The 115,343-nt window shown below is 27.8% G+C and carries 110 protein-coding genes (1 of these 110 running past the window's edge); 39 read left to right on the top strand and 71 right to left on the bottom strand.

The genetic code is table 11. From position 1 onward, the window contains the following. From ACH5BK_RS07575 to pheS, 8 genes are all read right to left on the bottom strand, one after another. Positions 1–2,035 carry the 5' portion of a methyl-accepting chemotaxis protein gene (locus tag ACH5BK_RS07575; RefSeq protein WP_404306043.1) on the bottom strand. Its footprint begins 161 nt before the window's first position, so the window shows 2,035 of its 2,196 coding nt (coding positions 1–2,035); it begins with the start codon at positions 2,033–2,035; the stop codon falls past the left edge of the window. Between the two features lie 124 nt (positions 2,036–2,159). Beyond that, complete coding sequence (efp, locus tag ACH5BK_RS07570) at positions 2,160–2,720, bottom strand: elongation factor P (RefSeq protein ID WP_404306041.1); 561 nt, start codon at positions 2,718–2,720, stop codon at positions 2,160–2,162. 8 nt (positions 2,721–2,728) lie between these two features. After that, positions 2,729–4,312 carry a phosphoglycerate dehydrogenase gene (gene serA / locus ACH5BK_RS07565; RefSeq protein ID WP_404306039.1) on the bottom strand — a complete coding sequence of 528 codons (1,584 nt, stop codon included), beginning with the start codon at positions 4,310–4,312 and terminating at the stop codon, positions 2,729–2,731. Between the two features lie 12 nt (positions 4,313–4,324). Beyond that, complete coding sequence (locus tag ACH5BK_RS07560) at positions 4,325–5,980, bottom strand: 30S ribosomal protein S1 (RefSeq protein ID WP_404306037.1); 1,656 nt, start codon at positions 5,978–5,980, stop codon at positions 4,325–4,327. A 66-nt stretch (positions 5,981–6,046) separates the two neighbouring features. Further along, positions 6,047–6,883, bottom strand: coding sequence for a 4-hydroxy-3-methylbut-2-enyl diphosphate reductase (locus ACH5BK_RS07555; protein ID WP_404306035.1), 837 nt, complete (start codon positions 6,881–6,883; stop codon positions 6,047–6,049). 77 nt (positions 6,884–6,960) lie between these two features. After that, complete coding sequence (gene aroA / locus ACH5BK_RS07550) at positions 6,961–8,238, bottom strand: 3-phosphoshikimate 1-carboxyvinyltransferase (RefSeq protein WP_404306033.1); 1,278 nt, start codon at positions 8,236–8,238, stop codon at positions 6,961–6,963. Between the two features lie 16 nt (positions 8,239–8,254). Continuing rightward, positions 8,255–10,576 (bottom strand): phenylalanine--tRNA ligase subunit beta, encoded by a 2,322-nt coding sequence (gene pheT, locus ACH5BK_RS07545; protein WP_404306031.1) that lies wholly within the window; start codon positions 10,574–10,576, stop codon positions 8,255–8,257. Further along, entirely contained in the window at positions 10,573–11,565 is a 993-nt protein-coding gene (gene pheS / locus ACH5BK_RS07540; RefSeq protein ID WP_404306029.1) for a phenylalanine--tRNA ligase subunit alpha, read from the bottom strand. The genes pheT and pheS overlap by 4 nt, the downstream gene beginning before the upstream one ends. A gap of 126 nt (positions 11,566–11,691) precedes the next feature. On the opposite strand from pheS, the gene ACH5BK_RS07535 reads away from it, so the two are divergent. Further along, a complete protein-coding gene (locus ACH5BK_RS07535; RefSeq protein ID WP_404306026.1) occupies positions 11,692–12,036 on the top strand; it encodes a histidine triad nucleotide-binding protein in 345 nt (114 codons plus the stop codon). Between the two features lie 32 nt (positions 12,037–12,068). On the opposite strand, the gene accA is transcribed toward ACH5BK_RS07535, so the two are convergent. From accA to ACH5BK_RS07495, 8 genes are all read right to left on the bottom strand, one after another. Further along, positions 12,069–13,007: an acetyl-CoA carboxylase carboxyl transferase subunit alpha gene (gene accA / locus ACH5BK_RS07530; RefSeq protein ID WP_404306025.1), complete on the bottom strand. Its 939-nt coding sequence runs from the start codon at positions 13,005–13,007 to the stop codon at positions 12,069–12,071. Between the two features lie 73 nt (positions 13,008–13,080). Then, a complete protein-coding gene (locus ACH5BK_RS07525) occupies positions 13,081–14,340 on the bottom strand; it encodes a beta-ketoacyl-ACP synthase II (protein ID WP_404306023.1) in 1,260 nt (419 codons plus the stop codon). A gap of 129 nt (positions 14,341–14,469) precedes the next feature. Next, positions 14,470–14,700 (bottom strand): acyl carrier protein, encoded by a 231-nt coding sequence (acpP, locus tag ACH5BK_RS07520; RefSeq protein WP_254577061.1) that lies wholly within the window; start codon positions 14,698–14,700, stop codon positions 14,470–14,472. Between the two features lie 93 nt (positions 14,701–14,793). Then, the gene (gene fabG, locus ACH5BK_RS07515; protein ID WP_404306020.1) at positions 14,794–15,537 is read right to left on the bottom strand and encodes a 3-oxoacyl-ACP reductase FabG; all 744 of its coding nucleotides are present in this window, start codon (positions 15,535–15,537) and stop codon (positions 14,794–14,796) included. Positions 15,538–15,617: 80 nt separating this feature from the next. After that, positions 15,618–16,382: a 7-carboxy-7-deazaguanine synthase QueE gene (locus tag ACH5BK_RS07510; protein WP_404306018.1), complete on the bottom strand. Its 765-nt coding sequence runs from the start codon at positions 16,380–16,382 to the stop codon at positions 15,618–15,620. Beyond that, entirely contained in the window at positions 16,375–16,908 is a 534-nt protein-coding gene (locus tag ACH5BK_RS07505; protein WP_404306017.1) for a 6-carboxytetrahydropterin synthase, read from the bottom strand. The genes ACH5BK_RS07510 and ACH5BK_RS07505 overlap by 8 nt, the downstream gene beginning before the upstream one ends. A 1-nt stretch (position 16,909) precedes the next feature. Continuing rightward, positions 16,910–17,590, bottom strand: coding sequence for a 7-cyano-7-deazaguanine synthase QueC (gene queC, locus ACH5BK_RS07500; protein WP_404306015.1), 681 nt, complete (start codon positions 17,588–17,590; stop codon positions 16,910–16,912). After that, positions 17,583–18,806 carry a molybdopterin molybdotransferase MoeA gene (locus tag ACH5BK_RS07495; protein ID WP_404306013.1) on the bottom strand — a complete coding sequence of 408 codons (1,224 nt, stop codon included), beginning with the start codon at positions 18,804–18,806 and terminating at the stop codon, positions 17,583–17,585. The genes queC and ACH5BK_RS07495 overlap by 8 nt, the downstream gene beginning before the upstream one ends. 94 nt (positions 18,807–18,900) lie before the next feature. On the opposite strand from ACH5BK_RS07495, the gene ACH5BK_RS07490 reads away from it, so the two are divergent. Next, positions 18,901–19,296, top strand: a complete 396-nt coding sequence (locus tag ACH5BK_RS07490; protein ID WP_404306011.1) for a hypothetical protein — start codon at positions 18,901–18,903, stop codon at positions 19,294–19,296. Position 19,297: 1 nt separating this feature from the next. After that, positions 19,298–19,969, top strand: coding sequence for a 16S rRNA (uracil(1498)-N(3))-methyltransferase (locus ACH5BK_RS07485; protein WP_404306009.1), 672 nt, complete (start codon positions 19,298–19,300; stop codon positions 19,967–19,969). On the opposite strand, the gene ACH5BK_RS07480 is transcribed toward ACH5BK_RS07485, so the two are convergent. The 8 genes from ACH5BK_RS07480 to ACH5BK_RS07445 all read right to left on the bottom strand — a co-directional run bounded on the left by ACH5BK_RS07480 (position 19,961) and on the right by ACH5BK_RS07445 (position 28,708). Next, entirely contained in the window at positions 19,961–20,959 is a 999-nt protein-coding gene (locus tag ACH5BK_RS07480) for an alpha/beta hydrolase family protein (protein ID WP_404306007.1), read from the bottom strand. The genes ACH5BK_RS07485 and ACH5BK_RS07480 overlap by 9 nt on opposite strands. 118 nt (positions 20,960–21,077) lie before the next feature. Further along, complete coding sequence (locus tag ACH5BK_RS07475) at positions 21,078–21,473, bottom strand: hypothetical protein (protein WP_404306005.1); 396 nt, start codon at positions 21,471–21,473, stop codon at positions 21,078–21,080. 177 nt (positions 21,474–21,650) lie between these two features. After that, complete coding sequence (locus tag ACH5BK_RS07470; protein ID WP_404306004.1) at positions 21,651–22,535, bottom strand: cytochrome c; 885 nt, start codon at positions 22,533–22,535, stop codon at positions 21,651–21,653. Continuing rightward, positions 22,532–23,782, bottom strand: coding sequence for a cytochrome bc complex cytochrome b subunit (locus tag ACH5BK_RS07465; protein WP_404306002.1), 1,251 nt, complete (start codon positions 23,780–23,782; stop codon positions 22,532–22,534). The genes ACH5BK_RS07470 and ACH5BK_RS07465 overlap by 4 nt, the downstream gene beginning before the upstream one ends. A 10-nt stretch (positions 23,783–23,792) precedes the next feature. Continuing rightward, positions 23,793–24,296: a ubiquinol-cytochrome c reductase iron-sulfur subunit gene (gene petA, locus ACH5BK_RS07460; RefSeq protein ID WP_404306000.1), complete on the bottom strand. Its 504-nt coding sequence runs from the start codon at positions 24,294–24,296 to the stop codon at positions 23,793–23,795. Positions 24,297–24,480: 184 nt separating this feature from the next. After that, positions 24,481–25,962 carry a threonine synthase gene (gene thrC / locus ACH5BK_RS07455; protein ID WP_404305998.1) on the bottom strand — a complete coding sequence of 494 codons (1,482 nt, stop codon included), beginning with the start codon at positions 25,960–25,962 and terminating at the stop codon, positions 24,481–24,483. A gap of 9 nt (positions 25,963–25,971) precedes the next feature. Further along, entirely contained in the window at positions 25,972–26,877 is a 906-nt protein-coding gene (gene argB / locus ACH5BK_RS07450; protein WP_404305996.1) for an acetylglutamate kinase, read from the bottom strand. A 67-nt stretch (positions 26,878–26,944) separates the two neighbouring features. Next, on the bottom strand, positions 26,945–28,708 hold the full coding sequence (locus ACH5BK_RS07445) for a GGDEF domain-containing protein (protein ID WP_404305995.1): 1,764 nt from the start codon (positions 28,706–28,708) through the stop codon (positions 26,945–26,947). A 174-nt stretch (positions 28,709–28,882) separates the two neighbouring features. Here ACH5BK_RS07445 and ACH5BK_RS07440 point away from each other — a divergent pair, with 174 nt between their 5' ends. Next, entirely contained in the window at positions 28,883–31,621 is a 2,739-nt protein-coding gene (locus ACH5BK_RS07440; RefSeq protein WP_404305993.1) for a RecB-like helicase, read from the top strand. On the opposite strand, the gene ACH5BK_RS07435 is transcribed toward ACH5BK_RS07440, so the two are convergent. The 5 genes from ACH5BK_RS07435 to ACH5BK_RS07415 all read right to left on the bottom strand — a co-directional run bounded on the left by ACH5BK_RS07435 (position 31,614) and on the right by ACH5BK_RS07415 (position 37,076). Beyond that, entirely contained in the window at positions 31,614–32,180 is a 567-nt protein-coding gene (locus ACH5BK_RS07435) for a thiamine phosphate synthase (RefSeq protein ID WP_404305991.1), read from the bottom strand. The two genes, ACH5BK_RS07440 and ACH5BK_RS07435, sit on opposite strands and share 8 nt — an antisense overlap. A gap of 134 nt (positions 32,181–32,314) precedes the next feature. Beyond that, positions 32,315–33,001 (bottom strand): F0F1 ATP synthase subunit A, encoded by a 687-nt coding sequence (locus ACH5BK_RS07430; protein ID WP_404305989.1) that lies wholly within the window; start codon positions 32,999–33,001, stop codon positions 32,315–32,317. A 102-nt stretch (positions 33,002–33,103) separates the two neighbouring features. Next, the gene (gene ilvA, locus ACH5BK_RS07425; RefSeq protein WP_404305987.1) at positions 33,104–34,309 is read right to left on the bottom strand and encodes a threonine ammonia-lyase; all 1,206 of its coding nucleotides are present in this window, start codon (positions 34,307–34,309) and stop codon (positions 33,104–33,106) included. Positions 34,310–34,399: 90 nt separating this feature from the next. Then, positions 34,400–36,682 carry a 5-methyltetrahydropteroyltriglutamate--homocysteine S-methyltransferase gene (gene metE, locus ACH5BK_RS07420; protein WP_404305985.1) on the bottom strand — a complete coding sequence of 761 codons (2,283 nt, stop codon included), beginning with the start codon at positions 36,680–36,682 and terminating at the stop codon, positions 34,400–34,402. 40 nt (positions 36,683–36,722) lie between these two features. Further along, a complete protein-coding gene (locus ACH5BK_RS07415) occupies positions 36,723–37,076 on the bottom strand; it encodes a hypothetical protein (protein WP_404305983.1) in 354 nt (117 codons plus the stop codon). A 96-nt stretch (positions 37,077–37,172) separates the two neighbouring features. On the opposite strand from ACH5BK_RS07415, the gene trmD reads away from it, so the two are divergent. The 19 genes from trmD to ACH5BK_RS07320 all read left to right on the top strand — a co-directional run bounded on the left by trmD (position 37,173) and on the right by ACH5BK_RS07320 (position 54,228). Further along, a complete protein-coding gene (trmD, locus tag ACH5BK_RS07410) occupies positions 37,173–37,862 on the top strand; it encodes a tRNA (guanosine(37)-N1)-methyltransferase TrmD (RefSeq protein WP_404305981.1) in 690 nt (229 codons plus the stop codon). 54 nt (positions 37,863–37,916) lie between these two features. Beyond that, positions 37,917–38,273, top strand: coding sequence for a 50S ribosomal protein L19 (gene rplS, locus ACH5BK_RS07405; RefSeq protein ID WP_404305979.1), 357 nt, complete (start codon positions 37,917–37,919; stop codon positions 38,271–38,273). A gap of 30 nt (positions 38,274–38,303) precedes the next feature. Next, a complete protein-coding gene (locus tag ACH5BK_RS07400; protein WP_404305977.1) occupies positions 38,304–38,819 on the top strand; it encodes a hypothetical protein in 516 nt (171 codons plus the stop codon). A gap of 7 nt (positions 38,820–38,826) precedes the next feature. Then, positions 38,827–39,429: a DedA family protein gene (locus ACH5BK_RS07395; RefSeq protein WP_404305975.1), complete on the top strand. Its 603-nt coding sequence runs from the start codon at positions 38,827–38,829 to the stop codon at positions 39,427–39,429. 51 nt (positions 39,430–39,480) lie between these two features. Further along, entirely contained in the window at positions 39,481–40,368 is an 888-nt protein-coding gene (locus ACH5BK_RS07390; RefSeq protein WP_404306248.1) for a DMT family transporter, read from the top strand. A gap of 115 nt (positions 40,369–40,483) precedes the next feature. Then, a complete protein-coding gene (locus ACH5BK_RS07385; RefSeq protein ID WP_404305973.1) occupies positions 40,484–40,786 on the top strand; it encodes a hypothetical protein in 303 nt (100 codons plus the stop codon). Further along, the gene (locus ACH5BK_RS07380; protein ID WP_404305971.1) at positions 40,779–41,438 is read left to right on the top strand and encodes a hypothetical protein; all 660 of its coding nucleotides are present in this window, start codon (positions 40,779–40,781) and stop codon (positions 41,436–41,438) included. Before ACH5BK_RS07385 ends, ACH5BK_RS07380 begins: the two co-directional genes overlap by 8 nt. A 35-nt stretch (positions 41,439–41,473) precedes the next feature. Then, the gene (locus ACH5BK_RS07375) at positions 41,474–42,598 is read left to right on the top strand and encodes a branched-chain amino acid ABC transporter substrate-binding protein (RefSeq protein ID WP_404305969.1); all 1,125 of its coding nucleotides are present in this window, start codon (positions 41,474–41,476) and stop codon (positions 42,596–42,598) included. Between the two features lie 15 nt (positions 42,599–42,613). Beyond that, on the top strand, positions 42,614–43,516 hold the full coding sequence (locus ACH5BK_RS07370; protein WP_404305967.1) for a branched-chain amino acid ABC transporter permease: 903 nt from the start codon (positions 42,614–42,616) through the stop codon (positions 43,514–43,516). Then, complete coding sequence (locus tag ACH5BK_RS07365) at positions 43,516–44,481, top strand: branched-chain amino acid ABC transporter permease (RefSeq protein ID WP_404305965.1); 966 nt, start codon at positions 43,516–43,518, stop codon at positions 44,479–44,481. The genes ACH5BK_RS07370 and ACH5BK_RS07365 overlap by 1 nt, the downstream gene beginning before the upstream one ends. Further along, positions 44,481–45,257: an ABC transporter ATP-binding protein gene (locus ACH5BK_RS07360; RefSeq protein ID WP_404305963.1), complete on the top strand. Its 777-nt coding sequence runs from the start codon at positions 44,481–44,483 to the stop codon at positions 45,255–45,257. Before ACH5BK_RS07365 ends, ACH5BK_RS07360 begins: the two co-directional genes overlap by 1 nt. Continuing rightward, positions 45,257–45,979 carry an ABC transporter ATP-binding protein gene (locus tag ACH5BK_RS07355; protein WP_404305961.1) on the top strand — a complete coding sequence of 241 codons (723 nt, stop codon included), beginning with the start codon at positions 45,257–45,259 and terminating at the stop codon, positions 45,977–45,979. The genes ACH5BK_RS07360 and ACH5BK_RS07355 overlap by 1 nt, the downstream gene beginning before the upstream one ends. 136 nt (positions 45,980–46,115) lie before the next feature. Then, positions 46,116–49,694 carry a proline dehydrogenase family protein gene (locus ACH5BK_RS07350; RefSeq protein ID WP_404305959.1) on the top strand — a complete coding sequence of 1,193 codons (3,579 nt, stop codon included), beginning with the start codon at positions 46,116–46,118 and terminating at the stop codon, positions 49,692–49,694. A gap of 103 nt (positions 49,695–49,797) precedes the next feature. After that, positions 49,798–50,823 (top strand): rod shape-determining protein, encoded by a 1,026-nt coding sequence (locus ACH5BK_RS07345; protein ID WP_404305957.1) that lies wholly within the window; start codon positions 49,798–49,800, stop codon positions 50,821–50,823. Between the two features lies 1 nt (position 50,824). Then, the gene (locus ACH5BK_RS07340; protein WP_404305955.1) at positions 50,825–51,967 is read left to right on the top strand and encodes a DUF3095 domain-containing protein; all 1,143 of its coding nucleotides are present in this window, start codon (positions 50,825–50,827) and stop codon (positions 51,965–51,967) included. A gap of 31 nt (positions 51,968–51,998) precedes the next feature. Continuing rightward, entirely contained in the window at positions 51,999–52,331 is a 333-nt protein-coding gene (locus ACH5BK_RS07335; RefSeq protein ID WP_404305953.1) for a hypothetical protein, read from the top strand. Beyond that, entirely contained in the window at positions 52,318–52,944 is a 627-nt protein-coding gene (locus ACH5BK_RS07330; RefSeq protein WP_404305951.1) for a type III pantothenate kinase, read from the top strand. Before ACH5BK_RS07335 ends, ACH5BK_RS07330 begins: the two co-directional genes overlap by 14 nt. Next, the gene (hisG, locus tag ACH5BK_RS07325) at positions 52,922–53,530 is read left to right on the top strand and encodes an ATP phosphoribosyltransferase (protein WP_404305949.1); all 609 of its coding nucleotides are present in this window, start codon (positions 52,922–52,924) and stop codon (positions 53,528–53,530) included. Before ACH5BK_RS07330 ends, hisG begins: the two co-directional genes overlap by 23 nt. After that, the gene (locus ACH5BK_RS07320; RefSeq protein WP_404305947.1) at positions 53,530–54,228 is read left to right on the top strand and encodes a class I SAM-dependent DNA methyltransferase; all 699 of its coding nucleotides are present in this window, start codon (positions 53,530–53,532) and stop codon (positions 54,226–54,228) included. The genes hisG and ACH5BK_RS07320 overlap by 1 nt, the downstream gene beginning before the upstream one ends. 1 nt (position 54,229) lies before the next feature. On the opposite strand, the gene ACH5BK_RS07315 is transcribed toward ACH5BK_RS07320, so the two are convergent. From ACH5BK_RS07315 to ACH5BK_RS07295, 5 genes are all read right to left on the bottom strand, one after another. Beyond that, complete coding sequence (locus ACH5BK_RS07315) at positions 54,230–55,600, bottom strand: diguanylate cyclase (RefSeq protein WP_404305945.1); 1,371 nt, start codon at positions 55,598–55,600, stop codon at positions 54,230–54,232. A gap of 9 nt (positions 55,601–55,609) precedes the next feature. Next, a complete protein-coding gene (gene trpS, locus ACH5BK_RS07310; protein ID WP_404305943.1) occupies positions 55,610–56,575 on the bottom strand; it encodes a tryptophan--tRNA ligase in 966 nt (321 codons plus the stop codon). 47 nt (positions 56,576–56,622) lie between these two features. After that, complete coding sequence (locus ACH5BK_RS07305) at positions 56,623–57,897, bottom strand: TAXI family TRAP transporter solute-binding subunit (RefSeq protein WP_404305941.1); 1,275 nt, start codon at positions 57,895–57,897, stop codon at positions 56,623–56,625. A gap of 79 nt (positions 57,898–57,976) precedes the next feature. Continuing rightward, entirely contained in the window at positions 57,977–58,645 is a 669-nt protein-coding gene (locus ACH5BK_RS07300; RefSeq protein WP_404305939.1) for an amino acid ABC transporter permease, read from the bottom strand. Then, positions 58,645–59,424 carry a transporter substrate-binding domain-containing protein gene (locus ACH5BK_RS07295; protein ID WP_404305937.1) on the bottom strand — a complete coding sequence of 260 codons (780 nt, stop codon included), beginning with the start codon at positions 59,422–59,424 and terminating at the stop codon, positions 58,645–58,647. The genes ACH5BK_RS07300 and ACH5BK_RS07295 overlap by 1 nt, the downstream gene beginning before the upstream one ends. A 139-nt stretch (positions 59,425–59,563) precedes the next feature. Between ACH5BK_RS07295 and ACH5BK_RS07290 the strand changes: the two genes are divergently transcribed. The 3 genes from ACH5BK_RS07290 (at position 59,564) to ACH5BK_RS07280 (ending at position 63,885) form a co-directional block, all read left to right on the top strand. Next, entirely contained in the window at positions 59,564–59,776 is a 213-nt protein-coding gene (locus ACH5BK_RS07290; RefSeq protein ID WP_404305935.1) for a hypothetical protein, read from the top strand. 227 nt (positions 59,777–60,003) lie between these two features. Continuing rightward, positions 60,004–62,100 carry a TonB-dependent siderophore receptor gene (locus ACH5BK_RS07285; RefSeq protein ID WP_404305933.1) on the top strand — a complete coding sequence of 699 codons (2,097 nt, stop codon included), beginning with the start codon at positions 60,004–60,006 and terminating at the stop codon, positions 62,098–62,100. 72 nt (positions 62,101–62,172) lie between these two features. Next, complete coding sequence (locus ACH5BK_RS07280; protein ID WP_404305931.1) at positions 62,173–63,885, top strand: 7TM diverse intracellular signaling domain-containing protein; 1,713 nt, start codon at positions 62,173–62,175, stop codon at positions 63,883–63,885. Positions 63,886–63,898: 13 nt separating this feature from the next. Here the strand turns inward: ACH5BK_RS07280 and ACH5BK_RS07275 are convergent, their stop codons facing one another. Beyond that, a complete protein-coding gene (locus ACH5BK_RS07275; protein WP_404305929.1) occupies positions 63,899–64,516 on the bottom strand; it encodes a hypothetical protein in 618 nt (205 codons plus the stop codon). 96 nt (positions 64,517–64,612) lie between these two features. Between ACH5BK_RS07275 and ACH5BK_RS07270 the strand changes: the two genes are divergently transcribed. Then, positions 64,613–65,296, top strand: a complete 684-nt coding sequence (locus ACH5BK_RS07270; RefSeq protein ID WP_404305927.1) for a response regulator transcription factor — start codon at positions 64,613–64,615, stop codon at positions 65,294–65,296. A 3-nt stretch (positions 65,297–65,299) separates the two neighbouring features. Here the strand turns inward: ACH5BK_RS07270 and ACH5BK_RS07265 are convergent, their stop codons facing one another. The 9 genes from ACH5BK_RS07265 to ACH5BK_RS07225 all read right to left on the bottom strand — a co-directional run bounded on the left by ACH5BK_RS07265 (position 65,300) and on the right by ACH5BK_RS07225 (position 72,566). Further along, positions 65,300–65,800, bottom strand: coding sequence for a hypothetical protein (locus ACH5BK_RS07265; RefSeq protein WP_404305925.1), 501 nt, complete (start codon positions 65,798–65,800; stop codon positions 65,300–65,302). Between the two features lies 1 nt (position 65,801). Further along, positions 65,802–67,373 carry a PepSY-associated TM helix domain-containing protein gene (locus tag ACH5BK_RS07260; protein ID WP_404305923.1) on the bottom strand — a complete coding sequence of 524 codons (1,572 nt, stop codon included), beginning with the start codon at positions 67,371–67,373 and terminating at the stop codon, positions 65,802–65,804. A 9-nt stretch (positions 67,374–67,382) separates the two neighbouring features. Then, positions 67,383–67,688: a hypothetical protein gene (locus ACH5BK_RS07255; protein ID WP_404305921.1), complete on the bottom strand. Its 306-nt coding sequence runs from the start codon at positions 67,686–67,688 to the stop codon at positions 67,383–67,385. A 100-nt stretch (positions 67,689–67,788) separates the two neighbouring features. After that, positions 67,789–68,967 carry a hypothetical protein gene (locus ACH5BK_RS07250; protein ID WP_404305919.1) on the bottom strand — a complete coding sequence of 393 codons (1,179 nt, stop codon included), beginning with the start codon at positions 68,965–68,967 and terminating at the stop codon, positions 67,789–67,791. Beyond that, positions 68,964–69,578: an energy transducer TonB gene (locus ACH5BK_RS07245; RefSeq protein WP_404305917.1), complete on the bottom strand. Its 615-nt coding sequence runs from the start codon at positions 69,576–69,578 to the stop codon at positions 68,964–68,966. Before ACH5BK_RS07245 ends, ACH5BK_RS07250 begins: the two co-directional genes overlap by 4 nt. Position 69,579: 1 nt before the next feature. Continuing rightward, on the bottom strand, positions 69,580–69,987 hold the full coding sequence (locus ACH5BK_RS07240; RefSeq protein WP_404305915.1) for an ExbD/TolR family protein: 408 nt from the start codon (positions 69,985–69,987) through the stop codon (positions 69,580–69,582). Then, positions 69,984–70,505: a MotA/TolQ/ExbB proton channel family protein gene (locus ACH5BK_RS07235; protein WP_404305913.1), complete on the bottom strand. Its 522-nt coding sequence runs from the start codon at positions 70,503–70,505 to the stop codon at positions 69,984–69,986. Before ACH5BK_RS07235 ends, ACH5BK_RS07240 begins: the two co-directional genes overlap by 4 nt. A gap of 1 nt (position 70,506) precedes the next feature. Continuing rightward, positions 70,507–71,820, bottom strand: coding sequence for a MotA/TolQ/ExbB proton channel family protein (locus ACH5BK_RS07230; protein WP_404305911.1), 1,314 nt, complete (start codon positions 71,818–71,820; stop codon positions 70,507–70,509). After that, a complete protein-coding gene (locus tag ACH5BK_RS07225; RefSeq protein ID WP_404305909.1) occupies positions 71,817–72,566 on the bottom strand; it encodes a DUF3450 domain-containing protein in 750 nt (249 codons plus the stop codon). Before ACH5BK_RS07225 ends, ACH5BK_RS07230 begins: the two co-directional genes overlap by 4 nt. Before the next feature lie 361 nt (positions 72,567–72,927). On the opposite strand from ACH5BK_RS07225, the gene serS reads away from it, so the two are divergent. The 4 genes from serS to ACH5BK_RS07205 all read left to right on the top strand — a co-directional run bounded on the left by serS (position 72,928) and on the right by ACH5BK_RS07205 (position 76,358). After that, a complete protein-coding gene (gene serS / locus ACH5BK_RS07220; protein ID WP_404305907.1) occupies positions 72,928–74,166 on the top strand; it encodes a serine--tRNA ligase in 1,239 nt (412 codons plus the stop codon). Between the two features lie 172 nt (positions 74,167–74,338). After that, positions 74,339–75,526 (top strand): hypothetical protein, encoded by a 1,188-nt coding sequence (locus tag ACH5BK_RS07215; RefSeq protein ID WP_404305905.1) that lies wholly within the window; start codon positions 74,339–74,341, stop codon positions 75,524–75,526. 338 nt (positions 75,527–75,864) lie between these two features. Beyond that, the gene (locus ACH5BK_RS07210) at positions 75,865–76,065 is read left to right on the top strand and encodes an addiction module protein (RefSeq protein ID WP_404305903.1); all 201 of its coding nucleotides are present in this window, start codon (positions 75,865–75,867) and stop codon (positions 76,063–76,065) included. Next, the gene (locus ACH5BK_RS07205) at positions 76,065–76,358 is read left to right on the top strand and encodes a type II toxin-antitoxin system RelE/ParE family toxin (RefSeq protein WP_404305901.1); all 294 of its coding nucleotides are present in this window, start codon (positions 76,065–76,067) and stop codon (positions 76,356–76,358) included. Before ACH5BK_RS07210 ends, ACH5BK_RS07205 begins: the two co-directional genes overlap by 1 nt. 62 nt (positions 76,359–76,420) lie before the next feature. Here the strand turns inward: ACH5BK_RS07205 and ACH5BK_RS07200 are convergent, their stop codons facing one another. The 13 genes from ACH5BK_RS07200 to napA form a co-directional block, all read right to left on the bottom strand. Beyond that, entirely contained in the window at positions 76,421–78,412 is a 1,992-nt protein-coding gene (locus tag ACH5BK_RS07200; RefSeq protein ID WP_404305899.1) for an EAL domain-containing protein, read from the bottom strand. A gap of 409 nt (positions 78,413–78,821) precedes the next feature. Continuing rightward, positions 78,822–81,959, bottom strand: coding sequence for a cytochrome c biogenesis protein CcsA (ccsA, locus tag ACH5BK_RS07195; protein WP_404305897.1), 3,138 nt, complete (start codon positions 81,957–81,959; stop codon positions 78,822–78,824). A 91-nt stretch (positions 81,960–82,050) separates the two neighbouring features. Further along, positions 82,051–83,541: an ammonia-forming cytochrome c nitrite reductase gene (gene nrfA, locus ACH5BK_RS07190; RefSeq protein WP_404305895.1), complete on the bottom strand. Its 1,491-nt coding sequence runs from the start codon at positions 83,539–83,541 to the stop codon at positions 82,051–82,053. 9 nt (positions 83,542–83,550) lie between these two features. Beyond that, a complete protein-coding gene (nrfH, locus tag ACH5BK_RS07185) occupies positions 83,551–84,090 on the bottom strand; it encodes a cytochrome c nitrite reductase small subunit (RefSeq protein WP_404305893.1) in 540 nt (179 codons plus the stop codon). Between the two features lie 329 nt (positions 84,091–84,419). Beyond that, entirely contained in the window at positions 84,420–84,794 is a 375-nt protein-coding gene (locus ACH5BK_RS07180) for a hypothetical protein (protein ID WP_404305891.1), read from the bottom strand. Positions 84,795–84,831: 37 nt separating this feature from the next. Beyond that, entirely contained in the window at positions 84,832–85,284 is a 453-nt protein-coding gene (locus ACH5BK_RS07175) for a PAS domain-containing protein (protein WP_404305889.1), read from the bottom strand. Position 85,285: 1 nt separating this feature from the next. Further along, positions 85,286–85,672, bottom strand: a complete 387-nt coding sequence (locus ACH5BK_RS07170; RefSeq protein WP_404305887.1) for a chaperone NapD — start codon at positions 85,670–85,672, stop codon at positions 85,286–85,288. 3 nt (positions 85,673–85,675) lie between these two features. Next, positions 85,676–86,635, bottom strand: coding sequence for a WD40 repeat domain-containing protein (locus tag ACH5BK_RS07165; RefSeq protein ID WP_404305886.1), 960 nt, complete (start codon positions 86,633–86,635; stop codon positions 85,676–85,678). An 11-nt stretch (positions 86,636–86,646) separates the two neighbouring features. Beyond that, positions 86,647–87,126, bottom strand: coding sequence for a ferredoxin-type protein NapF (locus tag ACH5BK_RS07160; protein ID WP_404305884.1), 480 nt, complete (start codon positions 87,124–87,126; stop codon positions 86,647–86,649). Between the two features lies 1 nt (position 87,127). After that, positions 87,128–87,733, bottom strand: a complete 606-nt coding sequence (locus tag ACH5BK_RS07155) for a nitrate reductase cytochrome c-type subunit (RefSeq protein ID WP_404305882.1) — start codon at positions 87,731–87,733, stop codon at positions 87,128–87,130. Beyond that, the gene (gene napH, locus ACH5BK_RS07150) at positions 87,720–88,550 is read right to left on the bottom strand and encodes a quinol dehydrogenase ferredoxin subunit NapH (protein WP_404305880.1); all 831 of its coding nucleotides are present in this window, start codon (positions 88,548–88,550) and stop codon (positions 87,720–87,722) included. The genes ACH5BK_RS07155 and napH overlap by 14 nt, the downstream gene beginning before the upstream one ends. Further along, on the bottom strand, positions 88,550–89,353 hold the full coding sequence (napG, locus tag ACH5BK_RS07145) for a ferredoxin-type protein NapG (protein WP_404305878.1): 804 nt from the start codon (positions 89,351–89,353) through the stop codon (positions 88,550–88,552). Before napG ends, napH begins: the two co-directional genes overlap by 1 nt. A 57-nt stretch (positions 89,354–89,410) precedes the next feature. Next, entirely contained in the window at positions 89,411–92,212 is a 2,802-nt protein-coding gene (gene napA, locus ACH5BK_RS07140) for a nitrate reductase catalytic subunit NapA (RefSeq protein WP_404305876.1), read from the bottom strand. Between the two features lie 192 nt (positions 92,213–92,404). Here napA and ACH5BK_RS07135 point away from each other — a divergent pair, with 192 nt between their 5' ends. Next, positions 92,405–93,031, top strand: coding sequence for a LysE family translocator (locus ACH5BK_RS07135; protein ID WP_404305874.1), 627 nt, complete (start codon positions 92,405–92,407; stop codon positions 93,029–93,031). A 13-nt stretch (positions 93,032–93,044) separates the two neighbouring features. Here ACH5BK_RS07135 and ACH5BK_RS07130 read toward each other — a convergent pair whose 3' ends face one another. The 9 genes from ACH5BK_RS07130 to ACH5BK_RS07090 all read right to left on the bottom strand — a co-directional run bounded on the left by ACH5BK_RS07130 (position 93,045) and on the right by ACH5BK_RS07090 (position 103,527). Further along, complete coding sequence (locus ACH5BK_RS07130; protein WP_404305872.1) at positions 93,045–95,285, bottom strand: methyl-accepting chemotaxis protein; 2,241 nt, start codon at positions 95,283–95,285, stop codon at positions 93,045–93,047. A 12-nt stretch (positions 95,286–95,297) separates the two neighbouring features. Continuing rightward, the gene (locus ACH5BK_RS07125; RefSeq protein WP_404305870.1) at positions 95,298–96,656 is read right to left on the bottom strand and encodes an L-serine ammonia-lyase; all 1,359 of its coding nucleotides are present in this window, start codon (positions 96,654–96,656) and stop codon (positions 95,298–95,300) included. Between the two features lies 1 nt (position 96,657). Further along, entirely contained in the window at positions 96,658–97,386 is a 729-nt protein-coding gene (locus ACH5BK_RS07120; RefSeq protein WP_404306246.1) for an amino acid ABC transporter ATP-binding protein, read from the bottom strand. A 35-nt stretch (positions 97,387–97,421) separates the two neighbouring features. Further along, on the bottom strand, positions 97,422–98,501 hold the full coding sequence (locus ACH5BK_RS07115) for an amino acid ABC transporter permease (protein ID WP_404305868.1): 1,080 nt from the start codon (positions 98,499–98,501) through the stop codon (positions 97,422–97,424). Beyond that, positions 98,501–99,685 carry an amino acid ABC transporter permease gene (locus ACH5BK_RS07110; protein WP_404305866.1) on the bottom strand — a complete coding sequence of 395 codons (1,185 nt, stop codon included), beginning with the start codon at positions 99,683–99,685 and terminating at the stop codon, positions 98,501–98,503. The genes ACH5BK_RS07115 and ACH5BK_RS07110 overlap by 1 nt, the downstream gene beginning before the upstream one ends. A gap of 76 nt (positions 99,686–99,761) precedes the next feature. After that, the gene (locus tag ACH5BK_RS07105; RefSeq protein ID WP_404305864.1) at positions 99,762–100,778 is read right to left on the bottom strand and encodes an amino acid ABC transporter substrate-binding protein; all 1,017 of its coding nucleotides are present in this window, start codon (positions 100,776–100,778) and stop codon (positions 99,762–99,764) included. 265 nt (positions 100,779–101,043) lie between these two features. Beyond that, the gene (gene cobA / locus ACH5BK_RS07100; RefSeq protein ID WP_404305862.1) at positions 101,044–101,775 is read right to left on the bottom strand and encodes a uroporphyrinogen-III C-methyltransferase; all 732 of its coding nucleotides are present in this window, start codon (positions 101,773–101,775) and stop codon (positions 101,044–101,046) included. A gap of 106 nt (positions 101,776–101,881) precedes the next feature. Then, on the bottom strand, positions 101,882–102,865 hold the full coding sequence (locus ACH5BK_RS07095) for a type IV pili methyl-accepting chemotaxis transducer N-terminal domain-containing protein (protein ID WP_404305860.1): 984 nt from the start codon (positions 102,863–102,865) through the stop codon (positions 101,882–101,884). Next, a complete protein-coding gene (locus ACH5BK_RS07090) occupies positions 102,862–103,527 on the bottom strand; it encodes a Crp/Fnr family transcriptional regulator (protein WP_404305858.1) in 666 nt (221 codons plus the stop codon). The genes ACH5BK_RS07095 and ACH5BK_RS07090 overlap by 4 nt, the downstream gene beginning before the upstream one ends. Positions 103,528–103,614: 87 nt before the next feature. Here ACH5BK_RS07090 and ACH5BK_RS07085 point away from each other — a divergent pair, with 87 nt between their 5' ends. Together ACH5BK_RS07085 and moaA are read left to right on the top strand one after the other, a co-directional pair. Continuing rightward, positions 103,615–104,532, top strand: coding sequence for a glycosyl transferase (locus ACH5BK_RS07085; RefSeq protein WP_404305856.1), 918 nt, complete (start codon positions 103,615–103,617; stop codon positions 104,530–104,532). Between the two features lie 61 nt (positions 104,533–104,593). Next, the gene (gene moaA, locus ACH5BK_RS07080) at positions 104,594–105,565 is read left to right on the top strand and encodes a GTP 3',8-cyclase MoaA (protein ID WP_404305855.1); all 972 of its coding nucleotides are present in this window, start codon (positions 104,594–104,596) and stop codon (positions 105,563–105,565) included. 5 nt (positions 105,566–105,570) lie between these two features. On the opposite strand, the gene ACH5BK_RS07075 is transcribed toward moaA, so the two are convergent. Beyond that, on the bottom strand, positions 105,571–107,886 hold the full coding sequence (locus ACH5BK_RS07075) for an EAL domain-containing protein (protein WP_404305853.1): 2,316 nt from the start codon (positions 107,884–107,886) through the stop codon (positions 105,571–105,573). Positions 107,887–108,094: 208 nt separating this feature from the next. Here ACH5BK_RS07075 and ACH5BK_RS07070 point away from each other — a divergent pair, with 208 nt between their 5' ends. The 5 genes from ACH5BK_RS07070 (at position 108,095) to ACH5BK_RS07050 (ending at position 111,759) form a co-directional block, all read left to right on the top strand. Further along, positions 108,095–109,246, top strand: coding sequence for a 5-(carboxyamino)imidazole ribonucleotide synthase (locus tag ACH5BK_RS07070; RefSeq protein WP_404305851.1), 1,152 nt, complete (start codon positions 108,095–108,097; stop codon positions 109,244–109,246). Continuing rightward, positions 109,243–109,770, top strand: coding sequence for a 5-(carboxyamino)imidazole ribonucleotide mutase (gene purE, locus ACH5BK_RS07065; protein WP_404305849.1), 528 nt, complete (start codon positions 109,243–109,245; stop codon positions 109,768–109,770). The genes ACH5BK_RS07070 and purE overlap by 4 nt, the downstream gene beginning before the upstream one ends. A 103-nt stretch (positions 109,771–109,873) precedes the next feature. Then, positions 109,874–110,146, top strand: coding sequence for a 30S ribosomal protein S15 (rpsO, locus tag ACH5BK_RS07060; RefSeq protein ID WP_404305847.1), 273 nt, complete (start codon positions 109,874–109,876; stop codon positions 110,144–110,146). 168 nt (positions 110,147–110,314) lie between these two features. Next, a complete protein-coding gene (locus tag ACH5BK_RS07055; protein WP_404305845.1) occupies positions 110,315–110,716 on the top strand; it encodes an RrF2 family transcriptional regulator in 402 nt (133 codons plus the stop codon). Next, the gene (locus ACH5BK_RS07050) at positions 110,713–111,759 is read left to right on the top strand and encodes a DHH family phosphoesterase (RefSeq protein ID WP_404305843.1); all 1,047 of its coding nucleotides are present in this window, start codon (positions 110,713–110,715) and stop codon (positions 111,757–111,759) included. The genes ACH5BK_RS07055 and ACH5BK_RS07050 overlap by 4 nt, the downstream gene beginning before the upstream one ends. Positions 111,760–111,762: 3 nt before the next feature. On the opposite strand, the gene ACH5BK_RS07045 is transcribed toward ACH5BK_RS07050, so the two are convergent. The 4 genes from ACH5BK_RS07045 to ACH5BK_RS07030 all read right to left on the bottom strand — a co-directional run bounded on the left by ACH5BK_RS07045 (position 111,763) and on the right by ACH5BK_RS07030 (position 115,215). Beyond that, on the bottom strand, positions 111,763–112,137 hold the full coding sequence (locus tag ACH5BK_RS07045; RefSeq protein WP_404305841.1) for a NifB/NifX family molybdenum-iron cluster-binding protein: 375 nt from the start codon (positions 112,135–112,137) through the stop codon (positions 111,763–111,765). Positions 112,138–112,344: 207 nt separating this feature from the next. Then, a complete protein-coding gene (cydB, locus tag ACH5BK_RS07040) occupies positions 112,345–113,478 on the bottom strand; it encodes a cytochrome d ubiquinol oxidase subunit II (protein ID WP_404305839.1) in 1,134 nt (377 codons plus the stop codon). Position 113,479: 1 nt separating this feature from the next. After that, complete coding sequence (locus ACH5BK_RS07035; protein ID WP_404305837.1) at positions 113,480–115,006, bottom strand: cytochrome ubiquinol oxidase subunit I; 1,527 nt, start codon at positions 115,004–115,006, stop codon at positions 113,480–113,482. Continuing rightward, a complete protein-coding gene (locus ACH5BK_RS07030; RefSeq protein WP_404305835.1) occupies positions 115,006–115,215 on the bottom strand; it encodes a DUF4492 domain-containing protein in 210 nt (69 codons plus the stop codon). Before ACH5BK_RS07030 ends, ACH5BK_RS07035 begins: the two co-directional genes overlap by 1 nt. Positions 115,216–115,343: the final 128 nt, after the last annotated feature.

The following is a 115,343-nucleotide window of genomic DNA, read 5'->3' as shown; positions in this document are numbered from 1 at the left end:
ATTGTTCTTTTGAAGATGTTTCAATATCTTTTATTAAATCTATAGTTTTTCCTATTGATGTATTTAAGTCTCTATATCCTTCAATCATAGTATTTGAAATAGTTTTACCTTCACTAGTTTTTTGTGTTGCATTTTCAACTAAATCTTTAATTTCTTTTGCTGCTTCTGCACTTCTACTTGCTAGGTTTCTTACTTCTTGTGCAACTACTGCAAAACCTTTTCCTGCTTCACCTGCTGTTGCTGCTTCTACTGCTGCATTCAGTGATAAAATATTTGTTTGAAATGCAATTTGATCAATAACTGAAATAGCATCATTTATAGCAATTACTTGATTATTTATCTCTTCCATTGAAGTTGTAGTTTCAAGGGCAAGTTTTTCTCCTGAAGAAGATGAATCTTTTAAATCATTAGTATAAGATGACATTTGAATAATATTATTTGTATTTGATCTAATATTAGATGTAATTTCTTCTACAGCAGCTGATGTTTCTTCTAAAGATGAAGCCGCTTGTGTTGAAGAATGATTTAATTCTTGAACATATTGTGACAGTTGTGTTGATGAATCTTTTAGACTTAAACCATTTTTCTCATTATCTTGTAACATTGAATTAATTAGATTAATAACATTGTTAATAGCAATAGATATCTTACCAGTATTGTCATCAATTAATTGTGTAAAATCGTTCTTTGACAATCTATCTAAAGCTTCTAATATTAAATTTATATCTTTCCCTACATTATTTGATAATGAATTTAGCATTTCATTAAGGTTTAATCTTAATTCTTCTAAGTTTTCATCATCAACTTTTTCAGTAATTTTTTTGTTTAGATAACCTTGTTTAACATCTTTTACTGTATCTTGAACAATTTCAATAAAATGGCTATTTTTTTCTAAATTATTTTTAGCATTAATAATATTTTCATTTACTACTTTTGCCATTTTCCCTAACTCATCTTTACTATCATTTGTAAGTAATGTAACTTCTTTTGTTTCTTTATTTAAAAAACTAAAAAATGAAATAAGTCCATTTTCAAATGAATTAAATTCTCTTTTAATATACCTTGCAACAAAATATGAGATTATTAATAAAATTAAAATAGAAGTTATACTAATTGCAAGAGTTAAATATTCAATCATTCCATCTATACTTTTTACATTTGAATTATAACTTTGGTCAATTTTTTTATTCATATCTGTTAGATATATACCTGATATTATAATCCAATTCCATTGTTTAAATAGTTTTCCAATTGCTAATTTTTCATTAAGTTGTTTAGTTTTAGGATTATAAAAGACATAAGGTACATAAGTAATTCCATTTTTACTTTTTGCTAAAGTATCTATAATTTGCTTTCTATATGCTCTTCCTTTTTTATCTTTATGTGTTAAATCCCATTGTTTACCAAATCTTTTAAATTTTGATCCATCAACAACATACCATGCAGTATTATCATCTTTTAACTCTACACCATAAAAATATCCGTTCCCTAAGAACCTTAAATCTGATAATACTTTTGCAGCTTGTTTTTTATATTTATTTTCTACATCAGAAATATTTGCTTTTATATTTATAGTTATATTTAAAGCTTCTATATAAAATGAGGAAATATAAGATTTATTATTATTGCTTAGGGAGTTGATTATATTTTTTCCATTTTGAAAATAAATATCTTTTTCATTACTAATATATTTTTCTAAAATTGATATAATTTCAGTAGATGTATAATTATTCCTTTCAATATTTAATTCTTTTATAACATTAATTGCTTTATTTTTATCATCTTCAAGTTCATTGATAATTGAATTTTGAGTACTTTTATCTAAATAGTATTTAATAGAACTTTCTGCTAACTGAGAATAAGCATTTAGTTCTTCTTTTGCCGTATCATAGATTATTTTTGTAAAGTCATTTTTTTGGTTCTGTGCTAGATTTTTTGACTCAAGATTAATAATAATTAAAGAAATTAAAAAAGTTGAGATGATAGAAATAGCAACTATTGTAAGTATTTTATTTTTAATAGATAAGTTTTTCATTATAATCCTTTTGCGGATTATACCCAAAAGAAACTAAAACTAAAAAGTAATAAAATAATTTAAGTGTGATTTAATAATTAAGGTAGGTCTTTATTTCAAAACTTGAAATAAAGACCTAAAAGTTTTACTTAACTTTTTCTAAATATTCACCTGTTCTTGTGTCACATTTTATAATGTCACCTTCGATTAAGTGAAATGGAATTTGTACAACAGCACCTGATTCTAATGTTGCAGGTTTTCTACCACCTTGAGAATCACCTTTAAAGTTAGGTGGAGTTTCTACAATTTTTAATTCAACAGTCATTGGAGGTTCAACTGTAATTGCTTTACCATTGAAGAACATCATATCAACATTCATCCCATCAATAATCCATTTTTCAGCATCACCTACTTGCTCGTAAGTTAAACCAATTTGTTCATACGTGTTAGTATCCATGAATTGAAGCATTTCACCATCATCATATAAAAACTGCATTTGATTTTGTTGTAAATCAGGAGTTTCACACTTATCACCTGCATGGAAAGTTTTTTCAATTACTTTACCATTTAAAAATGATTTGATTTTACATCTTACAAAAGCTGCACCTTTACCAGGTTTAACATGTTGATACTCAGTAATTTTATAAGGGATACCATCTAATTCAATTTTCATCCCTTTTTTTAATTCACTCATTCCAATTGCCATAACTACTCCTAAATTTCAGCATAAGAAACAGAAATAGCTGCTTCAAGCTCTTCAAGTTTACTTATTGTATTTGAACAAACTTTTTCATCAACTAAGATAACAGCTAAAGCGCCATCTTTACCTCTTGATAATCTAAAGTCTGCAATATTAATATTATTTTGTGCTAAGATTGAACCTACTTGTCCAATTACACCTGGTACATCATTATTTCTCATAATAATCATTTTACCTTTTGGTTCAATGTCTAATGAGAAGTTATTGATATCAATAATTCTTTGTACATCTTCATTAAATACAGTTCCACATATTGTTTGAACTCCATTTGAAGTTGTGATTTTTACTGATACTTTATTTTGATATCCACTATGTGCAGAGAATTCAGAAGCTGTAAGTTCAATTCCTTTTTCTTCTGCTATAAAATTTGCATTTACATAATTGATTTCATCACCAGATGATACTGATAACGCGCCAACAGTTGCAAAAGTTTGTAATGAATCTAAGTATTCTGAAATTTGTCCTTCAGCTGATACATTGATAGATCTAATTTCACTTTTATCATTTTGTGCAATTAAAAATGCCATTTTTTGAGTTAATTCAATATACGGTTTTACAAAAGTAGGAATTTTACTTTCATCAATAGGTAAATTTAAAGCATTTGGATATGCAATTCCTCTTGCTGATTCAATTGCATTTTCTGCTGCTTGAGTAGCAATTTTCTTTTGTGATTCTTTTGTATTTGCACCTAAATGTGCTGTTACAGTTACATTTGGTAAATCTAATAATGGATGGTCAGTTGCTGGCTCTTTGATGAATACATCAATTCCTGCCATAGCAATTTTCCCAGATTTTAAATTGTTGTAAAGTGCTTCTTCATTGTATAAACCACCTCTTGCACAGTTTATTAAAATAACACCATCTTTCATTTTAGCAATTTGCTCTTCACCAATCATATCAAGTGTTTCTTGATTTTTAGGTGTATGAATTGTAATTATGTCACAATCTAAAATATCATCAAAATTAGTTGTGTATGAAATACCTAAATCAGTTGCTTTTGTTGAAGGAATGTATGGGTCGTATGTTACTACGTCCATTTCAAATGATTTAGCTCTTAATGCAACTCTATGTCCAATGTTACCAAATCCAATAACACCAAGTTTTTTACCATAAAGTTCATTTCCATACCAATCTTCTCTTTTCCAGATTCTATCTTGTTTTAATTGGTTGTGAGCATAAGGGAATTTTCTCATACAAGATAACATGTGTGCCATTGTTAATTCAACAGCTGCTATTGTATTTGCAGTAGGAACATTCATTGCGATAATTCCTCTTTTACTACATCCTTCAATATCAACATTATCATACCCAACACCAGCTCTAATGATAGCTTTTAAGTTTTGTGCTGCATCTAAAAATTTTTCATCTACATCAGTAGATGATCTAGTGATCACTACTTCTGCGTCTTTTATTACATTTAAAAGTTCTGTTTTATCTACATCTGCTGCATATACATAGTTTACATCTTCTGTATTTTGTAAGATATTTAAACCATCTTCATGTATATGATCACAAACAACGATTGTGTGCTTACTCATTTTAAATAAATCCTAGTTTTTGATTTGATCTTTTAGTAAATCACCTAAAGTCATAGTTGAATCATCATTAACTGCTTTTAGAACTTCTCTTTCTTGTTGTTGTTCTAATCTTTTAACAGATAATCTAACTCTATTTCTTTTAGTGTCTATATTTACTACTACTGCTTCGATTTCATCACCATTTTTTACTTCTTCTGCATTTAATGGTCCAAAGTCTTCATTTCTAATAAGTCCATCTAAGTTATCATCTAATTTGATAAAAATACCAAAGTCTTTAGCATCTTTAACTGCACCTTTTACGATATCACCGATTTTATGTGCATTTTGGAATTTTTTAGCTGGAGATTCCGCAATTTCTTTAATTGATAATGAAATATTTTCTTTTTCTCTATCAATTTTAATGATTTTAACTTCTACTTCATCACCTTTTTTGAACATTGTTTTACATTTTGCATTTGACTCCCAAGAAGCCTCTTCATTATGTAATAAACCATCTACTTCACCAATTGTTACAAATGCACCAAAATCAGTTAATGTAGCAATGTTTCCAGTAATTACATCTCCAACTTTGTGTTCTTTAGTAAATTTAGTAAAAGGTTTTTCTTGTAAGTTCTTTAAAGATACTCTTAATCTTTTTTTATCAACGTCTAATTCAATAACTTCAACATTAACTTCTTCACCTAAAGTTAATAATTCTTTTGGATTTTTAACGTTTTTGTTCCATGAGATTTCAGAAATATGTAATAAACCTTCGATGTCGTTACCTAAATCAACGAATGCACCATAAGATTCAAAGTTAGAAACTGTTACAGTAATTGTATCACCAACTTCTAATTCGTCTTTAATTTCTTCCCATGGATTTGCTAATGCAGCTTTGATTGATAATGATAAGTGTTGTTTAGCTTTATCATAAGATAGTACAATAACAGTAACTTCGTCACCTTCATTGTAATAATTTGCAGGATTTACAGGACCTTTGTAAGAGATTTCATTGTAGTTTACTAAACCATCAATTCCACCTAAATCTACAAACATACCATAAGAAGTGATTTTTTTAATGATACCATTAATTGGTTCACCACTTTCTAAGATTTCAGCTACTTTTGTATCTTTTTCAGCTTTTGCTTCTTCAATTAATTTTTTTCTAGAAACAATGATTGAGTTTTGTGCAGTATTAACTTTTAATACTTTTGCTTTAACTTTTTTACCAATTGCTCCATGAGCTTTTAAGTAAGATTGAGCCATTGGCATGAAGTATTCACAACCTTCTTCATCTTCAATGATAAATCCACCTCTGTTTTTAACAGAAATTACTTTACCTTCAATTGTTACATCTTCAACATTTTCACCATGTTTAGCTACAAATGCATCAAATTTTTCTTTTTGTAATACTTTTTTATGAGAGATATTTGGTCTTTCACCTCTATTTCCCATTAACATTACAGGGATTGTATCACCCTCTTTATATTTAACTTCGCCACCAATTGTAATGTCAGAAATATTTAACTGACCTTCAATTTTTTGACCAACATCAACAAGAACTCTCTCTCCAGAGATTTCAACAATTACACCATTTACTACAGAATTATTCTCAGCATTCTCGAAAGACTCGTTAAGCATTTGCTCAAAATCAAAGTCTTCACCTAAATCAATATCTTCGATACCCATTTTATTCCTTCATATTTACCGTTTTAATTAAATGGGACTATTATACAGAAATGATGCTTAAATTTTCTAGTTAAAATCCTCTATTTTATTTACTACTTCTTGTATAATCCAATCAGGAGTGCTAGCTCCTGCTGTTACTCCACATAGTTTTTTATTAATAAACCATTCTGCTTTTATTTCTTGATGGTTTTCAATTAAGTAAGAATCTTCACAATTTTCTTTACAAATAGAGTGTAATTGTTTAGTATTTGAAGAGTTTTTTCCTCCAATTACTACCATTACATCAACTTCTTTTGATAAATCTCTTGCTGCATCTTGATTTTCAAAAGTTGCATCACAAATTGTATTAAAAACTCTAACTTCTTTGTTTCTTAAAATAAGGTAATTTACAATTTCTAAGTATTTTTCTTTTTTCTTTGTTGTTTGAGCTACAGTCGCAATTTTATTATTTTTGAACTTTAAATTTTTAATTTCATCTATTTCTAAAATAACATGAACATCGTCTTGATCTTCTCCATAAGATTTTACACCTTTTACTTCTGGATGTGATGAGTCTCCAAATATAAGAATTGAATAACCTTCTTTTGACATTTTTTTTACAATTTGCTGTGGCGTAGTTACAAATGGACATGTAGCATTTATTACTTTTGCTTTTTGTGCTTTTAAATCTTTTAAGTCATTTTTTGGGATACCATGGGTTCTAATAATTACAGTATCTTCATCTTTTACTTCTTTTAGATTTTGATATAAACCTACATTAAAATCATTTTTTAATCTATTGATTTCATCTTGGTTATGAATAAGTGGACCCATTGTTGCAGAATTTTCATAGGATTCTGCTATTTTGATAGCCCTTTTTACACCAAAACAAAAACCATAACTTGATGCTAATTTTACTTTCATTTTTATCCTTAAAAATAGCCTAGAATTAGACTATATTATTTACTATTTATTAAGAACTATACCTAAGAATAATATTCTTAATATAATGAGTCAAGTATCTCTTTAAAATTAGGGAATGAAGTTTCAATACAAGCTGTGTCATTGATTTGCATATCACATAAAGTTCCAGCAATTGCAAAACTCATTGCAATTCTATGGTCTCCATGTGAATCAATATTAGCAGCTTTCATTTCTCCACCAATTATTTCATATCCATCTTCATATTCAGTATAGTTAACACCACATTTTTCTAGGTTTGTTACTACTGATTTAATTCTATCTGATTCTTTTACTCTAAGTTCTTTTGCATTTTTTACTAATGATTTTCCATTTGCAACTGACATAGCAATTGAAAGTGCTGGAAGTTCATCTATTAACCAAGAGATATTTTCTGAAACTTCTACACCATTTAATTCTTTGTGTTTAATTTCAATATCTCCTATAGGTTCATAAATATTCTCTTTTTCAACAAAGTTTACCTCTGCACCCATTCTTTGAAGTACTTTATATGCTTCAACTCTTGTAGGGTTTAATGTAACATTTTTAATTACAACTGAGCTATTTGGTGTAATTGCAGCAGCTACTGCAAAAAAGAATCCAGATGATGGATCAGTTGGAACAGTTATATTTAATGGTTTTAAGTGTCCTTCTAAAGGATGAATATTTATAAACCCATCTTTATCATTTTCTAAAGTAGCTCCCATACCTTTTAACATTCTTTCTGTATGGTCACGTGTAAGTTCATTTTCTTTATATTTTGAAACTCCATTAGCCCTAAGAGCTGCTAATATCATGGCTGATTTAACTTGAGCTGAGTCAACTGGTGAGTGGTATGTGAATGGTTTTAACTCTTTTACTCCTCTAATAAATAAAGGAGCTTTATTTCCATTTTCTCTACCATCTATATTTGCACCAATTGATCTTAATGGATCTGCAACTCTTTTCATTGGTCTTGCATGAAGATATTTATCACCTGTTAAAGTAAAAGCCCCATCTATAGATGCAAGTAAACCACAAAATAGTCTCATAGCAGTTCCAGAATTTCCACAGTCTAAAACATTTAATGGCTCACTTAAAGTATCTGTTGGTGTAATTTCTATACTTGAACCATCTCTTTTTATTTTTGCACCTAATTGTTCTACTATACTTAAAGTATTTAGTGTATCCTCAGCTGTTAAATAGTTTTTGATATATGAAGTTTCATTAGAAAAAAGTGAAAACATAGCACATCTGTGCGATATTGATTTATCACTTGCTATTGAGTCAATCTCTACATTAAATGGCTTATTTAATCTTTTTATATTAAATGTATTCACTTTTTTCCTTTTTGTTTTATCTAATTGTTATTGATAACTTCTCTTCAAGTGCTTTTAAAACACTATCCATAGATTTTGTAATATCTTCTTCTTCTAAAGTTTTTTCATCATTTTGTAATACAAATCTAATTGTTAAACTCTCATTTTCACCTAATTTTTCGTCATTATATATATCAATTAAGTTAAATTGTTTAATATTTTTATCATTTATAGAATTAATTACATCTTTAATTTCTCTATATTTTAAAGATTTTGGAGCAATAATGCTTAAATCTTTTTTAGATGTTTGGAATTTAGAATATGTATCAACTTTTATTAATTCATTTGCTATTTCATCAAAGTTAATTTCTGCAATAAATGTATCATTTAAATCATAACCTTCTGCAACACTTGGATGAAGTTTAGAAATATATCCTACAATTTTACCATCAATAATAATGTTTGCATTTTGGTATGGATGAATAAAAGAATTTGAAATTTCTGTCATTTCTTCTAAATCAAATTTTCCAATAGTATTTAATATTTTTTTAGCAAAACTAAAGAAATCAATATTTGAAGGTTTTCCACTATTTGAAATATCTTCAAGCTCTTTTGCCCCTGTTTGAATAAAAGATATTTTTTTAGTTTCATTTCTTTGTTCATCAAATACTGTTCCAATTTCAAAAAATGCTGTTGATTTAGCTCCTGTTTTAAAGTTATTTGAACAAGCTTCAACTAGGTTAAGTAAAATAGTACTTCTAAAAGTATTTAATTCTTTTGCAATAGGATTTAAAATATCTAGTTTTTCATCAACTACTGGGAAGTTGTATTTTTCTAAATTTTCTCTTGAACTAAACACATAAGTTAATGTTTCAAAGAAACCATTTTCTATTGCTTTAAATCTAAGTTTATTTTTCTTTATTAAATCATTTGAAGTTTTATTTACTCTATTTACTTCATCAATTGCTAAAGGTTTAGATTTAATATTATCAATACCAATGATTCTTACAATTTCTTCTGTAATGTCCGCAATATTTTTAATATCATGTCTAAATAATGGAATTTTAACAGACAATATACCATTTGCACCATCTTTTACTTCAAATCCTAATGAATTTAGGATTCTTTCAATATCAAGCTTAGGAACTTCTTGTCCAATAATTGCATTTACTTTATTTACATCTACATCTAAAGTTATTTTTTCTTTATCTTCAATAAATGTTTCAGCACCTTTATAAATTAAAGCACCAAGTTTTGAAACTAATGTAGTAAAGTAATCTATTCCATATTGTACATCAGGCTCACTACCTCTTGATGATCTATAGTAAATGTCACCAGTTTTTATTTTTGTTTCAAAAACTTGTTTTGCTAAAAGTTCAGGATTTACATACGAAGCTTCAACAATAAAATTTAACTCATTTGGATCTATATCTTCATGGTTTATTGCAATTTTACTCAGTTGTTCTTTTCCATATACATTATCAAAACCTTTTTCATCTTTTTTGATATGTAAAACACTTAAATTATTTGTTGTATCAGCTTTATCTTTTGCATAAGCATTTAATATCACACCATTACAATGTGTTGTGTAAGAAAGTATATTTTGTATATCATTTTCTTCTTTATACTTTCCAATTGCTCCTACTCTTAGTTTTTGAACTAAAGGTAGTTTAAATTCAGCAAAATCTACAGCTTTATATATAAGTGAAGAATCAATACTACTATCACATTCTACTTCAAGTACTTGACCAATTCCTATTTCATTGTAGTTTACATTTTTTTCAAATTCATTTAAAGGGATATTATAAAATGCTGATAATTCTCTTGCTACACCATTTATACTTAAACAGTCACCTTTATTTGCTGTTAATTCAATCTCTATAATTTCATCATTAATTAGTTTGTATTCATTTAATTCTTTACCTAAAACTAATTCACCAATTGAATCATCAAGTACTAAAATACCATCATTAAGTTGTGGTAAACCAATTTCAGTAGAAGAACAAATCATACCATTTGACTCAACTCCTCTTAATTTTGCTTTTTTGATTTTAAAACCACCACCTAAGTTACAACCAACAGTTGCTACTGGTACATATTGTCCTGCATCTACATTTTTAGCACCACATACAATTTGAACTTGTTCATTTCCTAAATCAACTTGACAAATATTTAGTTTATCAGCATCTGGATGTTTTTCTTTTTGAGTTACTTTTCCAACAACAACTTTAGGAGCTATTAAAACTTTTTCTACACTATCAACTTCTAATCCAATTGAATTTAGTGTTTTACAAATATCATCAGTTGATATTTTTGATATATCTATAAATTCTTGTAACCAGTTTCTTGTAATAATCATTTAAATTGTCCTAATAATTTCATATCGCTTTCAAATAGTGATCTTAAATCCCCAATATTGTGAATTAACATTGCAAATCTTTCTACACCTAAACCAAAGGCATAACCTGATTTATTTTCATAACCAACAGCTTTAAATACGTTTTCATCAACAACTCCACAACCTAAAACTTCAAGCCATCCTGTGTGTGAACATACTCTACATCCATCACCTTTACAGAATACACATGAAATATCTACTTCTGCTGATGGTTCCGTAAATGGGAAGAAAGATGGTCTAAATCTAACATCAACATCACCAAACATATGATGTAAAAATTCAACTAATACGTGTTTTAAGTTAGCAAATGATACTTTGTCTTCATCATCAACTACTAATGCTTCTATTTGATGAAACATTGGAGTATGAGTAATATCAAAGTCTCTTCTAAATACAGTTCCTGGCGCTATCATTCTAATAGGAGTATTTTGACTCAGCATTGTTCTGATTTGAACAGGAGAAGTATGAGTTCTTAATAGAGTGTAGTCTTTATTATAAAAAGTATCTTGCATATCTCTTGCTGGATGGTACTTTGGTAAGTTTAATGCTTCAAAGTTATGAAAATCATCTTCAACAAGTGGTCCTTCTTCAACTGCAAAGTTAAGATTTTGGAAGTATGTAATAATTCTATTCATTGTTTCAACTACTGGATGAGTTGCTCCAGATGATAATTCATTATTGAATTTTGTTACATCAATTTTTTCTGCTTCTAATTTTTTATTTAACGCCTCTTTTTCCAAGATAACTTTTTTAGCTTCAATAGCTTCTGTTACTTGTGCTTTTTGCTTATTTAAATTTTGAGCAAAGGCTTTTTTCTCTTCATTTGGAATAGTTTTCATTTTTGCAAACTCTAAAGTTAAAACACCTTTTTTACCAAGTGTTTCTACCCTTAGGTTTTCTAAGTCATCAAGACAGTTTGCATTTTCAATTTTTTCAATCCACTCTTTCACTTACGCACTCCCTAAGTTATTGTATATTTTAATTTACTTATCATTTCTATAAATTGGAGATTATACTTAAAAATTTATTAGAGTTTGGTTATAATAATTTTAACTATTTTATTAGAAGGAAATATAATGTGCATTTTTTGTAAGATTGTAAAAGGTGAAATACCAAATCAAACTATTTTAGAAGATGAAGATTTTTTAGCATTTAATGATATTAATCCAGCAAGAAAAGTTCATGTTTTAGTTATCCCAAAAGAGCATTATGATTCTTTTGATGTAATTCCTCCAAAAATAATGACTAAAATGACTGAGTTTATTCATAAAGTTGCTTCAAAGTTAAATATAAAAGAGAGTGGATATAGATTAATTACAAATATAGGTGAACATGGGGGACAAGAAGTTTCCCATTTACATTTTCATATTTTAGCAGGTGAATATGTGGGTAGATTAGTAGGTGAACAAGTAAAAAGCTAAGAAGTTTAACTTCTTTGCTTTATAATTATTGTTTAGTTTTCTTGGAAAGAACCAAGTGCCATAAGTTTTTCGTATTTTTTTTGATATCTTTGAGCAGGAGTCATTGTCTTTAGTTCATCAATTGAACTAATAACATACTCTTTTAAAGCTTGAATTGCTTGCTCTTTTTGTCTATGAGCTCCAATTAATGGTTCATTTATTACATCATCAACTAAATTTAGTTCTTTTAAGTTTTCAGCTGTAATTCTAAGTGCATTTGCAGCAGTTTCAACTTTTGCTGGATCATTCCATAAAATAGCACTACATCCTTCTGGAGAAATTACTGCATATACAGAATATCTCATCATGGCAAGTTTATCAGCAACTGATATAGCTAAAGCTCCACCTGAACCACCTTCTCCAATTACAATAGAGATAGTTGGAGTTGTTAAATCTGCAAATTCAAAAAGATTTTTTGCAATTGCTTCTGATTGGTTCCTTTCTTCTGCTCCTATTCCTGGATATGCACCTGGTGTATCAACTAACATAACAATTGGAATTTGAAATTTTTCAGCTAATTTAGCAGCTCTTAGCGCTTTTCTATATCCCTCAGGGCTTGGCATACCAAAATTTCTATGTAATTTATTTTTAGTACCTCTACCTTTTTGTTCTCCAATAACCATTACTTTTTGTTTATCAATATAACCCAAGTAACAAACAATTGCTTTATCATCTACATAGTGTCTATCTCCATGTATTTCATAAGCATCAGTTAATAATTCATTGATATAGTCCATTGCGTATGGTCTATCTGGATGTCTTGCTAATTGAAGTTTTTGATAATCACTTAAGTTTTTAAAAGTTTTTTCTACTTCTTTTTCAAGTTTTTTCTCTAAGATTTCTACTGCATGCTCATCTGCTTTTGTTTTAGCTACAATAATATCTTCTTCAATTTTTTTGATTTTTTCTTCAAATTCTAAATAGGCTGCCAAATTATTACTCCCTTTAAAAAAAAAGAGCTAGGGTTACTAGCTCTTTTTTTGATTAGATTAAATTTTATTTTTATTATGCTTCAAATTTTTTAAAAATAACAGTTCCATTTGTTCCACCAAATCCAAAGTTGTTACTCATTACTGTAGTTAATTCAACTTTTCTTGCTGTATTTGGAACATAATCTAATTTACACTCTTCATCTTGATTATCAAGGTTAATTGTTGGAGGAATTACACCTTCATTTAATGATTTAATTGCAAAAATAGCTTCAATTGCACCTGCTGCGCCTAAACAATGTCCTACTTGACCTTTTGTTGAAGTTACAGGTGGACAATTTTCTTCTCCATTAAATAGTTCTAAAATTGCTTTAGATTCATTTACATCTCCAACTGGAGTTGAAGTACCATGAGAATTTATATAATCAATTTTTACATCTTCACCTGTATTAGCTTTAGCCATATCAAGTGCAGCTTTCATTGATCTTAAAGGACCATCCATAACTGGTGCTGTAATATGATTAGCATCACCTGATTCACCAAATCCAATAATTTCACAATAGATTTTAGCTCCTCTTGCTTGTGCTGATTCTAAACTTTCAACAACTAATGCTCCAGAACCTTCACCCATAACAAAACCATCTCTATCTTTATCAAAAGGTCTTGAAGCTCTTTTAGGTTCATCATTTCTTGATGATAATGCTTTCATTGAAGCAAAACCACCCATTCCTGCACCACAAATAGCTGATTCAGCACCAACTACTAAAACTCTATCAGCTCCATTTGTAGCAATAGTTTTAACAGCATCATTTAATGCATGAGTTGATGCTGCACAAGCAGTTACATGAGATAAAGAAGGACCTTTTAATCCATGTTCAATTGAAATAAATCCACTTAACATGTTTACTAATGAAGATGGAATAAAAAATGGAGAGATTCTTTTAGGCCCTCTATTTTCACAAACTACAGAGTTCTTTTGAATTGTTCCTAATCCACCAATACCAGAAGCAGAAATAATACCAAATCTAGCTGAGTCAGCTTCGTTCACTTTTTTATTTTCTTCTGTAGCAAAACCAGAATCAATCATAGCTTCTTTAGCAGCTTTTATTCCTAATTGAATAAATCTATCTGCTTTTTTAACCTCTTTTTTATCCATTACAGTAGTAGGGTCAAAATCTTTAACTTCACCTGCAATTTTTACAGGAAACTCACTTGCGTCAAATAATGTGATTGTATCAATTCCACATTCACCTGCAACTGCTGCGTTAAATGATTCTTCTACATTATGTCCAATAGAATTAATAGTACCTAAACCAGTTACAACAACTCTTTTCATTAAAAATGCTCCGTATTTATTATTTAAACTATTCAATCTTTTATGATATTAAAAAATTCAACAATTGAAATTATTGATTAAAACAGAAGACTAATATAATTAGTCTTCTATGAAACTTAAGCGTATAAATTACGCGTTATTTTCGATGTATTTAATAGCATCAGAAACAGTTAAGATTCCTTCAGCATCTTCATCAGGGATTTCGATATCGAATTTTTCTTCTAAAGCCATAACTAATTCAACTACATCTAGTGAATCTGCACCTAAATCTTCGATAAACTTTGAATCTTCTTTAATTTCAGCTGCATCACAATCTAATTGCTCTACTACTACTTCTTTTACATCATCTAATAATGCCATATTTATTTCCTTTTATAAAATTATCTACGTATTATAACTAAAAAGATTTTAAAAAGTCTTTTAAATTATAAAATTTTAGTTTAGATTAAATTTCTAAACGTATAAACCACCATTAACTTTTAAAATCTCTCCTGTGATATAAGAAGAGTGATCACTTAGTAAAAATGCAACAGCATCAGCTATTTCTTTTGGCTGTCCAAATCTTGATAAAGGAATATTTTTTTCATATTCTGCTTTAACTTCTTCTTTTAATTCATCTGTCATATCTGTTTGGATAAATCCTGGTGTAACAGCATTGTATCTAATACCTCTTGCAGCGGCTTCTTTTGCAAAAGATTTAGTCATTGCATTTAATCCACCTTTTGAAGCAGAGTAGTTTGTTTGTCCAGGGTTTCCCATTTCTCCAACAATTGAAGAAATATTTACAATTGAACCAAATCTTTTTTTACCCATCACTTTTAAAGATGCTTTACATCCAATAAATGCAGATGTTAAGTTAGCTGCAATTACATCATTGAAATCTTCAACTGACATTCTTAAGGCTAATTTATCTCTTGTAATACCTGCATTGTTAACTAAATAAGATAGTTCACCATCTGCATCAATTACAGTTTTTATAGCTGCTGTAAACTCTTCTTCATTTGTTACATCAGCTTTAACTATTGCAGCTTTACCACCAGCAGCTTCAATCTCTTCTTTGATTTTTTCAGCAGCATCAGCTCCACTTCTATAGTTAATCCAAACTTTTAAACCATAACTAGCTAATGTTTTCGCAATTTGAGCACCAATACCTCTGCTAGCTCCTGTAACTAATACATTTGAACCTGTAAAATTCATTTTTTTCCTTTTTCGTTTAATAAATTTCAAAAAATTTGCGTATTATATCGCATCTTTATATATAAAAAGATTATTGAGTTTTAAACGCCTCTTTTATTATTCCAAACTCTTATGTGTAATCTATCACAATATTTATAGCCATTTTGAATTGCCATGTTAATTACAGCTTCATCATTTTCATTTATAGTTATAGCATCATCACCCATTGGCATTAGGTAGACTTCACATTTAGGAATGTTTGAGAGTATAGTCTTAATTTCTTCTTGTGCTTTTTGCATAAAGTTTTTATTTATTACAAACTTTAAATAAGAATCTTTTGTATTAGTTAAAACCTTTGTTAAAGTTTCATAATTGACTCTTTTCTTTAAAGGTTCTAATGAGTTACTTAGTTTCACACTCATTGAAAATAGAATATTCTTTTGATACTCTTCTTCAAAGTTTAAATTTAAAGAGGCATTTGTTTCAATAGTTACTTGATGACCTTCTTCTACATAATATTTAAGTAGATTTTGAAACTCTTTTTTATTCCAATAAAGCAAAGGCTCACCACCTGTAATTACAATATCCATTTTATAGTCATAATTATAAATGTTTGTTAATTTATTTACTTCTTTTACTATTTCATCATAAGATTTGTATTTTGTCCATGACTCTTTAAAAGCTGGATCAACTGCATAATAAGTATCGCAAGCGCATTTTTTTATACCACTTGGTGTTTCATATTCTACATTGAAACCAACACATTTAAAATTACATTTTCCAAATCTAATAAAAACAGAAGGAGACCCTACTAATTTTCCTTCGCCTTGAATTGTAGGACCGAAAATCTCATTTATTTCAAGCATAAAAAGTACTCTTACTTTTAGGAGTTTCTAAAAATTCAACATGTGAGACTTTAACACCAAGTTTATCCATCTTTTTTTGAACTATTTTTAAGAACCATGCTGATAAATTTTCACTTGTTGGTACAAAATCTACTAAAACATAACCTTCATACAGTTCAGTTAAATATGACTCTTCATCTTTAAATTTAGTTAAATCGACTAAATAGTATCCTTCATCAAATTTTATTAGCTCTTCTTTTTGCACATCTGATAGAAGTTTAGAGTATAAAGGATCATTTATATCTAATATAAATTTATGATCAAGCACATCATCTAAAAAAGCTTTAAACCAGTTTAGATGTTTGAAGTCAGTTACCATACCATCTTTTAATTCTTCGGCTTCTAAGTAAATTAGAATTTTTCCTTGATGCCCATGCAGATGTCTACACTTTAGACAAGCATCTAATGAAAATTCTGTATCTAGTTTTTGAGACCAAACTCTATGCCCATAACAAAAATCAAACTCTTTTGATATTTTCCATTTCATTTTAATCCTTATACGGTATAGGGTCTTTTACCTTAGCTACTTTAAACCCATTTAATCTTAATCTACAAGAATCACAAACTCCACAAGCTTTATCTTCTTCTTTATAACATGACCAAGTATGTTTTAATGGTACATTTAATTCTATAGCTTTTGAAACAATTTGTGCTTTACTTAAGTGAACAAGTGGAGTTTTAATTTCAATATTAGTTGATTCTTTTGTTCCTTGATTAATAGCTTTTGTAATATCTGCAATAAAAGTATCTGTACAATCTGGATATCCTGAACTATCTTCTTGAACTACACCAATATACATAGCTTGGGCTTCTTCTTTTTCAGCAATAGCTGCTGTAATTGACAAAAAAATACCATTTCTAAATGGTACATAAGTAATAGGAACACCAGCTTCAACTCCATCTACTGGAACATCAATATCTTTATCCGTTAGAGCACTTGCACCAATTTGTGTAAAAAAAGGAATATCTATTTCATATTTTTGTTTAATTTGTAAATCATCACAAATATTCCTAAATGCTTCTAATTCTCTTTTTTCTGTTCTTTGTCCATAGTTAAAATGAACTGCTATAATTTCATAACCATCATTTTTTGCTATATATGAGCTAAGTGTAGAGTCCATACCTCCACTTAAAATACATATTGCTTTTTTATTTGATATGTTATTCATTTGTTAAAAAATCCTTTTTTTTATCTGTAAAAAATTTCCAATTAATAGGTAGAACTTTAACTTTTGTATATTTTTCTAAATAGTTTACTTTTTCACTTAGAGCTATCATTGCATTACATGAGGCTAAAACTGAAACCATTCCAGGACTTCTCTTTTGTGATGGTTTAAATTCTTGCCCATCAAAGAATCCAGGAATTAAAGTAATTCTTCCTGCTTTATTTTTTAGATTTTCTGATATTTTAGTTTCAATAAAATTAGGATAAATTTCACTTGAACCTAAAAGTTTTTGTATTATTAATTTTCCAAACATTTCAAAAATCATTGCACTGGCTAATGGATTACCTGGTAGGTTTAATATATATGTATTTTTTATTTTTCCAAATACAGTTGGTTTTCCAGGTTTTATTATAATTCCATCAAATAGTGTTTGGAAGTTTAGTTCATTAAACGCAGCTTTTGTGAAATCAGCATCACCTACTGAAACTCCACCTGATGTGATAATTAAATCAGCATGTAAAGAGTTCTGAACAAGCTCTTTTATAGCTTCAATAGAATCTTTTGCCTGACCTATAAATGTTACTTCACATCCAAGCTCTTTTGCTTTAGCAATAAGCGTAGGTGTATTTGAATTATATATTTGATGTTCTTGTATTTTTTCATAGTGAAGTTTTAACTCTTCACCACTAGAAAATACAACAATTTTTGGTCTTTTATAAACTTTTATATGTGTAATACCTTGTGAAGATAGTAGGGCAATATGAGAAAAATTTATTTCTATACCTTTTTTAATTAAAAGTTCATCTTTTTTTATATCTTCACCTATATATCTTATATGTTGGAATTCTTTTACATTCTTTATAATTTTAATTTTATTATCATTAATTTTTTGTGTATCTTCTTTTGGAACAATTGCTGTTGCATTTTTAGGAATTCTAGCTCCTGTCATGATCTTTATACAGCTATTTTTTTCTAAAAGTGTTTTATTATCATCTCCTGCAAAAATAGTATCAATTATTTCTAATTCTTCATCTTTGTTTTCAAAGAATACTGCATATCCATCCATTGCTGAATTATCGAATTTAGGTAAATTATATGTTGCATATATATCTTGGGCACAAAGCCTATTTAAAGCACTTTCTATCGAGATGATTTCAAAATCTTGTTTTATATGAAGTTTTGAAATAATATTTATAGTATCTTCAACACTAATAGCCATTATTATTCCTTTTGATATTTAAAATAAAAAACTTATGACAAGTTAGATATAATAGCGAAATTTTTTAAAAGTGAGATAAACAAATATGGAATTAATGCAAAGTGCAATAGACACGCATGTATATACAATTTACTTTTTTTTAGCAGTAATGTTATTTAACCTTTATTCAGTTATTAGTGTAAAAGACTTTATGAAATTAGCAAAAAGATTAAAGTTTATGACGCCTTTATATCATTTAACAAATGCTATTATAATGTATACAGGAGCAATAGTTGCTTTTTATGCACATGCAATGAGTTTTACTATTTTTATAATGATACCTACTTCAATTTTTCTTTTAGTTATTGAAATAAAAAGATATAAAAAAATGAGAGTTATTAAAAGTGTAGACCTTAATTTACAAGAAGAGTTTTATAAATATGCTAAAAAAATATATACAATTGAAATTATGGTGTTAGTTTCAATTTATATAATAAGTAAGGCATTTTAGAATGCAATTTTCTTATCATGAGAATGCAAGTGACACAACTTTAAATATCAACAATGATACTTACAAATATTTAATAAAAGCTCGAAGACATAAAATTGATGATGAAATTTATTTTAGAAATTTAAAAGATGATTTTATATATTTATATAGGCTTGATAAAATAGGAAGAAAAGATGCTTCTTTAACACTTATTGAGAAAGAAGAAAAAATTATTGAAAATGATAAAAAACTTCATCTTGCTTGGTGCATGGTTGATCCTAAAACAGTTGAAAAATATATAGCTTCATTAAATGAATTAGGAGTAGATAAAATTACATTTATTTATTGTGAATATTCACAAAAAAACTTTAAAATTAATATAGAGAAATTAAATAGAATTTTATACAATTCTTCTAGTCAATGTGGAAGGTCTTCTATTATAAAAATTGAAGTTTGTGATAGTTTAGAAGATTTTTTACAAAAAAATCCTGATTCATATTTTTTAGATTTTTCTAAAACTAATATTGAAACAAAAAAAGATGATATAAAGACTTTAATAATTGGTTGTGAAGGTGGCTTTTCTGATGATGAAAGAATTTCTTTTGATAAAGAAAAAGTAGTAGGCTTTACTTCTTCTTTAATTCTTAGAAGTGAAACAGCAATAGTTTCTGCTAGTTCTAAAATTTTACTTTAAGTTATTAACTTCTTTTAAAAATGACTTAACTAATTTAGTTGTTTCTTGATGTATAGTTTCTCTTTTTTTCTTTTTGCCATCTAAACATATAAATTGGGCATTTTCTTCTTCTAGTATAAAAGGTGCTTTATTAGTACATCTTTGTAGGAAGGAGAAATGTCCAGCATCTTTTATTTCATAGTATTTAATTGTTTTAGAGAAATGTTGCATTTTACTTTTTATAGCAGTTTCTACAGGTACACTATAATCTAATTGTGCTCCAATGATAAGTGTAGGTATATCTATTTTTCTCAGTGATTCATTGGTCATATTCTGTACAAAACCAGGAGCTAAAGCAATAGATGCTTTTACTCTTTTATCTTTTAAGTCTTGACTTGCATTTTTTAAGTACTTTTTATTAATAATTGAGAAAGCTTCTTTAAAATATTTACAAGCTTCATCTTCATATTTCTTACAAAACTCTTCATATTTACTCATATCAAGTTTTGCTCCACTTAATGCCAATGAAGTATATCCTCCTAGTGAAAAACCTAATACATAGATTTTATTTTCATCTATATAATTTTTAAATTCAGATTTTAGTGCATAATCTATTAAATAAGATACATCTTTGGGTTGATTCCAAACTCTAAGTAAACTTTCTGGATTTGAGTTTTTTGATGTATAACCAGGATGATTAGCAGCAATAACTATATTGTTTTTTGCTAAATCATTTGCTAACCAAGATTGATTTTTTACATTGCCAGTTGAACCATGAACAAAAATAATTAAAGGATATTTCCCTTTTTTTATTTGTGCATTGGCTTTTGATTTAAAACCATAGAATAAAATATTTTGTGCAAAAGTTTCATTTTCTTTTTCTAAACTAGGATACCAAATAGCAGTTTCTAATTTTCTATCTTTATTATATGTTATTTCTTTTTTGAAACCTGTTTGTGCAAATAGACTTATTGAAAAAAAACATAAGAATATTGATATTTTATAGTTCATTTATATCCTTGCTAATAATCTAGAAATTGTAGTGAAAATTTATGAAATAAAAGATTAAATATATATGTAGATTTAATTGGTTTACTTAATAAAAGTAGAGCTTTGCTCTACTTTTAATTTACCAACTTCTTACGATTGAATGACATCTTGAACAGGCATTTAACATATCAGAATATGCATCAGCAGCACTTAAGTATGCTTTTTGATCTAAGTTTAATTCTAAAACATTAATATCTAAGCTTATTCTTTCACTACTTGCAGAAGCAACATTAACTAAATGTTTTTTATTTTCAGGTAAATATTTTTCTATTACTTTTTTGTCAGAAAAAAGTGCATTTCCTTCTTTAACTAAAGCAGAACCTTCTTTAATTAATTCAAGGTTATTATTTAAAAATCCTTTTTGGATTTGAGTCATTCCTTTTTCCATGATTGACATAGATTTTTGCATTACATCCTGAGCATTTACTACTGTTAATGCTAATGTACATGCTAAAGCTAATTTTGCTAATTTCATTATGTTGTCCTTTATTATTTGTTATTTTATATTACAATTGAATCATTTAAAATGCACTTAATTTTACTAGTCAATAATGAAATAATGGTATTTATTGCATAAATAAAAAAAGGGGAAAACAACTAAATGTGTTTTTCCCCTTTTTATTTTTTAATGTAAGATTTGTACTAATTAATATTAGTGAACTTCTCTCCACATTTTACTTTTCCATAAGAATGCAAAGATAGCAAAGATTACAAAGTAGATTAAGAACTTAGGTCCTAATTCTTCTCTTATTTCTTTTTTAGAATCTCCAATTTCTTCCATGTAAGAAATTACTTGTTTTTGAGAAGCTTCATTTAAACCAACTCTAGGCATTGCAGTACCTTCAAGGTGTTTTTGAGGGTTATTAATAAATGTTGTTAAATAACTCTCTCCTCTTGATCTAATGTATTGAGATAAATCAGGAGGTAATTTACCCATATATTTTTTGATATCAGCATCTGGTGTAAATGCAGACATAGTACCATTTTTCATATCAGCATATTTAATACCATGACATCTTTGACAAGCATCAGTAAATACTTCTTTATTTGTCATTTTATCTGGTGCAATAGATTGTAAGTATGCTACCATATCAGCAATTTCTTGAGGTTGCATCCAACCATAACCTGGCATTGGGTGAACTCTTCCATCTTCAAATTTATGCTCAACTATAGAAGCTTTTGCTGGATTTTTAATAAATGCTGCTAAATAATCAGCATTATAAAGTTTTCCTGCAGTACTTAAATCTGGTGGAACTACACCATAAGCAGCAGCAGAACTTGCATTATCCATAACTTGTGGGAAACCTTCTGCATTAATTGAGTGACAAGCTGTACAGTTAGCAGTAACTAATGTTTTACCATTATTTGCATCACCAGTTAAAGCTTTAACGTCTTTAACATCTTCTTTTAAATCATTGAATTTAAAATCAGCTGGTTCAACATGAGGGTGCATTTGAGAGTGAGCAAATGGCTCAACTCCCCAGTAAGTTATTAGCGTTAAAGCTACAACTACTGCTAAAATCTTTAATTCTCTCATACATCACCCCTTTTTTTAGCATCTGATTTTGTAATAAATGGTAAAGCAAGGAATAGTAGAATAAATAATGTAGCAACTACAAATCCAACCCATGCATTGATACCTGTTGGAGGTAATTTACCATATACTGTTAATACAATTAAGTCAGCCATTAATATCCAGAACCAAATAAAGAATTTAGGTCTTTTATGTGCTGGTAAAATTTTTGGATCTCTATCTAACCATGGTAATACAAGGAAAATAACATTTGCGAATGCGAATGCAATTAATCCAATATCAAATGCTTTAACAGGTCCAACATCAAAGAAGAATCCTCTTAATACTTCATACGACCATAAGAAATACCATTCAGGGTAAATATGTGCAGGAGTAACCATATTATCAGCAGGATCGAAGTTAACTGGGTCCATTGCAAAGTTATAATGGAAGAATACTAAATAGAAGTAGAAAATTAAGAAAATACCTAATACAGCTAAATCTTTAGAAATAAATACAGGCCAGAAAGGAATAACTTTTGATTCTTTTTTATTACCAGCTAAGTACTTTTCAGCTTCTTCATCAAAATCAAATTCATCAGAGTTTTGATTATTTACGTGAGGAATTCTTAATGTATAGAAGTGTAATCCAATAATACCCATAATAGTAATAGGTAATAAGAATACGTGTAACATAAAGAATCTAGTTAATGTAGCATCAGCAACGTTGAAATCACCTCTAATCCATACAACTAAAGCATCACCAATAACTGGAACACCACCAAATAAGTTAGTAATAACCATTGCAGCCCAGTAAGACATTTGTCCCCATGGTAACATATATCCAGAGAATCCAGCAGCTGAGAATGTCATAAATAATAACATACCAGAAATCCAGATCATTTCTCTACCTTGTTTATAAGAACCATAATAGATTCCAGTAAACATGTGAATATAAATGATTAAGAATACAACAGAAGCGGCAACACCATGCATGTGTCTAAATAACCAACCAAATGCAACTTCTTGCATAATAGTGTAGTTTACTGAGTCAAATGCTAATGCAACATCAGGCTTGTAGTACATCATTAAGAATAAACCAGAAATTACTAAAATACCAAAAGTTGTAGCTAGTAATACACCCATTGCCCATAAGAAGTTAATATCTTTTGGAATCCAATACTCAGTCATTAATACTTTGTTTAATGCAGTAGTATTAAGTCTTTGATCTAACCATTCACCTACAGAGTTAGCTTTTTCAAATTTTGCCATAAACTACTCCTTATGCCGTTGCCATCGCAGCAGCGATTTTTTTGTATTCAGGACCTTCTTCACCTAGAGTGATTGATGTTCCTTGTACACTAAATGGAGGTAAGTCAAGAGGTCTTGGAGGAGGTCCAAAAACTTGCTCAGCAGAAGGGTTAAATTCCCCACCGTGACATGCACATTTCCATTTATCTTTTTTCCACGCTGGAATACAACCTAAGTGAGTACATAATCCAATTGCAACAGTAAATCTGTCTTCACCGATTACTAAGTCTCTTTCATTGTTTTTCATTTCAGCAGTTTTCTTAAGAAGAAAAATTGGTTTTCCTCTCCAAGTAATTGTAACAGGGTTTCCGGCTTTTAATTCACCAAGTTCTACTTTTGTAAAACCACCTGCTAATACGCTTGGAAGTGGATCCCATACTTGTTTCATACCAACAAGTGACGCAGCACCACCTACTGCAGCAACAGCAGCAAATGAATAACCAAGAAAATCTCGTCTATTAGTTTCATTAGACATATTTGGCTTCCTTTTATTTTAGTTTAAAATCCATATATTATATTGTTTTTATACTTAAAATGATTTGACTTTGGTCATAAATTGTTATGTTAATGCTATTTTTTGGGGAATTTTTACTCAGATTTTTATTTAGTGACACTATAGTGTCTAAAAAAGTGTTGATTAAGGTTATTATTAGAGAATCTTATGATTCTCTAATAAATTTTACAATTTCTTTCTCAATGTCATTCTTATCAATTACTATATCATGATTTACTTTTGCTGTAAATAAATCTTTTATACTTTGAGGTAAATTTGCTTTATATTTTTGTGAAATTTCTTCTAACGCTTCTTTATCAGAATATTTTCTATCATCTTGATTTAGGGCATTTAATACAGTTGGTGAGAATTTAGTCCATTCAGCTGTTGAATAAATTACTGTAGGGATACTCTCTTCTCTTAGTTCTTCATAAGCTTTGATACAAGTAGCTGTATGAGGGTCCATTAAATAACCATCATCTAAGAAAGATTTGATGATTTTTGAACCATATTCATCATCAGAATTTATAGCACTAAAGTATTCTTGAAGTTTAGCTGTTTCATCTTTACTCATTTTAAAGATTTTTTTCTCATTTAAATCATCAAAGAATTCTTTTGTTCTCTTTGCTCCATACAATGAATATATAACTCTTTCAATATTTGATGATTTTAGAATATCCATGGCAGGAGATTTTGTAAGTTTTAACTCTTTATCTCTAATATCATAAATACCTGTGTTAATCCATTCTGTTAAAATATTGTTTTCATTTGAAGCAACAAGTAGTTTTTTGATAGGTACACCCATTTGTTTTGCGTAAAATCCACCCAATACATTTCCAAAGTTACCAGAAGGAACAACTAAATAAATCTCTTCTCCATATTCAACTTCACCTTGTTTTAGAAGTTCAAGGTATGAATGGAAGTGATAAATGATTTGGAAGATGATTCTACCAAAGTTAACTGAGTTTGCGGCTGATAATTTAATTCCATCATTTTCTAATTCTTTTTTAAAAGATTCAGAAGCTAAAAGATTTTTAAGTGCACTTTGTGCATCATCAAAATTTCCTTTGATTCCTAATACTTTTAAATTATCTCCATCTTCACATACCATTTGAAGTCTTTGAACATCAGAAGTCCCACCATCTGGATATAAACAAGCAACTTGAATATTTTCTTTATTTTTAAAAGTATTAAGAGCAGCTGGACCTGTATCTCCTGAAGTTGCAGCTAAGATAAGATATTTTTCATCTCTTTTTTTAGCAATTGAAGAAAGTATTGAACCAAAAGGTTGTAAAGCCATATCTTTAAAGGCTCTTGTTGGGCCATGGTATTGTTCATGAACAAATAAGTCGTCTTTTACTTTTCGTACAGGACAAGGATCAGCAGCATCGTCAAAATTATCATATAGGTTTAAAGCTTTTTGAATTTCTTCCTCATCAATATCAATTTCAAAGGCTTTTAAAATAGCATAGGCTAATTCTTTATAATCATCATTTATATGATTTAAAAGAAAATTCTCTTCAAGTTTTGGTAATTCTTTTGGAACATAAAGTCCCCCAAAAGATGCACTCGGATTTAAAATGGCATAAGAAAAATCTACTTCTTTTTCTTTTAATCCATCATTTCCTCTTGTTTCTATAAATTTCATTTATCTTCCTTAATTTTCATCATTTAAAAGTTTTTCCATATTAATACCATTGTTAGGGTTATCTTTTCTAACAAATTGTGTACCAATACCATCGCTTGTAAATAGTTCTAATAAAATTGAGTGTTCTACTCTACCATCAATAATGTGTGCTTTATTTACACCATTATAAATTGCATCAATACAAGAGTCAACTTTTGGTATCATCCCTCCTGCAATTGTTCCATCTTCTTTTAGATTTTTAACATCATTTTGATCTAAAGAGTTTAAAAGTTCACCGTCTTTATCTAAAACACCAACTGTATCAGTTAAGAATAATACTTTTTGTGCTCCAATTGCACTTGCTATTTTAGATGCAGCTACATCTGCATTTATATTAAAACCTGGATGATTAGGTTCTGCACTATCTGCTATAGGCGCTATTACCGGAATAAATCCTTCTTTGATAAGATTATTAATCATGGCACCATTTACTTTAGTTACTACACCTGTATATCCAAATTTTCCATCTTCTTTAGGAATAGCATTAATTATTGATGAGTCTTTTCCTGAAATACCTATTGCTTTTGCTCCATGATGGTTAAGCAAAGAAGTGATATTTTTATTTATTTCACCACTTAATACCATTTCAACAATTCTCATAGTTTCTTCTGAGGTTACTCTGTGCCCATCAACAAATTCAGATTTAATTGATAGTTTTTCAAGAAGTTCAGATATTCTAGCTCCCCCTCCGTGTACAATCACAGGTTTAATCCCAACTAATGAAAGTAATACAATATCTTCTGCAAACTTTTCTTTTAATTCAGGACTTGTTTGCGCAGAACCACCATATTTTATTACAATAGTTTTTCCATAAAACTTTTTAATATGTGGTATTGCATCAAGTAGGGTTTGAACTTTTTGATGTTTCTTTTGCATAATATTTCCTAAGATGTTTTTTAAAGGCAAATATTATATCAAAAATTATCTTAATGAGAAAAATACTCTATTTATTATCTTCTAGCATCTCTTTTTTAAATAAAACAGTTTTATTTCTACCACTATTTTTTGCTTCATATAAAGCTATATCTGCATTTTTAATACACTCTTTTAGATCTTTGCTATCTTTAGGATAAATTGATGTTCCTATACTTAATGTTTTGTTTATTGTATTTGTTCCACCAACTGGAATATCTTTTTGCATAAATGCTACTCTTATTTTTTCAGCAACTTGCATAACTCCTTCTTCATCACAATTATGAAGTAGAACTATAAACTCTTCTCCTCCATATCTAATAACAATATCCGAGGCTCTTGTATTTTGTGTTAATGTTTGTGCAACTATTTGAATTGCTTTATCTCCAATGTCATGTCCATAAGTATCATTAACTTGTTTAAAAAAGTCAATATCAATCATTAAAACCCCATAAGAGATATTTGCTCTATTGCTTTGTGATTCTATTTTTGGTAATTGATCTTCAAGATGTTTTCTGTTGTAAAGATTTGTTAGGGCATCTGTTCTTGCATTTTTTTCAAGAATACACATTAATTTATTTGTAATAATTACTGATTTTGCAGCATCTACATAATCATTTATAAAAGGAATATTTTTTTTAACTTTTTCTAGTTCTTCTTTTGAATCTGAATAAATAGAAACAATTAAGTCTAAATCATTTGAAATTGAGTAAGGAATACAAAGATAGTTTATTTTACTATCTTTACATGAACTACAGATATTTTCAAAAAGACTTGAATCTACAATTTGATTTGTTTTATCTGCTCGACAAACTTTCTTTAAATCACAATATTCTTTATGTCCTATATAGACATTTCTTGAGTCACCTGTTCTTGTATCAGCTTCTAAAATATTAAAGTTTTCAATTGAAAGGTTATTTTTTATAATATCAGCTAATCTTTTATAAATTAAATCTAAATCATCATCATGTTCTATTGTTTTTCTAAATTTATAAACTGATGATAGTCTTGATACAGTCTCTTGTACATTTACAAGTGGGTCATTGTTTTCTTTTGTTTTACTTGATAAAAAGATAGAAATATTTGAGTCAATATCATTTAAAGTACTTTCTAGTTTTTCTAATAAAGTATTAATCCAAGTTGAAACTTCTTTTGCATCTTTATTATTTATATCTAAAACTCTTTGTGAATAATCTCCTTCATGGGCATTACTCATAACTTTTTTAATTGATACAAAAAGTTTTAAGAATGGAGAAATTAAATAGTTAATTAAAAATGCAATTGTAAAAATAAGTATTAAAGCAATTGCAGTGGTATTTAATACTGTACTTATACCTTTTTGTTTAGAATCATCTATTGGAATAGTAATAGTAATAGCACCTAAAGTATCACCTTCTTTTGCATTTGCATGACAATTTAGACAATTTATTTCTCCATTAGCTGTTGCTTTATATGGAATAGTTATTCTATAAGTACTACTTGAAAAAAGTTTTTCATCTATTACTTTTATTTCTTTTCCTGTTTCTAATACTTTTCTATCAATTTCATCTCTTGGAACTTCGTTATTTAAACCTTCTCCATAAGATTGAATTACTTTATGACCTCTACTTAGCCATATTTTTTCAATATGTGGCAAATCTTCTAATTGTTTTAAAAAGATTTCTCTTTCATCAATTACTCCCGATAGCATTTGAGTTGTTAGGGCATGCTCTACGGTTTTAGCAAGTATAGTTGCTTTATTATCAATACTCTTTATTCCATATTCTCTAAAGTTATATGTAAAATTTAGAATCATTAGAATAAACATAAAAAATATAACAGTTGTAACAAGAATGATAATCTTACTATTTGTTTTTATTTCAATTCCCCAGTGTAAAATAATTTTTTATATTCTAATAATATAATAAAAATCTTTAAGTTTTAATGATGATATAGTATTTTCTAACATTTACTTTAGTATGATTTGCTTATGAAAAAATTTTTAGCCTTAAAAGCCAGCGCAGGAAGTGGTAAAACTTTCGCATTAACAGTTAGATATATTAGCCTTTTATTAAAAGGTGCAAAAGCAAATGAAATATTAACTCTTACATTTACAAATAAAGCAGCAAATGAAATGAGTGAAAGAATTTATAAGACTTTATTAACATTGGGAGATGATGAAGCATATCTAAGTGCAATATGTGAACAATCTTCTATGAGTAAAGAACAAATACTAGGAAAAAAACAGTTTTTAGTAAAGTCATTTTCAAATGCTAGTTTATCTATATTTACAATTGATAAATTTGTAAATAAAATATTAAGAGAATTTTGTGGATATATTGGAATATCAGATGATTTTGAAATTAAAGAAGATGATATTGAAGCTTTAAGTATAAAATTTCTTTCTTCTTTAGATAGTAAGCAATTTGATACTTTGATTGATTTTTCAATATATGAAAAGAAGAAGTTTAACTCTATCTTTGAACTTTTTAAAATTTTATTGGAAAAAAATGAAAAAATAGAACCTGTAAATATTGATGCAAGTTTAATAAACTTACAAAAAAGTGAAGTTTTAAAAGAAGCATATAAAATAAAAGAAGCAATATTAAATTGTGATGTAGCTTCAAACTCTTCAAAAAAAGCTGTTGATTTTGAAAATTTTGAGACATTATTTGAAAAAACTTGGTTAAGTAAAGATTCTTTAAGTGAGTATAGTTATTTTAAAAAATGTTCAAATGATATTTTAGAAAGCTATTTTGCATCTTTGAAAGTACAATTGGCAAACTATTATAAATTAAGAGCAAATTATAGTTTAAGCAAATTATTTGAACTTTATTTGATGTTCAAAGAGTTTAAACTTAATTATAATAAGAATAAAAACTATTTGGAATTTAATGATATTTCAAATTTAGTTTATGATTTGTTAACAAATAAAATAGATAAAGATTTTTTATATTTTAGATTAGATTCTCAATTTAATCATATTTTGATTGATGAGTTTCAAGATACATCTTTAATTCAATATAATATTTTAAAACCTTTAATTGATGAGATACTTTCAGGTGATGAAACAAGATTTAAAACCTTTTTTTACGTGGGAGATGTAAAACAGTCAATTTATAGATTTAGAGGTGGGAAAAAAGAACTTTTCGATCATGTAGCAAATACAAATAAGCTTTTAGAAGTTGAAGTTTTAAATACAAATTATAGATCAAGTCAAACTGTAGTAAATTTTGTAAATTCTCTTTTTGTAAATATTCCAAATTATGAATATCATGAACAAAACTCTATAAAAAAAGGTGGATATGTTGAAGTAATAGAAGATGAGGCTTTAGAAGAAGAGGAAAAGTTTGAAAATATAGCTTCTAAAATTGCTTCTTTAATAAAAGATGGTGTAAACTCAAATGACATTGCTATTTTAACATATACAAATGACGATGTACTAAGTTTATATTACTATTTAAAAAATAAGTTTCCTAAATTAAAAATTTCTACAGAAATGACATCGAGATTAGTAAATCAAGAAAATGTAAAAGCAGTAATTAATGCAGTTAAATATTTATATTTTAAAGAAGAGATATACAAAGAAAATTTAAATGCTTTAATTGGTAAAGAGCTTACTAGTGAAATAGAAGTAGAGATTGATTTTGATAAAAAGTCAGTAAGTCAAATAATAAAAGATATAGCTTCAAGTTTGATGATAATAGATCAAAATATCATAAAATTAATAGAAGTATGTCAAAGTTTTACTGATATTGTTGAGTTCGTTTATGAGATAGATAAGAATGATGCAACTATACAAAATAGTGAAACAGTTGGACTTCAAATTTTAACTATTTTTAAATCAAAAGGTTTGGAGTTTAATACAGTAATTTTATTAGATAGAATAAAAAGAAAAAATGCAGATAAAAGCTCATTACTATTTGAATATGATAGTGTAAATTTAAAAAATATTTTTTATAAAATTAAAGGCTATGAAAATTATAATGATAATTATTCAAGAGCTATTTCAAAAGAGAAAGCTTTATCTTTACAAGATGAAATAAATATATTATATGTGGCACTTACAAGAGCTAAAAATAATATGCTTGTATTTAAAAAGAAAAAATCTTCTGTATTTGATATTCTAAGTATGTCACCTCAAAAATTAGGACAGCTTGAATTAAGTTCTAATATTTCAAAAAACTTTGATAGTTTTGAAAAAGTTGAATATTCCCCTATAGATTTAGGAATACAAGAACAGTTAATAAAAAAAGAAAAAGATAGTAATAGTGAAATTTTATATGCAAGATATTTTGGAATAGCTACACACTTTTGTTTAGAGATGATGAATGAATTTACTTATGAAAATTTAGATTATTGTTTGGATATTACTATTTCAAGATATTCAAATTATTTAAAAGAAGAAGATTTTGAAAAAATTAGATTAAGAATTACTAATCTTATTGATAATAAACAATTTCAAGAGTTTTTAGAAAATTCAAAGTTTGTATCTGAACAATCTTTGATTTTTCAAGGAGAAGTAAAAATAATAGATTTACTTTTACAAAAAGATGATAAATACTATATTTTTGATTATAAAACTACAAAGAGTGAAAGTCTACAAGAGCATAAAAATCAAGTAAGACACTATAAAAAAGCAATAAGTGATATTTTTAAAACAGATAAAGTTTATTCTTATCTTATTTATCTAAATGAAGATACTTGTTTACTTGATGAGGTTAAATAAAGTATCTTATTGAAGCAAAGCCATAAGGTTTTGCTTTTTTAACTTTTTTTATATGTTCTTGTGTTGTAATTCCACCTAAAGCAATAATATCAATATCTTCATAAAGATTAATAGCCTGTTTTAAAATATTAGTTCCTTTTGCTTCTCCTTTATTAGGTGTATCAAAAATAGGAGATAGTGTTACTGCATTTGCATAAGCTTCTTGTGCTTTTTCTATATCAACAAAACTATGGCAAGAGATTATTACATACAAATCTAAGTCTTTAGCTTTTTTTATTTCTTTATATTGTTTTGAAGTTAAATGAACACCTGTAGCTCCTAAATCTTTTGCTAACTCATAATTTTGATTTAGCAATATTTTTTTTATATTAAATTCTTTACATATTTTAATAAATAGTTCTGCAAGCTCTTCAAAGTTTTCACTTGATTTGTCTCTAAAACAAGCCATATCAACTTGATTGTTTTTTAGTACTCTTTTTAAATTTTTTTTGAATAGTTCAGGGTTATTCGAATAATATTTCGGATCAGTTATTAAATAGTTTTTCAAGTCACTTTTCATAATATACTTTTTTTTAAATTTTTGATAAGTATAATATTTAAATACTAATAAAACTATTAATAGATTTTATTGGTATAAAAAAAGGGAAAGGTTTGAACCTTCCCCTTTTTTATTATTAGAATCTTTAGCTATTACTAATGATCTTCGTGTTCCATCATGATAGAACCTGCAATATAAACATAAGTTAAGATTGCAAAGATAAATGCTTGTAAGAATCCAAAAGCAGTTAACATGAAGAAACCTGGAAGAGGTAAAATCCAAGGTACTAACATTAAAAGTACCATTAAGAACATATCGTCCCCTCTAATAGAACCAAAAAGTCTAAATGATAATGAAACAATTCTTGATAAGTGAGAAATGATTTCAATTGGGAACATTAATGGTGCTAATGCAGGCATTGGTCCCATAAAATGTTTAAAGTAGTTAACAAAACCATTTACTTTAATACCTAAGTAATTGTAGTAAACAAATACGATTAAAGCTAATGCTAAAGTAAAGTTGATGTTTGCAGTTGGCGACTCAAATCCAGGGATAACACCCATCATATTACTAATAAAAACTACTAATGCTAAAGAACCAATTAAAGGCATGTATGTTCTTGCATTTTTTTCACCCATTGTATCAGCACCCATTGCAATGATACCACCTATGAAAGCTTCCATTACATTTTGTGAACCAGTTGGAACTAGTTGCATTTTTTTAGTAGCTGCTCTAGCTATAAAAAATATAATACCAATCACTAGAATATAGTGAGATAAAATAATCCATTCTTGACCGTGACCACCGATGCTACCTAAGAATGTAAACAGTCTTCCTTCCATTTTTTTCCTTTTTGTTGTTACTCAATACTAAATTATGTCGTACATTGTATAATTTTTTTTCTAAAATCTTTCTTTAGGTATTAATTTACATATTAAATTAAATTAAATTTCTTTAAATCTGTAACCATTTTGTTTCAATTTCTCTCTAATTTCTTGTTGATGGTCTTGACCTTTTGTTTCGAGTGAAATTGTTATGTGTGCTTCACCAAAGTCTAGTTTTACCGAGTCTCTATCATAATCTATTTGTACAATATTTGCAGAACACTCTCTAAAAATTTCACTTAAATGTGTTAATGAACCTGGTTTATCCATAAGTGTTACCATTAGATTCATTTTTCTATTTGATTTTACTAAACCTTTTTCAATAATTAGTGAAAGCATAGTAACATCAATATTCCCTCCACTAATAAGTGCACAAACTTTTGTATCATCCATATCAATTTTATCATGCATAATTGCAGCTGTTGCAACAGCACCAGCTCCTTCAACTACAAGTTTGTGTTTTTCAAGTAAAAATAAAACTGCATTAGCAATTTCATTGTCAGTAACTTCAACAATATGATCTACATAATCAATAATAATATTTAAAAGTTTAGGGTTTACATCTCTTACAGCAATACCATCAGCAATAGTTCTAACTGATTTTGAATCAATAGGCATTTGTGATTTATATGATTCTTTCATCGCAGTTGCACCACTTGCAACAACTCCAATAACTTTAATATCTGGATTTATAGCTTTTGCTGCTATTGCTATTCCTGCAATTAATCCTCCTCCACCAATAGGAACAATTAATTGTTTTAAATCAGGAACTTTTTCTAAAATTTCTAAGGCAACTGTACCTTGTCCTGCTATTACGTCATCATCAGCAAAAGGGTGAATAAATTCACAATTCTTTTCTTCTTTAAACTTCATCGCTGCTTCATAAGCTTCATCAAAGTTTTCACCTGTTAATACAACATTTGCCCCATGAGATTTAACCCCTGAAACTTTTGTAAGAGGTGTTGCTTCTGGCATAAAAATTGTTGCATGACAGTTAAATTGTTTTGCAGCATAAGCTAAACCTTGTGCATGGTTTCCTGCACTTGCTGCAACTACACCTTTATCTCTTTTTTCTTGAGATAAATTAGCAATTCTATTATATGCACCTCTTAATTTAAAGCTTCCTGTTAATTGTAAATTCTCTTTTTTTAAATAAATATCACTATTAAAAGTCTCACTTAAAATTGGTGCTTTTGTCATTGGTGTGTTTTGCGAAACACCTTCTAAATTTTTTTGAGCTTCTTTTATTTTTTCAAATGTAATCATCTTTATACTTTTTATTTTAGTTTTGGAAATAATATCTAAAAATAGTTTTTACTCTATTGAAGTAAAAACTATTTTGTTATAAAACTTAACTTAGATACTATTTTTTTCTTTTCTTATTTGTTTTACAGCTTCAACCATATTAATTAAACTTGGTTTAACTTCTTCCCATTTTCTTGTTTTTAATCCACAATCAGGGTTTATCCATAATTGCTCTTTTGGCAATACTTCCAAAAGAAGTTTTATTTGATTTTTTAATTCTTCTACACTTGGAATTCTAGGACTGTGAATATCATAAACTCCAGGCCCAACTTCTTGTTTATATCCAACTTCTTTAAAAATTTTAAGTAGTTCATTACCACTTCTTGCAGTTTCAATTGAAATTACATCTGCATCCATATTTTCTATTGTTTTAATAATATCATTAAACTCACTATAACACATGTGTGTATGAATTTGAGTTTCTTTTTTTGCAGTACTAACGCATATTCTGAAGTCTCTTGTTGCCCAGTTTTCATAATCTTTAATATTCTCAGCTCTTAAAGGGTAACCTTCTTTAAATGCAGCTTCATCAACTTGGATGATTTTAATTCCTTCGTTTTGTAAATCATCAATTTCATCACTAAGTGCAACAGCAATTTGTTTAGATACTTCACTTCTTGGTTTATCATCTCTTACAAAAGACCAGTTTAAAATAGTAACTGGACCTGTTAACATACCTTTCATGATTTTATTAGTTTTACTTTGTGCATAAGTAATCCAATCAACAGTCATAGCTTTTGGTCTGCTAATATCTCCATAAATAAAAGGTGGTTTTACACATCTACTACCGTAAGATTGAACCCATCCATTTTGAGAAAAGCCATAACCTTTTAGTTGTTCACCAAAATATTCAACCATATCATTTCTTTCAGGTTCTCCATGAACTAATACTTCAATTCCACAATCTTCTTGAAAAATAATACAATCATCAATATATTGTTTCATATCTTTCTCATATTGTTCTTTTGAAATTTTACCTTTTTTAAAATCTCTTCTTGACTTTCTAATTTCAGCTGTTTGAGGGAAAGAACCAATTGTAGTTGTTGCTAAATCTTTATATTTTAAGATTTCTTTTTGTAATTTAATTCTTTCTTCATAAGTTCCATCTCTTTCAAGTTTAGAATACTTATTAACTTTTTCTTGTACAAGTTTGTCATGAATTATTTCAGAATTAGCTCTATGATAATTTGCTTGAATATTTTCATCATAAGCATTTTTTTCATCATCATTTAAATAATTAACACCTTCAAAAAATATTTTTGTAATTAAATTTAATTCTTCAAGTTTTTCACAAGCATAAGAAAGCCAACTTTTTATATTATTGTTCATTTTTTCTTCATATTTTAAACTATATGGAGTATGAAGTAGTGAACAAGATGAAGATATAAGTAAGTTTTCTTTTTTTACTTGTTTTGTGATATTACTTAATAGTTCAAGTGTATTTTGAATATTGTTTTTCCAAATATTTCTTCCATCAACAACTCCCGCGATTAGTTTTTTATCACTTTTTGCGATATCTTCTAAAACTTCGAAATTTTTATCTCCATATAAAAAGTCAAGCCCTAAACCATAAATAGGTGTGTTAACTAAAATTTTAGTAGCTTCATTTGAATGTTCAAAATATGTAGTTACAATAATATCAATATTATCAGATGCTTTTGTTAATAAATCATAAGTTGGTTTAATTAAACTTAAAACTTTTACTTCATTATCTTTTGTAAAAATAGGCTCGTCAATTTGAACTGTTATATTATCATCAAGTTTTGATATTTCTTTTAATAGTTCTTCATAAACTGGAAGTATTTTTGAATGAAGTTCATAAACATCTTTATTATCAACTCTTTTTGATAAACCTAAAAATGTTAAAGGACCTATAATATTGATTTTCGTTTTTAAACCAAATTCTTTTGCTTCTTTATATTCACTTATAATTTTTGAAGCATTTAATTTATACTCATCTTCTAGGCTTAACTCTGGAACTATATAGTGATAGTTTGTATTAAACCATTTTGTCATTTCCATTGCTACACTATTTTTGTTTCCTCTTGCCATTGAAAAATATAATTCTTCATCTTTTAAATCTTTAAATCTTTTAGGAACAGCATTTAATAAAACACAAGTATCTAAGACATTATCATATAGTGAAAAATCATTTGATGAAATAAAATTAATTCCTGCTTCTTTTTGATAAGACCAGTGTCTTTGCTTTAATTCTTTAGCTATAACTTCTACTTTTTCAAATGAACATTTATTTGACCAAAACTCTTCTAAAACTTTTTTAAGCTCTCTTTGTTCTCCAATTCTTGGAAATCCTATTACATAGTTTTTTGACATTATTTATCCTTAAATTTATATATTTTTGTTTGTATGGTTATTAATTGATATTTAAAGATAATATTGGAGGGTGTACTCCTGTTCGTCTAAATGCGAAACAAGCAGTATAATATGGACATCTAGGAATAAACTTAAATAAAGTGATAGCTATTTTTGTTTTTTTTCTAAAATGGCAGTCACAATGACAAGGTTTATTATGATTAGTGATAATAGATAAAGTACAAAGTAAATCAGGAGGATCCTCTTCTAATACTTCATCTTCATTTTTAGATGATCTATATCGTAAAGTCTTTTTCGCAATTGTAATTTGGTTTTCAATAGTTTTTTGAACACTATGGGCTAATATACTAGCAAATGTAAAATAGCTTTTTCCAAAACCTCTTGGTGACTTCACAACAATCCTTTCATAAAATTTAGGACAAGAGTATAGCTAATAAAAACTAAACTTAATTTAAAATAAGATAAAATTCCCAAAAAATTAAGGTTTGATTTGAAATTTACATTTGTGACTCTTTTCCCAAATTTAGTAGAACCATATTTTCAAGACTCTATTTTAAAAAGAGCAATTGATTCTAATTTTATTAATTATGAGTTTTATAATCCAAGAGATTATACTAATAATAAACATTTAAAAGTTGATAAGCAAATGGTTGGTGGTGGAGCTGGAATGCTTATGACACCCCAACCACTTTTTGATTGTCTGGATAAAATTAAAGAATCAAATGAAGAAGCCTACATTATTTTTCCTTTAGCAGCTGCTAAACCTTTTAATCAAAATGATGCAAAAAGATTAGCAAAAAAGAAAAATATTGTATTTGTATCTGGAAGATATGAGGGAATTGATGAAAGAGTTATTGAAAAATATGCAAATGAAGTGTTTTCAATTGGTGAGTTTGTTTTAACAGGTGGTGAATTACCATCTTTAGTAATGGCAGATGCAATTTCACGGAATGTTGAAGGTGTTCTTGGTAATTCAGACTCTTTAGTAATGGAAAGTTATGAAAATAATATTTTAGAAGCACCATCCTTTACTAAACCTGAAAATTTTCGTAATTTAAGTGTCATTAAAGAATTCTTAAAGGGAAATCATAGTAAAATAGCCGACTTAAAAAATAATCTGGCTATTTGCAAGACAAAATTTTTTAGACCAGATTTAGTTAAAAATAAAAAAACAAATTAAAAGTGTGATACCCCGCAACTTGCAAATGCGGGCACTTTCACCAAAGGTAAAGACATGAAAAACAGATATATTGCGGCTTTTGAAGCAGCGCAAATTGCAAACAAAGAAATTCCTCAGTTTAGAGCTGGAGATACAGTTAGATTAGGTGTTGAGATTAAAGAAGGTGAGAAAAAAAGAGTTCAAACTTTCGAAGGTATCGTAATTGCAAGAGCTGGTAACGGTGTTGATTCTACATTTACTGTAAGAAAAATTGGAGCTAACTCTGTTGGTGTTGAAAGAATTTTCCCATTATATTCAGAGTCTTTAAAGTCTTTTGAAGTAGTAAGAAGAGGTAGAGTAAGAAGAGCTAAACTTCACTATTTAAGAGGATTAAAAGGTAAAGCTGCAAGAATTAAAGAGCTTAAAAAGTAATTAACTAAGGTTAACCCCTTAGTTTATACTATGTCAAAAATATTAATTCACACTACCTCAAAGGTAGAAGCTAAACCAATTATAGAATTTTTTAATTTGAAAGAATTAAATAGTTCTTTAAAAAATATATATTCTAATGATGATATTTTACTTATCATTTCTGGTACAAGTAAAGAAGAGATTCAAGAGTCATTAAACTATATATTTAATACTTACAATATTTCTAAAGCTTTTGATTTAAGCATTGCTTCTTGTGGTGATGGCTCAATCGCCTTAGGTACACTTTTTTGTACGAACAGATTTATTCATGGACTAAATTTTGCTAATATAACTACTGTTGAAGAGAATTTAGAAAGTGATGAGAATTTAGACACACTTCTTGTTGATAAACAAGCATCTTTTTTCAAAGATAGTTGTAAAGAAAAAATAAAAGACTTTTATATTCTTAAAATTGTATCTGATTATTTTGATGATACAAAACCAAGTAATGAAGAAGTTTTTGAACTTATAAATAATTCTATTGAAAGATGGAAAAAATTAATTTAGGACTCAAATGTTAGCTGATATAGTAAATTTTATTGTTGATACTGTAGGAAGTTTAGGCTATATTGGTATATTCATTATGATGTTTTTGGAAAGTTCTTTTTTCCCTTTTCCCTCAGAAGTAGTAATGGTTCCTGCTGGTTATTTAGCTTATAAAGGTGAGATGAACTTATTTCTTGCTATTTTTTTTGGTATTTTAGGTTCTCTTGCAGGAGCACTTCTAAATTATTTCTTAGCTATAAAATTTGGTAGAAGTTTTTTAGTTAAGTATGGTAAATATTTTTTTATAAAAGAAGAGACTATTGTAAAAATGGAAGAGTTTTTCAAAAGTCATGGCCACATATCAACTTTTTCAGGAAGATTAATCCCAGCTGTTAGACAATATATTTCTTTTCCAGCAGGTCTTGCTAGAATGAACTTACTTGTTTTTTCTATTTATACTACACTTGGTGCAGGTATTTGGGTTATTGTTTTAACTCTACTTGGATACTATATTGGAGATAATGAAGCCTTAGTTAAAGAGTATTTACGATATATAATTATATCTATTTTACTTTGCCTTGCATTCTTAGGTTTTTGGTATTATAAAAAGATTAAAAAAGTAAAAGTTTAAGAAATAAACATATAATTTTTATGTTACAATTCTTTTTTTAAAGGATTTAACATTAATACTCAATCAACTGCATACAAGTATGCGCTAATAGCAATATTTTTTTGGTCTACCGTAGCAACAGCTTTTAAAGTTTCACTATCGTATTTAACTCCTTATGAACTCGTATTATATGCTTCTTTTAGTTCAACTATTATATTATCATTTGTTATTATTTATGAAAAAAAATTTACTTTAGTAAAAGAACACATAAAGTCAAACTTTAAAAATGTATTTTTGTTAGGACTTATAAATCCTTTTTTATATTACCTTGTATTATTTAAAGCCTATGATTTGCTACCTGCTCAAGAAGCACAAGCTATTAATTATACTTGGGCTTTAATGTTAGCTTTTTTATCAGTAATATTTTTAAAACAAAAACTAACAATAAATGATATAGTTGCAGGTATTATTTGTTATTTTGGTGTTTTAATTATATCAACAAAGGGTGAACCTTTTTCTTTAAACTTCTCAAATCTTGATGGAGTTTTTCTAGCCTTATTATCTACGGTTCTTTGGTCTATGTATTGGATTTTAAATACAAAATCAAAGGTTGATCCAATTGTAGGGTTATTTAGTAATTTTTTAATTTCTCTTCCAATTATAAGTATATATTTTTTATTAACACAGCCACTTAGTATTCCTTCTTTAAATGGTATATTAGCTGCTAGTTATGTTGGTATGTTTGAAATGGGAATTACCTTTTTATTTTGGTTAAAAGCTATGCAAAGTGCTACTTCAACATCAAAAATAGCTAATTTGATTTTTATTTCTCCTTTTTTGTCTTTAGTATTCATATATTTTATTGTTGGAGAAGAAATATATATATCAACAGTTATTGGATTAAGTACAATTGTATTTGGCTTAGTAATTCAACAGCTAAAATTTAAGAAAAATAGCTAAAATTGTAAGTTAAATAGCAATAGAATAGCATTTGACACTTTTTTGTAACAATTGTACAAAAAGTATATAATTTCACTATAAAAATTAAGACTCAGTTAAGTTTTGCTATGAAATAATGACTAAAGAAATAAAAGTAGTACTAAAAGTAGTACTAATAAATATTTATAGAGTTAAAGAAATGGCAAAGCAAAAAAATAAAAGAACTGTAATTCAAAAAGTTATTAACAACCATCTTAAGAGTAATAAAAAAGAGATATCTCAATTAACTATTAAAATTGATAAAAGGTTAGATAATGCTTTAATTGTTTTAAGTCAATCCTTAAATATTTCAAAAAATAGACTTATTGAAGATATTCTTTGTGAAAGTGGAATAATTCAAGAAGTTGATGAAAATTATATAGGACAAGATAATGAATAACTTTCCTAAGCAAGAAGAAGTTATAGAAGCAGTTCTTACAGGAATGGAAACTGCAAAGAAAAACTACTCTTTTTGGACAGCTGATGAGTTATATTTATCTTATGCTCCTGCTAAGTTTCTTACTATTCATGTTTCTCAAGAAATTGCGAAACTTCAAAATCCACCAGAGATTTTTATAGATGCAACAATCGCAGATATTTTAAGATGTTCTCTTCCTAAAAGAGATGCTTTTAGAGAATTTATGAAAAAGCATTATTTAACACCAGATGTAATTTGTCTTACTTTAGATGAAAGATTTGAGCATAAAAGTGATAATGATTCTATTTCTAGAGTAATTATGAGTATAAAAAATGGTGTTAGAAATGTTCAAGAAGAGTATAAAAATGATGTTGAAACAATGTGTAAAATGCTTGCACGTGATAAAAAAGAAGATTCAACACTAGATTATGCAGTTTTTGCATTTTATTTAGATATCTCAAATACAGCTAGAAAAAAAAGTGAAAAAAGATTAGAAGAGATAATTGAAGCTTTTGATAAGATTGTTTCAGTGCATAAAAATTTAAAATCAAGTTTTAAAGGAGGCGAGATTAAAAAGATAGACAACATTGGTGAATGGTGTGTAGGTTGTTATATTATAGAGCCTACTTTTTAAAATAGTTAAAATCAAAAAAATTTAAGGAGAGATATATGAATTTTAAAAAATTAACAGGTGCATTAGCACTAAGTGCAGTAGTAGCAAGTTCTTTAGTAGCTGCTGATACAGTTAAAATTGGTGTACAAGCACCTATTACAGGTAAGTATGCAAATGAGGGACAAAGTATTGAGAATTTTGTAAAACTTATTGTAGATGAAAAAAATGCACAAGGTGGATTACTAGGTAAACAAATTGAAGTTGTTACTTGTGATGATGAAGCAAAAGCTCAAAAAGCAGCTGTTTGTGCTAAAAAATTAGTAAATGAAGGTGTTTTTGCTGTAATTGGTTCATATACATCAGGTGCAACGGAAGCTGCACAAACTACTTATTATAGAAGTAAAGTTTTACAAACTTCTGATGGAACAAGTGATTCTTTAATCAAAAGAAAATATTGGACTTTCTTTAGAAACTCATTTCCAAATTCATCTCAAAGTGATTTTACAGCAGATTATATGGTAAACACAAAAAAATACAAAAAAATTGTTGTTTTATCTGATTATTCATCTTATTCATCAGGACTTGGTGATGCAACAGAAGCTTCTGTTAAAGCACTTGGTGGAAATGTAGTATTTAGAGGGAAAATAAAATCAGGAACTCAAAACTTTACAGCAATGCTTACAAAAGTTAAAGCAATGAATCCAGATGTAATTTATTATTCAGGATATTATACTGATGGTGGATTATTAAGAGCTCAACAAAAACAATTACAAATTAATGCTGATTTCATTGGTGGAGATTCAAATGATAACCCTGATTTCTATAAGTTAGCTGGTAAAGCTGCTGAGGGTACAGTTTTAATAAACTTCCCAACACCAGAAATTTTACCTTATGAAGCTGCAAAAAAATATCTTGCTGCATACAAAGCTGAATTTAAAATGGATCCTCCATCAATTTGGCCTGTTACAAATGCAGATGGTTTAAGAGCAATAATTGAAGGTGTTGAAAAAACTAAATCATTTGATACTAAAAAGATTTCAGATTATATTAGAAATGATATGAAAGATTATCCAGGTATTACAGGACCATTTAATATTAGAGAAGATGGTGAGAGAGTTGGTGCTAAATTTGTAGTTTATAAAATGAAAAATGATGGTACTAAAAAAGTAGTTACTGAATAATAAGGCTTTAATAATATGGATATTTTTCTTCAACAGTTAATTAATGGTTTAACTATAGGAAGTTTATATGCATTAGTAGCTTTAGGCTATACAATGGTTTACGGTGTGATGAAGTTAATCAACTTCGCACACGGTGACCTTGTTGCCTTTTCTGCTTATGTTGGACTTACTATTTTTACTCAATTTTATGGCTCAAATGCACTGAACTTAGTAAACATTGTAATAGTGTTTTCTTTAACAGCAGTTATTGTAGCTTTTGTGGGTGTTCTTCTTGAGCGTCTAGCATACAGGCCTTTAAGAACTGCACCAAGGTTAAGTGCAGTAGTTTCTGCACTTGGAGCTTCTTTAGTGATTCAAAATGGAATTATGCTGATTTGGGGACCAAATATGGAGATTTTCCCATCAGATGTTTTCCCTAATACTTCTTGGACATTTGGTACTGTAGTAATTTCATTTACACAAATGGTAATTTTAGCCCTATCAGCAGTGTTAATGATTGCTTTATATATTTTCATTAATAAAACAAAAATGGGTACAGCAATTAGAGCTACTGCAATAGATCAAGATGCTGCAAAACTTATGGGTATTAATGTAAATAGAATTATTATGATTATTTTCATTGTGGGATCAATGCTTGGGGCAATTGGTGGTTTATTTATTGGAATTTACTATAGAGGTTTAACATTTGATATGGGATGGCTTTATGGATTAAATGCCTTTATTGCGGCTATTATTGGTGGAATTGGTTCAATTCCAGGAGCAATGTTAGGTGGTTTATTACTTGGATTATTTAATGCAATGATTGCAGGATATATTTCAACAGAATGGGCTGAAACATTTACATTTATTTTATTAATTGTAATTTTAATACTAAGACCTACAGGTATTCTTGGTGAAAAAACAGCGGAGAAAGTATAATGAATAGAACTACAAGTATAGCTGTACTATTTTTAGTTGTAATGGCTATTTTCCCGTTTTTAGTTGACTCTGCTTGGTTAAGTATTGGTATTACATTTTTAGTATTTGCAGTTGTTGCTTTCTCTCAAGATATTATTTTAGGACGTGCTGGTATTTTTAATATGGGTCATGCTATTTTCTTTGGTATGGGTGCATATACAACAGCTATTTTAAATGTACATTTTGGCTTTGAAATTATTGCAACTATTCCATTTGCAATTATCATACCAGTAATCTTTTCAATTTTATTAGCAGGTCCAATTATTCACTTAAGAGGTGATTATTTACTTGTTGCAACAATTGGATTTAATATTATCTTTGAACAAGTTTTATCAAATGATGTATTTGGTTTAACTGGTGGTCCAAATGGTATTTTTGGTATTGATGTAGTAAGAATATTTGGATATGAGTTATGGTCTGATACTTCTATTTATTATATGGCATTTGGTTTATTACTAATTACTTTATTGATTATTAGAAACCTTGATACTTCAAGATATGGAAGAGCATTATATTATATAAATAAAAATGAAATTGCAGCAAAATCAATGGGAATTAATATCTCATACTACAAGCTATTTGCATTTGCTTTAGGTGCTGCTATTGCAGGTGCTGCAGGTGCTGTTTTTGCTATTCAGTATTCAGCTGTATCTCCTGAATCATTTAATTTTATGCAATCTGTTATGTTCTTTGCTATTGTTCTTGTTGGTGGATCTGCTTCACTTCCAGGAATTATAATAGGAACTTTCGTAATGTTTGTATTACCTGAGTTATTTACTGAATTTAAAGAATCAAGATACTTGATTTTTGGTGCTGCTATGGTTTTAACAATGATTTTAAGACCAAATGGTGTATGGCCAGCTAAGTTTGGAAATATTCCAAGGTTCTTAAAAAAGAAAGCTGCTAAATTAAAGGAGAATAAATAATGAAATATGTATTAGAAATTGAGAATGTTTCAAAATTTTTCCATGGTTTAGTTGCTATTGATGATTTAACTATAAAAGTAAAACCAGGTCAAATTTATGGAATTATTGGTCCAAATGGAGCTGGTAAAACTACATTGTTTAACTGTGTAACTGGTATTTATACTCCTGAGAAGGGAACTATTAAATATAAGGGTGAAAATATTACAGGAATGAGTCCTCATAAAATTGCTCAAAGAGGAGTTTTAAGAACTTTTCAAAATATTAGATTATTTAAAGAGATGAGTGTTGCTGAAAATATTATTGCAGGAACTCATACAAAATCTAATCAAAAATGGTACCACTCAATTATTCATACTCCTGCTTATAAAAAAGACGAGTTAAAACATTGGCAAAAAGTTGAAGAATTAATGGATTTTTTTGGTTTAAGTAAATATGCAGATACTCCAGCAGGTGATTTATCTTATGGTAATCAAAGAAAAATTGAAATGGCAAGAGCACTTGCTGCTAATCCAGAGATTTTAATTTTAGATGAGCCAGCAGCAGGACTTAATGAAAATGAAACAATTGAATTAACAAATATCATCTTAAAAATTAAAGAGATGGGACTTGGTATTATGATGATTGAGCATGATATGGAAATGGTTATGAAATTAACTGACTATATTACTGTTATTAACTTTGGAAAAGAGATTTCTCAAGGTGAGCCTTCATTTGTTCAAGATGATCCAAGAGTTGTTGAAGCATATATTGGAACAGATGATGAGGAGGATGAATAATGGTAAATAATGAGATTTTATTAGATATAAAAGATCTTCATGTATCTTATGGGGCAATTGCAGCTATTAAAGGTATATCTTTACAAGTTAGAAGAGGTGAGGTAGTTACAATTCTTGGTGCTAATGGTGCTGGAAAAACTACAACTCTACAGACTATTTCAGGACTTTTAAAACCAAAATCTGGACATATTGTTTTTGATAAAAATGATATTACAAAATGTGAAGCTCATGATATCGTAAGTCTGGGAATGTCTCACTCTCCAGAAGGAAGAAGAGTTTTTGGAATTTTAACAGTTGAAGAAAACTTAATGATGGGTGCATATACTTTAAAAGACCATGATAAAGAGACTTTAGAGTGGATTTATGACATTCTTCCAAGATTAAAAGAAAGACGAAAGCAACTTGCAGGAACGCTTTCAGGTGGTGAGCAACAAATGCTTGCAATTGGTAGGGCAATTATGTCTAAACCAAAACTATTAATCCTTGATGAACCCTCACTTGGATTAGCTCCAATTTTAATTAAAGCAATTTTTAAAGCAGTAAAAGAAATTGCTCAAAGTGGAGTAACTGTTCTTTTAGTAGAACAAAATGCAAAAGCTGCTTTAAAATTAGCAGATAGAGCTTATGTACTTGAAGTTGGTAAAATTACTCACGAAGGTACAGCACAAGAGTTGTTAAATTCAAAAACAATTCAAGAAGCATATTTAGGGAAAAAACATTAATTTGAAGAAGAAAAATATTTAAGTAGCAAGAGGGACATACTTGGCGGTTGCTTCCCTCTTACGAGCACAAATGAAAGTGTGCGCTCTAAGCTACTTAAAATTCATTTAAAAAACAATAAATTTTAAGGAAAGATAGATGAAAAATGAACAAGAATTAATAGAATCATCAATAAAGTTAGCTCAAAAATGGCAAAACAGAGCAACTGAACTAGTAAGTGATTGGGATAGGGAATTTTATGTAAAGATGAATAAAATGCTTGAACATCCAGAAGATAAAGCATTATTAATTGAGCTAATGGATCAATGTTTTAGATGTGAATCAAATGCTAGAGTTGCAGATCAAATTATATTCTTATTAGAAAAACATGGTATGGCACATTTTTTTACTACAAAAGATAAATCTCTTTTATGGTTATTTAAAAATTTTGGTAAATTTTTGCCTGATTTATCAGTTCCTATGTTTGTTAATCAAATTAGAGAAGATACAAAAACTGTTGTTTTAAAAGGTGAAGATGAACCATTTAATAAACATCTTAAAATGAGAAAATCAGAAGGTACTAGAGTAAATGTAAATCTTATTGGGGAAGTTGTACTTGGAGAAGAAGAAGCACAAGAGAGAATTGAAAAATATCTAAAAGCTTTAGAAAATCCAAATATTGATTATATTTCTATTAAAATTTCAACTATCTATTCACAAATTAATCCATTGAATTTTGAAGGAACAGTTCAAACTTTAGTTCAAAAACTAACTAGAATTTATGAGCAAGCACAAAAATACCCTTATGTAGCTGCTGATGGTATAAAATCAAATAAGTTTATTAATCTTGATATGGAAGAGTATAGAGATTTAGATATTACTGTTGAGGTATTTAAAAGAACTTTAGATTTACCACAGTTTAAAGATTTTTATGCAGGAATAGTACTTCAAGCATATATTCCAGATTCATTTTTAGTTCAAAAAGATTTATGCCAATGGGCTAAAAAAAGAGTTGAAAATGGTGGTTCACCTATTAAGTTTAGACTTGTAAAAGGTGCTAATATGGAGATGGAGGAAACAGAAGCATCTCAAAAGCATTGGGAAATGGTAACTTATACTGATAAAAGTGATACAGATTCTAACTATAAAAGAATGATAAGATATGCTCTTCAAAGTGAAAATGCACCATTTATGCATGTTGGAACAGGTTCTCATAACTTATTTGAACAAGCTTTTGCTGTAGAGTTGGCAAATGCTAATAAGACTTCTGAGTATCATACTATTGAAATGTTAGAAGGTATGAGCGAACCTGCTAGACTTGCTATTAAAGAGATTTCAAAAAATGCAATTTTATATGGTCCAACAGCTTCAAAGGAACAATTTACAAATGCAATTGCTTATTTAGTAAGAAGACTTGATGAGAATACAGGACCAAATAACTTTATTAGATATTCTTTTGGTCTTGAAGTTGGTTCAAGAGATTGGAAAATGCAAGAAGCTTTATTTAGAAAATCTTTTATAAATGAAAAAACATCTTATGTTGGTGCAAAAAGACAACAAAATAGATTAGAAGAGAACTTTGAGAACTTTATGGGTTCTTCTTATGATACAGGTGATTACCATGCAGAAGCTGATACAGACTTTGTACTTCCAGCAAATCAAGAATGGGCAAAAAATATTGTAAAAAAATGGAAATTCTCAAAAGACACTGAACATAAAATTACTCCTGTTGTAGTTGGAGGTGAGGATTTAACACAAGATAGAAAAATTGTTGAAGCTATTGATAAGTCTCAATTAAAAGAGGGTGTTTTAGCAGGTAAGTTTGCGAATGCAACTGCTGATGATTTAAAAAGAGCTGTTGATGTTGCAAAAGCTGATGTTGACGGATGGAGAAGTTTATCTCATAGTCAAAGACATGCTATGCTTAAACAAGCAGCTATAAAAGTGCGTGAGAGAAGAGATGATTTAATTGGAGTAGCTGCAGCTGAGGTTGGTAAGGTATTTACAGAAACTGATGTTGAAGTTTCAGAAGCAGTTGATTTTATTGAATTTTATTCACATAGTGCACAATACTGGGATAAGTATGAAAATTTAGAGTTTTCAGGAAAGGGTGTAGGAGTTGTTGTTCCTCCTTGGAATTTCCCAGTTGCTATTCCTTTAGGTGGTGTGGCTTCTATTTTGGCTGCTGGAAATACTGTAATTATTAAACCTGCGTCAGTTGCTGCTTTAACTGCTTATGAAATGTGCAAATGTTTTTGGGATGCTGGTATTTCTAAAAATGTTTTACAGTTTGTTCCTTGTCCAGGAAGACTTGCAGGGGAACATTTAATAGCAAATAAAGATGTTGATTTTGTGATTTTAACAGGTGGTGAAGATACTGCTTATAGTATGTTAGAAACAAGACCAGATTTATTCTTAACAGCTGAAACTGGTGGAAAAGATGCAACAATTGTAACAAATATGGCAGATAGAGAGCAAGCTGTTAAAAATGTGTGTTTAAGTGCTTTTAATAACTCAGGACAAAAGTGTAGTGCAACATCTTTACTTGTATTAGAAGAGGAAGTTTATAATGATAAGTCATTTAGAAAAGCTTTAATTGATACAGCAAAATCTATGAGTGTTGGTTCTGTTTGGGATTTTAAAAATAGAATAGGAACTTTAGCAAATCCAGTTGGAGGGGCTTTAAAACAAGCAATTAGTGAACTTGAAGGAAATGAAGAATGGGCATTAGCACCAGAGTATGCTAATGATAATGAGTTTATGTTAAAACCTGCTATTAAGTGGGGAGTTGAAGAGGGCAATTTTATTCATAAAAATGAATTATTTGGACCAGTACTTGCTGTTATGAAAGCAAGAGATTTAAAACATGCTGTAAAAATTGTAAATGATACAGGTTATGGGTTAACTTCAGGAATTGAATCTTTAGATGAAAGAGAAGTTGAGTACTGGAAAGCTAATTTAAAAGCTGGTAATCTTTATGTAAATAGAGGAACTACAGGTGCAATTGTATTAAGACAACCTTTTGGTGGTATGGGTAAATCTGCTATTGGTGCAGGTAGAAAAGTAGGAATTTATAACTATATAACTCAATTTGTTGATTATAATGAAACAAAAACACCAAGTGTTAGCAGAAGATATAATTCAGATTTAGCAAGTTTTATTGAAAGTTGTGCAAAAACAAATAATAACAAAGAAGACTTTGAGAAACTTGGTGTTGCTTTACAGTCATATTATGAAAATTATGAAAATGAGTTTAGCCAAGAAAAAGATTATTGTAAAGTAAGAGGTGAAGATAATCATTTCAGATATATTCCTTTAAAAAATGTATTAATTAGAGTATCTAGTGATGATACTTTATTTGAAGCAGTATCAAGAATTCTAGCTGCAAGAGTTTCTGGGGTTCATTTTAAAGTTTCAATCGAAAATAATAATCTAGTAAAAGATTTCCTAGAGGCAAATAAGTCTGAGTTATTCACTTCAAGAGATAGCTTAGTTGAACAAAGTGAAAATGAAATGATGAAGCATATTTCTTCTTATGATAGAATAATATATTCTGATATTTCAAAGGTTAGTTCTGCTGTATTTGAAGAAGCAGCTAAAACAGTGACTTTTATTATTAGAGCAAAACCTATGATGGAAGGAAGATTAGAACTTCTTAACTATTTCATAGAACAATCAGTTTCTCATTCATACCATAGATATGGAAATATAGGTGCAAGAGAAATTAACAATCAATAAGAGAGTTTTCTCTCTTATTGATAAGAAAAATTAATACATACTTCATCGCTTTTTAACTGCTTTACCTATATAATCTCAATATAAATTTAAATTTGGGAAAAATATGTTTAATACTTTATCAAATCTTATCGCACCTAATATCGCTATTGATTTAGGTACTGCAAATATTATTGTTACAACAAAAGACAAGGGTGTTATCATAAATGAACCCTCAGTAGTAGCAATACAAAAAAATAATAAAGGTGAAAATAAAGTAATAGCTGTTGGGCTTGAAGCAAAAAGAATGCTTGGAAAAACACCTTTACATATTAAAGCTGTAAGACCTATGCAAGATGGTGTTATTGCTGATTTTGATACTACAGAAACTATGATAAACTATTTTATTCAAAAAGCTTATAAAAAGAACTTCTTTTTTAAACCTAAAATCATAATCTGTATACCTTATGGGGTAACACCAGTGGAGCGAAATGCTGTTAAAGAATCAGCAATTGCAGCAGGAGCTAGAAAAGTGTATTTAATTGAAGAGCCATTAGCTGCTGCAATTGGTGCAGGAATTCCTGTAAATAGTCCAGATGGTCATGTTGTAGTAGATATTGGGTCTGGAACTACTGAGATTGGACTTACTTCATTAGGTGGTCTTGTTTTATGTAAAGCTACAAGAACAGCTGGTGATAGTTTTGATGCACAAATAGTAAAGTTTATAAAACAAAATTATAGTCTTACTATAGGTAGTGAAGCTGCTGAAAAAGTTAAATTTGCCATTGGTACGGCAATAAAACTTGAAAAACCTTTAACTGTAAAAGTAAAAGGAAAAGATAATTTTGGTTTTTTAAAAACTATTGAGTTAAATAGTGAAGAGTTTAGAAAAGCAATTAGTGAACCTTTAAAAGAAATTTCAAATTCTATTAGAAAACTTTTAGAACAAATGCCTCCTGATTTAGCAGCAGATGTTATTGATAATGGAGTTGTATTAACAGGTGGAGGTGCACTTTTAAGGGGAATTGATAAATACTTATCAAACATAATTAAACTTCCTGTACATATAAGTGAGGAACCTTTAATGGCTGTTTCAAATGGAACAACAGAAGTTCTGAAAAATATGGAACTTTTAAATTTACTGGAAGATTAAAATGAATAAAGATTTTTACAAGAATTTAGAAAGTATAAAATCTATAAAAGATATAACAAAATCTACTAATTATAAAAGTATGCCAGATGATTGGTATGTTGTTATTACAGATGTGAAAAACTCTACAAATGCAATAAGTAATGGGAAATATAAAGAAGTCAATATGGTTGGGGCTTTAAGTATTATTTCTATTCTTAATATTGATAAAACTCTTGATTTACCTTTTGTCTTTGGTGGAGATGGAGCTTTTGTTTTGATCCCAAAGATAATTTATGAAGAAGCTAAACAGATTTTACTAGGAGTGCAAAAAATATCAAAAGAAACTTACTCTTTAGATTTAAGAGTAGGAATAATTTGTGTTTCTACAATATATGAAAATAAAAAACAAATTGATATTACGAAGTTAAAACTAAATGAAGATAGCTTTCAAGCTATTGTAAAAGGTGGAGGTTTAGAGTTTGCCGATGATTTACTTAAAAATAGTGAAGAGTTTTTAATAAAAGATAAGTTACTTGATTCAACTGTAGTTGATTTAGAAGGTTTAGAATGTCGATGGGAAGCTATAAAATCACCTAGAGATGATACTTTAGCTATTATTATTAAATGTAAAAATGATGAGTACTACTTAAATATCTTAGATAATATTGAAAGAATAATAGGAAATAAAATAAAAAGGTCTCCTTTAAATAATGACAAATTAAAACTTAGTTTTAATACTAATGATTTAAAAGTAGAAGCTTCAATATATGAAAAGGACTTATTTAAAAGATATATAAAAATTTTAGGACTAAAATTTATAAATATAATTGGTTTTGTAATTATGAAATTAGGTGTTGGTAAGTGGGGTTCTTATAGAAATAGAACAATTTCTTCAATTGATGCAGAAAAATTTGATGATTTATTAAGAATGGTAGTATCAACAAGTAAAGAACAAACTTTTAAGTTAAAAAGCTATTTAGAGAATGAGTTTAAAAAAGGTGAGATAATTTACGGATTACATAAATCAGATGCAGCTTTAATGACTTGTCTTATTTTTGAAAGACATGGAAAACATGCACATTTTGTTGATAGTTCGAATGGTGGTTATGCAGTAGCAGCAAAAGAGTTTAAAGAAAGAAATTTTATAAATAAAAGTGAGAATTAGCTATAATCTATATAAATATAAGGATAGATTATTGAAAGAACTTACAAAATATTATACAAATAAAGATATATTATTTAAAGAAATTGAAAAAATAGAACCAAAAGCTTTAGGTTCAAGAAAAAAAATAGAGATTTATACAGCAACAAGTGTTGACTCAAAATATTATGCAATTTTCAAATTTGATGCTAAAAGTCGATTTCTAAGAAAAAATGCAGATGAACTTATAATTTTATGTGAAAAACTAGCTTCTTTAAAAGAACATAATTTTAAGAAAAAAGAATTAATTATTACAAGCCCTTTATGTTCTAAAGCAAAGAAATACTTACAAGAAAATGATTGGAGTGTAAGAGTTGATTTTATGTGATATTGGTAATACTACTTTCCATTTTTTAATTAAAAAAAAGCATAAAAGATATTCATTAAAAGAAGATATCCCCACTTTTAATGATCAAATTATTTTTGTATCAGTAAATAAAAAAGCAACAAAAAAACTTTTAAAAGCAAATCCTACTGCTATAAATATAAAAAAATATTTAGAATTCAAAACTGATTATATAGGACATGGGATAGATAGAGCCCTAGCTTGTGTATATGAAAAAAATGCAGTAATTGTTGATGCTGGAAGTGCTATTACTGTTGATATTATGGAAGAGGGAATTCATAAAGGTGGTTTTATTTTACCTGGCTTTAGAGCTTTTATGAAAACATATCCAAAAATATCTAAAAAATTAAAGTTTGATTTTGAAAAAAATATAAATTTAGATAAAATACCGCTTCAAACAAAAGATGCTATACAATATGCTATGTTAAAATCCATTATTTTACCTATAAAAGAAATAAGTAAAAATAAAAAAGTTATATTTACAGGTGGAGATGGAAAGCTTTTAAGCCAATATTTTAAAAATAGTATTTATAAAAAAGATTTAATATTTGAGAACATGAAAAGGATTATTGATGCTAACAATTGCATTGCCTAAGGGAAGAATTGCCAAGGAGACTTTAGCTAAGTTTGAGAAAGCTTTTGGTGAAGAGTTTGTATTTGAAGATAGAAAATTAATACTTGAAAAATCTGGTTTTAGATTTTTAAATGTAAGAAATCAAGATGTACCAACTTATGTAATGCATGGAGCAGCTGATTTAGGTGTAGTTGGACTTGATGTATTAGAAGAAAAAGAGTATGACTTAATCAAATTACTTGATTTAGAACTTGGTAGATGTAAAGTTGCATTTGGATTAAGAAAAGGTGAAGAACTTGACTTAACAAAAAGTAAAATTACTGTTGCTACAAAGCATGAAAAAATTGCTAAAAAATTCTTTGAAGAAAAAGCAATGGCTGTTGAGATTATTAAGCTTTATGGTTCTATTGAACTTGCACCTTTAGTAAATCTTTCAGATTGTATTGTTGATATTGTAGAAACTGGTGAAACTATGAAACAAAATGGACTTGAAGTAGGTCCTACTATTATGGAAAGTTCAGCTCACTTAATAGCTAACAAAAATGCTTTTTATGCTAAAAAAGATTTAATCTTAGACTTAAAAGAAAAGATAGAAGAAGTACTTTAATGGGATTAGACTTATACTCAAAGATTGAGCCTTATTTAGATTTTGAAGATGAGGTTTATACTCTTCACAGACAATTTATGGAGTTTGTGATGGTAAATGAACTTGACAATATTATTGATATTGGATGTGGTCAAGGTTATTTTTTAGAAAATCTTAAAATCAATGGAAAAAAAGCTTTTGGAACTGATTTAAGTGTTGAGCAAATAAAAGTATGTAAAGCAAAAGGTTTAGACGCAAGTGCAATTGCTTTGGATAAAGTAGAAGAAAAATTTGATTGTGCTACTGCTATTTTTGATGTATTAAATTATATGGATAAAAAATATTTAGAAACATTTATAAAAGATGTATCAAAAGTATTAAATGAAAATGCTTATTTTATGTTTGATGTGAATTCTTATTTTGGTTTTGATGAAATAGCTCAGGGGTGTATAACTATGGATTTAAAAGATAAATTCATTTCAATTGATGCTATTTTTGAAGATGAAAAACTTCAAACAAATCTTACATTATTTACTAAGCAAAAAAGCAATTTATTCTCTAAAGAAGCTGATAGTATAATCCAAGAGTATCACTCAAAAGATTTTTTATCTCAACTTTTAGAAAATAATGGTTTTAAAGTTGAAGAGATAAGAGAGTTTAATCTTCATTGTGAAGATGAAGCAGATAAATTGATATTTATATGCAAGAGAACAAAATAGTCTAACTATTTTGTTCTTGTTCAAAAGAGTTCTCAAAAAACCCTATTTCAACTCTATTTCTACCATTTGTTTTTGCTTTATATAAAGCATCATCTACTCTTTTAAATAATACTTCTTTACTTTCAACTTTGTGATATTGACTTATTCCAATCGAACAGGTAATATTACCAACTTTTTCAAAAGGGTGTTTTTCAATTGTAGCTCGAAGTTTTTGTGCTACAAACATTGCTTGTTCTATATTTGTTTGGGGAAGCATCATTACAAACTCTTCACCTCCCCATCTAGCAACAATATCACTATCTCTTGAGCAAACAGTAAGAATTTTAGCAAGTTCTTTTAGTACATTATCTCCAATTAAATGCCCATAAGTATCATTTACATTTTTAAAATAATCTATGTCAAGTATCATTACTGAAAGATATTGAGTATCATATCTGTTACTTTTTTTTATCTCATATTCTAAATAAGAATCAAACTTTTCTCTATTATAAAGTTTTGTTAAAAAGTCATAAGAAGCTTTTTCTTCAAGTTTTGAAGTTTTTGATAAAAGTTCTTCATTTATTCTTGAAATTTTATTTCCTTCTTCTTTTATAAAATCAATCCATTTATTATAAACAATTCGAAGTAATTCTTTTTGTGTTAATATTCCTATTAATTTATTTTTATCATCTGTTACAACTATTCTTTTAAAATGTTTATCTTGAATAAAATCTAAAGCATTTGATATGGTAGCATTTTCATTTAATGTATATACAGGTTTAGTCATATATTTTTTTATAGGAAGATTCATGTCTGAATTTTCATGCACTAAACTTATAAAATCTTTTGTCGTAAAAATACCTATAGGTTCTTGAATATTATTGATTATAATAACTGAATCTGTATGATTATCTCTCATTAATTCAATAGTGTGTAAGGTAGTAGTATTTTCATAAGCTGTTACAGCTTTATATTGTAAAATTAATTTAGCTATAGTTTGCTTTTTTATAAGTATTTTAGGGTCAATATTATTGATAATATCACTATAAGATAAAATACCTATAATATCTTTATCTTCTAAAATAATCATATATCTATCAGTACTATTTACTTCATTTAGTAAGTTTAAAATATTTAAATCTTTTTTTACAACTTTTGCTTTAGGAAGTTCAAGTTTTGTTAAAGATATATTATCATCAATACTGCCTAGTTTATAATCAATTAAGTGATCAATTGTAAGCATTAAATATTCGTTGATTTGCTCTACAGTATCAACAACAACTATATTTCTTATATTAGCATCTGCCATTTTTTTAATGGCTTGTGCTAATGTTTTATTTCTATCTATTAAGACAACATTTTTTATAGCTATTTCTTCAACTGTAGGCATCATAGTAAATCCTTATATTAAACCAACTGCATCTCTTAAAATTCTCATTTTTTCACTAGCAATCTTTGAAGCTTTCGAAGCTCCAAAAGCTAAAATCTCATGTACTTCTTTAGGGTTAGCAAGTAAATGCTCTCTTTTTTGAACATAAGGTTCAAAATGTTCATTTATTTTGTCAAGTAAAGTTAGTTTAAAGTGACCATAACCTTCACCTGGTGTTGCATATCTTACTTGTAACTCTTTTAGTTCATCTTCATTCATAAATAGTTCACAAAGTTTATAGATATTACAGTTCTCCCACTCTTTTACTTCATCAAGCTCTTTAGAGTCAGTTACTATTCCCATAACTTGTTTTTTGATTTTTTTCTTAGTATTGAACATATCAATAGTATTGCCGTAAGATTTTGACATTTTAGCTCCATCTGTTCCTGGAACAGTTGCTACTATTTCATCAACTTTTGATTCTGGCATTACAAATAAATCTTTTTTGTAAGCATGATTAAAAGAGTTAGCAATATCTCTTGTCATTTCTACATGCTGAATTTGATCTTTTCCAACAGGTACAATATTTGAATCATAAAGTAAAATATCAGCAGCCATTAAAACAGGATATGAAAATAATCCATGGTTTGCTTGAATACCTTTAGCTGTTTTGTCTTTATAAGAATGGGCTCTCTCTAAAAGTCCCATAGATGTATGATTTGAAAGTAGCCAGTAAAGTTCAAGTACTTCTTTTACATGGTGTTGTACCCAAAATGTAGATTTCTCAGGGTCCATTCCTAATGCTAAAAAGTTTACAGCAGCTTCAAAAGTATTTTGTTCTAGAAGCTCTTTGTCCTTCACTGATGTTAATGCATGATAAGATGCAATAAACGCAAATAATTCTCCATCGTCTTGAGATTCAATCATCTTTTTAATCATTCCAAAATAGTTACCTATATGAATAGTTCCAGATGGTTGAATTCCTGATAAAATTCTCAAATCTAATCCTTATAATTTTTTGAGAATTATACCTAAAACAAGCATAATTATTGGTTATTTAGTTTCATATTAGCCTTTGAAATAATAAGTTCTAAATGCATAATTAAATCATAATATTCACTCATATAAGCTAGGGGAACTTTGGTTTCAGCTTTTATTTCTTTTTTTAATTTCTCAAGTTCATCAAGTTTTTTAATTAGGTTTTGTTTATCTGCTTTATCTAAACTCAAATCTAAATCTTGTACTTCATCGTACCATCTATAAATTTTTGATCTTATACTCCATCTATAAAGAGGAAAAACACCTTTAAATAAAGGAATAGATAGGGTTATTAAAGGAATAAGTAGAATCTTCAATCTATCAAGTGTTGAAGCAATCCAATACGGAAAAATTTCTTCAAGCCAAGTATCGCCATTTTCTAAATATCTTTTAGCTTCTTCATTTTGTTTTAATAGTAAGTTTGAACTATTTGGAAATTCATTTTCCTGAGAAAATAGAGTCTTTTCTTTGTGTACTAAAGTGACTTTCTTAAGTAATATTCTAATAAGTTCATCAGAAAAGTCTTTGTGCGAAACCAAAGTAGCAGTTGTGGATAAAAGTTTTTTATTTTGATTTGGAATATTTTGTAGTAAATCAATAGTTCCTTCATATAAATCAAGGGCATTTAAATGATTAAATTTTCTACTATAGGCATTTGCACGATTAAAAGAAAAAAGAGAAATATGTTCATTTGTCAATAACTCTTTTATGATTTTAGAGTTTGCAGATGTTACTAAGAAAAGAGCATCTATATCATTAGAAAGAAGTTTGTTTTTTGAGATATCTGAATTATCATAAAGAAAAGTACTATTTTTTTCATAAATTCCATTGATATTTAAGATGTCTAATGCTAAATCTTTAGTACCACTTCCTTTTTGACCTATTTCTATTTTTTTGCCCATCAAGTCTTGCATATAAGATATTGTATTTTTATTATTGTAAAATATCCATAGTGGCTCATAATAAATAGAAGCTAGTGCTTCTAAATTTTCAGCATTTTCAAGTGTACCATTTTGAATAAAAGCAACATCAACTTTTTGGTCATTTAAAAGTTTTATATTTTCAATTGAGCCAGTAGTATTTATGATATTAACTTTTACTTTTTCTTTCTCTAAAAGTTCTTTATATTTTAATGCAGTTTCATAGTACTGACCTGTTTTTGACCCTGTAGCTATTGTAATTTCTTTTTTAGGACTAGGTTTGATAAATTGAGCTGTAAAGTAAAAAGCACCTACAACTAAAAGAATGATTGGAATTATTACTGTAAAAAATCTATTTTGCATACTCTTTTCTTTTATTGATATATGTATACTTTATTAAAAGTAAGATAAGAATAATATAAAAGAGTATGAAATGGTTTATTTAATAAGCCCTATTAAGTCTTGCTTCTATTTTCTTTTGTAAATAAGTAAAAATAACAACAATAACCCAATATACAATAGCCACTGCTAAAAATGACTCAAAATATTTATAACTGCTAGAAGCTTCAATTTGAGCTTTTGCCATAATTTCAGGAACACCTAAAGTAAATGCTAGGGATGTACTTTTTATTATATCGATGAAATTATTCATTAAACTAGGAACAGCAACTCTTATTGCTTGTGGCAAAATAATCTTTGTAAAAGTCTGGGTCTTTGTCATTCCTAAAGATTGTGCTGCTTCGAACTGCCCTTTATCAATTGATGAAATAGCTCCTCTAATTGATTCAGCCATATATGCAGAAAAATGTAAAGATAAACCAGCAATTGAAGCAGTATAAGCATCTAAATTAGAGAATATAGGTAATACTTGAGGTAAACCAAAATATAATAAAAATAGTTGAACAAGTAAAGGTGTACCTCTAAAAAAAGATATATATAAATCAGAAAGTTGAGATAATATACGTATATTATAAGTTTTTATTACAGCGATTAATATGGCAATAACTAAAGCTATGGCAGCTGAAATAACTGCCATAGAAATTGTAATATCAATATATTTAAATAGTATAGGAAAAATTCCTAAAGTATAATCTATATCAAATGTACTCATTATAACTCTGTAATGTTAGTATTAAACCATTTCATAGAAATCTCTTTAAGTTTACCTTCTTTTTTTAACTCTTCAATAGCTTTATTTACTTCTTCAACTAAAGCTTTGTTTTCTTCATTTTTTACAAAAGGAAATGAGTTTGTTAAAACTTCAAGAGGCTCACCAACAATTTTTAATGGTAAATTAGCTTTTTTGATAAGTTCAACTGCTGAAATTCTATCTTGAACAAAAGCATCTATTCTTTTTAGTTTTACATCTTGCTCAAAACCATTTCCTTCATAAGTAATAAGTTCAACTTGATTTTCTTTATCTAAGTTTTTAACTATCTGTGCATAGTTTGTACCAAGTGTTACTCCTACTTTTTTCCCTTTTAAATCTTCAAAAGAGTTAATTTCTGTATTATCTTTATGTACAATAATTTGTGCTCCATCATATACATAAGGAGTAGCAAAATAATATTTTTCTAATCTTTTAGGTGTTGTAGTAATTTGATTTGAAATTGTATCAATCTTATTAGTTTCTAACATTCCAAAAAGACCTGAAAATTTTGCAGTTTTAAATTCTATTTTTGCATCAAGTTTTTCGCCAATTGCTCTCCATACATCAATTTCAAAACCTTTTAATACATCATTTTCATAATAAGTAAATGGGAAATATCCACCTGACGTACCAACTTTAATAACTTTTTTATTTGCATCATCTTGCCCTTTATTATCATCTGTACAACCAGTAAATAATAAAGCAAGTATAGTTGTAAAAGCTAAAATTATATTCTTCATAATCATCCTTTATATTCTTTTTCGTATTTTTACTAAATCTTTGTTAATTGTTACTTACTTGACATTTTTACTAGGGTTTTATTAAAAGAAGTTTATACTATCTTATGATAGAATTCGAAAAAAATTATTAGGAGATAAAATGGCAACAGTAAGAGTTGAAAGAGCATGTGGATGCTTTAAAAATTCAGATTATAAACAAGAAACACAATTTGAAACTATTGATGAGGCTTTAGAAAAAGCTAACTTAATGTGTATAGAAATGAATGAAGATTTTTGTCATAAACATAAATTTACAGCAGTTTATGATGAGAGTAATAATGAAGTTATTATTAAAATGCAAATGAATGGATAATTTTTGAAAAGCAAAGAATTAATTCTTTGCTTTTTTATATATGTTATTTAATAATAATTATTAAAACTAGTATTAAATTTTATTTAAAAAAAGAGTTAAAATCTTCTAAAAATGATAAAATAAAAACTCCTTGTCATGAACTCTTTTTTTAGATTTACTATTAAGAAAATCTTAGAAATAATTCGATTATCAATTATAATAATTATTATCATAACAAGGAATTATTTATGAAATTAAAAAGTAGAAAACTAATAGGACTTTCTTTACTTACAGCAGTATTACTTCAAGCAAATCTTAATGCGCAAGACAAAGAAAACACTAAATCTTTAGGCAGTGTGGATATTGTATCTACGAATGTAGATGAAGATAGAGGTACTTATAGTATAGATTCTATGAATACATCAACAGGTTTAGATTTATCTATTAAGCAGACACCTCAATCTATTAGTGTTTTAACTGTTGATGAATTGGAAGATAGAAATATTTTTTCATACCAAAGTTTACTAAAAAAGGTAAATGGTGTTTCAATCGAAAGATGGGATGAAAGAGTAAATGCCCTTGCTAGAGGATTTGAAGTTGATTATTATCAATTTGATGGAATTCCAACTTATTCAAGTATCACAAATAGAGATCCTGATTTAGCTCTTTATGATAGAGTTGAAATTGTAAAAGGTGCAAATGGATTGATGACAGGAGCTGGAAATCCAGCTATTAGTATGAACTTTGTTAGAAAAAGAGCCAATAGTAAAGTGACAAATGGAACAATAAATCTAAGTGCTGGTTCATGGAATAATTATTCAGCAACAGCAGATATATCAGCTCCTCTTACAACAGATGGAAAAATTAGATCAAGGTTTATTTTAAAACATGAAGACGGCGATTATTTTTTAGATGATTATAAAAGAAAAAATGATTTATTTTATGGTGTTATTGATGCAGATTTAACTGATTCAACTACTGCATCAATTGGATTTTCTTATCAAAAACTAGATAGAACGGCTATTAGATGGGGTGGTCTACCTGCTTTTTATACTGATGGTACAAGAACAGATTTTAGTTCTTCAAAGAATCCTACAGATGATTGGACATATAGAGATTTAACTACTAAGTCTTATTATTTTAATTTAGAACAAAGATTGAAAAATGAGATAAAAGTTAATTTTTCTTATTCAAGATTAGAAGCTATTGATGATACTTCTTTACTTTATTTTGCAGGGAAAGTAAACAAAAATGATGGTTCAGGTTTAGGATATTATACTTGGACAGCAAAAGAACAATATGAAGAAGATACTTTTGATTTAAATACTTCAATTCCTTTTGCTTTTGCAAACTTAGATCATGAGTTAGTATTAGGATATTCTCACAGTACTTTTGATATTACTGATTATCCATATATTCAAACAGGTGGTACACTTGGTAGTTTAAATAATATTAATGTTCCTAAACCTACAGGTACATATAGTGAATACAAAAAAGGTAAAACTACACAAGATGGGATATATGCAAGTTCAAAGATATCTTTATCTAATGACTTAAAATTAATTTTAGGAGCAAGATTATCTAATTGGGAGTATGATGGTGTTAAAGCAAATGGTAGTTCGGAAACTTATGAGTATAAAAATGAGTTTACTCCTTTTGCTGGAGTTGTTTATGATTTAAATGATACTCATTCTATTTATTCAAGTTATACTTCTATTTTTAATAGTCAAGATAAAAGAGACCCTAATGGTAATTATATAGAGGCAGTTGAGGGAAATAGTTATGAGACAGGTATAAAAGGAGAATATTTTAATGGAGCTTTAAATGCATCTGTTTCTGTATTTAGAATAGAGCAAGAAAATGTTGCAGAAGAAATAGATGGTGTAAAAGTAGGTACTTCAAGTGAACAAGCATATAGAACAGCAGATGGAGTTGTAAGCAAAGGAATAGAATTATCTTTAATTGGAGATGTAAGTGAAAATCTTAGTCTTAGTGCAGGAATCTCAAATTTTGAAGCACAAGATGCTGATAATAAAAATGTAGTTACAAAAGCTTCAAGAACAAATGCTAATTTATTTGCTTTATATAAAATTAATAAATTTAATATTGGAGCAGGATTAAACTATAGAAGTAAGTTCTATAAAGATACAAGTGATGGAAGAATAACTCAAGGTGGATATACAACTGCTGAGTTTATGTCAAGTTATAATGTGAATAAAAATTTAAAACTACAGTTAAATATTGATAACTTATTTGATAAAGAATATTATGATGGAATCGGTTCAAATACAATGCTAAAAGCAGAACCAAGAAAAATAACTGCAAGCTTAAAATATAACTTCTAAAATCAAAAATAGTAAAGCAGTAAATCTGCTTTACTGTATAATACTCTAAATCTTTCAAGGACAATTTTTTTAATGAAACAACTTCTTTTTTTTGTACTCTTTTTTTCAAGCACATTTGCTTCTGATATAAATAAATATGACAATATTAATAGTTTTCAAGTTATGTATGATTCAAAAGGTTATAGAGATATAACTTATCAAGAGTATAAAAATAAGAAATTAAAAGAGTTTACGATAAAACTAGGAATAGATAAGAATACTTTGAAAAACAAGAGTTATTATTTGACTATTATTGATAATAAAAACTCTTTATTTTATACGAATGTTTCTTATTTTCAAAAAGATCATTTAAAAGTGATAAAACTTGATTTATCTACTCCTGATACTTTATACTTTAAGTATAAATATGAAAAACCAAAAAGAGTAGAGTTTAGATTTAATGTTATATCTTCTTTTGAATATGAATATATACTTCCTTATGAAGGAATTTTATATGGTCTAGCTTATGGAATAATATTTTCTGCTTTTTTGTATTATTTAGTGATATATTTTTCTACAAAAAGAGTTTGTTTTTTATACTATTCTGCTATGCAGTTTTTTGTTTTATTATCTTTAATAGGTTTTGTATATTTTAGTTTTCAAACATATCCTAAACAAACACCTCAAGCTTTTGTGGATATTTTTGAAACAGCTGCTTTTATGTTTACTTTTCTTTTTGCAAAAGAGGTTTTAAATGCAAAAAAAATTATGCCAATAGTAAATCATATATTAAGTTTTTTTGTATTTTTAAATGCTTTGGATATTGTGCTTATTTTAGTTTTTAAATACTCTATTATTTATGAATATTTTTATTTTTATATATCTTTTTTAGTTCCTACAATTGCAGGAGTTATAGCTTTATATAAAGGAAGAAAAGAGGCTTTCTTTTATACTTTAGGTTGGTTTGTATTATTTTGTTTTGTGTTATCTTATGAGTATGATTTGATACCTTTAAGTGGTATTTATACTATTCATTTAGCAGCACCTTTGGAGTCATTAATTTTTAGTTTTGCCTTAGCTTTTATGTTAAGAACTTTAGTGAAAAAACAAAATGAACAAGAAAAAATGCTTATTCATAAAAGTAAATTAGCTTTAGTAGGAGAACTTATAAATAGTATAGCTCATCAATGGCGACAACCTTTAATGCATTTAAGTTATATAAATATGAATCTTCAAATGTCAAGTGAAAGTGAAGATTTTAATAAAGATTTTTTTATAAAAAAGATAAAAGAATCCAATACTCAAATAAAATTTATGAGTAAAACTATTGATGATTTTAGAGATTTTTATAAAGTTCAAAAGCAGATGCAAGAGTTTTGTGTGTTAAATGCTATAAATCTAGCTATAAATATTTTAGCTCCTACAATAAAGAAAAAAAAGATAAAAGTAAATATTGATATTAAAGAAGAATATAAAATTTTAGGTTATGAAAATGAGTTTGCCCAAGTTATATTAAATTTTTTAACAAATAGTATTGATATTTTTAATGAAAAAAAACAAGAAAATTGTCAAATAAACATTTCAGTAAGAAAAAATAAAAATAAGCTTGTTGTAAGTGTATGTGATAATGCAGGTGGAATAAAGCTAAAAAATTTAGATGAGGTGTTTAAAGCTTATTTTACTACTAAGAAAAGAGGAACAGGAATAGGACTTTATATGTCTAAACTCATAATAAAAGAGCATTTTAATGCAGATATAAAAGTTGAAAATAAAAAAGATGGAGCTTGTTTTAGTATTGAGATTTAGAATTTTAGAGATTTTATTTACATAAAGTCTCTAAAATCTTTTCATAAAAATCTGTATTTTTATTGTTGTATCTAAATAGACATTCATTTAAGTGCGTATGAAAATTGTTTTTATTTATCCCTCTGAATTTTTTTAATCTATTAATTATAAATTCTTCAAAATCATTTTGGGCTTTAAAGAATCCTGATATTAAGTATGAGCCTTTTTCTTTATTATATAAAACTCTAGCACTGTTTGCTTTTTTATGATTACTAAGTTTATCTTGTAAATCTTCTTTTATAAACTGTATTAATTTATATGGTAAAACATCTTGATTCTCAAAAATAAAAATACCATATATTGTTTGAGTATAAAAAATATCATGATTATAAATATTAAAATGTTTTATTTCAAGACAGTTTTGTTTTATAAGACTTGATATTTGTCTAAAATCATATAAAAGATTTTGTTTTAATATTTTTTTTCTTAATATTTTATAATAATGATTTATAGTTTGTCTACTACAACCAATAATATTTGCAGTTTCTATGGCTGTATAATCTTCACTAAAGTAGTAGCAAATTTTATTTATATTCTGACTTTTTATTTTTGCATTTTTTATTTGTATATTTATTTTTTCTATTTTTGACATATAGAAGTATAATAAAAAAAAGTGAGAAAAAAATGAGCAATTATAAAAATGATTCTCATAATTGTATTTATTTGAAAAAAGTTGTATAATTTCAATATGTTAGAGAAAAAATATAGAAATATTAAAATACTTTGTATCGAAGATGAAGATTTGATTAGAGAAAATCAAGTTTTCTATCTAAGAAGATTATTCACAAATGTCTATGAAGCAAGAAGTGCAAAAGAGGCATTACAACTAATTGAGGATGAAAAACCAGATATAGTTATAAGTGATATAGAACTTGAAGATACAAATGGTTTAGAACTAATAAGAACCATCAGAGAAAAAGATAAAAAAACTAAATTTATTGTTTTAAGTGCTTACTCTACAAAAGAGTATTTATTAGATGCAATTGATTTAGGTTTGGTAAAATATCTTATAAAGCCTGTTGATCATGATACTTTTTTCCCTATTTTACTTAAATGTGCAAAAGAAGTATATGAAGAAAAAGGAAAATTAATACCTATTACTTCTTCTTGTGAATTTGATTTTTTAAATTCTGTTTTACTTTATGAAAATAAACAAGTTAAACTTACAAAGTATGAAGCAGACTTCTTAAATTTACTATATGAAAATAAAAATAGTGTAGTTAGATATGAGCAAATACAAGATGTAGTATGGAAGGATAATATTATGACAGATAGTTCTTTACGTACATTAGTGAAAAGCTTAAGAAAAAAGCTTCCCTCAAGTGATATAGTAAAGAACTTATCAAAAGTAGGTTATAAATTTAATATCTAAAAACTATTTACTATTTCTTAATTGTGACATTAATTTATTTGTATTTAATATACTTATTATTATAGTCATAAATAAAAGTAAAAAAGCCAAAGTTATAGTAATAATTAAAGCTGTGCTATATTCATCATCCTCATCTCTTGATTTTGATAGTTTTTTTTCTTTTTTGTTTGTTGTTATATTTTTGCTAAAACCTTCTTTGGGTGCAATTCCTTCTTTTACCTCTTGAAAGTGTGGTCCTCCATCAAGTACTATCTGATAAGGTTCTTTGGGTATTTTTATTGTAAGTTTACTTGTTTGTGGTAATCTTTTTTTATATAAAACCTCACCTGTATTTAAAGCTTCAAGTCTTACTTGTGCTTCTGGTGTCAATTCTCCTGTATCAAAAAGACCTTCAACTGTGATAGTATTGTCTTGATTATTAGTTACATTAAGTATTAATTCATGTGCATAAATTAATGCAGGAAGTGCTAAAAGTATAAAATATATAATTTTTTTCTTGTTCATATTAAACCTTTGTTGTTTTTTTGTTCCAAAATAGTTTTGCTTCATCTCTACTTTTAGGTAGTTTTAGTGATGATAAAATAAGTAAACATCCCACTAAAAGTAGTGCTATATCTACATTTAAAATAATATGCATACCTTGATTATATAAATCAAAAGGTGTATATCCTGAGTTTAAAAAATGATTAAATGGAGCTAAAATAAATAACACCCCACCTAAGAAAAGCAATTCTTTTGCTGCTTGGTAAGAGTTTATTCTATAAAATGCCCAAAATAGTGCACCTAACCACATATTAAAAAATAAGCCTTGTTGCCAAATAATTCTATCTTCTAAATTTATTGGTAAAAGCCACTGCAAATTAAAGATAAAGGCAGTTGAAGGAATAACTCCAATCATAATAGCTAAAGCAAGTTTTCCTACACCATGATAAAAAGGGATTTTCCCTTCAAATTTTTTAGCTTTTTTTTCACACCATAACATCACTCCAAAACCAAGGGCAAGTGCCGAAAAGAGCATAATAAAAGCTATAATTATTCTAATAGTAAAATCAACTCCAAAAAGTAAATGTAAAAAGTAAGTAGCATCTGCTACTAAAACACTCCAGTGTCTATCCATAACTTTTACATTTGATACAACACTTCCATCTATTGCATTTAAAGTTAATGTTGGTTTATTAAATACTCCATTTAAAAATGGATAATGAGAGTTGTAACCTTCAAGTTTTATCCTTGCACTTGAATCTTTCCAGTTTATAAGTCTTAACTCTTGTAAAGTTACATTTGGATTGATTTCTTGGGCTATTTTTATTAGTTCACTAATAGGAAGCATAGGAACATTATCATTTTTTTTCTCAATAGGTTTTTCTTGTGGTACTAAAACAGGTGTAGTTATTCTTTCAATATTTGCTGTTTCTCCTTTTGAGGCTATATATGTCATAGCTCCTGAACCACTGTATCCTACACACATTAAAGCACCTGTTAAAGTTATGATTATAAAAGGGGGAAATACCCAAGTAAATATTTTTCTGTGATATTGTGAAAACTTACTTTGTTGATTTTTTCCATTGCTTTTATATTTAAAGACATTTACAAGGATTAAACCTCCAATGATTAAAAACATAACTGCCACAGCCATAAAGCCAAAAACAGTATAACCAATAACACTAAGAGGTCTTCCATAGTGCATACCATTTAAAAACTTAGCAAGTTGAGATTTATCTCCTTCATGGTCAAGTTTTTCTTGAGTTTTTGGATTAAAAACTGTTTCATCAGTAAATTTATGAGAAATTATTAAAGCAGGATCATTCATATTTCCTGGAAGCTCGATGATAATATTGTTTTTAGGAAAATCTGGGTTTGATATTATGGGGTCTATCATGGCTGAATAGTTTATTTCAGTTATATTAGCCGCTTCAAAGTGTCTTGAAGGTTTTTCCCAAACTTGAATATATGGAAGCATTATTGCGAATATCCCAAAAAATACTGATAAATATAAAAGCAAAGATACACATATACCTACTGCTGAATGAACTCTAAAGAGTCTTTGTTTAAAAAGTTTTGATTTTTCTTTTGACATTATAATTCTTTAAAATAAGATAAGTAAAAAAATTGAAAATATTAGCGAAGGCACTACAAAACGTAGAAGGGCACTAAGTTTTGTAGGTGCTAATACAATCCATAAAGCAAAACATGCCCAAACAAAAGTATTAAACATTAAAGGAATGATTATAGATTCTCCAGGACTTCCTGGAATAATAAAAACTAAAAGAGTCATTCCTAAATAAGCACTTATCAAACCTCCAAAAATAGAACATAAAACTCTAAATAATCCGATTTTTTTTCCAGTATTTTCGGGTGTTGAAAGTTGTTTATATACATTTTGAAAAAACATTTGTTTCCTTTTATGATTTTGATAATTATAATTGATAGTGTGTGAATTTTGACTTAGTAAAATTTAGACATGACAAGAAAGATTTTAAGAAGTAAAAGATTTAGATTTTATAACCTAAATCTTTTGCTAAAACTCTTGCTCTTCTTTTTTCATATTTATTTTTTGAGGCTTTTTTTAGATATTTTGTAAGTTTATTTTTATCATTTAATTCATAATAACTTAAAGCTAAAAGAGTATATCTTTTTCCATCACTTCTCGTATTAGCTTTAAATTTATGTTTTTGTAAGACTCTAATTGCATTCTTGAAATTATTTTGATTATAGTAAATATTTCCAAGTATTAGTTGATATTTATCATTTTTAGCAAAACTAGAATTTTCTAATAAATTGATGGCTTTGTCATAATTTTTTGCATTTAAATATAAAGAAACTAAAATATTAAAGTTTTTTTGATTGTTTTTAACAATACTTTTATTTAAAGCTTTTTGCATATAAATTGCTGCTTTGTTATAAATCCCATAATCACTTAAAATACTCACTAAATAAAGTAGGTTTTTTTCTTTGCTTACAATATTTTTTTTATAAGTAAGTTCAAGTGTTGCTAAAGATTTTCTTTTTTGTTTTGTCTTTTCATAAAGTGAAATTAATTGCATCCAATATGTTTCATTTTCACTATATTTTTTCACCATACTTCTTAAAGTATTGATAGCTAGTTTATAGTTTTTACTTTCAACATAAGCAGAATATAGCATTCTATACCAAGACTCTTTTTTCTTTAAGTCTTTTTTACTTTGAAGAACTTTTTTAATATAAGAAGTACTTTTCTTATATTGTTTATTATAGTAGTATGCTAAAGCCATATTTTCATATATTTCTATATCTTTTACGACTTTTGAGTTAAGCAGTTCTTTTGAGTATTTAAGACTTTTAGAATAGTTTTCTAAACTAAAATATATTTTAGATAATGAATATTTTATTTTTAAAATATCATTTTGTTCTAATGCCTTATATGCGATTATTTTCTCATAAGCTTTAGCCACATTTTTATAGTTGTTTCTTTTTAAATGAATATTTGCTAAAGATTGTAGAGCATAAGATTTTGTTAAATTATTTACATCTTTTTTTAATAAATTTTCAATAGAAATTTTTGCTTGGTTAAGTTTATTTTTTTCTATTAGTTTATTTGCGTTTTGTAAACTTCTAAAATCACTTGCTTTTATTGTTTCTTTTGCATTTAAAACAGCTATTGAAATTAAAAATATTAAGATTAACTTTTTCATCTTTCCAACCTAAAATTAAATGTAATTGTAGCATTTCTATCAAATTCGTTTCTTTTGAATTTCCATTTTTTTATTGCGTAAATAGAGTTTTTTTCAAATACACCTTTGGGCTTTGAATCGAGTACTTTTACATCAAGTACATCACCTGATTTATTTATTGTAAATCCAAGTTTTACATAACCACTTTGTTTTCTTATTTTTGCACGTCTAGGAAATCTAGGGTTTACTTTTGTAATAGCAGTTAAACTATTTGCATCAACTAAACCTGCACCCATTTGTATTTGAGCTCCACTTAGAGATGAAATAGCAGAAATATCAACTTTTTTTGTTTGTACTTTAAAAGGTTTAACTTTTATATTTTTGTTGATTTGTGTATTTACTTTTGTTTTTATCTCTATTTTTTTTGGTGGTTTTTTCTTAGGTGGTTCTTTTGGTTTTACTCTTTTTTTTCTTTCAATTTTAGTGTCATTTTTTTCTCTTAAATATACTAAATGTCTAGTTTCAGATTTTTTTTGTAGTTGTGCGTTTTGACTAGCTGTCATTAAGTGCATACCAAAAAATATACCCACACTTATAACTATTGATAAAAAAAGAGCTATAAATAGTCTCATTTTAATTCTCTTTTAGTGTTGATATTGAGATATTAAAAATACCTGCTAGTCTAATTTGATCCATAACTTGAACTAAAGTACCTGTTTTTGCTTGAGTATCTGATTGTATTACTACTGAATTTTGAGTATTTGAAGCTTTAAGCCTTTCTATATTTGCTCTAACTGATCTAATATCAACCATTCTTTTATCAATCCAAATTTCATTATTATTTCTAATTGCTATTAAGATATTTGCAGCTCCTTTTTGTTGTGCAGAGGCTGCACTTGGTCTATTTACTTCTATTCCTGCTTCTTTTACAAAAGATGTTGTAACAATAAAAAATATAAGCATAATAAAAACAACATCAAGCATAGGCGTTAAATTTATTTCTGTTTCTTCTTTATGATGTTTTTGTGAAAATCTTCTCATTTTATAACCTTTGAAAGTTCTAATTCTAATTTTTGAGTATGGTACTTTATAGAAAGTTCTAATTTTTTTTCAAAAAGTATTCCACTTAAAGCTACAACCATTCCGGCCATAGTTGGAATTGTTGCCATTGAAACACCATTTGCCATAGATTTAACATTACTTGTACCCATAATTGCCATAACATCAAATACTTCAATCATTCCTGTTACAGTCCCTAACAGACCAACTAAAGGACATATAATAATTAAAGTTTTTATAAACTGTAATCCTGTTTTTAGTTTTAAGTTAGCTTCTTCAACCATATATCTTTTTATTTCATCTTTAAATTTATTATCTGATGAAACACTTTTTATTTCTTCTAAAATTTTTCTTTTGTATTTTTTATATTCAAAAGTTATAAAGATATATCTTTCAACTAATAAAGTCCATAAAAAAAGTGCAATGGCAAATACGATGTATAAAACAAAGCCTCCTTTATTAAAGAAGGCTAATAAATCGTCTAGATATACTTCAATCATCTTATTTCAACGTTTTTGCTAATAATCCAATACTTTGTTCTTCTAAAATAGATACAAGTTCATCTGCTTTTGAAGAGATATAAGTGTATGCAAATAGAAGTGGTATTGCTGTGATTAAACCTAAAACTGTAGTAATAAGAGCAGTTGAGATACCTCCTGCCATTAGTTTTGGGTCACCTGTACCAAATAAAGTAATTGCTTGGAAAGTTGCTATCATTCCTGTAACAGTTCCTAGTAATCCTAAAAGAGGCGTTACTGCTGCAAGTAGTTTTACAAAACTTTGACCTTTTTTGATTTTATTTGTTTCTTTTATAATTGCTTCACCAATTTTAATCTCTAAATCATTTATTGAGTCATTTATGTTTTTATAGAAGATATCAGCAATTTTTCCTAAAGAATTATTCTCTTTTGGTTTATCAAGATTTTTTACTTGTGACTTGATTTTTACAGAGGCAATATTCAAAATAAGAATTTTATATAATGCAAATAATAACCCTAGTCCACCAAGAGTAAGAATTATATATCCCACAACTCCACCTTGATTTACTCTATCTAAAATCGTAGGGTTATTCTCTATCATTTCAAAAAGTGTTCCTCTTGTTGGGTCGATAGTTATATTTGAAATTGTGTTTGACTTTTCAAAAGCTTTTGCTTGTTCTAATAGGCTACTTCTTGGTTGAACTGCTAGTTCAACTAATGATTTCATATCATTTGAGTATGTTAAGTATTTACCATCTGATACAGCAGCAAATAGACCAACTCTTGTTACATCTTGTTGTACTTTTTCACCACTATTTAAAATAATATCTGCTTTGTATTGAGAAATATTTCCTGAATGAATAATTTCATCTAACATCACATGCCAAAACTTTGTAAGTTCTTCTAAGTTAGGAAGTTTTTTTGAATTTGCAAATTTTGAAAATACTTTTTCTTTACTTAAATCTTGTGATGCAGTAAGTGAGTTTTGATAGTTTGTTAAAAAGTCTGCTGAAGTTTGTCTTACACTACCAAACATTTCTCCTAGATTTGCAGCTTTTGCATTAAGTTCTGTCTCTTTTTCTTCTAATAATAGTTCATTTTCATCAATTTTTGTTTTAAACTTAGTAGTTTTTGCTTCTTCAGCTGCTAAAGCTTTTCTACTTTTTTGAACTAAATATGCTTGTTGATTTTTATTTTTGATAAACTCTTGAAGTCTTTGTTTTTCTTCCACTAATTCTTGTTTTGAGTCACTTTTTACACTTTGTAGTAAACCTTCAAGATTTAGTGAAAAACTTAGAGTAGAAATAAGTGTTAAACTTAGGATATGTTTTATCATTTTGATTCCTTCGCAGCTAAAAATGGTAAATTTAATAAATCAACATTTTGTTGTTTTTTCGCAATTTTGATAGCTTTTCTAATATTTGATTTTGATACTGAATCTTCTATCTTATCCCAAGATTTTGTTTGTTTATTGAAGTATCCATACTCTTTTAAATCTAAACTTTGGTAGTAAAGTGCAACTCTTCCTAATCTTAAAAAGTTGTATGTTTTTCCATCAATTTTGTCTTGATATGATTCTATTGTTTTTGCATAGTCATATTCAATTTTAAAAGCTTCAAGAATTATTCTATATTTTTCATGAGTTTGAATATCTGCTTTATTTAGAGTTTCTTCAAGCTTCGCAACTCTATTTAATCGCTCACTCATTAAAAATGGAGTATCTTCATTAATTAATTTTTTTAGTGAACTAATCATATTAATCATTAAAGGAAAGATGTTTTTTTGAGTTTGTTCTATATCAATAAGCTGTTGGTCTAAACTCTTAATCTCTTCTTCTTGTGATAGTATAATTTTCGATAACTGCTCATTGTAAATTTTTGTACTTTTAATTGAGCTATTATTAAATTTATACTCATTAAAAAGGTTTTCTCTTTGTTCCTCATTCTTATCAATGCTGTTTTGATAAGATTTTAACTGATTATTAGTTTGTTCAATAACTGCAATTGATTTGTCAATTTGATTGGCAAACAATGCTAAATTTAAACTAGCTAAAACAATTAATGTTTTACCGATTTTTGTCATTTTTTTCCTTTTGTGTTTTACTCAATAGTAATTTACATGATTATGCCATTAAAAAATGACAATAAAATCACATTAACAATTATAAGAATCATAATCAAAATTATATAAAAAAGTTCTTATTAACTGTTAGTTCAAGACAAGTACTTTTTTATTTTTTAATTTTATGTCTTATTTTTTGTAGATTACTACTATTTATATAGACGAAATAAAACATAAAACTGGACAGTTTTTTTAAAGAAATTTTAAAATTATTTGTTTTGTATTTTTTATACTTCCTAAAATAGTCGTAAATAAAAGTAAAAAAGCCTTCATATAGAAAAAATTAGATATAATTGCGAAAAATTTACAATGAAAGATTAAAATGATTGATGTAAGAGAACTACAAAAAGATTTTGATACTATGGCAAAAGCACTAACTAGAAAGGGTGTTGATAGTGAAGTTTTAGATAACTTAAAATCCCTTGCACTTGAAGCTAAGCTTAAAAGGCAAGATATGGAAAATGTTACAGCCGAACAAAATAAGCTTTCAAAAGAGTTTGGAAGGTATAAAAAAGAAGGTCTTGATATTGCACCACTTCAAGAAAATATCAATGAACTAAAATCGAAGAAGCAAACTTTAGAAGATGATGTTAGAGTACTTGAAGAAAAACTTACTTCAATTGCCTTAGGTGTACCAAATCTTCCAGATGAAAATGTTCCAGATGGTGCAGATGAAGATGAAAATGTTGTATTAGAAACTATTGGTGAAAAACCAACTTTCTCTTTTGAACCAAAAGAACACTGGGATTTAGATAATGGTTGGTTAGACTTTGAAAGAGGTGTAAAACTTGCTAAGTCAAGATTTTCAGCAATTAAAGGTGAGGGTGCAAGATTAGAGAGAGCTTTAATCAATTATATGCTTGATTTTAATAGACAAAGAGGTTTTGAAGAGTGGTATGTACCTTTTATGGCAAACTCTAATACACTTCAAGGAACAGGGCAATTACCTAAATTTGAAGATGATTTATTTAAAATTGAAGGTGAAGATTTATACTTAATTCCAACTGCGGAAGTAAGTCTAACAAACCTTTACAATGATGAAATTGTGCCAGCAGAAGAGTTACCACTTATGCTTACATCTTATACTCCTTGTTTTAGAAAAGAAGCAGGAAGTGCAGGTAGAGATACAAGAGGATTAATCAGACAACACCAATTTGATAAAGTAGAAATGGTTGCTATTACTAAAGCAGAAGAATCAGAAGAAGTATTTGAAAAAATGGTAGCTTGTGCAAGTGATCTTTTAACTTCACTTGGGCTTGCTCACCAAAAAGTACAATTATGTACAGGTGATTTAGGATTCTCTGCTGCAACAACAATTGACCTAGAAGTTTGGTTACCAGGTCAAAACAAATATAGAGAAATCTCTTCAATTTCTAATACAAGAGAATTCCAAGCAAGAAGAGCAAAAATCAGATATAAAGATGGTAAGAAAAATGTATTAGCTCATACATTAAATGGTTCATCATTAGCAGTAGGAAGAACACTATTAGCTATTATGGAAAACTATCAAAGAGAAGATGGAACTGTAGAGATTCCTGAGGTTCTTAAGAAATATATGTAAGACTCGTAAAAAAAAAGTCAATAGTTTGGCTTTTTTAGAGTCGAAATCGAAACGGCGGAACAAAGTGGATCTGTTTAGGCTGAGGGCTTTTTACTTCTTTTGTTGGCAGATTCTTTAAAGATATCTACTTATATACTGCCTAATATTAGTCATATTCTAAACAAGGATCTTAATGTCTCAATTTATCCATGCTAACTCCTTTAGATCATTCTTTATTGAAATGAAGTTTAATGATATTTTATTAGCTACGGGAACAGCATTTTTTTGTCAGTATAATGAACATTTTTTATTATTTACAAATAAACATAATGTTACAGGTAAAAATTCACTTAATGGTGAACTATTATCAAATAAAGGTGCAATTCCAAATAGTATTACACTGACTCTTCCAAATATGCTAAATGAAGATGAAATGAAATCAGAAGGTAGAGTTAATGTTAAAATACCTTTATATACTGATGATAGTATGAGTAAACATTTATGGATTGAACACCCAAATGAAAAAGTTGATGTAGTAGGTATTGTATGTGATCCCAGCGAGCATATAAATATTGAGAAGATAGTTTTTCAAATTACAAATGAAGAAAGAGATATTAGTATAGGTCAAAAAATTAATGTAATTGGATATCCATTTGGTCTTTCTGCAGATAGATTTCCTCTTTGGTTAACTGGGTATTTATCTTCAGAACCAAATATAGATTTTGATAATTTACCTTTAATGCTTATTGACTGTAGAACAAGAAAAGGTCAATCTGGTTCACCTGTTATACAATCGATAAAAAAAGGTGAGCTAATAGAAAATAAAGGTAGAACATATAAAGTATTAAAAGAAAGTACCTATTTTTTAGGAATATACAGTGGACGAATTAATAATGATTCAGATATTGGTAGGGTTTGGAAAAGAATTGTATTAAAAGAAATAATAGAAATAAATATGGCTGATGATTATGAGCTTTCTTCAAAAGAATATAAAAAAGATAGTGAATATCTTAAATCAATTGAAACTCTTAAGCTATCAATTGAAATTAATGAAAAGTTTAATTTGAAATCTAAAATAGCAATGCAATATCATGATTTGGCTCTTTTATATCAAAGTGAATTATTGTTATTTGTGAATAATATACAGAAGTGTTTTGATTCTTATGATAAAGCATTAGCACTAGAAAAAGAACTAAATAATTTAGAAAAAGTTGCTAAAATTTATGCTAATTATGGAAGTGCTGCACATGGAGCTGGAATTTATAAAGCGGCTGCTGATTTATATAAAAAAGCATTAGAAACTTTTACAAGAATTGATAATTTTCAGGATATTGAAATAGTGAATAATTTGATTAAGAAAAATAATGAGAAAATGGGTTGACTTTATTTGTATCCTATAAATTAGAAAAAACAATCAATTACTAAAAATATTTTAAATACCACTTAAAACAAACTTATAAATAGCATCTTTTTTCTTTCTTTACCAACTTTAGTATATCTCAAAGTTGATTAATATTTCTATGATTTGAAAGCTTTTGAGTTAAGAATATATCTGAAATTTTAGCAGATAATGTTGACATTGTATGCCTAAAAATGTTTAAACATACCTTATATACTAAAGAAAAATACTATTAATTCTAGATAAAATATAAAATTGAGATAACAGTACTATTACTATTTTTTAGATATAATTTTAGTATAAAACAAAAGGGTTACATTATGAGTATAAATGAACTATTAGAGAAAGCATTAGAACTTAAAGTAAATGAAAGATCAAAACTTGTAGATGAACTTTTAAAAAGTCTTGATAAACCTGATGAAGAAATAGATGAAATTTGGGCAGAAGAAGCTGATAAACGCCTTGAATCTTATAGAAAAGGTGAGCTAAAGGCTGTGCCAATGGAAAATATTTTTAAATAATGAATATTTTATTTTTAGAAGTTGCCCAACAAGAATTCTATGATTCTCAAGATTACTATGAAGAACAACAAACAAATTTAGGAGAAAAGTTTAAAAAAGAGATTTACAATACCTTGAATCGAATACAAAAATTTCCAAATATGTATGTTGAAATTAGAAAAGACATTAGGAAATGTGTTGTAAATAAGTTTCCTTATAACTTACTCTATTCAGTTGAAGAAAATCACATTTTAATTATTGCTATTGCACACCATCATAGAAAACCTGATTATTGGGTTGAAAGAGTAAACTAAAAGATAATAATAAAGCTTTGTGTTCGAATTTATATTACTTCTATATAGCTCTTTTCCCTTAATTATATTAATTTCTCTGGTTTCCCAAAATAGTAGCCTTGCGAATAAGTAATACCCATTTCATTTAATATATTATAGATATTTTCATTTTCTACAAACTCTGCAATAGTTTCAATGTTTTGTTTTTTAGCAAAAGTTACTATAGTTTCAACTACATTTCTACTATATGAATCTGTTTCAATATTTTTAATTAAAGAACCATCAATTTTTAAAATATCAGGGTTATAATCAAGTAGTCTTTCAAAATTAGAATAGCCACTTCCAAAGTCATCAATAGCAATTTTTACATTTCCTAGTTTTTTAACTTTTGCTATAAACTTTTTGACACTTTTAAAATCTTTTATATTTTCATTTTCAAGTAATTCAAAAATAACTCGACCTTTATATTCAGGTCTTGAAGTTAATTCTATTAATTTATTTTTAATTTCTTCATTTTCCATATCTAATACTGATAAGTTTATACTTACACTATTTGTTATATGATCAAGTACTTTAAAAGAGCTTTCAATTACTCTATTTGTGATTTTAGTATAGTATGTTCCTTTTTTAGATACATCAAGAAAAAAATAAGGAGATATTGTTTTTCCTTCTTCATCTATTAATCTTACTAAAGATTCATACTTTACTATTTTTTTTGTTTTATTTTCTATAATAGGTTGGAAATAAGAAACAATATTACAATTGTCTAAAGCTGTTTTTACCATGTGAATTGTTTCTATATTTTTTTGAGCAATTTCATGTGCTTCTTGAACCAAATTATTAGCAAAAATTAAACTTTTATTATCTTCTAATGCTTTTTCGATTCCATATTTAGCATTTTCATAAACATTTTTTTCACCATAACAATAACTTACAGCAATTGATACATCATATTCAATATTATCAAATTTTATAGTTGAATTTTTTGTATTTTTTATTAAAGTTAAAAGTTCTACTTCTAAATCTATATTATCTTTTTCTATATTGTCAAGACTATTGCTAATAGCAAATAAGCCATCTCCTAATTTAAAGATTTTTTCATAAAGTTTAGTATTTTTAGGAAATAAACCTATAATTAAATTCTCAAATATTTCTTCAATTTTTTCTACAGTTGTTGCATCATAAAATTTATCTAAAATATCAAAGTTTTCTATTTGTATTAAGGCTAAAAATGATTGTTTATAAGATTCTAAAGATGCAATTAATTGTCTTTTTTCACTCATTATTTCAGTTACATCATTTCTAAGTGCCATGTATTCTATAATTTCACCATTTTGATCAAGTAAAGGTTTTATTGTTGATTTTACAAAATAGCTTTTTCCATCCTTTGCAAGGTTCTTAATAATTCCACTCCAAGGTTCTTTTTTTATTTTGATTGTTGTCCATAATTCTTTAAAAAGTTCTTTTGGATTATCTGGGTGTCTTACTACATTATGATTTTTTCCAATTAGCTCTTCTTGTGAATATCCTGATATTTCACAAAAATTATCATTTACAAAAGTAATTACTCCAGAAGCATCGGTTTTAGAAATTATTGAGCTTTTATTTGTTATTTCTTGATATTGTTTTAATATCATTAAGTTTCTTTGATTCTGTTTTCTTAATACAGTTTTTTCAATTGCTTTTTTTATTACATCAAAAAGTTGCATAGCATCTAAAGGCTTTACAATAAAATTATCTACACTAAGTTTAATAGCATTTAGCATAAATTTACTTTCTGAATGTGCAGAAACAATAATCGTTGCTAGTTCGGGTTTAAGCTCTTTTGTAATTTTAAGAAGCTCTAAACCATTTATTTTAGGCATATTTATGTCAGTGATTAATAAATCAATATCATCATTCGCTTTAAAAATCTCTAAAGCTTCTTCTCCATCTTTTGCTACAAGCACTTCATTAAAAATTATATTTAGTAAATCTTCAATTGTATCTCTAGTTAAATGTTCATCTTCTGCATATAAAACTTTTATATTTTTAGCATTTTCTATTAAATCATTAAGCTCAGAATTTTTAAACATTTTTTCTCTTTTTTTTATTATTTAAATATTATATTATGATTTTAATAAAAAGCTGTTAAATATGTATTAATTATTTTTGTTGAAAAGTCAAGTTTTATCAAAAGATGTTTGATTATTTAAAAAGATAAAACTTGGGAGATTAAATTTAAACTGATTAGTTTCGATGTGTGTTTTTATATAAAAAAGAAGCTTCATCTTCGAAAAAAATTGTTACAGCTACGTAATTTTTAACTAAGGAGAGATAAATAAGATAAAACTTCTTGTTTTATGAAGGTATTATATCAGAAAAAAAATAAAAATGCTACTTTAATGCTACGTTTATAGCAAAAATTTTGTAATTTCTATTTATAAGTTCAAATTATTTTTATAAATTACTTTAAATATTATTTACTAAGATAAAAATAGTAGATTAAAGAATCTTTCTATTTTTATATGCAAGCAAAATTACTATAGTTATAATGATAAGTGTTATAGGAATAAATGTAGGTATTGGTATAGGATCCCCTGCTGCATAAGAGTGTTTCCCCGCAAGGTAATAGTTTACTCCAAAATATGTCATTATAATAGATGAGTAACTTATTGTTGAAAGTACTGCTAAAGTAAAGTCATTAAGTAAGCCTTTTATATATTTTAAGTGAATAATTATTGCATAAATAATTATTGATACTAAAGTCCATGTTTCTTTTGGATCCCAACCCCAGTATCTTCCCCATGACTCATTTGCCCAAATTCCACCCAAAAAGTTTCCTATTACAAGCAGTACTAATCCAATAAGAATTGACATTTCATTTATTCTATTTGCTTCTTTTATACTTAATAAAATATTGAAAAATTTTTCATCTTCTTTTTTAGGATTTGCTAAAATAAATAAACATAAACAAATAAAACCTAATAAAGCACTAAGTCCTAAAAATCCGTAACTAGCTGTGATTACACTCACATGAATAGTTAGCCAATATGATTTTAATACAGGTGTAAGTGTTGTTATTTGCGGTTCCATCCAAGATAAATGAGCTACAAATAGAGTTACACCACTTAATATAGTTGTGGTAGCTAAGGCTAAAGGCGATTGTTTTGAGAAAAAAATTCCTGATAAAATAATAGCCCAAGCAATATAAATCATTGACTCATAACCATTTGACCAAGGTGCATGACCACTTACATACCATCTAAGAGCAAGCCCTAAAGTATGAATAGTAAATGCAAAAACTAATAAAATGAGTACAGTTTTGATAACTTTATCAAGTTTTATATTTGATTTAAAAATATTAATAAAAATCAAAATAAGTAAGAAAAACCCAAGAAGTAAATAAAAGGGTGTTAATCTTTCAAAAATATTATATTTATTAAAAATTAATTCTGCTTTTATTTTAAAGTCATTTGGAATAACATGACTTGCATTTTGTTTTTGATAAGTTTTTAAATTTTCTAAAGCTTTATTTACTTTTTCCCATGATATTTTATTTTGGCTAGCATCATTTAATGAAAAATAATACTCTTCCATTAGTTTTTTAATATGAGCTGAATCTTGAGCAATTAAAAGTTTTACAGCCTCATTTACATTTAGCCATTTATCGTTTTTATCACCAATTTTTGGAAAAATTCTTAAAAAATCCCCTGTAAACAATGTATAAGCTATATTTAGTCTTTCATCGATTTTGATTAAATCTTTATCAAAGTTGTTTCTTAGTGCAGGTTTTTTTGCATTTGCTTCTTCTAGTGCTATTTGAAGTTTATAGTTTCCTTGTTGATTATAAATATCCATAAAACTTATAGTTTTACTTTTTTTACTTATTCCTATAAGTTTTTTTAGTTTAGTATCTTTTATTTTTATAAAACTAACTTCTTGCCACATTTTGGGATAAAGCATCATACTTAAGAAAAATTGATTTGCATCTAAACCATAAAGTTCATTTTTTCTACTAATTTTATTGATTATTTCAATTGCTAAAGAGTTAATAGGTTTTATTCTTCCTTGATAATCTTGTACTAATAAACTTCCAAATAGTTGAGCATGATTTTTATCTATATTTAAAACATGAGGGTTTTTATCTAAAATAGTATCTTTTGCATAGCTAGTATTTGGAGTATAAAAAAATATTAAAGCAAGAAAGACTAAACTAAGAGCTTTTTTTGCATGATAAGTTTTTTTAACCTCTTCAAGTGTATATTTTTTTCTAGCTAATTTTCTAAATCTACTTTTTTTGATAAATAAAGTTAATAATAATCCAGTAAAAAGTAAAAAGTAACCTATATAAGTAGGTAATTTCCCTGGGTCTTTATTTACTGAAAGAATTGTAGCTGATTCATCTTGTTTGTATGAAGATTGAAAAAATCTATAGCCTTTATAGTCTAAAACATTGTTCATAAAAATAGTATACTCTAAAGTATCATCATTATTTTTATCATAAATTTTTATATCACTTTCATAAGTTGATGGCGAGTTTGAACCTGGATATCTTGTTAATCTAAAGTCATTTAATAAAATAGAAAAAGGTAGTTCTATCATTTTTGAACCCCATGATAATGATATTGTTTCATCATCAAATTTTACTTTTTTTACAAAACCTTTTGTAGCACCACCTTTACCAAATAGTGATACTTCTTGTGTTTTTCCTTTATATTTTAAATCTAAAACTACAGCATTTAACTGTTTATCTTTTGGCATATCATTATTTAAACTTACTGTTTTTAATGCACCTTTTGAAGTAGCTTCATTTACCATAAATTGTGTTTGACCAATTCTATATATTTGCTCTAAAATCAAAGGAGTATTTATATTAGCTTTTAAAGTTTTTACTTTTTTAAAGTCTTTTGTATAAACATTTGTTTGTATATTTGATTTAATAAAAATTTCATTTCCTTTAGTTTCAAATATAACTGTAGGTTTTGAAGTTTTTATTTCTTTATTTAAAGCAAATACTAAAAAATTGGTTTCTATAGTATCTTTGTCTTTTAAGTCAATACTTTTGGTACCCATTTGTTGCGATACTATTATATTAATAAGTGCTTGTCCATCTTTTGTAGGAACAATTTTTTCAGCAGCATTTTTTACATATCTATTAAGTTTTATTGATAATTCTTCACCATTTATTAATGTAGTAAAATCAACAGAAGTTTGAGATAAAGGTGTCATTAAAACTTTCTCATCATAAATTATTTCATCATCATTTTTTATTTGAATATATTCATCACTAGAATACATCTTATTTTCTAGGCTTCCTTCTGGGATGGTCATATAAGCTTCATATCCCATATATCTTGTTAACGTTGCACCTAAAAGAATAAAAACAAATGAAATATGTATAAATAAAATAAAGAATTTTTCTTTTTTATACATTTTAAACCAAACTATATTAAATACTATTCCAATTACTAAAATAAGCATTATTAACTCAAACCATGTTTGCCCATAGACAAAAGACTTTGCACCTAAAGGCCCAAAATCATTTTCAACAAAAGTTGCTAAGGCAGATGAAACTGCCATAAAAAATAGTAAAACTATCATTGCTTGCATACTAAAAAAAGATTTGAGTATTTTTTTCATAACTAATCCGTATATAATTGTTTGTAGATTTTAAATTTTAATGTAAGAAGATATAAGAAGCAAAAAAGAGGCAAAAGCCTCTTTTTTATTTTTAGTTGTATGAAGTTTTATCTTCAATACCTTTAGTTGATTCAGGGTTATATAAACCTTTTTTCTCAGCTTCTTTTTTCCATTCTTGCATTAAGCCTTTTTGGAATTTTTTCTTATCTTCAACAAGTTTATCAAATGGTAAACCAATGATTTCTTGTGCTTTTGCTTTATCTGTAATAGCAGGTGCAACATAATCACTTGCTCCATATTTAGCTAATATTTTAGCTAATTTTACTCTAGCATTTCCAGCTTTTTCTAAAGCAGTACCTAATACTTTTAAAGTCTCTTCTGGTGCATGGAAGAAAGCAGGGTGTGATGCTACAGCATAATCCCATCTCCATTGAGCATGTCTGATATCTTTAAGTACAGGTGCCATTTCTTCTTTTGTTGCTCCAACTTCCCAAGCTTTTCCAGCTTCTAAGTGAGCTTTTGCTATTGCTTTCATAGCTTTTTTATGTAAATCGTCTTTTCTTTCTCTTTTTTCATTAATATTTGCTAAAAGAGATTTTTCACTTGTTCTGTGACAATTCATACAAGTTTTATCCATGTGTTCAAGTGGATTTCCAATTTTATGATCTGTATATTTAATACCACCTTCTTGTGTGTAAGGCATGTGACAATCAGCACAAGATACATTGTTTTTACCGTGAGCACCAGTTTTCCACATTTCCCAACCTGGGTGTTGTGCTTTTAACATTGGTGTTTTAGATATTTTATGAGTCCAATCTTTAAACTCTAAATTATCATAATATTTTTCCATATCTTCTACAGAAGTTCCCTCACCCCAAGGTAAAGTAACAACAGCAGCTTTTTTACCATCAGCAAGAGGTGTTTTTTTGAAGTAATATTCAACATGACATTGAGCACAAACCATTGATCTCATATCTTGTTGAGTTGCATCTTCTAAAGTTTTTTCTCCAGCTGCTTTAAGCCCTTCATTTAAATAGTTTCTATTTACTTGTAACTCCATTGTTTTTGGGTTGTGACAGTCAACACAACCAATAGGATTTATAATATCAGAACCATATTTAGCCCATTTACCAGTAAAGTACTCCATATCTCCTTCTTTATCCATGATTCTAGGTACATCAGGAGATTTACAAGTCCAACATGCAGTTGGCATAGGTCCTGTTTTCTCATCAACAGGAGCACCTGTTCTTAATGTATTTCTATTATCCTCGATAGCATAAAAGTGACCTCTTGGAGCATTGTAATCTTTTGCAAAACCATATCCAGCCCATAAAACAACAAGTTCAGGATATTTTTTTAACATATCTTCTATTTCATCAGAATGTTTTGTTTCTTTCCAAGAATCAAATTGTCTTGGATAATGTTTTCTGAACTCTTCATTTTTAGTTTCCCATCGATCAATCTTTGGTACTTCTTTTAATTGTGCTTGTTCTACTTTCTTTTCATTAATTGAAGCTATTAACGCAGACATTAGACCAATTGCTATTATACTTATAACAAGTAGTATTTTGTATTTTTTCATAATGAACCTCTATTTCATTTGTTGTTTAATTCCAAGATTATATGGAGTTGAAATTAAACTTCTAACTTTTCCATGTGGCACATACTTGTGACACTCCCAACATTTCCTACCATTTTCAAGACTTCCTTCTTCTGCATTGTGATATTTGTCAGCATTCATTTTAAGTGTTGCATTTTCACTTGCATGACATCTAACACAATTTGCTTGCACACGGCTTGCACCATCTTCACCTATTTGAATATTATTCTTATAAGTGTTAAGAGTAAATGCAACTGAGTGATTCCATCCATCTATTGCTTTAGCTTTATACTTAGCTACAACATCCCCTACAGGTAGATGACAATCAATACATGCTGCTACATTTTTATGTGAACTTTTTTCCCATGTTGCATACGCTGAATTCATTGTATGACAATTAATACAGGCTTTTGGGTCACTAGATAAATATGACAACATATTAGATGCATAAACTGTGTAAACAAAAAGAGAAGTAGCAATAAGAAGACTTAAAATTGAGCCATAAACTACAACTTTCTGATTCTTTTTCATCGATAATCCTTTAAGTTACTCTGTAATTATAAAACTTATATTTTTTTAATGTCTTGATTTAAGTCAAGAGATTGAATGACTATTCATTTTTAAATAAGTATTTTTTATTTTACTTTTTTTTGAAGATGATATTTTGAAGTGTCATAAAAGTGTATAAAGCCTTTAAAATAGCATATTAGCTTTCAAAATATATAATTTTTTTTTATATTTAGAAGTAAAAATTTAAGTAAAATTAAATTTAGTAAATTTTTATTTACTTTTAAAAATTGTAATTAAAATGTAATAAAGAAAAAAGTTTATATAGATAATGTTATTTTATAGAAAAATTGTTACTTTATAAAAACCTTAGTATCATATAGCTTTCCATCAATTTTTACTTCAAAATATCCTCTTGTAACATTGAAATGTTTAAATGTAAATTCTTCTGCCATTTTTATTTTATATTTATTATAAATAGGAATGGATTTTATGAAGTGACCTCTTGAATTACCTATTGTAACTTGTGGAGTATTTATATGAGATTTTGATAAAACTATTACTTTTGAGTAGCATAAACCATCATAATTGCTTTTTGTTTTTCTAAGATGTTGTATATTTTCGCCATTGCCATTTTTATCAAAAATTCCAATAGCATAAGCTTTGATATTTGAGTTGGCAAAAACCTGTAAATATAATAGTATTATGCTTAATAGTATTTTTTTCATAAAGTATAATACTATATAATTGTGAATGAAACGTAAATCAATTTATTTTTTCATAAATTATCTTTCTAACACAATCATTTGTTTTTAGTCTTAATTTATCATATTTTATCTGATATTCAAGCTTTTTATCAAAACTAATAGGTGTCCTAAGAGATTTGTATTCTACTAGTTTATTATCTTTGTAAACACCTGAAATTTCTGCATAAACCCAGTAAAAACCTTGATCTTTTCTTAGGTTTTTTACATAGCCACTCCATTTAGCATTTTTTTGTAGACTCTCCCATAACTCTTTAAATACAGCCTTAGGCATATCTGGATGTCTAACTATATTATGGTGCTCTCCAATTAATTCATTTGCTTCATATCCTGAGATTTGGGCAAAGGTATCATTTGCATAAGTAATAATACCTTTCAAATCTGTTCTTGATACAATTAGTTCACCTTTAGGTACAATCGTTTCACATAAGAATTGGCTTGAATTATATTGCATTTTATTCTCCTGTATTATCAAAAGTTTTTGCAAATCCTATTAAATCTTTTCTTTTTAAGTCTCCATTATAAACTATATCTTTAGGGTCTATATCTTGTTCATTTAAAATCTTTGGAACAGCTTCTGCATTATCAAGTACTTCTAAGTGCGAACTTAACTCTTCTTCACTATAAGCCATTTGCATATCGGCACTTGCTACGTGAGGAATATTTTCAATAACTTTTAGTTTTTTTAATTCCTCTTCAACATTTTTACCTTCGATTGTAATAATTACTCTTCCTAATTCATCATGCATGTGATAATCACATACATCACATTTTTTAAGTGATTCTACAACTTCATCTATATGTTCTGGTAGTGTTTGTACTACAATACTTGAAATATTCATATCTTACTCCTTAATTTTATAATAGTTTATTTTTTTGTCATCACTTGATACAAAAATTTCTTTTTCATTTATAAAAAGAATTTTTGAAATAATTGCTAGATTATCAATTAATATAGCTTTTTTTGTTTTATTTTTTGTATCAAAGATTAAAATATTATTCTCTTCATCATAAGCAATTCCTGCTTGTTTTCCACTTGGACTTAATCCTACACTATAAATCAAAAAAGGTGCAGTTATATATTGTGCTTTATTGTTTAAAATATCATAAACTACTGCTCTTCTATCTTGCCCTGCTGTTGCTATAATTTGATTTTTTAAAGCAACTTGGAAAACATTATCTAGGTTTTGATTTTTGAACTCTTTTTGTAGCTTTAAATCATCAGTTGTAAGCATTTTTAATACACCACTTTCATCTGCAACAACTATTTTTTTCTTATCTTCACTTAAAACAAAATCAGAAAATTTTGATAAAGAAACATCAACTTTTTTGATTCTTTTTTTTGTATTTATATCATAAATATATATTTCATTTGAAAGTAGGGCAAAAACTATTCTATTTTTATCTAAAAATTTTGCTTTAGCAATAAACATTCTTTCTTTATCAGAAATTATAGTTTTAAAAGTACCATCTTGGTATATATTTAAATTTCTTCCACCTTTTTCTCCTTGAGAAACACTTAATACTTTATCTTTTAAAATATCAATACTGTATATTTTGGAATTAACTAAATCTCCCATAAAGTCTTTAATTTTAGGGAATAAAATAGTTGTAATTTTTTCTTTTGTTTTTGTATCAAAAATATCTATACAAGAAGCATCTGTTGAGGCATAAAGTTTATTATCTTTGTAAATTAGTTCAGTAACTGCTCCACTTGATTCATATTGAAATTGTGGTTTTAGTTCATTTGCATTTAAAAAAATAAATAAAAAATTTAAAAGGATAAAATATCTACTTATACTCATAAAAACTCCTTTTATACTATCTTGATTGCATCTGCTGGACAATATTTAATACAGTATCCACATGAAGTACAATTACTATTTATTTCAGGTCTAAACATAGCAAGAAAATCAATTGCTTCATCTAAGCATGGATCTTTACATGAAAAACACATTGTTTTATTCCAACTTAAACAAGATAACATATCAATTTCGATTTTAACATCTATGTTTTTTTTATTTTCAAGCTCTAAAACACCATGTTCACAAGCATTTGCACACTCATCACAATAAGTACAACCACTATTTTCAAAACTAATAGCAGGTGTTTTATCTTCTAAGATTAAAATTATATTTTCTTCACAAACTGTACTACATTTTTTATCATTACATTCAATACAGTTTGTTAAAAAAACTTCTTTATTTTTGTAGTAAGGAGGTCTTATAATTTTCTCTTGCTTTTCTTTTTTCGTAAAAGATGAAGCAAGAGAACTAAAAAGTTCTCTTCTTTTCATATTATTTTACACCTTCATTGATTGTATCAATTAAGTTAGATTTTTCATTAAGTCCTTTAGTTCTAAATTCAGCTTGGAATTCATTTTTAGGAACTATATTACCTTCTGATTGAGGAGCATGACACTGAGAACAGTTAAATCTTGCACCTGCTAGTGTATGTAGGTTTTTACTTACTGTTTTTACATCACTAGTATTTTGAATTTTTTTACCTTCTTTTACTATTCTACCATCTTTTGCTAAAGATGTTTCTGGTCTAAAGTCTGTAAAGTGAGACTTTGGAATTGGAGTTGCTCCCATAGATTCAGCAATTGCAGGCTCATGACAAGCTGTACATTGATTATTATTTATAGTAATAGGTAACATTCCTTCTACACTATGAGGAATCATTGGAGGAGCATTTTCAAAGGCTCTTTCAATTTTTTTACTAGTTCCTGCTGGTTTATCAGAATACTTTGTTTTATCACCTGTTGTAGTAGATTCTGTATATAAATCAGTTTTTCTTAAACCTAAAGACTCTTCACTTACTGTTTTTGTTGCTGTTGCACACCCTACAGTAAATATTGCTGCAGCAGCTATGATTGCTATTGTTACTTTACTGAACTTCATTTTCTCTTTCCTTTATTAATTTTCTTATGGAAAAGTTTAGTGAATCATCATCACATACTTCAACACATCTTCCACAGTTTGTACATTCAGCTCCCATTATAGGAGCAGACTCTTTTGTAATAATATGTAAAACATGATTCTCAGGGCAAACCTCTTTACATTTCATACAAGCTGTACAAGTTTCATGATCATGATGAACTTTTATAAAACTAAACCTTCCTATTTGTGAATAAACACCACCTAAAGGACAAATATGTCCACACCATCCATTTTTTAAAACAAATAAGTCAAAAAGAAATATCACTAATATTGTTGCCCAACCAAAACCAAGACCAAAGATAATTCCTCTATGTACCATTGAAATAGGAGAAATCAATTCAAACGCTGCAACACCCATAAAAAATGAAATTATAAAACTAATTGCGATAAGCCAATATCTTATATTTCTTGAAGCAGGTTGCTTTTTTTGGATTTGATTAAATCCAAGTTTTCTTCTTAAATAGTTTGCAGTATCTGTAATAATATTTACAGGACAAACCCAAGAACAAAAAGCTCTACCACCTAAAACCATATAAAAAAGGATGATTAAAAATGCACCTAATAATATGTCAAATGATATTGTTGCACCTGCTACGAACATTTGTGCTACAGCATAAGGATCACTTAAAGGAATAAATTCTAAAAATAGTGAAGAACTTAAATTTCCCATTAAGATATTTACGCCATAGACATTAGCAATAACATACAAAACCATTATCGAAATTTGTGTGATTCTTCTAGCTAGAAGAAATTTATATTTTTTTATTAAAGTTTTCATTAATATAAATCCTCCATTCCACTATTTAAAGAATCAATGGCAGACTTTTTATTTATGCCAGTTGTATTTTTTTTACTTGTGGCATTTTCAAGTCTTTTCTCATCATTTTTATCCCAGCCTTTGATGTAATAATCTCCTGCTTTTCCTAAAGCTGTTTCTCTAGGAAGAACAAAAATAGCTGCTTTTTGGGTTACACAAGCTTTTTCACATAAACCACAACCTGTACATACATCAGCATGAACAACTGGTTTTAAAAAAGCGTGTTTCCCTGTTCTTTCATTTTTTGTATATTCAATACTTATTGCTTCACCAAGCAAAGGGCACGCTCGATAACAAGCATCACATTGAATACCCCAAAATGCTATACAACTATTATCATCAATAACTGCAACACCCATACTAGCTTTATTAATATCTAGTTCTTTTTTTTCATTTTGTACAGATTTTATATCTAATGCATCTGTGGGACAAACAGGCACACAAGGAATATCAGTACACATATAACAAGGAATATCTCTTGGCTCAAAATATGGAGTTCCAAGGGGCTTGTTATCACCTGGTTTTGCTAGTTTTAAAGTATCAAAAGGGCAGGCTTCAACACACATACCGCATTTTATACAAGTAGTAAGAAAATCATCTTCTTTTAAAGCACCAGGTGGTCTTAGTATAAGCTTTGAAGCTTTTACTTCATCAACATAGGCACTCCAAGTAAGACCTCCTAATACTGCAAGACCTGTTGCTCTTGCAATATTTAGGAAAAATCTTCTTCTATCACTAATTGGTTCTTTTCTACTAGCTTTCATTTTTGACTCTTTATATTTGAAGGATTAATATTGCTCAAAACAATACACCCTCCTTATTTATGCTTTATAAATTTTTACCGCACATTTTTTAAAGTCTGTTTGTTTTGATTGTGGACAAGTATAGTCAGCACAAACTTTATTGATAAACACTTTTTCATCAAACCAAGGAACAAACACAAGTCCTTTAGAAGGTCTATTTCTTCCTCTTGTTTCAACTCTAGCTTTTACTTTTCCTCTTCTTGATTCAACCCAACATAAACCACCTTGTTTTACACCATACTTTTTAGCATCTTCTGGATGCATATAACATAATGCCTCTGGAACTGCTCTGTATAATTCAGGTACTCTCATAGTCATAGTACCACTATGCCAGTGCTCTAAAACTCTACCTGTACTTAACCATACTGGATATTCAGTATCTGGCATTTCTGGTGCATCCATATAAGGTCGAGCAAAGATTTTTGCTTTATTTTTAAGTGATGTTTTATTTTTATCTGTAACACCTTTTAAATCACCTTTTGGTAAGGCTTTTGCTAATTTACCATAGAAGGCAAAATCACTATTTGGATTTGCTTTTTTTGCATAAGGATCGTATTTTGTATTAAATCTCCATTGTGTTTCTTTTCCATCAACAACTGGCCATTTAAGTCCTCTTACTCTGTGGTAAGTATCAAAGTCAGCTAAATCGTGTGCATGACCTCTACCAAATTCCGCGTATTCTTCAAATAGATATTTTTGAATAAAGAATCCATAACCTTTCCATGGTTTTCCATCAGATCCAATTACATTTCTTGAATCTCCGAACCCATCAGTGTTGTCATATCCTGCTTGAATTTCATCATCATGAGATAATTTATAAGATTTTGCTTTATCATTAGCAAATAAAATATCATACATAGTTGTATTTTCATCATATCCCATTTTAGTAGCTTCAGCTCTTACATCTGCTAATTTTTTACCATTTCTAAGAGTATATTCACCCCATAAATCTTTTACTGTAAATCTTTTTGAAAGTTCAACCCATTGCCATGTATCAGACATTGCATCACCTACTGGTAGTACTTGTTGTCTCCAGTGTTGAGTTCTTCTTTCCGCATTTCCATAAGCTCCCCATTTTTCATAGATCATTGCAGATGGTAAGATAAGGTCAGATACTTTTGCTGAAATACCAGGGTATCCATCAGAAGTTACAATAAAGTTATCCATTTGTCTTGCTGCTTTAATCCAGTGAGATGCACTTGCTGTATCTTGGTAAGGATTACATACATTTACCCATGCAAACTTAACAACACCATCTTCAATATCTCTATGGATTTTCATAATATGTTGATTTCCAACAGGATTTAATGTACCTTTTGGAATTTTCCAAGCATTCTCAGTAATTTTTCTATGCTTAGGATTTTTTACCATCATATCTGCTGGTAATCTATGTGCAAATGTTCCTACCTCTCTTGCTGTACCACAAGCTGATGGTTGACCAGTAAGTGAGAATGCACCAGAACCTGGTTTAGCTTGTTTATTTAATAAGAAGTGAACATTATATGCTAAAGTATTTACCCAAGTACCTCTTGTATGTTGGTTCATACCCATAGTCCAGAAAGATACTACTTTTCTATTTTTTTCAATATATAAGTTTGCTAACTCTTTGATTTTCTTCATAAATACTTCATCAGATTCATCAGGATTACCTTTTGAAACTTGAGTTGTATATTCAGCTGTATATGGTTCTAAGAATTTTTTATACTCTTCAAAAGAAATTTCCCAGTGTTTTAAGCCAGCAGGTTTATTTACCATTTTATCTCCAGCTTTATAACCATAAGGTTTAAGTGCAGGAGCTTCATCTTCTGAAACGATTTTTGACATTTCTTTAGAAATAGTTTCCATCTCTTTATCTGTATATTTACCTTCTTTGATTGATTTTTCATCAGATCTTCTCATACCATAACCCATGTTTACAGGAGAAGCAGCAAATACAATATGTTCTTTTACAAAATCCCAATCAATAGCTTCTGGGTGATTATAAACAATCTCTCTTGCAATATAGTTCCATAAAGCTAAATCTGAATTTGGTTTAAAGATAATTTCAATATCCGCTAAGTCAGAAGTTCTATGTCTATAAGTAGATAAGTTTACAACTTTTACTTTTTTAGGATCAGATAGTTTTCTATCTGTAACTCTTGACCATAAAATAGGGTGCATTTCTGCCATGTTTGAACCCCAAGTTACAACTGTATCAGTTAATTCAATATCGTCATAACATCCAGATGGTTCATCAATACCAAATGTTTGGTAGAAACCAACAACAGCAGAAGCCATACAGTGTCTAGCATTTGGATCAATAGCATTAGATCTAAATCCAGCTTTCATCATTTTTTGTGCTGCATAACCTTCTTGAACAGTGTATTGACCAGAAGCAAATACCCCAACACCCTCAGGACCTTTTTCTTTTAAAGCTTTTCTGATGTGAACTTCCATTTCATCAAATGCTCTTTTCCAAGAAACAGGAGCGAAATTTCCATTTTTATCAAACTCACCTTTTGAATTAACTCTTAATAAAGGTTGTTTTAATCTATCAGCACCATACATGATTTTTGCATTGAAATAACCTTTAATACAATTAAGACCTCTATTAACAGGAGCTGCAGGATCCCCTTTTACTGCAACAATTTTACCATTTTTTGTTGCAAGCATAATACCACAACCAGTACCACAGAATCTACAAGCTGCCTTGTCCCATCTCCAACCACCTTGAGCTGCATTTGCCTTTGCTTGCAGTTCATTAGGTACACTCATACCAATAGCTGCTGCTGCAGATGCAGCTGCTGAGCTTTTTAGGAAATCTCTTCTTGAAAGCGACATAACTTCTCCTTTAAATATTTAAGTTTTGTAAAATGATTGTAACAATATTGATAACTAAAGCAATTGACCCATGTCAATTTATTTAAGTTTTAATTAAGATAAAAATTGTCCTATTTACTTAAGTGTTCCCAAAATTCAATGGCTATTTAGTACTTTTTATATATAATATTATTTTTATGTAAAGGGTTTTTCGTGGATTTTGTTAACTTATCTTTATTAGCTGTATTTATTCCTACTTTTTTTGTTGTTTCTATTACACCTGGTATGTGTATGACTTTAGCTCTTAGTATGGGAATGAGTATAGGCTTGAAAAATACACTTTATATGATGTATGGAGAATTAGTTGGAGTTGGTTTAGTTGCTACATCTTCTGTTATTGGAGTAGCTACTATTATGCTTAAGTATCCAACAATTTTTTTAATACTTAAATATGGTGGGGGAGCATATCTGTTTTATCTTGGTATTCAAATGTGGCTTTCTCGTGGAAAAATGGCTATTAATCTTGATGAATGTAAATATAGTATTTCAAAGAAAAATTTAATGATGCAAGGTTTTATAACAGCAATTGCTAATCCAAAAGGCTGGGCATTTTTTATAGCACTTCTTCCTCCTTTTATTGATCAAAATTTACCTATGGGAACACAATTAACAGTTTTGATTTTTATGATTTTACTATTAGAGTTTTCTTGCTTAATTATTTATGCTACAGGTGGTAAGACTCTACGTAAGTTATTACAAAATAGTTCAAATGTAAGATTAATAAATAAAATTGCAGGTAGTATGATGATGGGAATAGGGGTTTGGTTAGCTTTTGGCTAATTCCCCTAAAAGTCTATTTTTTACCTTTAAATTCACTTTTATTTACATTTTCAACAACAGCACTAGCAATATCTTCTGTTAATCTAGAAATGCTATTTGTCTCTTCTGCTACTTGTGCGTTTTCTTGTGTAAATCTATCTAGTTTATTTATTGTATCACTAATATGAAGCATTACTTTTGTTTGTTCTTGTGCTGCATTTGCAACATCAGTAATAATATGATTTGTTTCATTTATTTTACTTTCTAATGACTCAAATCCATTAATCATATTAGAGCTAATATCTTTTCCTTCTTTAGCTTGAATAGTAGCATCTTCAACTAGTTGTTTAATTTGCTTTGCTGCTTCTGCACTTCTTGAAGCTAGGTTTCTTACTTCTTGTGCAACTACTGCAAAACCTTTACCAGCTTCACCAGCTGTTGCTGCTTCTACTGCTGCGTTTAGTGATAAAATATTTGTTTGGAAGGCAATTTGGTCAATTACACTAATTGACTCATTAATTGTTTGAACTTTTTCATTTATTTCATCCATAGCATGAACTGTTTTATTTGCTAAGTTTTTACCTGTTGATGAAGATTTTTTTGTTGTTGAAGATAAGTCAAACATATTTTGTGCTTTGTTGCTTGTTTGATTAATATTTTCAGTAACTTGCGTAATAGATGCAGCTACTTCTTCTAGTGATGCTGCTTGATTAGTTGCATTTGTACTTAATGTATTTACATTTGATGATAATTGTGTTGAACTGTTTTTTAACTTTAGACCATCATTTTGATTATCTACTAACATTTTAGTAATAATCTCATTCATATTAAAAATTTCTTTTCCAATTTTTCCAGTATTGCTTGTATTTAAAGATTCTGTAAAATCTCTTTTTGAGTATAGTTCTAGGACTCTACTTAGTTCATTTATATCTTTACCTACAAATGTTTCTAATTTATCAAGCATGTTATTGATTAAATCTTTTAATTCATTTAGTGAAGTATTATCACAAGTATTCTGTATTCGCTTATTTAAATGCCCATGGCTCACTTTACTTACTACAGTTTTTACATTTTCAATTAAATCATGGTCTTGTGATAAATGAATTTGGATGTCTTCAATATTTTTATTAATTACATTAGCCATTCTACCTATCTCATCTGTAGTATTAATATCAATTTTCTTAGCAGTTTTATTTGTTCTATTTAAATATTTAAAAAAGTCAATTAATCCATCTTGAAATTTTTCTAGAGGATTTGATATTACTTTTGTAATAAGTAAAAAAATCATTACTGAAAGAATAAGAGTTAAAATAATAGTAGCAATAATAAATATTTTTTGCACTTCCTGAGATATTTTTAAAAATTCATCTTCATATGAACCAGCAACAATTACCCAATCCCATTTATCATATGTTGTAAAGGCTGCTATTTTATTATTTACTGAGCCATTTTCATCATACTCATAATGAAGAACTCCATTTTTACTATTAATCATTTCTTTTATAAATTCATTTCCATTGGCATCTTTTAGTTTAAATATGTTTTTGCCTTCTAAGGATTTATGAAGAATAAGATTACCTTTTTTATCAAGAATATAAATATATCCACTATCTCCAATAAGAACTTTTTTAAGCTCTTTTTTTAGGGTTGTTAAACCTTTTGTAAAATCATATCCTATAAATAAAGCACCTATAATTTCATCATTTTTTATTATTGGTGAGTAAACTGACATATAAGTTTTCCCCGCAAAAGATTCAAGCCCAATAAATTTTTTCTTTTCATTTATATTTTTATATGTTTTTGAATCTTTTTTAATAGTATCAAGTAGAATTCTTTCGCCATTTTCATCTTTTAATGATGAGGTAATTCTCATATATTCATCACCATCTTTTACATATACAGCTGAAACAGCTCCTGTTAATTCTTCAAATCTATCAACTGGGTCAAAGTTTTTATTTAATCTTGCAAAACCATCAAATAAAGCAAGTGTTTCTACACCATTTATTTTAACTCTTTTTTCTCCTCTTTTTCTTAGATTTAAAAAAGATTTTTCAAATACATTAAAAAGTGTTAATGAGTTTTTTTCAAGAGTGTCATTATAAATTTGTGTTGTTTGTAGGTAGTTACCAACTTGTACTTGCAGGTTTTTTTCAAGGTCTGTAATTAGTTTACTATTGATATTTTTGATCATAAATACTGTAAATACTGTCATTAAAATAAGAATAGTTATTCCAATAAGAGTAGATATTTTTTTGTTTATAGTATTGTTTAACATAGGGTTACCTTTCTAACATTCAATATAGTTAACGGCTAAGCCGCCCATAGAAGTCTCTTTATATTTATTTTGCATATCTTTACCTGTGTCATGCATAGTTTTTATAACAGAATCTAGTGAAATATAATGTTTGCCATCTTCATTTATAGCCATTCTAGCTGCATTTACAGCTTTCATAGCAGCCATTGCATTTCGCTCAATACAAGGTATTTGAACTAATCCAGCTATTGGATCACAAGTAAGCCCTAAATTATGCTCCATCCCAATCTCAGCTGCATTTTCTATTTGATTATTATTTGCTCCTAAAAATGAAGCCATACCAGCTGCTGCCATAGAACAAGCTACTCCCACTTCTCCTTGACATCCAACATCAGCACCTGAAATTGAAGCATTTTTTTGATATAAAAGTCCAATAGCACCAGAAGTTAATAAAAAGTCAATTACTACTTCATCATTATTTTTATGATTTAAAAAATTTATTATATAGTGCAAAACAGCAGGAATAATTCCCGAAGCACCATTTGTAGGAGCAGTTACAACTCTACCTCCACAAGCATTTTGTTCATTTACAGCTAAGGCATATAGGTTTATCCAATCTACAATTGCTAGTGGATCATTGGGAACTTTAGCTTTTAATTTTTGATGAATATTGAAAGCACGTTTTGGAACATTAAGTCCACCTGGTAAAATACCATCACTACTAAGTCCTTTTGAAACAGACTCTTTCATAACATTCCAAATTTCAAGTAACTCTTTTTTTATATCTTCTTCATTTTTATAGACTTTTTCATTTTCCAATACAAGTTGTGCAATACTTAAATTATTTGTTTTTGCTTTCTCTAGTAACTCTTTTGCTGAAGAAAAATTATAAGGAAGAGTTCTTTCATCTTTTTTTTCATTGTGAATTTCATCTTCACTTATAACTTCTCCTCCTCCAATTGAATAATATATTTTAGAAAATAGTTCAGTTTTATTTCTATAAATACTTAGTTTTATTGCATTTGGATGAAAAGGAAGAGTCTTATTTTTATATAAAATTAAATCATCTTTAGGGGAGAAATTAATCTCTTTTTCATTTAATAGTTTTATTTTTAAAGAATTTTTAATTTCATTTATTTTTGTTTGAATTGTACTTGTGTTTACAGTTTTAGGTTCATTTCCCAATAGACCTAATAAAACAGCACTATCACTATGATGTCCAATTCCTGTAGCTCCTAATGAACCAAATAATTCTATTTTGATTCTGTCAAGATTTGAAAAGTGATTTTGCTTTTTTATCAATTCTATAAACCTTTTAGCAATAAGCATTGGTCCTACGGTGTGTGAACTTGAAGGCCCAACACCTATTTTAAAAAGGTTAAATATAGTCATTTTAGTGATCTAGTATTTGTTCTAAAAATAGTTTTAATCTATCTGATTGAGGATTATCAAAGAACTCATGAGGAGTGTTTTCCTCAACAATTTGTCCTGCATCCATAAAGATAACTCTGTCTGCCACTTTTTTCGCAAATCCCATTTCGTGAGTTACACAAACCATAGTAATCCCATCATTAGCAAGCTCTGTCATTACATCTAAAACTTCCCCAATCATTTCAGGATCAAGTGCTGCTGTTGGTTCATCAAATAACATAATATCTGGGTTTGAACACAAACATCTAGCAATAGCAACTCTTTGTTGTTGACCTCCTGATAATTGATTTGGATACTTATCAGCTTGATCTGCAATTTTAACTCTCTCTAAATAGTGCATTGCAGTTTTTATAGCTTCCTTTCTTGGCTTTTTAGCAACCCACGTTGGAGCTAAAATCAAGTTTTCTAAGATTGAGAGATGAGGGAAAAGGTTGAAATGTTGAAACACCATTCCAACGTGTGTTCTAATCTCTCTAATTCTTTTTACATCTTCTGTTAACTCTAAACCATTGATAATAATTTGACCTTCTTGGAAAGCTTCAAGTCTATTCATACATCTAATCGTTGTAGATTTACCTGAACCAGAAGGGCCACAAATAACTACTCTTTCACCTTTTTTTACATTTAAGTTAACATTTTTTAGTACGTGAAAATCCCCATACCATTTATTAACTTCTTTTAGTTGTATCATATATTCTACTTCACTCATTTTTTAATCCTATATTATTATCTATGATTTGTATTAAATCTATTTTCAATTGATTTAGCATATTTAGACATACTAAAACAAATAACCCAATATATCATCGTTACGAAAACATAACCTTCTGTTTCAAAACCTAACCAGTTAGTATCACTATTTGTAAGTGTTACCATCGCAAGAACATCAAATAATCCAATAATTAAGATAAGCGTAGTATCTTTGAATAATGAAATAAATGAACCAACAATATTTGGAATAGAAATTTTTAAGGCTTGTGGTAAGATAACTAATCCCATTTTTTTCCAATATGTTAAACCTAAAGCATCTGCTGCCTCATATTGTCCTTTTGGAATAGCTTGAAGACCACCTCTAATAACCTCTGCAATATAAGCAGCTTGGAATAAAGTAATACCAATTAAAGCTCTTAATAACTTATCAAAATCCATTCCCTCGGGGAAGAATAAAGGTAAAATAACAGAAGCCATAAATAAAATTGTAATTAAAGGAACACCTCTAATAAACTCAATATATATAATTGAAATTGTTCTAATTATTGGCATATTAGATTGTCTTCCTAAAGCAAATATAATACCAATAGGAAAAGAAGCAATAATACCAACAGAAGCCACGATAATAGTAAGTAATAAACCTCCCCATTTTTCAGTTTCAACTACTTCTAGACCAAAACCACCTGCAACTAAAATATAAGTAAATACAGGAAATGAAAGAATGATAAATGCTCTTACTTTAATATTATCAATCTTTTTAAAAGCAATTACATAAACAAGAAAAATAAATAAAGCTAAGTTTGGTCTCCAATATAACTCTTCTGGATAGAAACCATAAATAAATTGATTAAATTTCTCAAAAATAAAAATCCATCTTGCACCATCTTTTGTAATCTCTTCTTTTGTTCCACTCCAAGTAGCATCAAAAATCATCCAATCTAATAAAGGAGGAATAACAAGATAAAGAAAATAAAATGATATTAGTGTTAAAACTGTACTAAGAATAGAATTAAACAAATTCTCTTTTGCCCAGTGAATAACACCTTTTGTATTTGAAGGAGCAGGTCTTGCTTCTAGTTTTTCATAAATAGCCATTATCTCTCCTTTATTTGCATTTTTTTATTTGCATAGTTCATTAGCACTGAAATAAGAATACTTAGTGTTAAATAAACAGCCATTGTCATCAAGATAATCTCAATTGCTTGTCCTACTTGATTTAGTGATGTACCTGAGAAAATAGTTACTAATTCAGGATATCCAATAGCAGTTGCTAATGAGGAGTTTTTTACTAGATTTAGATACTGATTAATAACAGGAGGAATAATAACTCTTAATGCTTGTGGTAAAACAACTTTTTTTAAGATAACATAGTCTTTTAATCCTAAAGCATGAGCTGCTTCTTTTTGACCTTTTGGAACAGCTTCAATACCTGCTCTTACAGCTTCTGCTATATATGTAGCTGTGTAAATACTAAGTGCAAAGGCTAGGGCAAGTAGTTCTGGAATTAAAGTCCAACCACCTCTAAAGTTAAAACCTTTTAATTGTGCATATTCTAATGTAGCAGGTGTACCACTTAAGAAATAAACTAATATAGGTGCGCTTATTAAGATAGCTAAAGAAGTAGGAATCAAAGGAAACTCTTCTCCTGTTTCATCATGTCTTTTTTTGGCCCAATTTGATAGGAAAATGACAGCTATAATAGCTAAGATAAAAGCAATGATAACTGCAATAAAACCACTTTCTAAAATAGGTTTAGGAATATATAATCCACGATTATTAAAAAAAATAGAGTCAAAAAAAGAAATACTTTGTCTTGGGCTTGGTAGGGCTGCTAATACAACGTTATACCAAAAAAGAATTTGTAAAAGAATAGGGATGTTTCTAAATGTTTCAACATATACCATTGATAGTTTTGAAACCATCCAGTTTTTTGAAAGTCTACCAATTCCTACTAATAAACCAATTAAAGTTGCGAAGATAATACCAATAACAGAAACTAAAATAGTATTTAGTAAACCAACTATAAATACTTTTCCATGAGTATCTGATTCATCATAAGCGATTAATGATTGTAAGATTCCAAAACCAGCTTCACTGCTTAAAAAATCAAAACCAGTGTTAATTCCACGTTTTTCAATATTTATAAACATATTATTTAAAACAAAATATGTAAATATAAATATGGCTGCAAGTGCAACTACTTGATAAATAATGGCCCTATTCTCAGGATTATTATAAAATGCACTTGAAAGCATTGGGGGCTTATTTTTTTTATTCATTTTTATACCTTATAAATAAGGGGGATTATTCCCCCTTGATTTGATAGAAATTAATATTTTAAAATATTAGATAAAACTATCTGATTGGTGCTCCATATTGTAAACCACCATCAGTCCAAAGTTTATTTAAACCTCTATCAATTTTAAGTGGAGAGTTAGCCCCAACATTTCTTTCAAATGATTCTCCATAGTTTCCCACATTTTTTATTATATTGTATGCCCATTTTGCATCTAATCCTAAGTTTTCACCTGCTTTTCCTGATTCCCCTAAAATTCTTTTAATCCCTGGGTTTTTAGATTTTAACATTGAATCTACATTTGCTTGAGTTATTCCAAATTCTTCTGCATTAAGCATCGCAATATGAGTCCATTTTACAATATTAAACCATTTGTCATCGCCTTGCCTAACAACAGGACCTAACGGTTCTTTCGAAATAATTTCAGGAAGTACTTTTACAGTTGAAGGGTCTTTTACTTTTAAAACTAATCCATAAAGTTGAGAAGCATCAGATGTTACAACATCACATCTTCCAGATTTAAATCCTTCAATAGTTTGACCAGATGTATCATAAGTAATTGGTTTATAAGTCATTTTATTTGCTTTAAAGTAATCAGTTAAGTTAAGCTCTGTTGTAGTTCCAGCTTGAATACAAACAGTTGCTCCATCTAACTCTTTTGCTGAGTTTACACCAATATCTTTATTGATTAAAAAACCCTGCCCATCATAATAATTTACACCAGCAAAGTTAAGACCTAGGGATGTATCTCTTGTATTAGTCCAAGTAGTTGATCTAGATAATAAATCGATTTCACCACTTTGTAATGCTGTAAATCTTTCTTTTGCAGTTAAGGCAACATATTTGACTTTTGAAGCATCACCAAAAACAGCCGATGCAACAGCTTTACACATATCAACATCTAAACCTTTCCATTGTCCACTTGAATCAGTTGCAGAAAAACCAGCAATTCCTGTAGAAACACCACAATTTAAAACACCTTTTTTCTTAACAGAATCTAATGTATCTGCTGTAGAAACACTTGCTAATAAAGCTACAGTTGCTATGCTTAATGAAGCAGTTTTTAAAAATCTCATTTCTCATCCTTAAAGTTTTTTTGTAAATTCTAAATAACTTTTTGAAATTAATTGAATTTAACTTGTAATTCAGTATATTAGTTAAATATAGCATTTAGGTAGCAATAGTATATATAAAATAGACAATTTTGAATTTTTTTGAAACTTTTTTGAAATTAATAAGATATATAAAAATTATATAGAAATAAAATTGATTATAAAAAACTGTAAATGGAAATAAAGCTCTATTTTATGGGTTTTTGAGAATTTAGAAAAGAAAAATGGTTTAATTAAACCATTTTAATTCATTTCTTAAGTTTACTACTTCCCCTACAATTATAATAGCAGGGCTTTGGGCTTCTTTAGATTTTGAAACAATATCTTTTAATGTTCCAGTTATTACTTTTTGATTTTTAGTTGTACCATTTGAAATTATAGCAGATGGATAATCTTCTTTTTTTCCTACTTCTAAAAGTTTACTTACTATTAGTTCAATATTGTGTAAGCCCATTAGAAATACAATAGTTTCATCTTCTATAAAACTATCCCAATTTATTTTTGCAATATTATCACTACTTTTTCTATGACCTGTTACAACTCTAAAAGAAGGAGTGATACCTCTATGTGTAATAGGAATACCTGCATAAGCAGGAACAGAAATAGCTGAGGTTACTCCTGGAATAATTTCAAATTCTATATCTCTTTGTTTTAAATATAAGGCTTCTTCTCCACCTCTACCAAAAACAAAAGGATCACCACCTTTTAGTCTTACAACATTTTCATATTTTAAAGCATTTTTATAGATAAGTTCATTTATTTCATCTTGTGGAACTCTATGATTTCCTTTTTCTTTTCCCACAAAAATAAGTTTTACATCTTTTTTTGCTTCTTTTAATATTTCACTATTTGCTAATCTATCATATATAATAACATCTGCATTTTGTACAACTTTCAATGCTTTGATTGTCATAAGTTCTATATCTCCAGGACCTGCTCCTGTTAAATATACCTTTCCCATTTATTACCTTAAGAGTTTATTTTTTAAAGTATACAAAAATATACCTTATAAGAATATAGTATATTAAATTAGTAGAGATTAAAATCTTTTTTTTCTGTAAAACTCATTAAGCTTGAGTTTTACAGTTATTAATTAGAGAATCTAATTGTTTTTTTAAGTCTTGAAGTTTTTTTGATGAATTAATCAGTTCTTCTTGAGATTCTATAACCATATCTTCACTTTTATTTAATTGTTGTGAAGATATATTTGTATTATTATTTAATTCATCCAGGATCTCATCAAATTCTGCTGTGATTTCTTCTAGTTTTTTAGAAGCACTAGTTGAGTATTCAACTGCTGAATTAACCTTGTTTATGAAACAATTTATTGTATCTGTTGCTTCTATAATCTCTTCTTCTGCTTCTATTCTTATAGGTTCTAAGGGTTGAGTTCCTGAAGTTTCTACAAGTTTTTTTGAATACTCTAAGAATTTTCTAGCATTTTCTTCCATTGCTTTTAACTGAATAATACTATAGATAATTAAGAATATAATAGTAAAAGCAAAAAAGTATTGCATGTATTTAATATATTCTGTTTTACTTTCAGTATATATAGTATACATAGATACTAATCTATCTACTTCTTCTAAAAGTTTATTATTAGTTTCATAAACAGTGTTTACAATATTTTTCAATTCTTTTTCATTAGATTGATTTCTTATTAATAAAAGTTCTTTAAATCTGTTTATATTATTATAAAAACTGTTCCATAAAATTTCAACTTTTGATATTTGTTCTGCAATTTTATCTGTAGGAGCTTTAAATATTCCAATTAAGTTATTACCATCTTTTAAAGAATTTAAATTATAAATAAACTCTAAAGTTGCACTATCAAGTTCAGAAAAGGAGTAATCTTTATTATGATATAAATAAAAGATATTTTTAGAAATTCTTTGAGTAAGCATTCTTTCTTTTCCTGCAATATTTATTACTAGGGCATCTTTTTTATTTTTACTACTTAAATATGTAGTTGTTGCTATAATTATTGTCATTAGAAAAATAAATAAAATACCTATAATTCTAATTTTCCTACCTATTGTATTTTGATTCATACTCCTACTCCTCTGAAAGTTGATATTAGTTCTTCTTCATTTATTATTTTGACATTTCCACTTACTATTTCAATAGTATTATTTCTAACAAGCCTTTTAAGAACTCTTGAGAGTGTCTCTGGTTGAATATGTAACATAAAAGATACTTCTTGTCTTTTTAGTTTATTAAACATTTCAAGATCTTGATTTAACATAAATGCAACCTTTGCTGTTGCGTCAAATACTAGTTCTCTATTTACAATACATTGTAATTGATGAGTTTTATCCAATAGTATTTCCATTAAATCCATTGTAAGAATATTTTTTGATAGAAAAAGTTCTTGAAATTTTTCAAAGTCAATTGATAATACAGTTGAATCTTCTGTAAATTCTGCATTTGAAAAACAGTAAATCTCATCACTTCTTAAAGAACTAAGTTCTGAAATCATACTATTTTCATAAACATGATATAAGAAAATCTCATTATCAAACTTATCAATTTTATATATTTTAATCAGACCTTTTACTAAAAAAAGTAAACTATTAGAGGTATCACTTTCATAGTATAAAATGGAATCTTTTGGGTAATTGATTACATTTGATATAGATGCAATTTCATCTATTTGTTCTTTATTTAAACTATTAAAAAAACTTATTTTTGAAATGGTTTCTTGTATAGGCAAGTGTGTCCTTTTAATTTGTTATCTTTAAGCTATTGTATATTATCCTACAACAAAAATAAATTAAATGAACTATTTATAAGGTATAAAATGAGTTTTAAAAAGTATATAAAAGCAGTTGGGACAGGTCCTAAAGGAAATAGAGAATTAAATGAAGATGAAATAGTTGATGCAATAAAATTAATATTAAATAGAGATGTTACAGATGCTCAAATTGGTGCTTTTTTAGTTGCATGGAGAACAAAATTTGAAACTATTGGTGAGTTAAAGGGAACAGTTAAAGCTCTTAAATCTTTTATGAATCCAAAAAAAATTGAAGATTCTATGGAGCTTGGTTACTCTTTTGATGGAAGAGTTAAGAATCCATTTTTATTTCCTTTGTATGATGAAATATTAGAAAAGTTTTATGAAAACAATAAAGATATAAGAAAACTTAATTTAGTTATTTCAGGTGATTATGTTCAACCAGCAAAAAATGGACTAACAACTAAAGAAATTTTTGAAAATCTTGACCTAGGTCGATTTTTATTCTACTTTAATAGGATAGAATACTTAAATAAGTTGAGTGATTTAACAACTTTAAGACATGAGTTAGGCCTTAGAACAGCATTTAATACTGTTGAAAAACTTTTAAATCCAGGGGTAAGTGAATATGGTGTTACTACAGCATTTCATAAACCTTATGTACAAAAATACTTAGATATTTTTGAAGATGATTTTAAAGAAGTTATTGTAGTAAAAGCTAGTGAAGGTAGTCCAGAAGTTTTTAAAGATGGAAAATTTTGGAAAAAAACTAATGATGAAATTATAGAAACTTCATTTTCTTTAAAAGATTATGGTGTTTTATATAAAAAAGAGTTTGATAAAATCACTTTAAATGAGGCATTAAATATTGTTAAAAACCCAGATGATGAAATAATGCAATTGGCAAAGTTTAATATTGCATTATATTTAGTTTTTGCTAATAGAGTAACTTCTTTATCTGAAGCTTGGGAAAGGTTAAATTAATTTTACCTTTTTAAGGGAAATTATATTATGCTTCAAATAGACAAATGAATAGGATAAGAAAATGTTAATTGATGGATTTGGAAGAAAAGTAGATTATTTAAGAGTATCTGTAACTGAAAGATGTAATTTTAGATGTCAGTACTGTATGCCTGAAAAGCCTTTTTCATGGGTTCCTAAAGAGAATTTATTATCTTATGAAGATTTATTTAAGTTCATTAAAGTTGCAATTGATGAGGGAATAAAAAAAGTTAGAATTACAGGTGGTGAGCCTCTTTTAAGAGAAGGTTTAGATGAATTTATAAAAATGGTTTATGATTATAAAAATGATATAGATTTAGCTTTAACAACAAATGGTTTTCTACTTCCAAAAGTTGCACAAAAATTAAAAGATGCAGGTCTAAAAAGAATAAACGTGTCTTTAGATTCTTTAAAACCAGATGTAGCTGCAAAAATTGCACAAAAAAATGTTCTTGAAACAGTTTTAAAAGGAATTCAAGCTGCCCATGACGCAGGTCTGAAAATAAAAATAAATTGTGTTCCTATTAAAGGGATTAATGATGAGGATGTTCTTGAAGTATTAGATTTTTGTAAACAAAAAGGTTATCCTGTGAGGTTTATAGAGTTTATGGAAAATCACCATGCAAAAGATGGAGCTAAAGGTTTAAATTCAGATGAGATAAAACAAAGAGTTTCTAAAAAATATGAAAACTTTGAAATAGTTCCAAGAGATACTAGTTCTCCTGCTCAATATTATAAATTAGAAGATGGATATGAATTTGGTATTATTGAACCACATAAAGATGATTTTTGTGCAGCATGTAATAGAATTAGATTAACAGCTGAGGGGTATTTAATTCCATGTTTATATTTTGAAGATGCAATGAGTATAAAAGATGCTGTTAGAGCAAATAAAATTGATGAAGCAGCAGCAATACTAAAAAAAGTTTTAGAAAACAAACCTGAAAAAAATAAATGGTCAGTTCAAGATGACAATGAAGTATCATCAAGAGCCTTTTATCAAACAGGTGGTTGATTATCTTAGAAGAGTCTTTTAGGCTCTCCTAAATAATAACCTTGAGAATAATCAATTCCTAATTCTTTTATTTTTTCTAAAATCTCTTTATTTCCTACAAATTCTGCTACTGTTTTAATTTTTTGTTTTTTGGCAAATACTATAATAGATTCAACTACATGAATACTGTATTCATCTGTTAAAATATTTTTTATTAAAGAACCATCTATTTTTAAAATATCTGGTTGAAATTGAAGTAGCCGTTCATAATTTGAATAACCACTACCAAAATCATCAATAGCAATAGTAACTCCTGCTTTAATCTTACTTTTAAGAATAAACTCTCTTACTAGATTGAAATCTTTTACTTCTTCATCTTCTAAAAGCTCAAAAGTTACTCTTCCATAGTTTTCTTTTTTAGAAACTAATTTCCAAAGTTGTTCCCTTACTTTTAAATTTTCAATATCTGATGAAGATAGATTGATTGTTATATCTTTATTTGTGTGCTTTAAAGCTTGAAATGAGTTTTCAATAACGTGTTCAGTAATATCAGAATAATAACCTGTTTTTTTAGCAATATCCAAAAATTGGAAAGGAGATAAGACATTTCCTTTTTTATCAATTAGTCTAATAAGAGATTCATATTTTTCAATTTCATTAGTATTATTGTTAACAATTGGTTGAAAGAAAGAAATAAAACTTCCTTCTTTTGCTAAAGCATCTTTTATCATACCAATATTTTTTAATTTATTTCTAGCTTCAATCTGCGCTCTTTTATGGAAATTTTTTGCATTTATTATAGGGATTTTATATTTTAGAGCATACTGAATAGCTAAATAAGCATCATCTAAAATATGATGGCTTTCTTTAGAATAACTAATACAAATATCAACATCATAATTTGTATCCATAAAAGATATACCTATTTCTTTGAATTTATTTATTACTTCTTTCATTGATTCTTGAATAAAGTCATCATCTAAGTCTTCATTTTTTAAAAAACCAAATAATCCATTATTTAAATTATAAACCTTTTTTAAATCAAAAAAACTTGGGAAATAGTCTAATATTATTTGTGCAAATTCATACTCAAATGTATGCATTAAAGTTTCCGAGTAAAACTCTTTAAATAACTCATAATTTGCTATTTGTAAAAAAATAAGAGTAGGTTTTTCTAAATAAGATAAATCAGCAATTAATTGTTTTTTAGGATTCATAACATCTGTAATATCATGTCTTATTCCAATAATCTCTTTGATATTTCCATCTATATCTATAATAGGAGAAATAGTTGCATCTACATAATATGTAGTTCCTTCTCTACTTAAATTTTTAATAATACCTTTAAATGTTTTATGTTGTTTTATTTGAGACCAAAGTTCTTCATAAACTTTTTTAGGCATATCGGGATGTCTTACTACATTGTGAGATTTTCCTATTAAATACTCTTGAGAAAAACCACTTATTTTACAAAAGTTATCATTTACTTGTGTAATAATACCTCTTGGGTCAGTTTTACTAACAATATCACTTTCATTTAAGACTCTTTTATATTCATTTAATTCTTTTGCTTGTTCAGCAATAGTATCAATATATTCTGCTTGCGAAATATGTAAGTCTGCTTTAAGAAGAATCTCTTCTGTTAAAAATGGCTTTTTCATAAAATCTATAGCCCCATTTTTTATAACGTAAGCATATTTTTGTCTATCTTCTGTGCTTGATAAAACAATTACAGGAATAGATTTTGTTTTAGGATCTTTTTTTATGATTTCAAGTAATTGTATTCCAGAAACTTTTGGCATTTCTATGTCTAAAAAAATTAAATTTATTTTATGGTTATTCTCTAAAAAGTTTATTGCTTCTTGACCATTATTTACAGTTGATACTTTGTAATTTTTAGTTTCTAAAATTGTTTTTATAGATTTTCTTACAAAAGATGAATCATCAACTACTAAAACTTCTTTTTCTTTGTTTTTTGTAAGATTAGTAATAACTTTATGTAAATCTTTTACTAAAAGTCTCAAAGGCACATCTTTTGAAAAGTAATCAATTACTCCATTCTCAAAAAGATGATTTCTTCTTTGTATATCATTGTTTGCTGTTAGTACAATAATTTTAGAATTTCTTTCTTTTATTGTTAGTTCTAAGACTAGTTCATCACCTTCTCCATCTGGTAGTATTAAATCCAAAAGTATATAGTCAATATCATTATTTTGTTTTAATATTTGTTTTGCTTCTTTGATAGTAAAAGCTTGTATAATTTCGAAATTTGGAGCTCTAAGTAGAGCTAAAAGTGCATTACTATAAGTAATTGAGTCTTCAATTATTAATATTTTAGTCATGAAATTTAAAGCCTTTTTTAAGTTTATATAATTATATCAAAAAATATTTAATTATTTTAATATAATTAAAAAAAATAATTAATAACACTAAAAATAATGCAAAAGAATAATCATAGATAAATTTAGATATAATCACGAATATATTGTTTGATTAAGTTTATCAATTTAGATTTTATATAATTAGATTTATAATAAAAAAGAGGGAAGAATGACTAAAGATTTTAACTATTCTAATTTAAAATTAGGAATTATTGGTGGTGGACAACTTGGTAAAATCATGGCAGTAAAAGCTAAAAAAATGGGTTTTCATGTAACAATACTTGACCCAACATTAGATTGTCCTGCTGCACAGGTTTCTGATAAACAAATTGTTGGAGGTTTTTTTGATAAAGAAAAACTTGAACAAATTGTAAAAGATAGTGATGTTACTACATTTGAATTAGAACATGTTGATACATCAGTTCTTAAAAAACTTTATGATGAGGATAATAACATTCACCCATCACCTTATTTAATCGAGTTAATTCAAGATAAATTTAAACAAAAAGAGTTTTTAGATAAAAAAGGTATTCCTGTACCAAAATATAAAAATGTACAAACTCCTGCTGATTTAGAAAGTTTTGGTTTACCAATTATTCAAAAAGCAAGAAAAGGTGGATATGATGGTAAAGGTGTTGCTTTATTAAAAGACAAAGAAGATTTAGTAAATGCACTTCCTGGTGAAACTTTTATTGAAGAGTTAGTTGATATTAAAAAAGAGTTAGCTGTTATGGTTTCAAGAAATATTGAAGGTCAAATTGCTTGTTATCCTGTAGTAGAAATGCTATTTGATGATAGAGTAAATATTTGTGATATTGTAATTGCACCTGCAAAAATTGATGAAAAAATCAATGAAGCAGCAAGACAAATGGCCATTGATTCAATTGAAGCTTTAGATGGAGTTGGTATTTTTGGTGTTGAGCTTTTCTTAACAAATAATGATGAACTTTTAGTAAATGAAATTGCTCCAAGACCTCATAACTCAGGTCACTATACAGTTGAAGCCTGTGCTACTTCGCAGTTTGAACAAATCATTAGAGCTGTTACAAACTTACCTTTAGGTTCAACAAAATTAATTACACCTGCTGCAATGGTAAATTTATTAGGAGAAGAAGGTTTTACAGGTGAACCTGTAATCGAAGGTATTCATGATGCCTTAGAAATTGATGGTTTATCTTTTCACTTTTATTCTAAAAAAGAAACAAAACCATTTAGAAAAATGGGACATATCACGGTTTTAGATGATAGTGTTGATGGGGCTTTAGAAAAAGTAGAAAAAGCAAAAGAAATTTTAAAAATTAAAGGGAGCAAAAAAGTATGAGTAAAAAACCATTAGTTGGGATTATTATGGGGAGTGATTCAGACTTACCTGTAATGCAAGATGCAGCAAAAATGTTAGAGTTTTTTGGAATTGAGTATGAATTAACAATCGTTTCAGCACATAGAACACCAGAGAAACTTTTTGAGTATTCTAAAAAAGCAGAGAAAAGAGGATTAAGAGCTATTATTGCAGGAGCTGGTGGAGCTGCTCACTTACCTGGTATGGTTGCATCATTAACAGCTTTACCTGTTATTGGTGTTCCTGTTAAAACTTCTTCTTTAAGTGGATTAGATTCATTATTATCAATTGTTCAAATGCCAGGAGGAGTTCCTGTATCAACAGTTGCTATTAATAATTCTAAAAATGCAGGAATCTTAGCTGCACAAACTATTGGAGTAAAATCTAAAGAAGTAAGAAAGAAAATCTCAGAGTATAAAAAACAAATGAGAGATGAAGTTGAAACTAAAGCTGTTAAGCTTGAAGATATCAAATATGAAAAATATTTAAAAGAAATGGGAAAATAAATCCCAATTCTTTTAAAATTAAACTAAGTTTAAATTAAACTAAGTATAATTCGCGACCACTTTAATTTTGAAGTGAAATAAATATACCTATTAGGAGGTCATGATGGCTTTAGATCAGGACGTAAAAGCAAGTATTGTAGCAAAATATGCAAAAAAAGAAGGTGATACAGGTTCAGCGCAAGTTCAAATTGCAATTTTAACAGAGCAAATCAAAGTATTAACTGAGCACTTAAAAATCAACAAAAAAGATCACTCTTCAAGATTAGGTCTTTTAAAAATGGTTGGAAAAAGAAAAAGATTATTAAAATACTTAAAAGCTAAATCTTACACTGAATTTACTGAATTAGTAGCTTCATTAGGAATTAGAGCTAAGTAATTAGACTACTTAATAAATTTTAAAAAAGGTCACAAGTTAGCTTGTGACCTTTTTTTTGGTCTTTTCTAAACTAAAAGAAATATTAATTATCATTTTTAATACTTCACAATAACTTATCTTAACCATACTTCATGTAAAATACAAATAATAAAAAATATCGGGACAAAAATGTTATTAACAAAAAAAAGTGAATATGCATTACTTTCTTTGATTTCAATTGCAAAAAGTGAAAATCCAAAGAATGTAGATGTATTATCAAAAGAATTAGACATTTCAAAATCATTTTTAGCAAAGATTATGCAAAACCTTGCAAAACATGATATTGTAGTATCTCATAGGGGAGTAAATGGCGGATTTGCTCTTAAAAAAGCATGGGATGAAATTACAATATTAGAAATAACAACAGCAGCAGAAGAGAAAATACCATCAGTTTTTGAATGTGCACCATCAATAGATAGCTGCCCAAGCCATAAAGGTATGTTATGTACAATTTGGCCTCTTCTAAATAACTTACAATCAAAAGTCAATGGCTTTTTAGAAGATTTAACTCTAAAAGATATTGCTTCATGAAACTATTTCATATTTCACATAATGATTTAGATGGTTATGGCTGTCATTTAGTTACAAAAGAGTATTTTAAAGAAGGTTTTTTTTACAATGCTAATTATGGTTTAGAAGTTAAATTATGTATTAAAAAAGTTTTAGAGCAAATAAAAGAGTTTAAAAATGAAGAGATTTTATTTTTAATTAGTGATTTAAATCTAACATTTCAAGAGTCAAAAGATTTAGATAAAGATGTAGAAAAGTTAATAGAAGATGGTTTTAATATAAAACTTCAACTTTTAGATCATCATGCAACAGGACAAAAAAGTGCTGATAAGTTTCATTGGTATTATTTAGATACAAGTAGATGTGCTACAAGAATTGTATATGATTATATGTTTGAAGAGTATGATGGTTTTATTTGTGATACAAGTGCTTGGATGAAGCCTTTAGTAGATGCGATAAATGCCATTGATATTTGGCTAGAAGATCAACATAAAAACTTTGAATTTGGAAAAGTTCTAATGTCTATGGTTACTAAAGCAAGAGAGATAAATAACGTACTTTTTGCTGATTTAAATAGAGAATATAGAATTTTTTTACTTAAAAAAGCAATTGATTTTATAAATGAAAAAGACGGAAATATCAAGCTTGATAATCAAGTACATTTTTTCAAAAAAGAGTTTTTAAGACTTGATAAAAGTGATGATACTTTAGATAATCTAAGTGCAAAATATTTAGTAAAAACTCTTGCAGATGTAAAAGAGAATCTTACAGTTACTTATAATGGACATAAAGGTTTATTAACATACTGTCTAGGTTCTATCTCAATTCCAGCAAATGCTTTTTTAAAGGCTAATCCTGATTATGATTTCTTTATTGATATTGGAAGAAAAGGAAATGCTTCATTTAGAGCAGATGGAAAAGTAGATGTTTCACTTATGGCTCAAAAATTAGCAAATGGTGGAGGTCATGTAAATGCTTCTGGTGCTAAGTTTGATACTTTTAAAGAAACAATACATTATGAAGAAGTTAAAAACTTCTTACAGCAAAGACTAGATAAACTCTAGTCTTTAATGTGAAGAATGTTTATGAGAGTTTTTATGCTTTTTGATAATCTCTTTTATTTGTTCTTCTTTAAGTTTTTGTAGTGATTGGTCATTTATTTTATTTATTAGTTCTTCACTTGTGATTCTTTCATCTCCTGCATAAAAAATCTCTATATTAGTCTTTTTGATTTTTTCATAAGGTGAACTTCCCATCTCTTTTATAACTATTTTATCTACATTTTTTGATATAAACCAATCAATAAGTTTTGAACCTGAATTTAATTCATTTTTTTCGATTTGTAAACTTTTACCATCATAAAAAGCAAAATATTTTGCTTTACCAAATAGTGGGGAAATAGCACTATCTTTTTTATTTGTTTTTAGTGGAAATACTATCATTTGTTTTATCCTTTATATTTTCTTTATTTAAATTTTGAACTACATTTATCACTATAATTATAAAAAGGAAGTAGACAAATCCTTTTTTCATAGCCTTTATCATTTGTTATTCCTTAATATTTTTCAATGATAATTTATAAGCTATATATATAATCAAAGGCCATGAACAAAGCCATATAATTGAACTTAAATATTCCATATATACTCCTAATAATTATGGGCATGAGGATCTTCTATCTCCTCTTTTGTGATTTTTACTTTATCCATTTGATACCAAACATAAGTAATATATGCTATTACAAAAGGTACCATCAAAGATACATAAGACATAGTTGTAAGTGTATAGTGACTACCTGAACTATTTTGAATAGTAAGGGAACTTTGTAAGTCAAAAATAGATGGGTAATATGCTGTATTATTAAAACCTACGTTTAAAAATAGTGCCATAACAGTTAAAACTATTCCTACTCCTCCTGTTTTAATACAGCAAGTCATATTAAAGTGAATAGTTGCAACAACAGCTATTACAACCATCAAAATCCCTAAAATAAAAAGAGCAAAAACAACAGGCATTTCTAAAAAGTTTATTAAGTATTTATATTTTTCTAAATAAACTAAACCTTCATTATTGTAAGCAAAACCTTCTTTTGTAAATAATATAAAAAGAAAAATTGAAAAGAAAACTAAAAAAATAGGCATATTTATTTTTATACTTTTTATAGCTCTATCTCGAATAATATCATTATTAATATTGTTGATAAAATACAAAGCTCCTGAGATTCTAACTAAGAAGAATAGTGCAAAACCTAGACTTAGATTAAAAGGATTTGTTAAGGCTTCTAAGCCTCTTAAACTTGTATGCCAATGGGAAAAATTGTTTTCATCTACACTAAAAGCTGAACCTGAAAAAAATGTAGCAATAGCAACACCTAATAAAATAACACCTAAACTTCCATTTATAAATAAAAAGCTTTCATATACTTTTTGCCCTAAAAAGTTTTGAGGTTTTTTTCTATATTCATAAGAAACAGCTTGAATAATAAAACAAAATAAAATTGCCATCCAAACCCAATAAGCCCCACCAAAACTAGTAGAGTAAAACAAAGGAAAAGCTGCAAATAAAGCCCCACCAAATAAAACAAGTGTTGTAAATCCAAGTTCCCATTTTCTACCAAGTGAGTTTACAAGCATAGTTTTTAGGGTTTCATCACCTTTTGATATACTACCAAATAATGTTTGCCCACCTTGCACAAACATAATAAATCCAAAAATTCCACCAAGTAGTGAAATTATAATCCACCAGTATTGTTGTAGTTGTAATAGTGTAAGTTCTTCAAACATTTTAGTGACCTCCATTTGGACCAATTGAAATCTGTTTTAACATGATTTTTATCTCAGCTATTAAAAGTGCAGTAAATAAAAAGGCAAACATATAAAATGTAATTTTTACATTTGTAGATGAAATATCAGTTGCTGCAATACCAACAGGCATTAAGTCTTGAATTGCCCAAGGTTGACGTCCAACTTCTGCTACAATCCATCCTGCCTCACTTGCTATATATCCTAAAGGTATAGAAGCAACAGCACTTATAAGTAGCCATTTATATTGCATAATATCTTTTTTTAGAACAAAAAATAAAAGTAAAGCAAATAAAGCTAAGAACCAAGAACCAAGAGCTACCATAATATGAAAAGCATAAAAAGTAATACCCACAGGAGGTACAATGTCTTCTGGTTTATCAAGGTGTCCATAACCAAAGTATTTTATATTTTCATTTAGTATTTTTTCATATTTTGCCATAGCAATTAAGTCATTATTCTTTTTTGCTTCTTTATAGTTTTTTAAAGCTTGAATAGCTATTTTACCTTGAGCCATTTTTTGTGAAGTTGGTATAAGATTATACTTTTCATTTCCATAAACTAAATCTTTAAGTCCAGGAACAAAAGCATGAATATTATGATATCCAAGAAGTGATAGGGCATAAGGAGCTTCTATTTCAAAAAGAAAAGTATCTTCATCATTTGTAAGAGTTTTTTTAGGATTTAAAATACCAACAGCAACTATTCCTGCATCTGCTTTTCCTTCATAAAGACCTTCCATTGCTGCAAGTTTAACTGGTTGTTTAAGGGCTACTTGATGGGCTGATTCATCTCCATTTAATATAATGAAAATAGATGAAATTAAACCAAAAGTAGCTCCAATTATCATAGACTTTTTAGCAAACTCTATTTCTCTTTTTTTAAGTAAATACCAAGCTGAAATACCTACTACAAATAATGAAGCTACTATATAACCACTAGAAATAGTATGTAAAAACTTTGAGATAGCAACAGGAGAGAATAAAACTTCCCAAAAGTTATTCATCTCATTTCTTACTGTATCTGGATTAAAAGTCATTCCTATGGGGTATTGCATCCAACCATTTGCTACTAAAATCCATAAGGCACTAAGATTTGAACCAATTGCTACTAACCAAGTTGATAGTAAGTGAAAACCTTTAGATACTTTATCCCAGCCAAAGAACATAACAGCAAAAAAAGTTGACTCCATAAAGAAAGCTAAAATTCCCTCTACTGCTAAAGGTGCTCCAAATATATCTCCTACAAACCAAGAGTAATTTGCCCAGTTTGTACCAAACTCAAATTCCATTATAATTCCAGTAGCAACACCAATAGCAAAATTTATGGCAAAAAGTGTCATCCAAAATTTTGTAGTTTTTTTCCAAAATTCATTATTTGTTTTTACATATATTGTTTCCATAATAGCAATAATAAAACCAAGACCTAAAGTCAGTGGTACAAATAACCAGTGATATATTGCAGTTAGTGCGAATTGGGCTCTGGACCAGTCAACTAAATGCTCTTCCATTATTTATCCTTTGTAATATTTTTATATACAAAATCTATTTTTCTTTCTTGTGTTTTGTATGTATTTTTAAAGTTATCATCATAAATAAAAAATTTAAGAAATACTAAGATAATGAGCAGTTTTACAAATATTAATTTCCAAAGAGTTTTTCCTACTTTTAAGTTTTTAAAACCTTCAATATACATGTTTAAAAAGTTTTTTAATAACATTAACTAATTATCCTTTCATAATTTATACTTATAATATGAAATGATAAATCAATAAATATTAAAAAACCATAAAATAGTTATAAGTAAAACTTATTAAAAATGAATTTTTTATAAATTGTTATTTATTT

Origin of the sequence: Arcobacter sp. YIC-80, assembly GCF_044841725.1 — a bacterium.
Taxonomy (GTDB): Bacteria; Campylobacterota; Campylobacteria; order Campylobacterales; family Arcobacteraceae; genus Arcobacter_B.
Note: the sequence above shows the minus strand (reverse complement) of the source record. Positions and strands in the feature narration are given on the sequence as shown.

Coding starts and splice junctions, on each gene's coding strand:
- efp (WP_404306041.1), bottom strand. CDS start 2,720: ATGGCAATTGGAATGAGTGAATTAAAAAAAGGGATGAAAATTGAATTA.
- serA (WP_404306039.1), bottom strand. CDS start 4,312: ATGAGTAAGCACACAATCGTTGTTTGTGATCATATACATGAAGATGGT.
- ACH5BK_RS07560 (WP_404306037.1), bottom strand. CDS start 5,980: ATGGGTATCGAAGATATTGATTTAGGTGAAGACTTTGATTTTGAGCAA.
- ACH5BK_RS07555 (WP_404306035.1), bottom strand. CDS start 6,883: ATGAAAGTAAAATTAGCATCAAGTTATGGTTTTTGTTTTGGTGTAAAA.
- pheT (WP_404306031.1), bottom strand. CDS start 10,576: ATGATTATTACAAGAAACTGGTTACAAGAATTTATAGATATATCAAAA.
- ACH5BK_RS07535 (WP_404306026.1), top strand. CDS start 11,692: ATGTGCATTTTTTGTAAGATTGTAAAAGGTGAAATACCAAATCAAACT.
- ACH5BK_RS07525 (WP_404306023.1), bottom strand. CDS start 14,340: ATGAAAAGAGTTGTTGTAACTGGTTTAGGTACTATTAATTCTATTGGA.
- acpP (WP_254577061.1), bottom strand. CDS start 14,700: ATGGCATTATTAGATGATGTAAAAGAAGTAGTAGTAGAGCAATTAGAT.
- fabG (WP_404306020.1), bottom strand. CDS start 15,537: ATGAATTTTACAGGTTCAAATGTATTAGTTACAGGAGCTAGCAGAGGT.
- ACH5BK_RS07510 (WP_404306018.1), bottom strand. CDS start 16,382: ATGCTTGAAATAAATGAGATTTTCGGTCCTACAATTCAAGGCGAAGGA.
- ACH5BK_RS07505 (WP_404306017.1), bottom strand. CDS start 16,908: ATGAAATGGAAAATATCAAAAGAGTTTGATTTTTGTTATGGGCATAGA.
- queC (WP_404306015.1), bottom strand. CDS start 17,590: ATGAATAACATATCAAATAAAAAAGCAATATGTATTTTAAGTGGAGGT.
- ACH5BK_RS07495 (WP_404306013.1), bottom strand. CDS start 18,806: ATGGCTATTAGTGTTGAAGATACTATAAATATTATTTCAAAACTTCAT.
- ACH5BK_RS07490 (WP_404306011.1), top strand. CDS start 18,901: ATGCAAAGTGCAATAGACACGCATGTATATACAATTTACTTTTTTTTA.
- ACH5BK_RS07485 (WP_404306009.1), top strand. CDS start 19,298: ATGCAATTTTCTTATCATGAGAATGCAAGTGACACAACTTTAAATATC.
- ACH5BK_RS07480 (WP_404306007.1), bottom strand. CDS start 20,959: ATGAACTATAAAATATCAATATTCTTATGTTTTTTTTCAATAAGTCTA.
- ACH5BK_RS07475 (WP_404306005.1), bottom strand. CDS start 21,473: ATGAAATTAGCAAAATTAGCTTTAGCATGTACATTAGCATTAACAGTA.
- ACH5BK_RS07470 (WP_404306004.1), bottom strand. CDS start 22,535: ATGAGAGAATTAAAGATTTTAGCAGTAGTTGTAGCTTTAACGCTAATA.
- ACH5BK_RS07465 (WP_404306002.1), bottom strand. CDS start 23,782: ATGGCAAAATTTGAAAAAGCTAACTCTGTAGGTGAATGGTTAGATCAA.
- petA (WP_404306000.1), bottom strand. CDS start 24,296: ATGTCTAATGAAACTAATAGACGAGATTTTCTTGGTTATTCATTTGCT.
- thrC (WP_404305998.1), bottom strand. CDS start 25,962: ATGAAATTTATAGAAACAAGAGGAAATGATGGATTAAAAGAAAAAGAA.
- argB (WP_404305996.1), bottom strand. CDS start 26,877: ATGCAAAAGAAACATCAAAAAGTTCAAACCCTACTTGATGCAATACCA.
- ACH5BK_RS07445 (WP_404305995.1), bottom strand. CDS start 28,708: ATGATTCTAAATTTTACATATAACTTTAGAGAATATGGAATAAAGAGT.
- ACH5BK_RS07440 (WP_404305993.1), top strand. CDS start 28,883: ATGAAAAAATTTTTAGCCTTAAAAGCCAGCGCAGGAAGTGGTAAAACT.
- ACH5BK_RS07435 (WP_404305991.1), bottom strand. CDS start 32,180: ATGAAAAGTGACTTGAAAAACTATTTAATAACTGATCCGAAATATTAT.
- ACH5BK_RS07430 (WP_404305989.1), bottom strand. CDS start 33,001: ATGGAAGGAAGACTGTTTACATTCTTAGGTAGCATCGGTGGTCACGGT.
- ilvA (WP_404305987.1), bottom strand. CDS start 34,309: ATGATTACATTTGAAAAAATAAAAGAAGCTCAAAAAAATTTAGAAGGT.
- metE (WP_404305985.1), bottom strand. CDS start 36,682: ATGTCAAAAAACTATGTAATAGGATTTCCAAGAATTGGAGAACAAAGA.
- rplS (WP_404305979.1), top strand. CDS start 37,917: ATGAAAAACAGATATATTGCGGCTTTTGAAGCAGCGCAAATTGCAAAC.
- ACH5BK_RS07400 (WP_404305977.1), top strand. CDS start 38,304: ATGTCAAAAATATTAATTCACACTACCTCAAAGGTAGAAGCTAAACCA.
- ACH5BK_RS07395 (WP_404305975.1), top strand. CDS start 38,827: ATGTTAGCTGATATAGTAAATTTTATTGTTGATACTGTAGGAAGTTTA.
- ACH5BK_RS07385 (WP_404305973.1), top strand. CDS start 40,484: ATGACTAAAGAAATAAAAGTAGTACTAAAAGTAGTACTAATAAATATT.
- ACH5BK_RS07380 (WP_404305971.1), top strand. CDS start 40,779: ATGAATAACTTTCCTAAGCAAGAAGAAGTTATAGAAGCAGTTCTTACA.
- ACH5BK_RS07375 (WP_404305969.1), top strand. CDS start 41,474: ATGAATTTTAAAAAATTAACAGGTGCATTAGCACTAAGTGCAGTAGTA.
- ACH5BK_RS07370 (WP_404305967.1), top strand. CDS start 42,614: ATGGATATTTTTCTTCAACAGTTAATTAATGGTTTAACTATAGGAAGT.
- ACH5BK_RS07365 (WP_404305965.1), top strand. CDS start 43,516: ATGAATAGAACTACAAGTATAGCTGTACTATTTTTAGTTGTAATGGCT.
- ACH5BK_RS07360 (WP_404305963.1), top strand. CDS start 44,481: ATGAAATATGTATTAGAAATTGAGAATGTTTCAAAATTTTTCCATGGT.
- ACH5BK_RS07355 (WP_404305961.1), top strand. CDS start 45,257: ATGGTAAATAATGAGATTTTATTAGATATAAAAGATCTTCATGTATCT.
- ACH5BK_RS07350 (WP_404305959.1), top strand. CDS start 46,116: ATGAAAAATGAACAAGAATTAATAGAATCATCAATAAAGTTAGCTCAA.
- ACH5BK_RS07345 (WP_404305957.1), top strand. CDS start 49,798: ATGTTTAATACTTTATCAAATCTTATCGCACCTAATATCGCTATTGAT.
- ACH5BK_RS07340 (WP_404305955.1), top strand. CDS start 50,825: ATGAATAAAGATTTTTACAAGAATTTAGAAAGTATAAAATCTATAAAA.
- hisG (WP_404305949.1), top strand. CDS start 52,922: ATGCTAACAATTGCATTGCCTAAGGGAAGAATTGCCAAGGAGACTTTA.
- ACH5BK_RS07320 (WP_404305947.1), top strand. CDS start 53,530: ATGGGATTAGACTTATACTCAAAGATTGAGCCTTATTTAGATTTTGAA.
- ACH5BK_RS07315 (WP_404305945.1), bottom strand. CDS start 55,600: ATGATGCCTACAGTTGAAGAAATAGCTATAAAAAATGTTGTCTTAATA.
- ACH5BK_RS07305 (WP_404305941.1), bottom strand. CDS start 57,897: ATGCAAAATAGATTTTTTACAGTAATAATTCCAATCATTCTTTTAGTT.
- ACH5BK_RS07300 (WP_404305939.1), bottom strand. CDS start 58,645: ATGAGTACATTTGATATAGATTATACTTTAGGAATTTTTCCTATACTA.
- ACH5BK_RS07295 (WP_404305937.1), bottom strand. CDS start 59,424: ATGAAGAATATAATTTTAGCTTTTACAACTATACTTGCTTTATTATTT.
- ACH5BK_RS07290 (WP_404305935.1), top strand. CDS start 59,564: ATGGCAACAGTAAGAGTTGAAAGAGCATGTGGATGCTTTAAAAATTCA.
- ACH5BK_RS07285 (WP_404305933.1), top strand. CDS start 60,004: ATGAAATTAAAAAGTAGAAAACTAATAGGACTTTCTTTACTTACAGCA.
- ACH5BK_RS07280 (WP_404305931.1), top strand. CDS start 62,173: ATGAAACAACTTCTTTTTTTTGTACTCTTTTTTTCAAGCACATTTGCT.
- ACH5BK_RS07275 (WP_404305929.1), bottom strand. CDS start 64,516: ATGTCAAAAATAGAAAAAATAAATATACAAATAAAAAATGCAAAAATA.
- ACH5BK_RS07270 (WP_404305927.1), top strand. CDS start 64,613: ATGTTAGAGAAAAAATATAGAAATATTAAAATACTTTGTATCGAAGAT.
- ACH5BK_RS07265 (WP_404305925.1), bottom strand. CDS start 65,800: ATGAACAAGAAAAAAATTATATATTTTATACTTTTAGCACTTCCTGCA.
- ACH5BK_RS07260 (WP_404305923.1), bottom strand. CDS start 67,373: ATGTCAAAAGAAAAATCAAAACTTTTTAAACAAAGACTCTTTAGAGTT.
- ACH5BK_RS07255 (WP_404305921.1), bottom strand. CDS start 67,688: ATGTTTTTTCAAAATGTATATAAACAACTTTCAACACCCGAAAATACT.
- ACH5BK_RS07250 (WP_404305919.1), bottom strand. CDS start 68,967: ATGAAAAAGTTAATCTTAATATTTTTAATTTCAATAGCTGTTTTAAAT.
- ACH5BK_RS07245 (WP_404305917.1), bottom strand. CDS start 69,578: ATGAGACTATTTATAGCTCTTTTTTTATCAATAGTTATAAGTGTGGGT.
- ACH5BK_RS07240 (WP_404305915.1), bottom strand. CDS start 69,987: ATGAGAAGATTTTCACAAAAACATCATAAAGAAGAAACAGAAATAAAT.
- ACH5BK_RS07235 (WP_404305913.1), bottom strand. CDS start 70,505: ATGATTGAAGTATATCTAGACGATTTATTAGCCTTCTTTAATAAAGGA.
- ACH5BK_RS07230 (WP_404305911.1), bottom strand. CDS start 71,820: ATGATAAAACATATCCTAAGTTTAACACTTATTTCTACTCTAAGTTTT.
- ACH5BK_RS07225 (WP_404305909.1), bottom strand. CDS start 72,566: ATGACAAAAATCGGTAAAACATTAATTGTTTTAGCTAGTTTAAATTTA.
- serS (WP_404305907.1), top strand. CDS start 72,928: ATGATTGATGTAAGAGAACTACAAAAAGATTTTGATACTATGGCAAAA.
- ACH5BK_RS07215 (WP_404305905.1), top strand. CDS start 74,339: ATGTCTCAATTTATCCATGCTAACTCCTTTAGATCATTCTTTATTGAA.
- ACH5BK_RS07210 (WP_404305903.1), top strand. CDS start 75,865: ATGAGTATAAATGAACTATTAGAGAAAGCATTAGAACTTAAAGTAAAT.
- ACH5BK_RS07205 (WP_404305901.1), top strand. CDS start 76,065: ATGAATATTTTATTTTTAGAAGTTGCCCAACAAGAATTCTATGATTCT.
- ACH5BK_RS07200 (WP_404305899.1), bottom strand. CDS start 78,412: ATGTTTAAAAATTCTGAGCTTAATGATTTAATAGAAAATGCTAAAAAT.
- ccsA (WP_404305897.1), bottom strand. CDS start 81,959: ATGAAAAAAATACTCAAATCTTTTTTTAGTATGCAAGCAATGATAGTT.
- nrfA (WP_404305895.1), bottom strand. CDS start 83,541: ATGAAAAAATACAAAATACTACTTGTTATAAGTATAATAGCAATTGGT.
- nrfH (WP_404305893.1), bottom strand. CDS start 84,090: ATGAAAAAGAATCAGAAAGTTGTAGTTTATGGCTCAATTTTAAGTCTT.
- ACH5BK_RS07180 (WP_404305891.1), bottom strand. CDS start 84,794: ATGAAAAAAATACTATTAAGCATAATACTATTATATTTACAGGTTTTT.
- ACH5BK_RS07175 (WP_404305889.1), bottom strand. CDS start 85,284: ATGCAATATAATTCAAGCCAATTCTTATGTGAAACGATTGTACCTAAA.
- ACH5BK_RS07170 (WP_404305887.1), bottom strand. CDS start 85,672: ATGAATATTTCAAGTATTGTAGTACAAACACTACCAGAACATATAGAT.
- ACH5BK_RS07165 (WP_404305886.1), bottom strand. CDS start 86,635: ATGAGTATAAGTAGATATTTTATCCTTTTAAATTTTTTATTTATTTTT.
- ACH5BK_RS07160 (WP_404305884.1), bottom strand. CDS start 87,126: ATGAAAAGAAGAGAACTTTTTAGTTCTCTTGCTTCATCTTTTACGAAA.
- ACH5BK_RS07155 (WP_404305882.1), bottom strand. CDS start 87,733: ATGAAGTTCAGTAAAGTAACAATAGCAATCATAGCTGCTGCAGCAATA.
- napH (WP_404305880.1), bottom strand. CDS start 88,550: ATGAAAACTTTAATAAAAAAATATAAATTTCTTCTAGCTAGAAGAATC.
- napG (WP_404305878.1), bottom strand. CDS start 89,353: ATGAAAGCTAGTAGAAAAGAACCAATTAGTGATAGAAGAAGATTTTTC.
- napA (WP_404305876.1), bottom strand. CDS start 92,212: ATGTCGCTTTCAAGAAGAGATTTCCTAAAAAGCTCAGCAGCTGCATCT.
- ACH5BK_RS07130 (WP_404305872.1), bottom strand. CDS start 95,285: ATGTTAAACAATACTATAAACAAAAAAATATCTACTCTTATTGGAATA.
- ACH5BK_RS07125 (WP_404305870.1), bottom strand. CDS start 96,656: ATGACTATATTTAACCTTTTTAAAATAGGTGTTGGGCCTTCAAGTTCA.
- ACH5BK_RS07120 (WP_404306246.1), bottom strand. CDS start 97,386: ATGATACAACTAAAAGAAGTTAATAAATGGTATGGGGATTTTCACGTA.
- ACH5BK_RS07115 (WP_404305868.1), bottom strand. CDS start 98,501: ATGGCTATTTATGAAAAACTAGAAGCAAGACCTGCTCCTTCAAATACA.
- ACH5BK_RS07110 (WP_404305866.1), bottom strand. CDS start 99,685: ATGAATAAAAAAAATAAGCCCCCAATGCTTTCAAGTGCATTTTATAAT.
- ACH5BK_RS07105 (WP_404305864.1), bottom strand. CDS start 100,778: ATGAGATTTTTAAAAACTGCTTCATTAAGCATAGCAACTGTAGCTTTA.
- cobA (WP_404305862.1), bottom strand. CDS start 101,775: ATGGGAAAGGTATATTTAACAGGAGCAGGTCCTGGAGATATAGAACTT.
- ACH5BK_RS07095 (WP_404305860.1), bottom strand. CDS start 102,865: ATGAATCAAAATACAATAGGTAGGAAAATTAGAATTATAGGTATTTTA.
- ACH5BK_RS07085 (WP_404305856.1), top strand. CDS start 103,615: ATGAGTTTTAAAAAGTATATAAAAGCAGTTGGGACAGGTCCTAAAGGA.
- moaA (WP_404305855.1), top strand. CDS start 104,594: ATGTTAATTGATGGATTTGGAAGAAAAGTAGATTATTTAAGAGTATCT.
- ACH5BK_RS07075 (WP_404305853.1), bottom strand. CDS start 107,886: ATGACTAAAATATTAATAATTGAAGACTCAATTACTTATAGTAATGCA.
- ACH5BK_RS07070 (WP_404305851.1), top strand. CDS start 108,095: ATGACTAAAGATTTTAACTATTCTAATTTAAAATTAGGAATTATTGGT.
- purE (WP_404305849.1), top strand. CDS start 109,243: ATGAGTAAAAAACCATTAGTTGGGATTATTATGGGGAGTGATTCAGAC.
- rpsO (WP_404305847.1), top strand. CDS start 109,874: ATGGCTTTAGATCAGGACGTAAAAGCAAGTATTGTAGCAAAATATGCA.
- ACH5BK_RS07055 (WP_404305845.1), top strand. CDS start 110,315: ATGTTATTAACAAAAAAAAGTGAATATGCATTACTTTCTTTGATTTCA.
- ACH5BK_RS07050 (WP_404305843.1), top strand. CDS start 110,713: ATGAAACTATTTCATATTTCACATAATGATTTAGATGGTTATGGCTGT.
- ACH5BK_RS07045 (WP_404305841.1), bottom strand. CDS start 112,137: ATGATAGTATTTCCACTAAAAACAAATAAAAAAGATAGTGCTATTTCC.
- cydB (WP_404305839.1), bottom strand. CDS start 113,478: ATGTTTGAAGAACTTACACTATTACAACTACAACAATACTGGTGGATT.
- ACH5BK_RS07035 (WP_404305837.1), bottom strand. CDS start 115,006: ATGGAAGAGCATTTAGTTGACTGGTCCAGAGCCCAATTCGCACTAACT.
- ACH5BK_RS07030 (WP_404305835.1), bottom strand. CDS start 115,215: ATGTTATTAAAAAACTTTTTAAACATGTATATTGAAGGTTTTAAAAAC.